Origin of the sequence: Marinobacter sediminum (assembly GCF_016820575.1) — a bacterium.
GTDB lineage: Bacteria > Pseudomonadota > Gammaproteobacteria > Pseudomonadales > Oleiphilaceae > Marinobacter > Marinobacter sediminum.
Genome location: NZ_JAEMQH010000001.1, coordinates 57,672 through 172,638 on the forward strand (window position 1 = coordinate 57,672; position 114,967 = coordinate 172,638).

Here is a 114,967-nt window from a genome sequence, read left to right on the forward strand (position 1 = left end):
CGACGGCGGCACGATGAAAATACTCACGCACTCGGGCATCAGCCGTCGCACCTGTTCCGCGCCCTGCCAGTCGATCTCCAGGATAACGTCCTGGCCACGGGCCAGAGTTTCGCGAACCCAGATGTGAGAGGTGCCGTAATAGTTGCCAAACACGTCGGCATGCTCCAGGAACTCACCCCGTGCGATCATCGCCTCGAATTCATCGCGACTCACAAAGTGATAGTTAACGCCATCCTGCTCGCCTTCGCGCATCGGCCGGGTGGTATGGGAAATCGACACACCCAGTTTATCGTCGTTGCCGAGCATGGCAGCCACCAGACTGGTCTTGCCAGCACCGGACGGCGCCGAAATAACGTACAGCGTACCCTGCTCAACTGTCGGGCTCATGAACAAACAACTCCAACCTGCATGCATTCAATAGCCCCACTGGATCCCCAGCGGCGCCTGGAAAACGCCGGATTATACGGTTTTCGGCCGGCCTCCGCACGTCACTCCAGGTTCTGCACCTGTTCGCGCATCTGCTCGATCAGCACTTTCAGATCCACCGCTGAGCGGGTCACCCTCGCATCAATACTCTTGCTGCTAAGGGTGTTGGCTTCGCGGTTCAGTTCCTGCATCAGGAAATCCAGCCGACGACCAATGGCATCGTCACCCTGGAGGGTATCGGTAACCTCACCAATGTGAGCGTCCAGGCGATCAAGTTCCTCCGCCACATCACTCTTTTGGGCCAGCATCACCATTTCCTGGGCCACGCGCTCTGGCTCCAGCTCAACGCCGGCCTTCTCGAACCGGCTGCGCAGGCTCTCTTCCTGCGCAGCCAGCAAGTCCGGCATTAGCGCGCGCACTTCGGTGACCAGCCGGGTCATGGTGGCCAGGCGCTCATCGAACAACGGCCGCAACCGCTCGCCTTCCCGCTCACGCACAGTCACCAGGTCACGCACCGTGTCTTCGAACAGAGCCTTGGCGGCGTCCCGGGCCGGACCGTAATCCTGCTCAGTTACCGACAGCACACCCGGCCAGCGCAGGATATCCAGGGCGCTGATGTGAGCCGGATTATCCAGAATCCGATTGACGTGATTAGCGGCCTCATTGACCGCCTTCGCCATGTCGTCATTGATCTCGAAACTCTGTGACGCCTTATCCGCCGACTGCAGTCGCATGGACACGTCGACTTTGCCCCGCTTCAGCTGCTTGCGAAGCTCCTCCCGGAACGGGTTTTCCAGCTCGCGAAATGCCTCGGGCAACCGGAACGAAGGCTCCAGGTAGCGATGATTGACCGTGCGAATTTCACACGTCAGCGTACCCCAGTCTCCCTGAACATCCTTTCGGGCAAACGCGGTCATACTTCGAATCATGGCAACTCCGGTCATGGTGGACGACAGTAAATCGAGTTTAACAGGCTCTGAACGCCCTCGGCGAGCCTGACCGCTCCCAAGCCAAACCGGCTTGACCGACGTGTTATACTGCCCGCCCTTTCGAAAACTCAAACGGGATCATCCCGGACATCAATCCAGACACCAACCACAGAATTCAGGAATAACTATGCGACCAAGTGGCAGAACACCCGAGCAACCCAGAGACGTGCGAATCACCCGGAATTACACCCGTCACGCCGAAGGTTCGGTACTGGTGGAATTTGGTGACACCAAAGTGATCTGCACCGCCTCTGTCGAAAACAAAGTACCGCCATTTCTCCGTGGCGAAGGCAAAGGCTGGATCACCGCCGAATACGGCATGCTACCGCGCTCAACCGGCAGCCGCATGGGCCGCGAAGCCGCACGCGGCAAGCAGGGCGGACGCACCGTCGAAATCCAGCGCCTGATCGGCCGATCCCTGCGTGCCGCTGTTGACCTGAGCGCATTGGGCGAGCACAGCATCACCATCGACTGCGACGTTATCCAGGCCGATGGCGGTACCCGCACCGCAGCCATCACCGGCGGCTGTGTGGCCCTGGTAGATGCCCTGAATCACCTGGTCGCTGAAAAGCGCCTGAAGAAATCACCGCTCAAGCAGATGGTCGCGGCCTTCTCCGTGGGCGTCTACAAAGGGACGCCGGTAGTTGATCTGGACTATCCGGAAGACTCCGAAGCCGAAACCGACATGAACGTGATCATGACCGACCAGGGCGGGTTTATTGAGATCCAGGGTACTGCCGAAGGTGCGCCGTTCGTGAAGGACGAACTGGACAGCATGCTGGACCTGGCCAAGACCGGCATTGAGCAGCTGTTCGAGATTCAGAAGGCAGCACTGGAAGCTTAAAGGAAGACTGCAGACAATTGGGGCGCTGGCAGTGATGCCGCTCCCCAGAATGTTGGAGGCCATGGATGGCCGAAAACAAGCGTACAGGGACGTACTCGCAGCGGTTCTGGGGAGCGGCATTACTGCCAGCGCGTCCCCAGACCGAATGCTTAAAAGCCGATCTCAATGTCGTAATCCATGATCACCGGCGCGTGATCAGAGAACCGGGTTGAGCCATCAATCCAGCCATCCAGGATGGTATTGCGAATGCCCGGAGTCAGCAGGTGGTAATCCACCCGGATACCCGCATTGCGACGCGCACCCTCAGCCTGCTCAGGCCACCAGGTAAACTGGTTGCTCTGCTTGTTAATCTCACGGAAGGCATCAATACAGCCCATTTCATCGAACAGGCGATCCAGCCATGCCCGTTCATGGGGCAGGAAGCCGGAAAAATCGTGCTTGTGGTACAGCGGACTGGCATCGGTCACGTGATGGGCGGTCTGAAGATTGGCACAGAGGACAAACTGACGGCGCTTGCGCAGAGTCTTTTGCATATGCAGGCCGAAGCCTTCCAGGAACTCATCCTTATGATCCAGCACCGTGAGATCATCTTCACCAATGAGCTCCTCTTCACGCCCCAGGGCGCAGGGCGCCAGCACACAGCCTACCGACACCTTGTCAAAGTCAGCCTGAATAAAGCGCCCCTCGCGATCAGCCTGCTCGTTGGCAAACCCGTACATGATGGCCTTCGGGAAATGGCGGGTGTAAATGCCAACACCACCATCCTCGTTCTTCTCGCCATCAATAAAGTAGGCCTGATACCCCTCTGGGATGAGGTTATAGTCCTCGATCTCATAGGCACGCATGCGGTGATCCTGAACGCAGATAACGTCAGCATCCTGATCCGCCAGCCAGTCAAATAAACCTTTGTCAACGGCCTGAGCAAGCCCGTTAACGCTGATAGATACTACGCGCATACGTGTTCCCTGATTCGGTTTGTGTGTATGATACCGTTTTCACACGTTAAATAAAGATCCACACCCGCCAGAAGCCTTGCCATGCACGACTATCAGCGAAACTTCATCGAATTTGCCATCCGCCGGAATGTTCTTCGTTTTGGCGAATTTACGCTCAAATCCGGCCGCACAAGTCCGTACTTTTTTAATGCGGGACTGTTCAACACCGGCGACGATCTACTTCAATTAAGCAAGGCCTATGCCGCCGCGATAGAACGCAGCGGGCTAGAGTATGACATCATCTTTGGGCCTGCCTATAAGGGCATTCCGTTGGCCACCGTAACCGCCATGGCGCTGGCTACAGACGGTAACAGCAAACCTTTTGCCTTCAACCGCAAAGAAAAGAAAGATCATGGTGAAGGCGGCAACATTGTCGGCGCCCCATTGCAGGGCAAGGTCCTGATCGTCGATGATGTTATTACCGCAGGCACTGCCATTCGCGAATCCATGGATCTGATTCGCAATGCCGGTGCTGAACCGGCAGGTGTGCTGATTGCACTGGATCGCCAGGAAAAAGGCAACGGTGAGCTATCCGCGATCCAGGAAGTGGAGCAGGAATTTGGCGTCCCGGTGATCAGCATTATCCGCCTGGAACAGGTTCTGGATTACCTAAAGGCCAACCCGGATTTTGCCGGCCACGCCGAAAAGGTCGCCAGTTATCGGGATCGCTACGGAGTCTGATTGATGGCCAGACGCTCTGCTCCTTCCAGATTCTCAGCAGTGAAAATCACTGCCTCTGCTGTTTTGGCGTTCAGCCTGGTCGCCACCGCAGAAGCCGGCATGTACCGCTACACTGACGAGAACGGGCAGATGGTCATCAGCAATACCATTCCCCAGGAAGCGACCAAACGAGGCTACGAAATTCTGGGCAGCAGTGGCCGCGTGATTGAGACCATCCCTCCTGCCCCGACCGAAGAAGAAATAGCGGCTCGGGAAGCGGAAAAGCAACGTCAGAAAGAACTGGCCGCACAACAGGAACTAGACCGGCAGCTGCTGAAACGCTACAGCCATCCCGACCAGGCTGTTCGCGCCATGCACCGGAAAATCCGCGAACTGGAAGGCCTGATTCAACTCAAGCGCGGTAACATCTCCGTCATTTCCAGCCAACTGGACAGCGAACAAAGCCGGGCTGCGAACATCGAGCGTTCCGGCGGCACCATTCCCGAGTCCATGCTCGAAAAAATCCGGCGCCTGGAATCTCAGATCCGCGATCTCGAACGGGAAATCAGCATCCAGAGCCAGGAAATTGATGAACTCCGGGCCGACTTCGAGGCCGATATCAAGCGCCTTGAACAGGTGACCGGCGAACCCCGAACCCTCACCCTGGACACGTCCAGCGAGCAATAAGGCCAGGCCACGCAAGGCCCTTCAAGAAAGTCCAGACACAAAAAAGGCGGTGGTTTTCAAAACCACCGCCTTTTTTAGTTGCGGCCACCAACTGCCGGTGGCCGCTTCAACGTCTTAGGCAGACGCAGTTGTCTTCTTGGCAGCAGCGCCCTTACGCGCTGTGCTCTTGCGTGCAGCCGGCTTCTTGTCGGTTGCAGCAGCTTTGGCGCTTTGAGCAACGCTGGTTACTTCGTCAGCGGTTTCAGAAACAGCGTCTTGCGCTTCTTTCTCAAGCTTGGCAACCAGGTCGGCTGCGAAGTTACCGAAACGGCTGTTCAGGCTGCGCAGTTGCTCGAACAGGCTGTCGCTGTAGCCGTTGTAACGGGTGCGCAGGCTCTTGACGCTGTATTCACGCGCTTCGGATTCCAGCTTCTCGGCGTAATCAAACGGCTTGGAGGCCAGCTTCTTCTGCTGCTCTTCCGCGGCGTTGATGCCCTTCTCAACGATTTCCTGAATCTGTTCCTGATAGGATTTGAGTTTACCCATGTCTAAATCTCCTGAGGTTTGCCAAAACATTTTTGGTCCAGCGGCCAAGCGTTAAGCGCCCGCCTTCTCTGATCAACGAATGCCAATCTACGGAGAAAAATTAGAATGTTCATACTAAAACCGAACATGGGCGGGATAGCAGTTCTACCTACCAGCGGAACAGCACCCAGCTGGGCACGAGCATGTCGGATTCGGTTTCCTGAATCCAGCCGCCACCGTCTGAGGGCACCAGGTAATACTCGGAGCCAACTTCCGGCACCACCTTGATCTCCATGAGCTGACCGTTTACCCGGTACTCGTAGAATACCTCGTTCTCACCGGGACGAATCACAATCTGAGGTCCTTCACTGGTCGGCTGATAGTCCGAAATCACCACCGGTTCGTCGGGCGTCTGGACCAGAGTGCCATCGAGGGAGCCGCTTTCCTGGGCGATGACGGCACCGGACGAGCAGGCAAGGAGCAAGGCCACCGGACGGGCGAATCGTTTCATTTTCGTGATACCCTTTTGCGAATTGAATTCATTACAGAGTTGCACAAGCCAACCAACGCTTCAATCAGAATCCGGACCCCTGTAGACATGACTGAGCAAAAGACCCCACCCGTGGTTCTTGTGGACGGTTCGTCCTACCTTTTCCGCGCCTATCACGCACTGCCCCCGCTAATGACCAGCAAGAACCAACCAACCGGCGCGATCAAAGGGGTGATCAGCATGCTCCGGCGCCTGGAGCAGGATTTTCCCGGCTCCAAAATGGTGGTGGTGTTCGATGCCAAGGGTAAGACTTTCCGGCACGAGATGTACGACGAGTACAAGGCCAACCGTCCGCCCATGCCAGACGACCTGGCCTGCCAGATAGCTCCCATCCACGAGATTGTCCAGGCCATGGGCCTACCACTGCTGATCGTCTCCGGCGTGGAAGCGGACGACGTTATTGGAACCCTGGCTCACGAGGCCACCAGCAAAGGCATTGAGGTGGTGGTCTCCACCGGCGACAAGGACATGGCGCAGTTGGTTAGCGACCACGTCACGCTGATCAACACCATGACCGAAACCCGCATGGACCGGGACGGTGTGGTGGAGAAATTTGGTGTCACCCCCGAGCAGATTATCGACTACCTGGCTCTGGTCGGCGACAAAGTCGACAACATTCCCGGGGTGAACAAGTGTGGCCCGAAAACGGCGGTGAAATGGCTTCAGAGCTACCAGGACATCGACAACCTGATGGCCCACGCGGACGAGATCAAAGGCAAGATCGGCGAGTACCTGCGGGACGCCACCAAGACCCTGCCCCTGAGCCGCGAGCTGGCCACAATCAAAACTGACGTTGATCTTGAGTTCGGCCTTGAAGACCTGAAGCTGCGCGAGCAGAAAGACGATGAGCTGCGGGAACTGTTCCAGGAGTATGAATTCCGCACCTGGGTTGCCGAACTGGAATCCGGCAGCGACTCGGCGGGCAAAGCCGAGGCCCCGAAAGCCCAAAAACCTGCTGTGGAAAAGCGCTACAGCATCATCACCGACCAAGGTGAGCTGGACACCTGGCTGGAGCGCCTGCGGAAATCAGACCTGTTTGCCTTCGACACCGAGACCACCAGCCTGCGTTACAGCGAGGCCGAAGTGGTTGGCGTGTCATTCGCCGTCGAACCCGGCGAAGCCGCCTACCTGCCTCTGGGCCACGACTACATGGGCGCCCCGGACCAGCTCGACCGGGATACTGTGCTGGCACAGCTGAAACCCCTGCTGGAAGACCCGAACCAGGCCAAGGTCGGTCAGAACCTGAAATACGACAAGAACGTGCTGGCCAATCACGGCATCACCCTGGAGGGCATTGCCGAAGACACCATGCTGGAGTCGTATGTGCTCAACTCGGTGTCCAGTCGTCACGACATGGACACTCTGGCTCGACAGTACCTGGACGAAAGCACCACCACCTTCGAATCCATCGCCGGCAAAGGCGCCAAACAGCTCACCTTTAACCAGATCGAACTGGACAAGGCCGGGCCCTATGCGGCAGAAGATGCCGACATCACCCTGCGCCTGCATCAGGTGCTGACGCCCCAGCTGGAAAAAACCGGCAAACTGGCCTCGGTGTACCGGGACATTGATCTGCCCCTGGTCCCCGTACTCTCCCGCATGGAGCAGCGCGGCACCCTGATCAATGCCAGCACCCTGAGAAAGCACAGCCAGGAATTGGCCGAGCGTATGGCCGAACTGGAGCAGGAAGCCCACGAGGTCGCCGGTGAAACTTTTAACCTGGGCTCCCCCAAGCAGCTGCAGGCCATTTTTTACGAGAAGATGGGCCTGCCGGTCATAAAGAAAACGCCGAAAGGCGCTCCCTCAACCGCCGAGCCTGTGCTGCAAGAGCTTGCCCACGAGCATGAACTGCCGCGGCTGATCCTGGAACACCGCAGCCTGAGCAAACTCAAGTCAACCTACACTGATACCCTGCCAGAGCTGATCAGCCACCGCACCGGACGGGTCCACACCTCCTATCACCAGGCGGTAACCGCAACCGGCCGGCTGTCGTCGTCCGAGCCCAATCTGCAGAACATCCCCATACGCAGCGAACAGGGCCGCCGCATCCGCCAGGCCTTCGTGGCACCAGAGGGTTACAAGCTGTTGGCGGCCGACTACTCCCAGATTGAGCTGCGGATCATGGCGCATCTGTCCGGTGACAAAGGGCTGCTGACCGCGTTCGAAAAAGGCGAGGACATCCACAAGGCAACCGCGGCAGAGGTGTTCGGAGTTGCGCTGGACGAGGTCTCCGGCGACCAGCGGCGCAGCGCCAAGGCAATTAACTTTGGCCTGATCTACGGCATGTCCGCCTTTGGCCTGGCCCGCCAGCTGGATGTTGAACGCAAGGTCGCCCAGGCCTACATCGACAAGTACTTCGAACGCTACCCGGGTGTCCTCACCTACATGGACAACATCCGCAAACAGGCCCACGACGACGGCTTTGTGGAAACCTTGTACGGACGCCGGCTCTACCTGCCGGAGATCAACGCCCGCAACAAGCAGCTGCAGCAAGCTGCCGAGCGTACGGCCATTAACGCCCCCATGCAGGGGACGGCCGCCGACATCATCAAACGGGCCATGATCGAGGTGGAGTCCTGGCTGCTTCGGGACCACGCTGACGACGCCCGCATGACCATGCAGGTGCACGACGAACTGATCCTGGAAGTGAAGGAATCGGCTCTGGACGCGGTCCGGGAAGGCCTGGTGCAGCGGATGTCTGCCGCCGCCAGCCTGGATGTGCCACTGCTGGTAGAAGCCGGCGTCGGCGACAACTGGGACGAAGCCCACTAACAACGAAGACCTTTGAGCCTTAACCTGGCGCCGGGCCCTCTCCCGGTGCCAGGGACATCCACCAAAACGGGGCAGATGCCGCCAATTTGCACTGAAACAAAGCGCATTTTTTAACCAGCTCATCCATGCCTCACCTTCGCCCCAACCTTCACACCCTGACTTTCCAGTGACCTCCACGCCTTTCATAGGAAGCGGCACGATATTCGCAACGTGAGTCAGGTCGACAGGGCCCAGTCCCAAGGGACCGCGCCCTGCCATGTTGTGACACCCCTATTCCGAGGCCGAAACCATGACATCCCTGGCATCTGAACGAAGCTGGCTGCTGGACCCGGGTCTGCTGAAACTGGTTCATCAATGTCGTCGCCTGATCCGCTCCGAATTTGGCGTGAAACTGCACCTGACAGAAGAACATCTGGAGCAACAACTGGCGGAATACGCCAGCAAAACCCGCTCTAGCCACCTGACTCGCACCTGGAAAACCCTGCAGGAACAGGTGCCGCACTTGTGTGTGGAAACGGAAAGCGAGGAGGAATCAGCGACACCAAAACGACTCTATCGGGGCCAGGAGATTGCTGAAGACAGTCGACAGACGGCAACGGGGCGCGACTCGGAGGGAGAAGACCTGCCACGGCAGAAGAAAGTCATCTACCGTGGCCAGGTGGTGGGCTGATTGCTTGCTGGGGATTACAAGCTACTGATCAGCCGGTGATGGCTTAAAATGCTTTGCTTACCTGAACGGATGCGCTCCAGGCGCTGAGTTCGTAGGTGCCCTGGTAGTTGGCAGGCGATGACGGCTCAGTCGGGTTCTGGTGGGTGTATTCGCGATCGTTGACCTCGGCATCATCCTCAAAAATCAGCGTGCCGATCGCCGCGTCGACGGTCCAGCCGTTACGAATATCCTGCCACTGGGTACCAAGGGTCAGCCAGTGACGGTCCTCGGACGGAATCCGTGCTGTGACATACTGATCCACCGGCGACTCGTCCCAGGCATAACCCGCTTTGAACGCCCACTGCGGGCTGGCCTGCCAGATACCACCCAGATTGAACTGCCAGGTGTTCTTCCAGCGCTCGGTGATGTGAGTGATGTAGGTGCCCGGCTCCGATGAGCGGGTAATTTCGCCGTTGGCTTCCCGGCTGATGATGTCCAGCTCTTCGAACCGGCTCCAACGCGCGTAGGTAGCGCCCGCCAAAACGGTGACTTCATCGGTCAACCGATGCCGGGCACCGAAGGTGATGCTCTCCGGAATCGCCAGCGGCACGGTAACTTTCTCATTCAGAGTCGTGGTCTGGGCGTAAGTCGGCGGCACTGGCACGTCGCTGATCTCCGCGTCTCCCTTCAGCTCCAGCTCGGTACCGGTCTGAGCGGTCAGACCAAACTGGGTACTCTCCGAAAGTTCGTACAAAAAACCAACCCGGAAAGTCACACCGACATCGTCGCCTTCGATGTCGGCGTAGGGCTCCGGCAAGACCACGGCCGCCGCACCGGCATCATCGCTGAGGTCCTGGTACCGGCTTAGCCGACCTTCGGCGTACATGATATTGAGCCCCGCCCCCATGGACAGGCCCTGGCCATTGCTCACCGATATCGAGGGCGTGAACGCAATGGCGGTCAACTCGGTTTTATCAGCAAAGAACCGGCCGGCGAAATCGTTGTCATAATCGGCGGCTAGCCCGTAGGGGGCATGAATGCCAAAGCCAACGTCCACGTTGTCGTTCAACTCATGGGTCAGGTAGAAATTCGGCAGCACCGCAGGATCGGCAATGTCACCGCCATCAGTGGCCGGCTGCACAGGTACGGAAGGATTTTTTCGGGTAACGGAAATGCTGTCCTGCTTGGACTTGGCATCGATATCCAGCACCGCTGCGCCAAACGACATGTTGGTGCCAGACAACTGGCTCATGCCGGCGGGGTTGAACAGGACGGTGGTGGCGTTCTCAGGATTGGCGGCCACGCCAGCATTGGCCACACCCATGGCGCTGGCGCTTTGTTCGTTCAGGGAAAAGCCACCGGCCAGAGCAGTGGCTGGCGCCGTCATGACCGCCAGCGTGGTCAGGCGAATGGCACGGGCAAGCAGTGGGGGTCTCATGTGCAGGTATCTCCGTAGCAATTTCGCGCGGAGTATACGCAGCACAGCTATCTGGCCTCAAATGCCAAGACTACTCATTCAAGATACTAATAATTAACGACTTTCCTCTAATCGTCCTGAATCGACAACTTATCAACGCTGGACGACAGCTGATCTGCACCCTGAGCATCCGCCCCGAGCTTGATCATCAGGCGCAGGTCGTTGGCAGAATCGGCATGGCCCAAGGCATCTTCGTAGGTGATAGAGCCTTCTGCGTAGAGCTTGTACAGGGCCTGGTCGAAGGTCTGCATGCCGGTTTCGTTAGACTTGGCCATCAGCTCCTTGAGCTTGTGCACCTCGCCTTTGCGAATCATGTCGGCAACCAACGGCGAGTTGATCAGCACTTCAATGACCGCCTTCCGGCCCTTGCCATCCGGCGTGGGAACCAACTGCTGAGCCACAATGGCCTTCAGGTTCAGGGACAGATCCATCCAGATCTGGTTGTGCTGTTCCGGGGGAAAGAACTGAATAATCCGATCCAGCGCCTGGTTAGCGTTGTTGGCGTGCAGGGTGGCCAGGCACAGGTGCCCGGTTTCGGCGAACTGCACCGAGTATTCCATGGTCTGACGGGTGCGCACCTCGCCAATCAGGATAACGTCAGGGGCCTGACGCAGGGTGTTTTTCAGAGCCACCTCAAAACTCTCCGTATCGATACCCACCTCGCGCTGGGTCACGATGCAGCCCTGGTGCTGGTGCACGAATTCAATCGGATCTTCGATGGAAATTATATGGCCACGACTGTTGCGGTTGCGGTGCCCGAGCATCGCCGCCAGCGACGTCGATTTACCGGTACCGGTGGCGCCAACAAACATAATCAGACCGCGCTTGGTCATGGCCAGCTCTTTAATCACCTCAGGCAACGCCAGGTCGTCGATCTGCGGAATCTTGACCTCAATGCGACGCAGCACCATGCCGCACAGGTTGCGCTGGAAAAAGGCGCTGACCCGGAAACGGCCAATTCCCCGGGCACTGATGGCGAAGTTGCACTCGTGGGTTTCCTCGAATTCCGCGCGCTGCTTGTCGTTCATCGAACCGTAGACGAATTCCCGGGTCTGCTCCGGTGTCAGGGCATTCTTGGTCACCGGTAGCACTTTACCGTTCACCTTCATGCTGGGCGGAACGCCCGCGGTGATGAACAGGTCCGAACCGCCCTTTTCGACCATCAAACGCAGCAGCTTCTCAAATTCCATATGAACACCTGTGGTTTTTCCTGGTTCTTGTTAGTCGCCGATCAGAAATTGTCTGGCATCTTGGCCTTGGCGCGGGCCGCTTCGCGTGAAATCAGCCCCTTCTGCAGCAGCCGTTCCAGGCACTGATCCAGGGTCTGCATGCCCAGCGACCCGCCGGTTTGAATCGATGAGTACATCTGGGCAATTTTGTCTTCGCGGATCAGGTTCCGGATGGCGGAGGTGCCGATCATGATTTCGTGGGCGGCAATCCGGCCACCACCCATTTTCTTCATCAGGGTCTGGGAGATAACCGCCTGCAGGGACTCGGACAGCATTGAGCGGACCATGGATTTCTCTTCGGCCGGGAACACGTCAACAACCCGGTCGATGGTCTTGGCCGCTGAGGTGGTGTGCAGGGTGCCGAAAACCAGGTGGCCGGTTTCCGCCGCCGTTAGCGCCAAACGGATGGTTTCCAGGTCTCGCAGCTCGCCGACCAGAATGATGTCCGGATCTTCCCGCAGCGCCGAGCGCAGGGCTTCGTTGAAGCCGAGGGTGTCTCGATGCACTTCACGCTGGTTGACCAGGCACTTCTTGGATTCATGTACGAATTCGATCGGGTCCTCAATGGTGAGGACGTGTTCATAACGGGTGTCGTTGATGTAGTCCATCATCGCCGCCAGCGTGGTGGACTTACCGGAGCCGGTCGGCCCGGTGACCAGCACCAGCCCGCGTGGCACCGAGGAGATGTCCTTGAAGGTCTGCCCCATGCCTAGGTCTTCCATGGTCAGAACCTTGGAAGGGATGGTCCGGAACACAGCACCGGCGCCCCGGTTCTGATTAAAGGCGTTGACACGGAAACGGGCGACCCCGGGAACTTCAAACGAGAAGTCGGTTTCCAAAAATTCCTCGTAGTCCTTTCGCTGCTTGTCGTTCATGATGTCATAAATCAGCCCGTGCACCTCTTTGTGCTCCATGGGCGGAAGGTTGATACGACGTACATCACCATCAACGCGAATCATCGGCGGCAGGCCAGCAGAGAGGTGCAAGTCCGACGCACCCTGTTTGGCCGAGAAGGCAAGCAGTTCAGTAATATCCATAGGAATCCTCGGAAGGCTTTTTCTTTTATCCCGGTAGCGTCGGTCCGGCGGATTTCCCGGCGCGGTTCACTTGGCATTTCAGTGACCTGCGGGTAACGTGTCACCGTACAGGTGGCACACCGAACGTGGCGATTTCACACTATGAGCAGCATAGCAGACAACATCGGGAGCGTAACCCGACGCATACAAAAAGCAACATTGAAAGCGGGCCGGGAGCCCGGCTCTGTGCGCCTGTTGGCAGTCAGCAAGACCCGAACCGCGGAGGACCTGAGAGCGGCGATTGCCGCCGGACAGACCGCATTCGGGGAAAACTACCTGCAGGAAGCTCTCGATAAGATCGACGCGCTGGCCGATATCGCCGGGATCGACTGGCACTTCATCGGGCCGATCCAGTCCAACAAGACCCGACAGATCGCCACCGCCTTCTCCTGGGTCCATAGCGTCGACCGCCTCAAGATTGCCCGGCGCCTGAGCGAGCAGCGGGCCGCCGAGCTGCCGCCATTGAATATCTGTCTCCAGGTCAATATTAATGAAGAAGACAGCAAGGCCGGCTGTACGCTGGAGGAGCTGCCTGACCTGGTGCTGGCTATCGGCGAGTTAGCGAACCTGTCGCTGCGCGGCTTAATGGCCATCCCCGATCCGGACCAGCCCGAGGCGGAGCTTCGGCTCAGTTTTCGCCGGCTCACTCAGGCCTTGCACGATCTGAAGGCACAGTACCCAGCCGCAGGGCCGCTGGACACACTGTCCATGGGCATGTCCGGTGACCTGGAAGTTGCCATTGCCGAGGGCGCCACCTGGGTGCGCGTGGGCACCGATGTGTTTGGCGCCCGCGCGGCGAAGAGCTGAAGCTAGCGGATCCTGTTATGATCAGGGCCGGACGTTTAACCGATCAACCGTTGGAGTGAACCTTGAGCACATCACCAACCATTTCATTTATTGGCGCGGGCAACATGGCCAGTGCCATCATTGGCGGTATGCTGGACAGCGGCTACAAAGCTGCGAACATCTGGGTCAGCGCACCGGATGATGGCCATCTGCAGTCTATCCGCAAGAAATTCGGCGTAAGCGTCACCACCGACAATCGGTACTGTGCCCAGCAAGCTGACATGGTCGTTCTGGCGGTCAAACCCCAGGTTATGGCGGACGTCTGCCGCGATATCGCGCCGGTAGTACAGAACACCCGCCCACTGATGGTATCCATTGCCGCGGGCCTGACCGTCGAAACCTTGGACGAATGGCTGGCCGGTGGCCTGCCACTGGTTCGGGTGATGCCCAATACGCCGTCTCTGGTTGGCAAAGGGGCCGCCGGCCTGTTTGCCAATGCCCAGGTTAAGGATGCCCAGAAGAAGATGGTCGAGTCGGTTTTCGAAAGCATCGGCTCCGCGCTCTGGGTTGAGGACGAGAACCTGCTGCACGCAGTGACCGCACTGTCCGGCAGTGGCCCGGCCTATTTTTTCCTCATGCTTGAAGCTCTGGAAGATGTCGCCGTCGACGCCGGCATCGAGGCGGGTACGGCCCGGGAACTGGCCATCCAGACCATGGCCGGGGCAGCGGAAATGGCCGCACGCAGCGAGCACGACCCCGGTCAGCTCAAGCGCAACGTCATGTCTCCTGGTGGCACCACCGAGCAGGCCATCAACACCTTCGAAGAAGGCGGGCTGCGAGATCTGGTCCGCAAAGCATACGGCGCAGCGTTCAAACGCTCGGAAGAAATGGCCAGCGAACTGGCAGGCAAACAGTAACCGATAACGGAGACACGGCTTCATGCTGGCAGACATCCTGATTACGATCCTGCTCATTGCATCCACCTTTTACATGACCATCGTGCTGCTGCGGTTTCTACTGCAGCTGGCCCGGGCGGACTTCTACAACCCGATCTCCCAGTTCGTGGTCAAGGCCACCAACCCGCCCCTGAAGCCGCTGCGCCGTTTCATTCCGGGCTGGGGCGGTATTGATGGCGCATCACTGGTGCTGGCTATCGCCATTCAGGCGATCACCTTCCTCCTGATCCTGATCGCACTGAACGGCGGCATTCCGTCGTTTAATCCCATCACGCTGATGGTGTGGGCCGTGCTGAACGTGCTCGACCTGATCGTGAAGATCTATTTCTGGTCGGTGATTGCCGTGGTGGTGGTGAGCTGGATCGCGCCCGGCAGCGGGCATCCGGCGATTCAACTGGTCGCCCAGATCACCGAACCGGTGATGCGCCCGGTGCGCAATATCATGCCGTCCATGGGCGGCCTGGATCTGTCACCGATCATCGTGTTCCTGATTCTGAACGTGATTTCGGTGGTCATCGAGCACATGAAGATGGCCGCAGGGCTCGGCTCTATCGGCCTCGGTTTGTAAACTGCATCTCAAAAATACATTTCGTTACAGTTCTCGACGAAATCGAATAATCCGAAGCTGCAAGATCATCCCCATGATTTTGCAGCTTTTTTATTGCAAGTCCTGGCGATATAGACGACAGTCTTTTGAGACCCTGACTCCAAAGCTGCGGGGAACAGGATACTATTACCAGTAATTAATCCGCCCTCAAGAGCATCGTGCCCCAAGCTCCCGGCAGTCGCGCAGAAGGCTCGGTAGTAGCGCAGAAGGAAAGATCAATGAATCAGCAGGGAACTCTGTCGCAGCAGGTAGAGGCATACCACAACTGGAAGAAAGAGCTAATCCGACAGATTGGCCGCTACCGGTTATGGCTGCAGGACAACAACCTTTTTTCGGACGATGTCAGTACCCGTATCCGTCACGGCCTGGAACTGCTGGTGGAAGACGAACTGACCATTGCCTTTGTGGGCGAGTACTCCCGCGGCAAAACCGAACTGATTAATGCCCTGTTCTTCTCTGAATACGGCCAGCGTATGCTGCCATCCCAGGCCGGGCGCACTACCATGTGCCCGACCGAACTGTTTTTCGATCGCAGCGCCAACCAGAACTACCTCTTACTGTTACCGATAGAAACCCGCACCGGCGAGCTGTCCCTGCAGCAGCTACGCAAGCTGCCTGAGCGCTGGGTCAAGCACGAACTCGACGAGCGCGACCCCGAAGTCATGCGCGAGGTGCTGGCAGAAGTGGCGCGGGTCAAGAGCGTGCGGCCGGAGGAAGCCCGTCGCCTGGGCTTCGACGAGGAAATGCTGGAGCATGATCGCAACAACCCGGGCCAGGTACTGGTGCCGGCCTGGCGCAATGCCCAGATCAGCATTCGCCACCCACTGTTCGAGCGTGGCTTGCGCATTCTCGACACACCCGGGCTGAACGCTCTCGGCTCTGAGCCTGAGCTGACCATCAGCATGCTGCCCCGGGCCCACGCCGTTATCTTTGTCCTGAGTGCGGACACCGGTGTTACCGCCAGCGACCTGACCATCTGGAAAGAGCACATTGATACCGAGCATGCCGATCACCGGGCCGGACGTTTTGCGGTCCTGAACAAGATCGACGTGCTCTGGGATGACCTGCAGGGCGAAAAGCACACCGAGGACGCCATTGAGCGAGTGCGCGAATACACCGCCGACCACCTGGGTATCCGCCAGCACGATGTCATCCCACTGTCCGCCAAGCAAGGCCTGGTCAGCCGGGTCCGCCGGGATGAGGCACTGTTCGAACGCTCCAACATCGGGCGCCTGGAGCAGCTGATCATCCAACGCATCCTGACGCACAAGGAACAGCTGATTACCCAGAGTCTGATCAATGACCTGCTGGGCATGCTGCAAAACAGTCAGGCTGCAATGCAGACCCGACTGGATTCACTGCAGGAAGAACTGGCGGCCTGCTCCGGCACCACCATGGACAAGGCTGCGCTGGCCCGGCTCGCCGATCGGGCTCAGAAAGACTACGACTTCTACTACAAGAAGCTGATCACCCTGCGCTCCAGCCGTCGCTTGATGGATTCCCAAGGCGACCTGCTGAAGCAGCTCGTGGCCGAGAAACGTTTTGAAGATCACGCCGAACGCATTCGCCAGTCCATGTCGAAAAGCTGGACCACAGCCGGCATGAATCGGGCCATGGATAAGTTCTTTGAACTGCTTGAGGGCGATCTCACCAACCTGTTGAGCGAAGGTCACCTGGCGGAAAAAATGGTGGGCGCCATTTACCGGCGTTACAACGACGACACCCGCGCCCGTCACCTGGAACCCATTCCGCTGCGGGCCGGACGCCACGTCATTGCCGTTCGGGAACTGCGCAAAAAAGCGCGGAGATTCCGCATCAGCCCCAAGAACCTGCTGACTGAGCAGTCCCTGCTGGTGCGCCGCTTCTTCAATGTCATGGTGGGTGAAGCCCGTACCCTGCATGCCCGGGTGCGCACCGACGTTGATCGCTGGCCCCGGGAAGCGCTGTTGCCCATCATGCAGTACTCCATGGAACAGAAGCAGCTGCTGGAACATCAGATCCGGCGCCTGCGGGACATGGTACGCAGCGACCGCGACGGCCGCGCAGAACGGGAACGCCTGCAAAACACCATCTCCGACCTTAGCCGGCAACTGGAATTGGCCGACGCCATGCAGCGCCAGATTCGCAAACCGGCCCCGACCCTGATCCAGCAAAAGGTCGTCAACATCTCCGGGGCGTTCTAAGCCCCGTCGGAGGCACTCGCCATCGGTTGCAGCCATGACGGCCCGGCTTTAAACTGCTGGGCCGGTGATGGCTTTGTCATTGCTGTTCCAGATACTTACAGACCGAACCAGGAACCTGTCGCGCCAATGCCCGATTCCCTGCCTGCGGATTCTGTCGGAGTTGTTGCCCCGCAGACTCTTCATTTCGACACGCCCATCGAGCTGGCCTGTGGCCAGGCCCTGGACAGCTACGACCTGGTGATTGAAACCTACGGTCAGCTGAACGCCGATGCCAGCAACGCCGTGCTAATCTGTCACGCCCTGAGCGGCCACCACCACGCCGCCGGCTACCACAGCGCAGACGAGCGCAAACCAGGCTGGTGGGACAGCTGCATCGGCCCCGGCAAGCCCATCGACACCAACCGTTTTTTCGTGGTTAGCCTGAACAACCTGGGTGGCTGTCACGGCAGTACTGGCCCCAACAGCACCAACCCGGCCACCGGCAAGCCCTACGGCCCGGATTTCCCCGTTGTTACCGTCGGCGACTGGGTGAAGAGCCAGGCTCTGCTGGCCGATCGTCTCGGCATTCAGTGTTGGGCCGCGGTGGTGGGCGGCTCCCTCGGTGGCATGCAGGCATTGCAGTGGAGTCTGGATTATCCGGAGCGACTGAAGCATTCGGTGGTGATCGCCTCCACGCCCCGGCTCACGGCCCAGAACATCGCCTTCAACGAAGTGGCCAGGCAGGCCATTACCTCGGACCGGGAATTCCACGATGGCCGCTACTACGATTTCGACGTGGTACCCCGGCGCGGCCTGATGCTGGCACGCATGGTCGGCCACATCACCTACCTGTCCGATGCCTCCATGGGCGAGAAATTTGGTCGCGAGCTGCGGGACCAGGCCTACAAGTTCGGCTACGACGCCGAATTCCAGGTCGAAAGCTACCTGCGCTACCAGGGCGAGCGGTTCTCCGAGACCTTCGACGCCAACACCTATTTGTTGATGACCAAGGCACTGGATTATTTTGATCCCGCCTACGACTACGGCGGCGACCTGGCCCGGGCGCTGGCTGAGGCCCGGTGTGAATTCCTGGTGCTGTCATTCAGCACCGACTGGCGCTTCACTCCGGCCCGATCGGAGGAATTGGTCAACGCCATGATTGCGGCCCGGCGAAAAGTCAGCTATTCCGAAATAGATGCACCCTGGGGCCACGACGCGTTTCTGATCCCGACGCCCCGCTACACCGACATTTTCACCGCCTACATGGACCGCGTAGCCAGGGAGGTGGGCCAATGAGACCGGATCTTGAAATCATCCAGCAATGGATCCAACCCGGCCACCACATACTGGACCTGGGTTGTGGTGACGGCACCCTGCTCGACTACCTGCAACGGGAGCGTGGTGCCAGCGGCTTTGGCCTGGAGATCAACCCCGAGCACATCACCACGTGTATGAGCCGCGGGGTGCCCGTCATCGAGCAAAACCTCGACACCCAGGGCCTGGGTAACTTCGACGATGGCAGTTTCGATACCGTGCTCATGACCCAGGCCTTGCAGGCGGTGCGCCGCCCGGACAGGGTGCTGGACGAAATGTTGCGGGTCGGCCGCGATGGCATCGTCACCTTTCCCAACTTTGCCCATTGGCGTTTGCGTTGGGGCCTGGCGTTGAGCGGTCGCATGCCCGAATCCGAAGCTCTACCGTATAAATGGTACAACACCCCCAACATCCGGTTGTGCACCTTCAAGGATTTTGAAGCTCTATGCCGTCAGAAGGGCATTCGCATCAAGAGCCGACGAGTGGTCGATGGCCAGCACCAGAATAGCTGGCTGGCCCGGCTGTGGCCCAACCTGCTGGGGGAAATTGCCATCTATCGCATTACACGGGAGATCGAAGAATGAGACTCGCAAAGCGTCTATGCCTGTACGTCCTGTCCACCCTGGTGGCGCTGACGTTTGCCATGCAGCTACATGCCGCCGGCAACCAGGACTTCGGTGACATCCAGGTACACTGGAGCGTCCTGCCCAGCACCTTCCTTTCCCCGGAAGTGGCCAAGGCCAACAACCTGCAGCGCAGCAAGGGCATTGGAATCATCAACATTGCGATCATGAAGGAAAACGAAGACGGAACCATGTCGCCGATGAGCGGTCAGGTTGAAGGCAAGGTCTCCAATGATATCCAGCAGGTACGATTCCTGGCCTTTCGCCGCGTCCAGGAAGGCGACGCGGTGTATTTCATCGCCGAGTACCAGTACAGCTCCGGGGAACTGATGACCTTCAATGTCACCGCGCGCCCCACCGGCGAGCAGCGAGACCTGCCGGTCCGGTTTGCCCACACACTGTTCAGCGACTGAGTAACGCATGACTGACAAAATCGTGATTGCCAGCAACAACAAGGGCAAGATCGCGGAACTGACCGATCTGCTCGGCCCCCTGGGCATGACACCTGTGGCCCAGGGTGAGCTGGGTGTCGGTGAAGCCGAAGAGCCGGCCGTCACCTTTGTAGAAAACGCCATCCTCAAGGCCCGGCACGCCTCCCGTATAACGGGCTTGCCAGCACTGGCCGACGACAGCGGGCTGGCGGTGGACTGCCTGAATGGCCAGCCAGGGGTGCGCTCGGCCCGCTACGCCGGCGACAACGCCAGCGATCAGGACAACGTCGACGCGCTGTTGGCTGCCATGGCTTCGGTACCCGAAGGTCAGCGCGGCGCGCAATTCCACTGTGTTCTGGTGTTTTTGCGGCACGCCGACGACCCCACGCCGGTTGTCTGTCACGGCCGATGGCCCGGGGCCATTCTGTCCGCCCCCGCCGGTGACGGCGGCTTCGGTTACGATCCGGTGTTCTGGGTCGCTGAGCACCAGTGCAGTGCCGCCGAGCTGACCCGAGCTGAAAAAAGCCGCATCAGTCACCGGGGCCGCGCCCTGGCACAACTGGCGCAACAGCTGAAGGCAGGAGCGTGACGCCGTGACCGCCCCTGCGCCGGTGGCGGTCACGCCACCGCTGAGCCTGTACCTGCACATGCCCTGGTGCGTGCGCAAATGCCCCTACTGTGATTTCAATTCCCACGCGGTCAAGCACGAGATCCCGGAAACGGCGTACTTGAAGGCCCTGCTGGAAGATCTCGACCAGGACCTTGGCTTTGCCGCAGACAGGGAAATCCAGACCGTATTCATCGGCGGTGGCACTCCCTCGCTAATGACCGGTGAGTTCTACCACACGCTGTTCCGGGAACTGCGCGCTCGCCTGAACCTGGCGCCGGATGCCGAGATTACCCTTGAGGCCAATCCGGGCACCCTGGAGGAAGGCCGCTTCGAAGCCTTCCGGGCCGCCGGTATCAACCGCTTGTCCATCGGCGTGCAGAGTTTCAACAGTGGCCACCTGCAGTCACTGGGCCGGATTCACGACAGCCATGCCGCGCACCGGGCCATCGAAGCGGCGCGCCAGGCCGGCTTCGACAACTTCAACGTGGACCTGATGCACGGCTTGCCGGGCCAAACCCCGGCCGACGCCATTGCCGACCTCAAGGCCGCACTCAGTCACAACCCGGCGCACCTGTCCTGGTATCAGCTGACGCTGGAACCAAACACCGAGTTCTACAGCCGCCCGCCGCGGTTACCCGATGACGACCGGCTGTGGGAGATCTACCGTAGGGGCGGTGATTTCCTGCGCCAGCAGGGATTCCGAGATTACGAGGTGTCAGCCTGGAGCCGCCCGGGACAGGCATCGCGCCACAACCTGAACTACTGGACTTTTGGTGATTATCTAGCGCTGGGCGCCGGCGCCCACGGCAAAATCAGCCTCGCCGATGGCAGTATCCGTCGCTACTGGAAAACCCGGCAACCGGAGGCTTACCTGAACCGGATTGGCAGCCGAACGGCGGGCACGGAACCGATTGAGGTCGAGGACCTGCCGCTAGAGTTCCTGATGAACACCCTGCGGCTGACCGAAGGGGTCGAAGAAACCCTGTTTACTGAGCGCACGGGTTTACCCCTGTCCTCAGTTGCGGTAAAACTTGAGCAGTTGCGTGACGAAGAACTGCTGGAGCGGCATCGCCTGCAAGCCACTGATCTGGGCCAGCGATACCTGAACAGCCTGCTGGAGCGATTTCTGTAATGGACTGGATGAAAGAACTCGCAGCGCTACCCAAAACTCAACGGGCAACGCTGATCGCCGCTCTGATGCTGCTAGTGGCCCTGATCCTGGTCAACCAGCCATTGCAGACCGGCTCGGCGCCCCAGGGCATTGTCAGCTTCCAGATGGCCGGCACCGCGGATCAGGCCCACGCCATTCTCCGCAGCTGGCGATCTGGCGGTGAACTATGGGCCCAGGTATCGTTGTGGCTCGACTTCCTGTTCATCCCCGCCTACGTGCTGGCGCTGATCCAGCTGACCCGGCACTTAACCCGGGATCGTCCGGGAGTACGCGAGCGCATGATAGCGCGCTGGATCCGTGCCCTGTTCGTGGCGGCTGGCCTCAGTGATGTCACCGAAAACATCCTACTGTTGAACAACTTCAACCCGCCGACCGATGTGGTCAGCCTGTCTGCCACAATCTGCGCCCTGATCAAGTACACCGGGCTGACCCTGGGAATTGCCGGCCTGGTCATTGTTCGGGCGTCACGCCGTCACCCGCTGGCCCACGGCTGACGGCGATCCACTTTCCGCGCTAGCTATCGGCTTCCCGAATCAGTTAGTGCGGTGGAACAACAGGTCCCAGACGCCGTGACCGAGTCGTTCACCGCGCTTTTCGAACTTGGTGATGGGCCGATCTTCCGGACGCGGTGAGAAACCACCGTTGTCCTGAGTGTTGGCAAATCCTTCTGATTCGCTCATGACTTCCATCATGTGCTCGGAGTAGTTCTCCCAATCCGTCGCCAGGTGGAGAATACCGCCCACCCGTAGCTTGTGCCGGATGCGCTGCACGAACTCGTGCTGGATCAGGCGACGCTTGTGATGCTTCTTTTTGTGCCAGGGATCGGGGAAAAACACCATCACCCGATCCAGACAGGCATCCGGCAGGCACAGGTCGATGACGTCGTTGGCGTCGATGCTATAGACCCGGACATTCTCCAGACCGCGATCTTCCACTTCCTTGAGCAGGGCACCAACACCCGGCAGGTGCACTTCAACACCAATGAAATCCTGCTCCGGCGCGGCCTCCGCCATATCCGCCAACGAACCACCCATGCCAAAGCCGATTTCCAGGTTCAGCATGGCTTCGCGGCCGAACACCTCCCGTGGGTCAATCATGCCGTCTTCGCGGGTCAGGCCGTACTTGGGCCAGCTGCGCTCATAGGCTTTCTTCTGGCCCTCGGTCATCCGGCCCTGCCGAAGCACGAAGCTGCGAATGCCTCGGCGGGTGGTTACCGGCGACTCGGGAGCTGCTTCCTTCGGCTCATGCGGGTCTTTCTGGTCGGTCATCTGAAGTCCTCAACCGCAGGCTGCGGGTCTGATTAAACGGGATTTTGGCGACAGTTTACCAGAGTCCTGGGGGTCAGGGGTCAGGAGGACACCAGGGCATTCTGTCCGTGTTGACGATCAAGCTGGCGATAGCCCAACGCCTCAACCAGGTGACTGTTTGCCAGATCACTGACCCCGTCCAAATCCGCGAGGGTGCGGGCAACCCTCAATATCCGGTGCAGGGCCCGCGCCGACAGCCCCAGTTTTTCCATGGCACCGGTGAGCAGGCGCTCGCCGTCGGCATCCAGGCGACAGGCCTCGTGCAAGGCGCGGCCGCTCAGGGTCGAGTTCAGTTGTTTTCGCTCAGCCTGAGGTGCACGCGCCTGTGCAACCCGGCTCCGAACCACGGCACTGGATTCGCCACCGCCGGCCTGCCCCATCAATAGGTCACCACTCTGAACCGGCACTTCCACATGCAGGTCGAACCGGTCCAGCAACGGACCGGAAATCTTCGACCGGTAGCGCAGCACCTGTTGCGGGGTGCACCGGCATTCGATGGTCGGGTGACCACTGAAGCCACAGGGGCACGGGTTCATCGCACCTACGACCTGGAACCTGGCCGGGAACCGCACCTGGCGAGCCGCCCGGCTAATGGCGATTTCCCCGGTTTCCATGGGTTCCCTCAGCACCTCCAGGACCCGGCGCTCAAATTCCGGCAACTCATCCAGAAACAGTACGCCCCGATGCGCCAGGGAGATTTCACCGGGGCGCGGGCTGCTGCCGCCACCGACCATGGCAACCGCCGAGGCGGTGTGATGAGGCGCCCGAAATGGCGGGCTGTGCCAGTCGTTTGTGGCCAGGGCCAGACCGGCAACCGAATGAACACTGGCCACTTCCATCGCAGCGTCATCTTCTAGATCTGGCAAAATGCCCGGCAAGCGGCTGGCCAGCATACTTTTGCCGGTGCCCGGCGGACCGAAAAACAACAGGTTGTGATTGCCGGCCGCGGCCACCTCCAGCGCTCGCCGTGGCACGGCCTGGCCACACACATCTGCCAGGTCCGGGCATTCGCGACCGGACTCCGAAGCCCGCGTGCGCGCCACCCTGGCCACCGGCACCAGCCGCGCGCGGGCCGCCAGGTGTTCAACCACCGCCAACAGGTGCCCGGCCGCCAGCACCTCACCCTGGCTGGCCAGGGCCGCCTCTGCAGCATTGGCCTGGGGCACCAAAAGCGCCCTGCCATCAGCCCGGGCGGCCAGCACGGACGGCAAGACACCGTTCAACGGACGAAGCGCTCCGTCCAGAGACAACTCCCCCACGAATTCATGGGGCGACAGGCTATCGGCGGGAATCTGGCCCGAGGCGGCGAGAATGCCGAGGGCAATGGGCAGATCGAAGCGGCCGCCCTCTTTGGGCAGATCGGCAGGCGCCAGATTGATAGTGATACGACGGGCTGGGAACTCAAAACCGGCGTTCAGCAGGGCGCTGCGAACGCGCTCACGACTCTCCCGGACGCCGGTTTCAGGCAGCCCGACGATTGAGAGGGCGGGCAAGCCACCCGAGAGATGGACTTCAACGGTCACCGCAGGCGCGGCGATCCCCACGCTGGCGCGTGAATGGACAATGGCAAGCATGACAACCTTCCCTGGTTAACATCGATACAACCGGCCCGAACTCCTTTCAGGCCGTTGCCGGGCTATTGCTCTTGCAGCTTTTGCTCGAGCGCGGCAACCCGGTGTTCCAGTGCGTCGACCTTTTCCCGGGTTTTCATCAACACCGCCTGCTGGGCGTCGAATTCTTCCCGGGTTACCAGTTCCAGCCGGGACAGAACCGACATCACTGTGGCCCGAGCCTGGGTTTCGAAATCCTCACGGGCAGCCCGCGCCATATCCGGAACGAATTGACCAAACTGGCCCTGCAATTGGGCGAAAATATCCTGCGGACCTTTCACGCATCACCTCTACTGATTGGAATAATGGCCGGTTTTACGACCAGACACGGGGCCTGCACCGGTACGCGGGAGTGTATCACAACCCACCCCCTGCCATACTGTACCCGGTCGACAGTATAATGACTGGCGCTGCCCCGTTGAGCCGCTCTAATTTGGCCCATTACGGGGCGCAATGCCCGATTTTGGTGCGCAGTTTTGCGCCAATCTGGGACAGCCGTTCGCTAGGCGACTGTTATTAAAGATTTTTTTTGCGTTGGCACACCCGATGCTAAAGCTCTCGTACGCAATCCGCACAATTGGTGTGCGAGGTGGCAGCATTCCGAACCCAGCCGCTGGCCCAGAGGCCCTTGAAGCTGGGACGGCTTTACCAAGGAGAAAGCAATGAAACTTGTGACAGCGATCATCAAGCCTTTCAAGTTGGATGATGTCCGTGAGGCACTATCCGAGATTGGCGTGCAAGGCGTAACCGTCACTGAAGTCAAAGGCTTCGGTCGACAGAAAGGCCACACCGAACTGTACCGTGGCGCAGAGTACGTGGTGGATTTCCTGCCCAAAGTTAAGGTGGAAGTTGCCATTGGCGACAACCTGCTTGACCAGGTTATTGAGTCCATCACCAAGGCAGCCAACACCGGCAAGATCGGTGACGGCAAGATCTTCGTGACTGAACTGGAGCAAGCCATCCGGATCCGGACTGGCGAAACCGGCGAAGAAGCGGTCTGATCCAGATCTAAGAAAAAAGACTTAGCCAGCGCAAAAAAACTTAAAACCTGAAAAGCCTCGTGCGGAGGGCTTCAAATGGAAAGCAATCTTTTTCACCTGCAGTACGCAATGGATACCTTTTATTTCCTGGTGTGCGGCGCATTAGTAATGTGGATGGCCGCGGGCTTCGCCATGCTGGAAGCCGGCCTGGTACGCTCCAAGAACACCACGGAAATTCTAACCAAGAACGTGGCACTGTTTGCCATCTCCTGCATCATGTACCTGGTGTGCGGTTACGCCATCATGTACGGCGGTAACATCTTCCTGTCTGGCATCGCGGACGTTGATACCGCTGCCGTTCTGGGTGACTTCGCCGGCCGTGAAGACGGCTTCGAGGGTGGCTCCATCTACTCCGGCGCTTCTGACTTCTTCTTCCAGGTGGTGTTCGTCGCTACCGCCATGTCCATCGTCTCCGGTGCCGTGGCTGAGCGTATGAAGCTCTGGGCCTTCCTGATCTTCGCGGTTGTCATGACCGGCTTCATCTACCCGATGGAAGGTGCATGGACCTGGGGCGGCGCGTCTGTCTTTGGCATGTACTCCCTGGGCGACCTTGGCTTCAGCGACTTCGCCGGCTCCGGTATCGTTCACATGGCTGGTGCGGCCGCAGCTCTGGCGGGCGTCATCCTGCTGGGTGCCCGTAAAGGCAAGTACGGTGCGAACGGTGAAATCCGGGCCTTCCCGGGTGCCAACCTGCCCCTGGCCACTCTCGGCACCTTCATCCTGTGGATGGGCTGGTTCGGCTTCAACGGCGGTTCGGTACTGAAGTTGGGCGATATCGCCAGCGCCAACTCCGTCGCCATGGTGTTCCTGAACACCAACACCGCCGCTGCCGGTGGTGCGGTTGCCGCCCTGATCACCGCTCGCCTGATGTTTGGCAAGGCCGATTTGACCATGCTGCTGAACGGCGCACTGGCTGGCCTGGTGGTTATCACCGCTGAGCCGTCCACTCCGAGCGCCCTGACCGCTACCCTGTTCGGCGCCTTCGGCGGTGTCCTGGTGGTACTGAGCATCGTCACCATGGACAAGCTGCGTATCGACGATCCGGTCGGTGCTATCTCGGTCCACGGTGTCTGTGGTCTGCTGGGTCTGCTGCTGGTTCCGGTCACTAACGGTGGCGCAAGCTTCAGCGGCCAGATCATCGGCGCAATCACCATCTTCGCCTGGGTCTTCATCGCCAGCCTGATCGTCTGGGGCATCCTGAAAGCCGTGATGGGCCTGCGGGTCAGCGAAGAAGACGAGTACGAAGGTGTGGATCTGTCCGAGTGTGGTATGGAAGCCTACCCGGAATTCGTGAGCGCCAAATAAAACGCGTTCACTGGATCCCAACAAAAAAGGCGCCCTTCGGGGCGCCTTTTTTTCTGGTCAGATTCTACTAATGCGCTGGCTGGACCAAATACGACTGATACTCAGCTTTTTGCAGATACAACCGCAATTCCAGCACAGCTTCCAGCTCAGACTCAAAAGGCCCTTCTATTGAACCCTCGCGGGTTTCAAAGAAATACTCACCGTTTACCGAGCTCAGCCGCTCTGACCGGAACCAGTTTTTCTCAGACTCCCCTTGTCGCACCGTCATGGTTCCCTCTCCTGACGTAGTTCCCTATCTCCGATCGTTCCTCACTGCTCCATCAGTCTAGTCAATCCACCGGGGCCCATAGAGATCGTCTTGATCAAAGCAACGGGCTGCTCATAGCCGGAAGGAATGACAGCACCTGAAACAGGCCTGACTGGGCTACAGATCGAGGCACAGCGCTGGCTCAGCCCTCGCTGGGAATGACGTGATCTTCCAGTGCATCCACCATGAACTGGGGCATCGCGAGGGCACCGTGGTGGGTGCCCGGATTGTAGTAACGGGTAACAAACGGACGATTCTCGGCATCCTCTTCACGGAAATACCGTACCGGTTTGTCCTTGCCGGCCATGGTGCAGCTCCACCAGCCTGTGGGGTACACCGGTTGTGGGAACGGCAGAGTCTGGACGTGATCAAACCCGGCCTTGCGCATATCTTCATGGATCGATTTGATGATGGTGTTCGTGTGCAACAGCGGGGATTCGCTCTGTTGCACGATCAAGCCGCCGTCACGCAGGGCCAGCATGGCATCGCGATAAAAATCGAGGGCGAACAGGCCTTCGGCCGGACCGACCGGATCGGTGCTGTCGATGATGATCAAATCCAGGCTGTTCGGCTCGATGTCACGAATCCATTGAATGCCATCGCCAAAGAAGAAATTGGCCCGGGGGTCGCCGTTGGATTCACACAGCTCCGGGAAATACTTCTCGGACACCCGGGTGACCCGCTCATCAATTTCCACCTGCCAGGCTTCTTCAACGCCCGGGTGCTTGAGCACCTCTTTCAGGGTGCCGCAATCGCCACCACCGACGATCACTACCTTCTTCGGGTCCTTGTGCGTGAACAAGGCCGGGTGAGTCATCATCTCGTGGTACAGGAAGTTGTCCCGGCTGGTCAGCATCACGCAACCGTCCAACACCATCAGGTTGCCGAAGGTCTCGGTTTCGTAAATTTCCAGCTTCTGGAACGGTGTCTGCTCCTCATGCAGTTTCTTTTTAACCTGCAGGGAAAATGCCGTTCCCTGATCCTGGAATACTTCGGTAAACCAACCTTCGTTCAATGCCGTCATCGTGTTTCTCCTGCTTTGGTCCATGAGCCGGTTTGAGGGGGCGTATTGTAGGCACGCCAACCCGGCAGCTAAAGCTTTTATCGCGGGACGCGCCACGTAATTTCCACAACCGGTTCTTTTAGCCGGCGAGTGGAATCCATACAATGTCGGCCATACAGTCGGCCGGGTTCGCCCTAGCTCGCCGGCTCCGGTTTCCTGACAGGATAGCAAGCATGAGCGAATCCAGCGGCACCACTGCCCACAAGGTCTACAACATTGCCCATTGGAGCGATGGCTACATCGGTGTTAATGAACAAGGCGAGGTGCTGATTCGCCCGGATCGCGGCCACAGTCCCGCCCGCATTAACCTCCCAGACCTGACCCAGTCACTGCTGCAATCCGGTATCCAGCTACCGGTGCTCATCCGCTTCACCGATATCCTGCACGATCGGGTCAACAAGCTCTGCGGGGCCTTCAACAAGGTCGCCGGAGATCAGGGCTATCAGGGCCAGTACACGGCCGTGTACCCGATCAAGGTCAACCAGCAGCGCCGGGTGGTGGAAGAACTGCTCTCGGCGGAACCCGCCGCCAGCCAGGGCCAGATCGGCCTGGAAGCGGGCAGCAAGCCCGAGCTGATGGCGGTTCTGGCTATGTCCCGGCAGCCCGGTTCGGTCATCGTCTGCAACGGCTACAAGGACCGGGAGTACATCCGCCTGGCACTGATCGGCCAGAAACTCGGCCACCGGGTCTTCATCGTGGTGGAAAAGCAGTCGGAACTGCCGCTGATTCTGGACGAGGCCCGGGATCTGGGTGTGTCACCGCTGATCGGCGTGCGCGCCCGCCTGGCCACCATCGGCAAGGGTAACTGGCAGAATACCGGCGGCGAAAAGTCCAAGTTCGGGCTGTCCGCCAGCCAGGTGCTGGATGTGGTCAATACCCTGCGCCAGGCCGGTGCCCTGGACACCCTTCAGTTGCTGCACTTCCACCTTGGCTCGCAAATTGCCAACATCCGCGACATCCAGACCGGCCTGCGGGAATGCGCCCGTTTTTATAGCGAGTTGCGGCAGCTGGGCGCGCCCATTGGCACCGTGGATATCGGTGGCGGACTGGGCGTGGACTACGAGGGCACCCGCTCCCGCAGCAGTTGCTCAATGAACTACAGCGTGCACGAATACGCCTACAACGTCATTCATGTGCTGCAGACTGAATGCGACCGCCATGGCATTCCGCACCCGCACCTGATCAGTGAATCCGGCCGGGCTCTGACCGCCCACCACTCGGTACTGGTCACCAATGTCATTGACCGGGAAGTCCCCCAGGACCGCAGCCCAGAGCAGCCGTCACCAGAGGCTCCGGGGCCGCTGCATGATCTGTGGCGGGATCTGCTGAGCCTGGAGGATTCTGACACCCCCCGCTCGCTGGCCGAGATTTACCACGACGTGCTCCACGCCATGGCCGATGTCCACGGCCAGTTCGCCCACGGCGTACTGTCGCTGCCGGAACGGGCTGATGCTGAAACCCTTTACACTCGCTGCTGCCGTCTGCTTCGGAACCAGTTGGACTCGGCCAACCGGGCGCACCGGGAGATCATTGACGAACTGAATGAGAAGCTGGCGGAAAAACTGTTCGTGAATTTCTCCCTGTTCCAATCCCTGCCCGATGTCTGGGGCATCGATCAGATCTTTCCGGTGATGCCCATCAACGGCCTGAACCGGCCGATGAATCGCCGCGCCGTCATCCAGGACATTACCTGCGACTCTGATGGCCGCATTGATCAGTACGTCGACGGCCAGGGTACCGAAACCACCCTGCCATTGCCGGAAGACCGCCCGGGCGAGCCGCTGCTGATGGGATTTTTCATGACCGGGGCCTACCAGGAAATTCTTGGCGACATGCACAACCTGTTCGGCGATACCCATTCGGTGGACGTCCAGCTGGACTCGGAAGGCGGCTTCAATATCGGTCAGCCAATTACCGGGGATACGGTGGCCAAGGTGCTGCGCTACGTCAACTTCGAGCCTGAAGCCCTGGTGCAGACCTACCAGCAGAAATTCGACGCCAGTGGCCTACCCGACTCACAGCGGGCGCTGTTGCTGGCCGAGCTGACCGCAGGCCTGGAAGGCTACACCTACCTGGAAGAATGAACTCGGCGTTTCTCCGGAAACGTCGTTTGCCCGCCCTAGCCAACATTCTTTTACTCTTGCACTGATCCAGACCCGAATCCGGCCCGTAAACACCGTGACTGACAAACCCGGGACGAGTGCATAGAATGATGGCTAGAACAAGTTCGAATCATGTAACTGTCAAGGAGCGTCCAGTGAGCACACTGGAGCAAAAGCCGGCCAGCTCAGAAGGAAGAAAAGATCCTTGGAGCCAGCTGCTGCAGAAAGTGGGCAAAAACCAGGATCGCGCGGCCTACCACGCGCTCTTCGAGCACTTCGCACCGCAGCTGAAGTATTACGCCATGGCGAACGGCATGGCCAGCCATGCCGAAGAGCTGGTGCAGGAAGTGTTTGTCTCCATCTGGCGCCGGTCCTGCCTCTACGACTGGCGCAAAGCGGCTGCCTCGACCTGGATCTTCACGATCGCCCGGAATCAGCGCATCGATATGCTCCGCAAGATGCAGCGCACCAGCGCAGAAATGCCGGTGGAAACCGAGGATCTGTGGCAGATTCCGGGTGACAATGAGGACGAACCGGTGACTTCACTGCACCGGTTGATGTCAGAACGGCGCATTCGGGAATCGCTGAGTCATCTGCCCGAAGAGCAGATTACGGTCATTGCCAAGGTCTACATGGAAAACAAGTCGCACCAGATGGTGGCGAACGAGTTGGACATTCCCCTTGGCACAGTAAAAAGTCGGGTTCGCCTGGCATTGAATAAATTGAAAGTGATTTTGCAGGATCAAAACGTATGACACGTCATCATCCCGACAGTCTGAGCTTGATGGAATACAGTGCCGGCAATTTAAGCGAGCCGCACGCTCTGTGCATCAGGCTGCACTTGGATGAATGTCCTCACTGCCGCAGCCGCGTCGATACGCTCGACAGCCTGGGCGCGGTAATGATGGAACAGCAGCCGAAAGTAACTGTCTCCGAGAGCATGTTCGACAGCATTCTGTCCATGATCGACAACGAGCCAGCCGGAGCAGCAAATGCTGCGCCTGCGCCACGCCTGAGTCCCTTGCAGAAGCTGCTCGGCGACGACATCAACAAGCTGCCGTGGAAGCGGCAGATGGGCGACGTCAGCGTGCTGGACATTACCGATCGTTTCCCCGGCCAGTCTGAACAGGTTGTGCTGCAGAAACTGGCGGCAGGCGGCAAGGCTCCCGCCCATACCCATCGGGGCGAGGAAACGACGATCGTCTTGCAGGGTGCATTTGCCGACCAGAAAGGCGTTTTCAATCAGTGGGACTTTGTCGTGCTGGATGATAAGGACGAGCACAAGCCTGTGGCTGTAGGTTGTGAAGACTGCATCACGCTGTCGGTATTGAGTGCACCGGTGAAACTGACCGGCACCTTTACCCGGATGTTGAACCCGTTCATTCGCTGAACGGGCTAAAGCTAAGAAGAAGGGCGATCATAGATCGCCCTTTTTTGTGCCCGTCATAAGCTACCAGGGCAATTCCGAGCCATCCCAACTCAGGAAGCGGCCGTTGTCGTCACTGGTCACGTTGCCAAGGACCTTGAGCAGATTCCCCGCGGTCTGCGCCGGCGTGTGCACCTTCAGTTGCGCCAGCGACTGGCGGAACGGCTCACTGAGCGCTGATTCGGTGGTGCCCGGGTGCAGCGCCACACACGCTACCGGCTTACAACGCCGGGGCAACTCCACCGACAGCCCGCGCACCAGCATATTCAGAGCCGCCTTGGAGCTGCGATAGGCATACCAGCCACCCAGGCGATTGTCGGTGATCGAGCCCACCTTCGCCGAAATTGCCGCAATACGTTTCAGCTCCTTGTGCCTGAGCCACGGGATCAGAGCCTGCACCAGCAGGCCTAATCCGGTGACATTGACGGCAAAAGCCTGGCTCATGGCATTGGCAGACAAGTCTTCCAGGCGTTTCTCCGGAAACACGGTGTCGGAATGCAACAAGCCGGCCGCGTAAATAACGGTGTCGATACCCTCCCGGGCCGGGAACACGGACTCCAACGCCTCGGTCATCGAGGCCAGAGAACCGCTATCACTGGCATCCCATGGCACCAAGGTGACTCGATCGGAGCTGCGCAACGTCTCGGGCGCCCGATCCGGATCCCGGCACAAACCCACTACCCGGCTGTCCGGGTACTCGGCCAGAATGGCCTCTGCCAACGCGGCGCCGATGGCTCCCGACGCCCCCGCTATCAACACTCGCTTCATAATACCTCTCCCACCGCTGAGAACATTCCCGGGCACAGGCTTCTACTCGCGCCGTGCACTCGAATTCTGTAGGAAATACGCACAGTTTAATGGCTGGACTGCTGGCGCCTGTGAACCGGGACATTAAAACGGGCGTATGAATCACCTGTTCCAATCAAACACAACCCGACACCACAAGATCGCGGGCCATTTGGCTCGGGGTCTCAAGATAAAGAAGCACACTGAGGAGAGTACTCCATGCAATACCAGGCTCCTGCGAACGATCTTCGCTTTCTGTTGTTTGATGTATTGGGTGCAGACCGGCTCCACGAGCTGGAAAAGTACGCCGACGCTACGCCGGATCTGATCTCTGCGGTCATCGACGAAGCCGGCAAACTGGCCGCGGAAGTGATCCAGCCCACCAACCAGGTTGGCGATCGCGAAGGCTGCAGCTACGATCCCGAGACCCATGCGGTGACCACGCCCGCAGGATTCAAGGACGCCTATAAGAAGTTTGTTGAGGGTGGCTGGACCGCTCTGGACGCACCGCTGGAATTCGGTGGCCAGGGACTTCCGCACACCCTTAAATTTGTTGTCGATGAGATGGTCTGCTCCACCAACCTGTCGCTGGGTATGTACCCGGGCCTGACCCACGGCGCCATCAGTGCCCTGCACGCCCACGGCTCTGATGAGCTGAAAAAGGTGTACTTGGAGAAACTCATCTCAGGCGAGTGGACCGGCACCATGTGCCTGACCGAGCCCCAGTGTGGTACTGACCTGGGGCTGATCCGCTCCCGCGCGACACCGAACGACGACGGCAGCTATGCCATCGAAGGCACCAAGATCTGGATCACCGGTGGTGAACATGATCTGGTCGACAACATTGTCCACCTGGTACTGGCCAAGCTGCCCGGTGCACCCGACACCACTAAGGGCATCTCCCTGTTCGTGGTACCCAAGGTCCTGCCAGACACCGGCGAGCGTAACCCCGCGTTCTGTGGCGGCCTGGAACACAAAATGGGCATCAAGGGCTCCGCCACCTGCGTGATGAATTTTGAAGGCGCCAAGGGCTGGCTGGTCGGCGAGCCTAATGACGGCATGCGGGCCATGTTCACCATGATGAACGAAGCCCGCCTGATGGTGGGCATGCAGGGCCTGGGCCTGGCCGAAATGGCCTACCAGGAAAGCCTGGGGTTTGCTCGCGAGCGCCTGCAGAGTCGCTCCCTGAGTGGCCCCAAGAATCCGGACGGTCCGGCCGATCCGATTATTGTGCATCCGGATGTGCGTCGTATGTTGATGCGCCAGAAGGTACTGAACGAGGGTATGCGGGCGCTGGCCCTGTTTACCGGCCATCAACTGGATCTTTCGGTGGCCCACCCGGACGAGGCGGTGCGCGAATCGTCGGATGATCTGGTGCAGCTACTCACGCCTGTGGTCAAAGCCTTCCTGACCGATGAGGGTTTCAACAACGCCAACACCGGTCTGCAGGTACTGGGCGGTTCCGGCTTCACCACCGACTGGCCGCTGGAGCAGCTGGTTCGTGATGGCCGCATCGCCCGGATCTACGAGGGTACCAACGGCATCCAGGCCATGGACCTGGTCGGCCGCAAGCTGAGCCTGAAGGGCGGACAACTGGTCCGTAGCCTGTTTGGTGTGCTCACCGGTTACCTCAAGGACAACCCGGAAGCGCCCCATCGTGAAGAGCTGAAAGATGCCATCAAATGTCTTGAGGAAGCCACCATGTGGCTGGCAAGCAACGCGCCGAGCGATCCGGAACAGGCCGGTTCCGCCGCCACTCCGTATCTCCGACTGATGGCCCTGACGGTGATCGGCTACCTCTGGTCGCGCATGGCCGGTGTTGCCGGTCAGCAACTGGAAGCGGATGGCGCCAACAAGCCGCTGCTGGAGAGCAAGCAGGTGTCTGCCCGTTTCTACTTTGAGAAACTGCTGCCGGAAATCCACTGGCTGCTGGGCGACATCAAGACTGGCAAAGACAGCCTGATGGCGTTCGACGACGACCACTGGGCCGCTTAAGGTCAGAACCGGTCAGGGCCAAACGGCCCTGACCTCCCCTTCCTCTTGCAACACCCTGCACCGTCCGAGTACTGCAACACCTGCGGTCTTACCCGGCTCTGGGTTACAATTGCGCTCTTTGATTCCGTCCGGTCCCACACCGGACCCGACCGGAGGCCGCATGAACGCCGACGATTACGCCTTTCGCTTTGGTGGCATTGAACGACTCTATGGGCGCCGCGCCCTGGAGGCCTTTCGATCCTCCCACATCGCCATTGTCGGACTGGGGGGCGTGGGCTCCTGGGCCGCCGAATCCCTCGCCCGTAGTGGCATCGGCACCATCACCCTGATCGACATGGACGACATCTGCGTGTCCAACACCAACCGCCAGCTTCATGCCTTGGAGCAGCAGTACGGTCGTACCAAGACCGATGCCATGGCGGACCGCCTGCGGGCCATCAATCCCCAGGCTGATATCCGGGTGCATTTCGGTTTCCTGACCACCAAGAACGTCGCTGAACTGATCACCCCGGAGATGACCGGCGTGGTCGATGCCATCGACAGCGTTAAAGCCAAGGCCGCCCTGATCGCGCACTGTCAGCGCCGCAAACTCCCACTGGTCTGCGCCGGCGGTGCCGGTGGCCAGATGGACCCGACCCAGATCCAGGTCGCGGATTTGAGCAAGACCACCCAGGACCCACTGCTGGCTAAGGTGCGAAACCTGTTACGCCGGGAGTACGGTTTCTCGCGCAACCCAAAACGCCGTTTTGGTATTGAAGCCGTATACTCGCTGGAACAACTGACATATCCTGCCGGAGACGGCGAAGTGTGCTTGCAGAAACCGGCAACCGATGGCCCGGTGCGACTGGATTGCGCGTCCGGTTTCGGCGCGGCAAGCCCGGTCACCGCCAGTTTTGGCTTCTTTGCGGCGTCCCGGCTGCTGAACCGGATCGCCAGACGCGCCAACCAATAACCCTAAGGATTTGCCCTCATTATGCCCATTAGCACAGTCCTGCTGCTTGCCAGCATCGGCGTTCTCTCCCTGTTCTGCCAATGGCTGGCCTGGCGAGTCAGGATGCCGGCAATCCTGTTTCTGCTCGCCGGCGGCCTAGCGGCGGGTCCGCTTTTCGGCTTTCTGGTCCCGGAAGCCGTATTCGGCGAACTGCTGTTCCCGGTCGTCTCCCTGGCGGTTGCCATCATCCTCTTCGAGGGCAGCCTGACCCTGCGCCTGGCCGAGATTCGTGGCCATGGCAAAATGGTGCGCAACCTGATTCCGGTTGGCTCCATTGTTACCTGCATCATCGGCACCTTATCAGTACGCTGGCTGCTGGATGTCTCCTGGCCGGTGGCACTGCTGTTCGGCGCCATCTCCATCGTCACCGGCCCCACGGTGATCGCGCCGCTGCTGCGCTCGGTGCGGCCCAAGTCCAACCTGGCCAACATCCTGCGCTGGGAAGGCATCATCATCGATCCGGTCGGCGCGCTGCTGGCGGTACTGGTATTCGAGGGCATTATCTCCTGGGGCCAGGGCAACGTCTTTGGCCACTCGCTCTACATCTTCGGCAAGACCCTGATGGTGGGCTTCCTCATTGGCGCGATTGCCGGCTATCTGAACGGCCTGGCCCTGAGGAAACACCTGATTCCCCAGTACCTGCACAACGCCGGCACCCTCACCTTTATGCTCGGTGTTTACGCCTTGTCCAACGAAATGGCGCACGAGTCGGGCCTGCTCACGGTCACTGTCATGGGCATCTGGATGGCTAACATGAAGCAGGTGCCCATTGAGAGCATCCTGGAATTCAAGGAGTCGCTCAGTGTCTTGCTGATTTCCGCCCTGTTCATCATTCTGGCCGCCCGCGTAGAGTTCAGTGCCATTGTCGAGCTGGGCTGGGGCCTGGCCCTTGTGCTGGCGATCCTGATGCTGGTGGCCCGGCCACTGAGCATCTTCCTGTCGGCCATCGGCACCAAGCTGAACTGGCGCGAGAAACTGTTCCTGAGCTGGATTGCCCCGCGGGGCATTGTGGCCGCTGCGGTCTCGGCCCTGTTTGCCTTCCAGCTACAGAAGCTGGGTTACGAGAGTGCCGGCACCCTGGTGCCGCTGGTGTTCATGTTGATTATTGCCACGGTAACACTGCAGAGTCTGACCGCGCGGCCAGTAGCAAAAATGCTGAAGGTGGACGAGCCGGCGGAGTATGGCTTCCTGATACTCGGCGCCAATCCGGTGGCACGGATGATCGGCCTGGCTCTGAAGAAGTACGAGGTTCCAGTCACGCTGGCGGACACCAACTGGGAGAACGTGCGCCAGGCACGGATGGAAAACCTGCAGACCTATTTCGGCAACCCGGTGTCGGAGCACGCCTCCACCCACCTGGACCTGACAGGGATCGGCAACCTGTTGGTGATTTCGCCCTACAAGCACATGAACTCCCTGGCCACCTATCACTTCCTGGATTGGTTCGGGAACCATAGCGTGTTCAGTCTCGCGGAAGGTGACCAAGACCAGAAGGCGCGCCACCAGACCGCGGAGAAGATTCAGATGACCCGAGGCCTGTTTGGGGGCGTGAGCTACGCCAAACTGGCCAGCCTGGCGAGCCAGGACTACACGGTGCGCACCACTCAGCTCAGCGACGAGTTCAGCTACGACGACTTCCTGAGCAAGTTCCAGCGCCAGGCCCTGGTGTTGTTCGTGTTCGACAGCAAGGGCCACGTCATGCCGGTCATGGACATGGAGACGTTGAAACCGGAGAAAGACTGGATGCTGATCAGCCTGGTTCCGCCCCAGGCCCGTAAGGAACGCAAGGAGCGGGACGGCCAGGCAGACAACGGCGCTGCCACTGGCGACAGTTCGAACGAGAAGGAGAGCGAGATTCCGGGCAAGAGCTCAGAGTCGGAAAAAGCGGGTAACCAAGGGGCTTAAGCCAAGCCCCTCAGCGGCAGTCCAGCACCAATTTGCCACGCACGTGACCGCCTTCGAGCAGCTCATGGGCGTGGACAACCTGATCAAGGGGAAAGACCTGATCCAGGTGTACCCGGACATCGCCATCCTCGATCAGCTCGGCGATTTCATCCAGATGGAAGACATCAGGACGCACGGTCATACCGTGGGCACGCAAGCCCATGTTCTCGGCGGCGCTGATGATCTCATCGGCGGTCACCGTCGGGATGGTCACCAGCACGCCATGCTCACCCAGGGTATGTAGCGAGCGCTTACCTTCCTCACCACCCACCAGATCAAGCACAACATCAAGCCCGTAGCACTCTTCAGCTACGTCGGTGGTGCGGTAATCAATGACTTCGTGCACACCCAGCTCGGCCAGGAAATCCCGGTTCGAGGCGGACGCCGTGGCCACCACATGAGCACCGCGCTCGAGTGCAAACTGAACCGCAAAATGCCCGACTCCACCGGCACCGGCGTGAATCAGGATTTTCTGCCCGGACTCCAGCTTGGCCACCTCAAACAACGCCTGCCAGGCGGTCAGTGCCGCCAACGGTAAAGCCCCCGCAGCCAGCAGATCCAATTCCTCCGGCACTATGGCAAATTCATCGGCCCCGGCCACCGCGTAACTGGCGTAACCACCACCGCCCTCAGGAAAACCGATCATGCCCATTACCCGATCGCCGGGTGCCAGTGTCGTCACGTCGTCGGCAACGGCGACTACTTCGCCGGCGACGTCGTAACCGGGGGTCCAGGGCAGACTGTTTTCAATCTGCCGGGCGGCGAAGCCAAGCCCCTTTCGGGTTTTCCAGTCGATGGGATTGAGACCGGCGCCATGGACACGCACCAGCACCTGGCCCGCGCCGGGCTGTGGGATGTCCGACGTTTTCACCTGCAGGACATCTCGTTCGCCAAACCGGTCATAGCTGACATGACGCATGGTGGTTTCGGTGTTCGACTCTTCAGGATTTACCATGACAGTCTCCGGACAACGGCGCTTACGGAAAGCAGAGGTTTTTTTTCAGACTAGCAGAAATGCCACCAAAGGTGATTCATTTGACGGCCACACCGACGCCGCCGTCGACTGCGGCGGCCGCCAGGATCTCGGCGAATTCCCGGGGAGCTCGACTCGGGCGCTGGGATTTCATATCGACGCAGGCATGGGTGGAAACCGCCCGCACCAGGGTCTTGCCGTCAGCCGGGCGGACCAGCTGGAACTGGCGCGAAGAGCGGAAGCGGCCGTCGTAGCCGGTCAACCAGGTGCCCAGGATCAGCCGGTCACCGGCGTTGGCCGATGCCAGGTAGTCGATTTCGGTGCGGGTGATGGCCATCGCCTTGCCCGTCGCCTCATGCAATTCCCAGGTCATACCCAGACTTTCGATGTGGGCCCAGCTTACGTCTTCCAGCCAGCGCACGTAGACCACGTTATTGGCGTGTCCCAGGCGATCGGTGTCGTCGTCGCGCACGGTAATTTCGAGGGTGAACGGATCAGGCAGATCCCATTGAGGGGCGCTGGCATCGGTCATACTTCATCGTCTCCAAGACCGGGGATGGCCTGCAACGGTAGCCGCCCGATACGATCGTTGTGAAGTGAACCAAAGTATAGGTAACCGCCATGGGGGTTGACCGAGGTAATCTCCTGTAGATGCGTGCCCCGGGTGTCATGGAGACTGGTGATCACCTCGCCGTCCCGATCGAAGGCTACCACCAGGCCATACTCCCGCGGCGTGGGCTTCAGGCGATCCGGCAGTTTGGCCACCAGATCCTTGAGCCAGGGGTTACGGTGCAGGGCATCCACCTGGGCATTGCGCAGCGACGGAAACGCCACCCAGAAGCGCCCGCTCTGATCCACCGCCAGGTTATCCGGAAAGCCCGGCAGGTTGTCAGCAAACACCTCAGCCTGGCCGGCCTTGGGACCATGAATCCAGTAGCGCAGGGTGCGGTACTTCCAGGTTTCATTGACCAGCACGAAGGACCCGTCCGGCGAGACCGAAACGCCGTTGGCAAAGTGCAGATTGCCGAGCAAAACCTCGACCTTGCCCGTAAACGGTGAGTACCGCAGCAGGCGCCCGTGAGGACGCATTTCCAGGAGGTCGAGCCGGTAATCCGGTTGCTGGAAACGGGAACTGGCGTCGGTGAAGTAGATGCGGCCATCGGGACCGATATCGACGTCGTCGGTGAACCGGAACGGGGTGCCCTCGGCTTCCCGAGCCAACACGGTGATGGTTTTGTCCGGGGCAATCGACAACAGCCCTTTCCAGGCGTCGGCCACGATCAGGTTACCGGCGTCATCGAACACCAGACCCAGGGGGCGGCCTTCGGTCTTGAGCCAGGTTTCCACCCGGCCATCGGGGAACAGCCGGACAATGCGGCCATCCTGGGTGCCGGCGTAGACAGTACCATCGTCACTGACGGTGGTATCTTCCGGGCCATACACTTGCCCGCGAGCCAGCAGATCCGCCAGCCGGAGCCGCTCATTGGGGGCCAAGGGCCCGGTCAGTGGCGGCGGCGAGGGTGGCTGCCAGGCCTTGCTGTCAATGGGCGATGGTGTCAGCAGAAAACCGCCCAGCAACACGAACAGGACCAGCGCTCCCACCATCAACCATTTCATAGATCATGCCCGCCTGTTCGTGTATTCAAGCCCGTTTCCGCGATGGCTTAACCTTAGCAGACCGCCGCCACCCGAGAAAAATGCGCACCCCGGGGAAGAAAATAACCTACCGACTCTCGGCCAGGAACCGGCGACTCAGGGCCGCAAAGGTATCGGCCTTCTCGGCGTGCAGCCAATGCCCGGCATCCTGAATGACGCGCAACTCCGCGGCCGGAAACAGACGCTCGATCTGCTCCCGGTGCTTCTCCTGGATGTACGCGGATTCGGCACCTTTCAGGAACAGCACCGGCCCCTCATAGGGTCCATCGCCTTCCGGAGCCATGGCGAGATTGCCATAACAGGCATCAATGACCGGCAGGTTCAGGCGCCAGCGGAAGACGGCGCCGCCCTCTTCCTGCTCCTCCCGCGGTACCCGTTCAAGATTCTTCAGCAGGAATTGGCGGACGGAAGGTATCTCGACAAACTCAGCCAGAAACTTGTCGGCATCCTGACGGGTACGCGCGCTCTGCAGATCAAGGCTGGTGAGACCTTCCAGTATGGCATCGTGGCGGGGCTTGTAACTGACCGGAGCAATATCGGCGACCACGATTTTCTCGACCCGGTGCGGGGCCTGCAAGGCCACCTGCATGGCGACCTTGCCGCCCATGGAATGGCCCAGGATGCGAGCCTTGTCGATGCCCTGCCGGTCCAGATAAGCAATCACATCCTCGGCCATGGCGGGGTAGTCCATGGTATCGCTGTGGGGTGAATTGCCGTGATTACGCTGATCCAGGGCGTGGACTTGCCATTCATCCTGCAACCGGCGGGCAATGCCACCGAGATTCTCCAGCGACCCAAACAGGCCATGCAACAGGATCAGCGGCGCACCTTCGCCAGTAATACGGTGGTTCAGCTCGACACTCATGGGTAGACGATCTCCGGTTTAGCGGGTGTTTCGGTCCGATTACATTACCACCGCCAGTGCAGCGAGCAAATTCTGCCTGGCCGTGACCGTCCTTTGGGCAAGAAAACACAGGCACAAAAAAGCCGGGCCAAGGCCCGGCTTTTTCAGTCGTCGGCGTTACGCCGGAGGACTCAGCAATAGAAGATGCTGTTCAAGTACTCGGCGAGCGCCATAACGTTCGTCCGTTCAATCTCATTGTGCGGTACAAAAATTTCCTGTTCCATATAACTCCTCCTGAAAACACCGTTCCATTGCATAAACCTGATGACTTAATGCTATCGTTGTTGCCATGACAAACCGTTGACAGGCGGTCTCATTCGCTTGACATTTTGTATCAACCCCAGATGAAACTTTGTTAACCATCGGGAATACGCCTTGATCTCTGCTGCACCAGATAACAACCACACGCCCCTGGTAGCCGCCTCCAGCACGTTGGCTCTGGTGCATTACCTCCAGAGCCAGGGCCTGTTGGACCCGGCCCGGGTGCAACAGATCATCGGCATGGATTTGCAGGCTTTGGCCGATCCGGATTTGCGAATACCGGCGCCGGTTCACTACCGCCTGTGGGACTACGCCGAGCAGGTAACCGGCGATCCAGCCGTGGGTCTGCACGCCGGCCGGGTGGTCGATCCGGAGCGCATGGGGCTGGTGGGCCACGTGTTCTTTAACTGCGACACCCTGGGTGAAGCAGTGACCCAGTATGTCCGCCTGCATCGGTTGATCAACGAATCGGTGACCCTGAGTTTTGAGCAGACCGGCGAAGAAGCCATCCTGACCTGGCAACCGGATGCCCCCAACCATTACTCCCGGCAAGACATGGACCGAACCCTGGCAGCGGCACTGAGCCGGACCCGGCACTTCATCCATCCAGAGATTCACGCCGAGTGGGTCGAGATCGCCCACGCGCGCCCCAGCTATGCCGGCGAATACGAAACCCTGTTGGGAGGCCCAGTGGCGTTTGACTGCGCCTCTACCCGACTGGCCTTTGACAGCCGCCATCTCAGTCATGCGATCCCCCGCCGCAATCCCTACGTATATTCCGCGGTGCTGAAGCAGGTGAACTCGGTGTTGGCACGGCTGCAGCCGAGACGCTCATTCGGCCGCAAGATCCGACGCTTGATTTCCAAGCAGATGGCCACGGAGAGGATTGATGCCGACAGCCTGGCGCGGCAGTGTCACATGAGCCGCCAGACCCTGTATCGAAAACTGAAGCGGGAAGGGCTCAGCTTCCACGATCTGGTGGAGCAAGTTCGCAAGGACAAAGCTCTACGCTATGTCGCAGCAGATCACTACGCCCTGGGCGAGATCGCCTTCCTGTTGGGATTTTCGGAGCTCAGCGCCTTTAGCCGTGCGTTCAAACGCTGGACCGGCACGGCGCCGGCCCAGTACCGCGCCAATCAGCTGGCCCGCACCCACCCGCCATCCGGGGCCTCGCCCCCTTCGAACGCACCTAAGTGATTATGGAAAATTTCTCTCTGGTGGCAGTGGCGGTTGGCCTGCTTTACCTGGCCGCCCTGGCCTGCATCTACCGGATTCTGCTGACCTATCGCACCACCCAGGGCGCCATCGCCTGGATCATCGGCCTGCTCGGTTTGCCCTACGTGGCGGTGCCGCTGTTTGCCCTGTTCGGGCGCTATCGTTTCGGAGGTTACGTCCGTGCCCGGCGCATGGGGAACCGGGGCCTGACCAACCTGCTGAACCGGTTTGAACGCCAGACCACTTCCATCGCAGCGCCGGCCGACCAATACTTTACCGACGAACTCCAGGTACTGTGCAAACTGGGCCGCCAGCCCTTTACCGAAGGCAATCGCTGCACCCTGCTTCGAGACGGCGAGGCCACCTTCGAAGCCTTGTTCGAGGCCATGGAGAACGCCACCCGCTATATCCTGATGGAGTTCTACATTGTCCGTTCGGACCGGGTTGGCCGCCGCATAAAGTCTATTCTGGAGCGCAAGCTGGCCCAGGGCGTGGAGGTCTGTTTCCTGTATGACAACATCGGCAGCGTCGGGTTATCGAAAACCTACCTGAAACAGCTTACGGCCGCCGGTGCCCGGGTCGCCTCCTTTGGCGCTGGCAACGTCCGCCGGCGCCGGTTCCAGATTAACTTCCGCAACCATCGCAAGCTGCTGGTCTGCGATGGCACCATCGGCTTTGTCGGCGGCATCAATCTGGGCGACGAATACCTGGGCACCGCCATGGACCAGGAGCCCTGGCGGGATACTCATTGCCGCATCGAAGGCCCGGCGGTGACCGGGCTGCAGCTGACCTGGCTGGAGGACTGGAATTGGGCCAGTGACGAGTGCCCGAACCTGGATTGGGAGCCGCAGAACAACACCGCCGGTGAGGATCGGGTACTGGTGCTGCCAACCGGACCGGCGGATGACTGGGAAACCTGCACCCTGTTCTTCCTGAACTGTATCAACAATGCCCGCAATCGCCTATGGATCTGCTCGCCCTACTTCGTGCCCGACTTCCAGATCATGAACGCGCTGCAGCTGGCGGCCCTTCGCGGGGTCGATGTGCGCATCATGATTCCGGAGAAATCCGACAGCAAGCTGATTGGCCTGGCGGCGTACTCGTACCTGGTGCAGGCCTGTAAAAGCGGTGTTGGCATCTACCGCTATCAGCCGGGCTTCATGCATCAGAAAGTGATTCTGGTGGATGACCGTTACGCCGCGGTGGGCACGGCCAACCTCGACAACCGGTCAATGCGACTGAACTTTGAAATCACTGCCGTCACCACTGCGCCGCATTTCATCAACAGCGTTGAGTCCATGCTCGAGGACGACCTGGACAACTGCCGGCTGATGACCGAGCACGACTACAAGGACAGGTCCATCCTGTTCCGGTTGGCCTGCCGTGCCATCCGCCTGCTCGCGCCACTGCTTTGATTCCAGCTGCGAGCAAGGTACTGGTTTCTTCCAGCTCGATTATGCGACTATTCCCAGACCTATCAGCCCGTATGCAGTAGCGACACCACACCATGAATGCGTTCCGCCCCAGAGAAACCCTGACCGAACAGGTCGCCCGCCACATTGAGAACCTGATTGCCTTCGGCCAGCTACGTTCTGGCGAACGCATTTACGAAGGTGCCATGGCCAAAGATATGGACGTCAGCCACGGCTCCATCCGCGAGGGCCTGCTGTTGCTGGAGAAACGCCACCTGGTGCGGAACGTGCCGCGCAAGGGCGCCTTCGTGACCACCCTGGACGAGTATTTTGTCCGCAGCCTTTACGAGACACTCGAACTCTACCTGACCCACACCGGCCGAAAATTAGTCCAGCAGTGGCAGCCGGCCGACATGGAACGGCTGGAGTCGCTCTATGCTCAAATGAAATCCTGCTTTGAGACCAGCGACCTCATGGCGTTTCTCGAACTGGGTATCGAGTACACCAAGGCCTCGCTGGTGTACGCGGACAACTACTTTATCGTGGCCGCCATCGACGATCTCTGGCCCTCGGCCAAGCGTTGCGCTTTCGTAGCCTTCCAACGCGGTGGCAGCCATGTCTTCGAGGACAACCTGGCGCACATGCAGGGATCCATTCAGGCGATCAAAGACCGGGATGAGGAGCGCCTGACGGCGATCCTGCACCGCTACGCCATGCAGCAATGCCAGCAGGTGCTGGACGCCATCGCCGTGATCGAAAAGCAGGACGACTAGCGGGAGATCAATAGAACAGCTGGGTGAACGAGAAACCGATGTTCAGGTAGGCGGCCCAGTCGTCCCGGTTGTTGTAGGCGGTGGCAAACTGCACAGGACCCAGGAAGGTATCCACGCCGGCAAACACGCTGTAGGAACGCACCGTGTTACTCCAGCTGGCCTGATCAAACGATTCCCAGGCGTTACCCGCCTCAATACCGGCACCGGCAAACCAGGGCAGCCACGGCCCGCCAAATGCCTGACTGGCATAGAGTGCACCCAGCAGGGCGTTATCGCCGGTAATCTCACCCGGCGCGTACGCCGACAGCCGGCGGAAACCACCCAGGCGCACCGCGTTCTCGATACCAGGTTCACCGGCAGTTACGGCCTCGGCAAACAGCAAGCCGGTCATATTGAAGCCTTTCCAGCTATCGGTGCCCAGCAGCATGCCGGTGACCGAATCAAACTGGCGGTCTGAGCCCAGATCCTCGCGTTCCACCCGGCCCCGAATACCGGCGAAGGCGCCGTGGCGGGGGAAGAAGGTGTCGTCCAGGGAATCATGCACCAGCTGCAGGCTGATACCGCCCCTATGCACGGTATCGTCGCGCACGATCGGCTGGCCGATCTGTTCATCCACGGTGGCAAAACCACGGACGTAGGTCAGGCGGACTTCTGCGTTACCCCCCAACTCCATACCCAGAGCCAGGTCCAGATCCCGGTAAGTGACATCTACTTCGCTGACCGGGCGGGTACCACCGTCATAGATACCCAGAGTGTCACGACTGTATTCGCCACCAAGCACCAGGAAACGTTGGTAGCCATAATCGAGTGGTTGATACCACTGGGTTCGCACCCAGGGATCGGTGCCGAGCTGAACCCCGGTCTGCCATTCCGCACCCAGATCATTAAGCTCGGTCATCCTCAGGCCGGTGGCGATATTGAAACGGGTCTCACCGTCGAAGTTATCCTCGTACCCCAGGCCAAACGACAGGTAGTTCGGCCCCCAGCTTTTCTCCTTTACCCGCACCGTCAACACGGTGCCATCCGGACTCGGTTCCAAGGCGTAGGACACAGTTTCGTAATAGCCCAGACCATAAATGCGCTTGAGATCCGCCTCCAATGCCTCCACGTCGAGGGGCTCACCAGCCTTTTGTTGAATTCGCTCCCGCAGAAATTCAGGGGCCAGGCCCCCGCCCTGCTCAATTCGGATACGGGCAATCGGCCCAGCCTGGTAGGGTGTGAAGGCCACCTGCTCCTTGTAGCCGGCCCACTCCGTAGGCGGCACCATCAACGGCCTTAACTCCACAGCCTTGTCCCTGGCAGCGGTAGCACCCAGTTCGAACAGCATCGGCGCGTTGTAGAAATCTGCCGAACTGACACCCACAAGGTCGGGCCGGATAATGATGTCCTGATCGCTCAGCAGATCCAGCTGCTGCTCGGTATTACGGCGGGTCATGATGGTGGTCAGCTGGCCCACCACAGAGAAGGCTTCGTTCAGTTTTTCGGCATCCAGCAGCGGGTCGGTGATATCGACGGCAATGATCACGTCTGCGCCCATGTCCCGGGCGACGCTGACCGGCAGGTTATTAGCCACACCACCGTCCACCAACAGCCGGCCATTGCGGTTCACAGGAGCGTAAACACCGGGGATACTCATGCTGGCGCGGACAGCTTCGGCCAGATTGCCATCGCCCATCACCACTTGTTCGCCGGATTCCAGATCGGTGGCCACCGCCCGGAATGGGATCGCCAGACGATCAAAGTCCTCCACCAGCGCGGCGTTGCGAGTCAACTCGTTGAGAATGAAACCAAGATTCTGACCGGCAATGATGCCGCCCCCGACGTACAGGCCATCGGCCCGGACCCCAATGCCTGGAGTAACGGGCAGTCGTACCTCATCTTGTTTGCGCCGGATTGGCTTGAAGACCCGGCCGGGATCGTCCTGGAAGCTGGACAACCAGTCCATCTCAATGAACCGGCGTTCGATGTCCTCCACCGGCATCCCTGATGCGTAAAGGGCGCCCACTGCAGAGCCAGCACTGGTGCCCACCACCAGGTCCACGGGAATGTTCATTTCCTCCAGCACCCGCAGCACCCCGACATGAGCCATGCCTTTTGCACCGCCACCACTCAGTACCAGCCCTACCTTTGGCCGCTCGGCCGCAAACAGGGGCGCCGCCACAACAGCGATGGCCAGGACCGCAACCTTCAAACCAAGTTTCATGGCCAGCAGTACTCTCGAATCAGGCACCGTGGGTGGGCTTGTCGGATGCGTCTTCGTCGACCAACGACAGGTGTGACACATCCGGCACCACCGGCGGTGGCAATTCACGCTCCACACCCAGATCGGTGCCGGCGGGCGCCAGCGTCCAGTCTTCAAGGTGCTGAAACATCGGCGGCTCCACCTCGGTATGCTCCATCAACGTGACACCCACCGGGTCCAGGCTCAGACCCGAGCCGGACAGAATGTCGTCCACCTTCTCACCGGCCACCGGCAAGCGTTCCCCGGGCTCTGGGTCAAGCACCTTGCCGGTTGCCGCTGACGGCGCTGACGGCGGCGTTTCAGTGCCCGCCGGCTTGGCCGCACTCGAAGCCACGGGCTTCGGTGTGGCAGCGGGGGCCGGACGCGATGGTTCCCGCGCGCCAGCCATGGGCTGAACATAGGCAATCATGCCGTGCTTTTTCAGCACCGCACGGTACTTCTCAGCCTGAACCTCTTCCAGCTTGTTGCGGATCACCACCGGCTGGCCACTGAACATCCGCTCCACCTGCTCGACACTGGCCTTGAACAGGTTGCGCGCATTGGCTCGAGCAGTCTCCGGATCGGTGCCGGGAGCGCATTCTCCTTTAAAGACGAGCTGAAACATGCGAATTCCTCTTATATGACTGTCTTATTCACAGAATAGTTGATAGCTTAGCCGCCGGCTGCCGCCAGGCCGTCTTCCGAACCGCAACAAACGCAAAAAGTTGAAAAATTAATGCCCTTCATTACGCAAAGTGCCAGCCACTCTGCAATAATCACCTGTAACGAAAGTTTACACTCGGTAACACGAATGCCTGACTGCCACGGGGAGCACCCGTCATGAAAACCACTTTTTTGGCCACTGCCATGGCCACAACCCTGCTTGCAGCCACCGGCTCCGCCCATGGCGAAAACCTTGATGTCCTGATGAGCCAGGTCTTTCCCCAGGAACAGGCGACGTACATTGGCTACGAGAGCGTGGAGCGTGAAGACATCCCCACCTCTGCGGCTGTCGAACGCAAATACCTGATTGTTGATTTCCGGTTTGAAGCCGCGCAGCCGCCAGTAGAGCAGCTTCAGGCCAGCGTGCACAAGATATGCATGACCCTGCTGAAAGACCGCGACCTGATTCGCCAGCTCTCCGATTCCGGTTACGACATGGTCGCCGTTGCCTTCGACCGACGTTCCCAGTTCGACTGCCTGTAAGGCTCCCCCGACTATCGCTTGCGACCAAGCAGTTTCGGGAACGACTCCAGAGCACTGTTCACCGCGTCCAGATTAAACGCCTCCACGTCCGCCAGCAGTTTCTCACCGTAATGGGTCACCGATTTCGAGCGGAACCGCTGACCCCACGCCATCAACCGGCGGGCAAAATCTTTCATCTTCTCCGGATCCCCGCTTTCGCGGATAGTTTGCCACTCGTCTCCGAAATCCGACGCCAGCTGTTCCCGCAACCAGCCACGCTCCTGAATACTCAGGGTCTGGGCCAGCAGGCGCTCGGCTTCCTTGGGTTCCCCCTCGTCCTCGGCCTCTTTTCCGGTTGCCTCCACTCTGGGCAGGACCACGGTAAACACCGAGCCTTCACCGGGCTCGCTCTCAAGCTCCAATTCACCGCCCATCATGCGCGCCAGTTTCCGGCTGATTGCCAGCCCCAGGCCAGTACCGCCATAACGCCGGGTATTCTGGCCTTCCTGCTGTTCAAAGGCGTCGAATATGCGGTCGCGCTGATCCGCGGGAATCCCAATACCGGTATCCCGGACCGTAACCACCAGCCGGTAGAACTTACGAACTTCACCGCTGCCGGCATCCGACTCGCTGGCTTTCTCGGATTTCAGCCGCGTCGCCGTGGCCCGAACCGTGACACCACCCTCGTGGGTAAACTTGATGGCATTGCCCACCAGGTTGAACAGCACCTGCCGCAACCGGGTTTCATCGAGCATCAATGCGGCCGGCATGTTTGAATCGACACTGACCTCCAACGAAATACCCTGTTCCATGGCGCGCAAATCGAAGATGTGGCGCACATCGCCCAACAATCGGCGCATCGAAACCGCCGAATAATCCAGTCGCAGCTTGCCCGCCTCGATTCGGGACAGATCGAGAATGTCGTTGATCAGCATCAACAGGCTTCGACTGCCCGCCCGAATTGCTTCCAGATAGGTACGCTGCTGGGGATCGGTAACGGTATTGTTGAGCAGGTCGCTGTAGCCAATAACAGCATTCATCGGAGTCCGGATCTCGTGGGACATGTTGGCCAGGAACTCACTCTTGGCCAGACTCGCAGTTTCCGCTTCCCGGGCCAGGCGCTCGGCTTCCAGCTTGGCCGCCCGCAATTCATCTTCGCTACGGCGCAGGGCGTTCTCCGAACGAATTCGCTCATCGACTTCCCGGGACAGCTTGCGGTTCCAGTACAGGAAGATCAGCACCACCAAAACGGCTATCAGCACCACCCGTCGCACCACCGTGTAGTCGGTTTCCTGCTCGATATCGAGGTGGATCCAGCGGTTGTAGATGGCCTCCGTTTCCGACGCGTCCAGGCTGTTCAGGGCCTGATTCAGAATCCGGTGCAACTCGGGTTTGTCCTTGCTGACCGCCAGCCGCAGGTCGTACTCGTAGGGCGTTATGCTGGTGATGCGCAGATTCGACAGCCCCAGCCGGGCCACGGTGTAACTGACCGCCGGAATGTGGGTGACCATCACCTCCAGATCGCCGTTGGACAACGCCAGCAAGCCTTCCTCAACCGTCTCCACCGGATAGATATCCAGGTTCGGGTGATTGATCAGCAAGTAATCATGGGCGGCATGGCGATTGACCACCCCCACCCGCTCATCGCGGAGTTCACGCAGCTCGCCGATGAAGCGGCCGTCGTCCCGAATGGCCAGGGCAATGGGCACGGTCAGGTAGGCGCGGGTAAACAGGTACTCACTTTCGGTACGCGGGGTTCGTGACTGCCCCGGCAGAATATCGATCTCACCGGCTTGCAGCTGCCGCTCGGCGACACCGCGATCCGACACCACCGAGCGATTGAACCTGGCATTCAGCTCGGTCTCCAGACGGGTCACCAGATCCGGTACCAGGCCGGTTGGCCGGTCATCCTGGGCATACTCGAACGGCGGCCAGTCCGACCGGAAGGCCACCCGCAAATTGGGATGCCGCTTGAGCCACTCCTGATCTGAAGCCGACAACTCGAGGCCACTGCGTTCCAGCGCCGGCACATCGGCCTGCAGCCAGGCTTGGCGGATAACCCGGTGTTCGTTGTGACTGATCGCTGCCACCGCCTGGTTCAGCACGTGAAACAAACGGTCGTCGTCCACGTCCACCTGCAACACCACATCAACCCGGGCTTCTTCCAGCAGGGCCGACAGCCCGATGCCACTGATCATTGCCGACTGCAGGTAGTCCGACACCACTGGCACTGGCCCAAGAAAGGCATCGGCCTGCCCCGAAAGCACCCTACTAACAGCATCCCCAATGCTATCCACCGGAACCGGAGTAAAACTCTCAACCGGATCGAGCATCGGATACTGGTTAACGTCACCATCAATAATCGCTATGCGACCTCCCTCAAGATCCGAGAGGCTGCGAATGGCAACGTCGCCGGCGCTGACAAACAAGCCGTAGGTCAGGCTCATCAGGGGCACGCTGTAACGCTTGCCGGGAGTCACCTGGGCGTCGGGCAGGCGAGTTGTCAGAATCGCGTCGGTGACCGGCTCTGGCGCTTCGCTGCCCCGGTCCAGGGTGACCGGCTCAATGGGCACGTCGAGCTTACCCGAGAGCCGGGCCAGATAATCGATGTAGGTGCCGGCGAGGGTGCCGTCGCCGGTATCGAAGATCAGCGGAACCTGGCCGATGTGTACGCCAATCCGGAAACTGTCCTGCTCGCCCAGCCAGGTCAGCTCCTCATTGCCCAGGACCGGCGATGGCGACGGCTGGGGCGGGTCGGCACGCAATGGGGATTGAAACAGCACGAGAAGGCAGCATAGTAAGAAGGGTGGGATCGCCTTCACTGGATATCCTTAGGGGTTCCGCTACATTTCAGGGAACAATACCTGCAAACGACTGTGATTTCATTCTGGCAAACGCCGATCAGGAGAAACCGACCCATGGACACCAGCAAGCACACGCTCAGTACCCTTTTCGAACAACTCGGCCTGGCGGCTGACGAAAAGAGCATTGAGGACTTCGTGACCAAATACTCGCCGTTGCCCGGGGAGATTGCGCTTCAAGATGCGCCCTTCTGGTCTGAGAGCCAGTCACACTTCCTGGAAGAAGGGCTGGAAGAGGACAGTGACTGGGCCGAGGTCATCGACGAACTGGATGCCCGCATGCGTCACTAACCGGCGTCTTCACCTTCGATAGTAATGCGATTCCGACCGGCGTCCTTGGCCAGATAGAGGGCCCGGTCGGCACGCTCAAACACCACCTCTTCCGAGTCACCCCGCCTAAACGCTGCCAAGCCCGCTGAGAAAGTCACGGTCACCGGCTGACCGCTGAAGTGAAACGGCAACTTGCTGATCCGCTGCCGTAACTTTTCCATCGCCACCAGGGCCGCTTCCGGTCCCGTCTCCGGGAACAACAGTACGAACTCCTCACCGCCATAACGGGCGACATAATCGGTGGTCCGCAGGCCGGCTTTCAGTTCCCGGGAAATCAACTGCAGGACCCGGTCACCGGCCTTATGGCCATAGCCATCATTGATACGTTTGAACAGGTCAATGTCCATCAGGCCGATGGTCAGCTCGTTCCGATACCGTTGCCAGCGGTTGAACTCGAACGACAGTCGCTCCTGCCAGGCTTCCCGGTTGGGCAACTGGGTCAGAAGATCGGTCATGGCCCGCTCGCGTTCGCGCCGGACCTCAGATTGCAGCTGCTCGGAATGGGCTTCCATCACGGCGATTTTTTCCTGCATCGCGCGCAGCTGGTCCGACATGACCTTCTCGCGGTCGGTTTCCTTGTCTCGGAACCGGCCGACGGCATCGCCAATGGAGGAAAGGTGTTGGCTCACAGAGGCCTTTAGCTGATTCAGATCCTCGCTGTCGCGAACATCGGCCCCGATGCGGGCCATGCCCTCGCGAATTTCCTGGTCCAGGGTCTCGGACGCCGACAGACGGTCCATCTGCGCCGTCGACTGCTCGGCGAAATGCTCGTGCAACAGCGCCAGCCGTTCATCAAGGCGTTTGAGGAAGGCTTCGAATTCGCCACGACTCCGGTTCACCGCCGTAATCACCAGCTCGGCCACGTGGTTCAGGCCTTCCCGAAGCTCGTTCCAGTCGTTACTGGACAGCAGAGCCCGCTGCAAATCCCGGGCACGGGCCTCGGCAACGGAATCCAGGGTCACTTGATCCAGCAGCTGCCCCAGCAACTCACCAACCCGCTGGGCAATTCTCAGGCGTTCAGAATTATCAGCCAGATCCCGGTCGTTGCCCGGGACAAGATCCGTCGCTGGCGTTTCCCCGGAATTGCCATTGAGAGCATCCGGTGTCGGCGCCGACGATGGTCGCGCCTGTTCCGCCTCGGCGCGCTCGTCCAGCAGCGCGACCTGGCGATCAATCTGCTCCTGCAGCTCACGCCAGGCCTCGACATCCACAGTCTTCTTACGGAGATCCCTGCGCACCCGCGCCAGCAAACGATCCAGCTCTCGGGACTGGCCCTCGGAAGCGAGACTGGTACGCACCAGCATCCGCTCGAGAGTGTTGCGCTCGGTTTGCCACTGCTCCTCGCGGCTGTCTGACGACTCCAGCGCCTGCAGGTATTTCTCCTTCCAGGACTGCTCCGATGCCATTAAACGCTCCTGCAATGCTTTCCCTAATCCCATGATCTTGCACTATTTCCCTTTCGTCAGCTAGTCATCAGCCTGACCATCCTCATGGCGCTCGCCCGCAGATCCTCGACGGTGCGCTCGGGGATGACTCCGGTCATAAACCCGGGCCAGATGTTGAAAATCAAGGTGAGTATAGACCTGTGTCGTGGCAATGTCGGCATGTCCGAGCAACTCCTGTACCGCACGCAGGTCGCCGCTCGATTCCAGCATGTGGCTGGCGAAGGAGTGACGCAGCAGGTGCGGGTGCAGTTTTTGGTCCGCGCCCTTGGCCAGGCCCCAGCGATGCAGCCGGGCCTGGACACTGCGATGACTGAGCCGGTGGCCGCGCTGACTGACAAACAGAGCGGGCTCGGATTCGGCGGCCAGGCCCGCCCGCAACGGCAGCCAGGTCTCGATGGCAGCGCGGGCTTTACGGCCGACTGGCACCATCCGTTCCTTGTCGCCCTTACCCAAAACCCGAACCTCACCGCCGGACAGATCCACCGAAGTCAGGTTCAGCCCCACCAGCTCCGCCAGCCGCAAGCCCGAGGAATACATCAGCTCGAACATGCACAAATCACGGGTTTCCAGCGGGTCGTCGGCACTGGCATCCAGCAGGTGGTTAAGCTGATCCACGTCCGCCACTTTGGGCAATCGCCGGGGGCTCTTGGGCGCGCGAATATCGAGGGCGGGATTGTCGGTCGCCAGGCGCTCCCGCAACAGGTACTGGAACAGGCGGCGAATGGCGGACAGATGGCGGGCAATGCTGCGACCGCCCAGCCCGTCTCGGCTGAGCGTGGCCACATACCGGCGCACGTCGTGGGTGGAAACATCCCGCCACTGGTGTTGCTGACCGGCGTTGAGCCAGTGTGCCAGCCGCAGCAGGTCGCGCTGGTAATTGTCACAGGTTCGGGGGGAATGACGTTTCTCCGAAGCAAGATGACCAATGAAATCGGTCACGGGCGCTAACAGGCTGTCCGGCAGCTCAGTAGCCCCCTGCGCCTCAGCCACTTCAGCGCGTCTCCGTTGCGATCTCGGTGACCGGGGCCGCTGCGGTGTGGCGCTGCACCATTGGGGGCAGCAGGCGGCTCAGGGTATCGCTGATGTAGCTCAAAAACAGCGAACCCATGCTCTGGTCGAAATAGCCGGGCTGGCAGCTACCAACCGCAAACACCCCAACCAGCTCGTCGCTGCGCAGGGGCACCAGCGCTACCGACGCAATGGGTTCATCCCGGTCAGGGAACAGGAAGGCCCGCTCGCTCTCCCGGAACTGGCCGCAGACCGCACGATCTCCTTCGAGCAGGGAACCGAGGCGTTCCCGGGCTTCGACCGGGCCCACCACATGCAGCGCGCCCTGGGATGCACCGGCTACGTTAGCGTCGGTAAACAGCAGGACCGAGGCAGCGTCGAGACCGAAATCTCCGCGGATGCTGTCATCAATGGCCGAAGCCATGTCGTTCAGGGTGCGGGCCTCAATCACCTGCATCAGCAGGCGTTTGCTCTTTTCGAACAGGCGGTCATTCTGGCGGGCAATCGACACCAGCTCGACCAGTTCACGGCGCAGCGTATCGCGCTGCTCACGAAACAAATGCACCTGCCGTTCCACCAGGGAAATGGCTCGACCGCTGTCATGGGGAAGGGTCAGGCTGCGCAGCAGCTCATCCTGATCCACGAAAAACTCCGGATTCTCACGCAGGTAATCCGCTACCTGCTCCCGGGTGAGCTCTTCGGCCTTCTGGTGGGCCGTTTGTTCTGTCATCGCGCTCTCCTGACTGTCCGGACCATTATCGGGAAGATTTGCCGTTTCTCCGACGACGCCCCTGATGGTCGCCTGGCAGTCGCAACTGGCCCTCGAATACGCTCGTTGCGGGGCCTTCCATCATAACAGGGGCCCCCTCACCCTGCCATTCGATCACCAGGCGGCCACCGCGCAGCTCTACCTCGACCCGATGATCCAGCAGACCGCGCAGACAGCCTGCCACGACAGCAGCACAGGCGCCACTGCCACAGGCCAGGGTTTCGCCCGAGCCGCGTTCAAACACCCGCAGGCGGGCATGGCTGCGATCGATGATCTGCAGAAAACCGATATTGGCACGAGCGGGGAAGCGAGGATGGTTTTCGAGGCGCGGCCCCAGTGTTTCCACCGGCGCGGTATCGACATCATCGACCAGCAGAACGCCATGGGGATTACCCATGGAGACCGCACTCAATTCCGCGCTGGTGCCGTCCACTTCCACGGTGTACACGTCCTTGCGGCGATCGGCGGCAAACGGAATGGCCGGTGGATTGAGCTCCGGAACGCCCATGTTCACCATCACCAGGCCATCCTTGCCCACCCGCAGTTCAATCACGCCCTTGGCGGTCTGAACCCGGATCACCCGCTTGTTGGTCAGGCGCTGATCACGTACGAAGCGGGCAAAACAACGGGCACCATTGCCACACTGCTCCACTTCGGAACCGTCGGCGTTGAATATCCGGTAGCGGAAATCCACATCCGGTAGCCCCGGCGGCTCCACCACCAGCAACTGGTCGAAGCCGATGCCGAAATTGCGATCAGCCAGGTCCCGGATCACCTCTGGGCGCAGCCGGAACGGCTGGCTGATGGCATCAACCACCATGAAATCGTTGCCGAGACCATGCATCTTGGTGAATCGCACGGCCGCGCCCTGGCCTCGTCGCTGCTGACTCATATCCGGCGCTCCGCTCATTCCGGCAGACAGCTTTCAGGTGCAAGCTGGTCTTCGAGGGTTTCACGGCGACGAACCACGTGCACCTGATCGCCATCAACCATCAGCTCGGGTGGCCGGTTGCGGCTGTTATAGTTCGAACTCATCACGAAGCCGTACGCGCCGGCGGAACGAACCGCCAGCAAGTCACCAGCCTGGAGCCGAAGCGATCGGTCCTTGCCCAGGAAGTCGCCGGTTTCGCACACCGGGCCCACCAGGTCCCAGAGCTTCTCCTCGCCTTCGGAATGGGGCGCCACCGGTACGATGGCCTGCCAGGCATCGTATAAGGCCGGTCGGATCAGATCGTTCATGGCAGCATCAATGATGCCGAAGTTGCGGTGCTCGGTGCACTTCAGGAATTCCACCCGTGTCAGCAGGATGCCGGCATTGGCGGCAATCGAACGCCCCGGCTCCATCACCAGCTCCAGCTCACGATCGCCAAGCCGGGCCGCCAGCGCCGTCACATAGTCTGAGGGCTGCGGTGGCTGTTCCTGGTTGTAGGTCACACCCAGGCCACCACCGATGTCCAGATGGCGCACGGTAATGCCTTGCTCGGCCAGGGTGTCGATCAGGGCCAGCACCCGGTCGAGGGCGTCCAGAAACGGCGAGACCGAGGTCAGCTGGGAGCCGATGTGACAATCCACGCCTTTGATGTCGAGATTGGGCAAAGTCGCGGCGCGGGCATAAACCGCAGGCGCCTCGGCAATGTCGATTCCGAACTTGTTCTCTTTCAGTCCGGTGGAGATGTAGGGATGGGTGCCCGCATCCACATCCGGGTTCACCCGCAGCGATACCGGAGCCTTGACGCCCAGCTCACCGGCCACGGCATTCAGGCGGTCCAGTTCGGTGTCTGACTCCACGTTGAAACACCGCACCCCAACCTCGAGCGCGCGCTTCATTTCCCACTCTTGCTTACCAACCCCGGAGAACACCACCTTGCTCGCATCACCGCCGGCCCGCAGCACCCGCTCCAGCTCACCGGCGGACACGATGTCGAAGCCCGCCCCCAGGCGCGCCAGCACATTCAGCACCGCCAGATTGCTGTTAGCTTTCACCGCATAGCACACCAGGTGCGGCCTGCCTTCGAGGGCATCGTCATAGGCCCGGTAATGGCGCTCGAGGGTCGCCCGGGAATACACGTAAGCCGGGGTCCCAAAGCGCTCAGCAATGGTTGCGACCGGCACGTCCTCGGCGAAGAGTTCGCCGTTGCGGTAATTGAAGTGATCCATGATTGTCCTGATTCGTTAAACGGGGCCCCACGAGCGGTGGGTTAGTCGCCGGCATCTTCATCATCGCGGACGTCCCGGCTGCCGGTTTCGGCCGGAGCCGTACTCGCTTCCGCTGTCGACTCACCCGGAGCCTCCCGGTAAAGCGGGCCCTTCTGACCGCAGCCGGCCAGTGCCGTCAGCAGAATCAGACCGGTGACCAGAATGTGTACCGCGCGCATGCTTGCTACCCCTGTGTTTATATTGGCGGAAGTATACCTGAGACCCGCCCCGTGCGGCGAGAACACTAACGCCCGCTGTCCAGTGCCCGGTTCAGGGATTGCTCCAGAATCGATCGATAGTAGAGGTACTGACTGGTCTGAATATTCCGCTGGTAGACCTGGGGATCGAGATCGTTTGGCAGGTGCAGGTCGGTGAGATACACCGGGTAGCTCTCCTGGTTCTGGCGCAGGGACCGAATGTAGTGAGCCACCGCCGGAATCAGCTGGTCGCCGTATTCCTGCACAGTAAATTCATGCTCGCCACAGAAAAGGTCAAAGCGAACCCGGCTGTCGCCTTCCTGCACTCCGACCGCCTGCACTTCCAGACCCGGCAGGGTCGAGCCGTCACCGTGCTCCGGCCGCAGTTCCGTTTGCCAACGCCCGGCCCGCTGCACCACTTCCAGACACTGGATACCGGCACCCGCCATAGGCATGTCGCCTTGGCGCAGGAGCCTGCGCTCCAGCAGGTTGTCCAGAAAACGCAGCAATGGCGTAAGCAGATAGCGGCGATTGGTGACCGGCTGTTCCCAGCTGGTTACTGACCCCATCTCGTCCACCACCCACAGATTCGCCTGATCGCCCCTCAGCTGGTAGAACACCTGGATACTGTCCGGCTCGCTGGCCTGGCAGACCGCCCGAAGCGCCGGTTCGTCACTGGCCGCGTAGCGGTCAAACACCACCGGCAGGTACTGCTCCTGGGGCAACGCCAGGTGCGCCATCAGACCGGCGAAACTGGCGAGGGCGACAAACCCCGGTTCCTGGCCGCTGAACTGGAGCAGAAAATAGCGCCGGTCCATTTCGATGACGTAGCGCAACGGGTGTGGCCCGACACCGCCGGCAAAGAACGCTCGCAAGACATCCCCGAACAGTTCCTGCACCCGCCGGGCGACGGCGGCACCGTGGCCGCGATTATGGCTGTGAACCTGAATACCGGGTAGCTCGTCCGGATTTCCGGCCACCGACGCCAGCACGTTTTTCAGGCATTGGATCAGGGTATCGCCGGCCGCATAGTGCTGCAGGCTCACCTCATGCCAACTGTTAAAGGTGGCCTGATCGATGGTCACCACCAGGTTCTCCCGGCCACCACTGAAGCCCAGGGAGTCGTGCCGGGCACTGAGTTTGTGCAGGCCTTTCTCGGTCAGATGGGCCTGGGGATCAACGGCGACATTTACCAGCAGCAAATGGCGTAACGGGCGCACCCCACGAGACAGGGCTTCCCGGTGGGCTGGCTCAACGGGAAACGGCAGGAAACTGGCCAGGGCATCCAGCATTTCCCGCAATTCACTGACCGACGCCACACTGTGACCGGCACGCACGTTCAAGCGGGTGGCGCGGGACAGCAGGCCATTGCAGTAACACCACAGCATCAGCTCGGTGAGATTGCCGGACCGGCGAATCACCGGCTGCCAGAAGGCATCAGCCGGGTCTTCCAGATCCCGGTACAGGAGCCAGCCGGTGCCGTCACCGCCCTGCTCCGACTGGTGATGGAATGCCAGATTCTCTTCCACCAGGGTTGGCGCCAGGCCCGGGTTGATCTGCTCAACCTTGCCGGCCTTGCGCTGGAACGCTGCGTACAGCTTTCGCCCCAGCAGGTTGATGTCGTTGGCGCTGATGGCGGCTCGGGTTCCGTGGTCCCGGGCCATTTTCGATAACAGCCGGTAGCTGTGAGTAAGCTCGGTGACAATTACCCGGCGCAACCGGGTGACATCTTCCGCCCGCCAGCGCTGGCGGTTATCGAGTTCGGTCAGCACCGGCCCGGGCCACTGCCAGCGCTCTACCAATTGCGACAGCAGGCGAGCACGCCATTGCTCCGGTGCCTGGTCGGCGCGGGTCAGTGGTAACCCGGCTTTCAGGTACAGGCTCCGGCGCACCAGATCTAGCCTGGCACTGGCCTCCGGTCCGGACAGCCAGGTTTCCAGGCGGTTATAGAGCAAGACGTAAGGGTCCAGCCCGTCGGCATCAGTCTTGCCCAGGTATACCGCGCGCTTAAACACGCTGGACAACAGAGGTTGATCTGCCGTCTGGGCGTAGCATTCGATCAGCAACAACTTGAGAATCGATTTCCAGGGTGCATCAATGCCCTTGTAAAGCTGCCAGACCCCGGCCCCCAGAAACTCCTCCTCGGGAATCGCCGACACCGGACCAAAATCGATGAATTCATCGCCCCGAATAAACCGGCAGTCCACCAACTGTCGCATGCACTCGTCATAGCGGTCTTCCTGATCGGCCGGCACCAGCCACCACATCGGGTAACGGCCACCGAGGTGAATGCTGGTGCGGTAGAACTCATCCAGCAACAGGTAATGTTGGGCACTTCCGCAATTCTCGCCGGTCACCTCGGCTCGCTGACGCCCAGCCCGCCAATCATCGGCACAGAATACGAAGACGTGCAGCTCAACCCCGAGCGAAGCGGCCCAGTCGGACAGCCGGTCGGCTTTGCGCTCGAGACAGCGGATGCCCCGTTCCGACAGATCACTGCGGTGGCACAACCACAGATCCAGGTCGCTGGCCACGGAATGACCAAGGGTGCCGGGACTGCCCATCAGGAACAGGGCATCCAGATCCGCTCGGCGCTTGCCCTCGTCGCGCACGCTGAAGGTGCGGGCCAGACGACGGGCCGCGCCCAGTGTCGCGGGTGAAGGTTGATAATGGCTCAAGCCGTAAGGACAGTCGGCGTCCTGATAGCCAGGCAAGCCAGGGTGATTGGCGTGAAATACCAGCGGCAGGATTTCCAGCACCACTTGCTGGCGATAGGTCAGCGCTGAATGGGCCCGTTGCCAGCGCTGCTGATTGACCGCAAGAAACCGGTCCCGCAAACGACGGAGGGTTTTGCGATCAATACCCTCGTCGAAGTTCAGGGCGATCGGGGCAACGTGGGCGGTCAAGGCAGCTCCCGGGAGAGGTTCTTTTCGAAGTCAGTATCAGTATGATGGAGCATCGTGGCAAAACCGACAAAAAAATAAAAGCGATGCCGGCAGGGTGCGGGCACCGTGCTGAATCGAACAAAAGGAAGACCGAGGCTCACCCGTCGTGAAAGAGTTCGTTATTCGTCGCTACCGTTCCGATCAGCCCAACGGTTCCGAGCGCAGCACCCTGGTGCGCATTGATGACGAGGGCAAGGTCCTGTTCGCAGACCGTCACGCCGAATCCGTCCTGGGCTATGATGCCGGCGAACTCGAAGGCTTCCCGGCCAACCGGATGCTCGCCTCCCGCCAGGACGACCCTTTTGCACCCGCCAACCGCCACCAGCTTGAGCGGGGACAGACGGTGATGGTGACCTGCCGGCACAAGGATGGTTTTTTCTATACCGCCTGCCTCAGCCTGCGTCTCGACGCGCGGGATTCCGATACGGCCGCCAACGCCAGCATTCACCAGCAGGACAGCCGACACATGGATCCGCGCCTGCTGAAACAGGCCGAGTGCAATGCCGCCTTCGGGCTCTGGCAACTGGACGCCCGCAGTAACGAAATGACCTGGACCGAGGGATTATTCCAGCTGCTGGAACTGCGGCCTGACTCAGACATCACCCCGGAGCAGGCGCTATTTTACTGCCAGACTGGCCAGAGCCGTATTCGGGCCTTGTATCGCCGTTGCCTCCGCACCGGTAAGCCATTCGCCCTGGAGCTGACTTTGCTCACCGCCCGCCAGCGTTCCCGCCGGGTGCGTCTGTACGGCCGAGCCCTGAAAGACGGCCAGCAAGTCCGGCGGATCGGCGGCAGCCTTGTGGATCTGACCCCGGTCATGGAACAGAACCAGAGCCGGCAGCACGCCGAACAGATTCTCGAGGCCACCACACTGGCCACCCCGGACCTGGTGGCGGCGGTAGACCGCGAGCTCAACCTGCTGCATTGCAACGCCCCGTTCCAACTTCAGTTTTCCAGTGCTTTCGGCGTGTCCCCAAGCACCGGTGACAACCTCAGGCAACTGCTGGCCGAGCACCCCAACGAACGCCGACTGATTGAACGGTTGTGGCAGCGAGCCTTCGACCGGGACAACTTCGTCGTGGAGATGCCCCTGGCCCAGCAAAACCGGGAACTGCCGGTTTACGAATTTCACTATCAACGATTGACCAACAGCCAGGGCGAAGTGACCGGCGCGGTACAGGTTGCCAAGGACATCAGCCAACGCATCCAGCACAGCGCAAGCAGCGACTACCGTATCCGCCACGACCCAGTCACCGGGCTGATGAACCGGCGTGCCTTTATCGCCCGGGTGCTACGCGCACTGGAACAGAAAACCCACCGCGACTCCTGCGACAGCCTGCTCTATCTCGACCTCGACGGCTTTGAAGACTTCAATGACTGGGTCTGCAGCGGCACCTGTGATCGCTACCTGCGGGAGCTGGCGGGCACCCTCGGCATCCGGGTGCGGCAACGGGATGCCCTGGCCCGACTGTCCGGCGACACCTTTGCCCTGCTGATCGAAAACTGTCCGGAACCACGGGCCCGAACGATTGCCGAGGACATCCTGACGCTGATCGGTGAGTTTGTCTTCGAATGGCAGGGCCAGACCCTGCAGACCACGGCCTCCGGCGGCTTGCTGGTGATGGAGACCGATGTTCCCAGCGATCCCGAGCACCTGTTGAACCAGGCCGCCAACCTGTGCCACACCGCCAAAACATCCGGGCGCAACCGGGTGCACACGGCCCGGGCATTGTCCTGCCAGGCCGACGACACCACTGCGAATCAACAGCTGAATTTGATTCGCCGGGCGCTGGAAGACAACACCCTGATCCTGATGTACCAGACGCTCCGGCCGGTGGCCAGCGTCACTTGGGGCGATCACATTGAGATCCTGAGCCGGATACCCGGCGACGGTGGCGACGATCACGACGCGGAGCCCCTGCAGCCAGACCAGTTTCTGCCCATTGCCGAGCATTTCGACCTGGCCAAACGGCTTGACCGCCGGGTCATCAGTGAAACCCTGGCCTGGCTCAGCGGCCAGCCGTTACTGGAACCACGAATTAAATACTGTGGCTTAAACCTGTCACTGGCCAGTGTGCTGGACGACACCTTTGCCGATTTCATGGAAACACAGCTGCGGCGGTCGCCGTTCCCGGCGCATTGTTTCTGCCTGGAAATTCGCGAAGACCACGCCACCCAGTACCCGGAAGAGGTAGCGGTATTGTGCGATGCGCTGCACCGGATTGGCTGCCGGGTGGCGCTGGACGGCGCCGGCGCCTCGGTGGAAAGCTACAGCCTGGCGGCCAACCTGCCGGTCGACATCATCAAGCTGGATCGTCGGGTCATGGAGAATCTGGACAAGGATCCGGTGCAGCAGGTCATGGCGGAAGCGCTGCACAGGATTGCCGAGGTGGCGGGCAAACAGACCGTAGCGACGTTTATCGAAAACGACGACACGCTCAGGAAGGTTCGAACCCTGGGGATTCATTATGGCCAGGGCTTCCGATTAGCCCGGCCACAACCGCTGGCGGAACTGACACCCGCCGCGGTTGATCTGACCACCGGGCGCATCGGCGGTTAAACCGCGCGCCTGGTCACTTGGCTGGACTCAGCCCAGCAGCTTGCGCGCTCGACCGACGGCGGCCCGCACCTGATCCGGCGCGGTGCCACCCAGGTGATCCCGGGCCTGGACCGAGCCTTCCAGGGTCAGCACGTCGAATACATCCTCACCGATCACGTCCGAGAACTGTTTCAGTTCGTCCAGGGTCATGTCGGACAGGTCGCGGCCCTCGGCCACGCCAAAGGCAACCGACTTACCAACAATCTCATGGGCATCGCGGAAGGCCACGCCCTTCTTGACCAGATAGTCGGCCAGATCGGTGGCGGTGGAGAAACCACGCTTGGCCGCCACACGCATGTTGTCGGCCTTGGCACGAATCGCGGGGATCATGTCGGCGTACGCTTTCAGGCACCCCTTAATGGTGTCGACGGTGTCGAACAGCGGTTCTTTGTCTTCCTGGTTGTCCTTGTTGTAGGCCAGCGGCTGGCTTTTCATCAGGGTTAGCAGGCTGATCAGGTGACCATTGACCCGGCCGGTCTTGCCGCGCACCAGTTCCGGCACATCCGGATTCTTCTTCTGGGGCATGATCGAGGAGCCGGTGCAGAACCGGTCTGGCAGATCGACAAAATCAAACTGGGCCGAAGTCCACAGCACCAGTTCCTCGCTGAAGCGGGACAGGTGGGTCATCAGCAGCGCGGAGAAGCTGCAGAATTCAATGGCAAAATCCCGGTCACTGACCGAATCCAGCGAGTTTTCGGTCGGGCGGTCGAAGCCCAAAAGCTGCGCTGTCATGTTGCGGTCGATGGGATAGGTGGTGCCGGCCAGGGCAGCGGCGCCCAGAGGCATGACATTGACGCGCTTGCGGCAATCCTGCAGACGCTCAGCATCGCGCACCAGCATCTCGTACCAGGCCAGCAGGTGGTGGCCAAAGGTGACCGGCTGGGCGGTTTGCAAGTGGGTGAAACCTGGCATGATGGTCTCGGCCTCGCGCTCGGCCAGATCCAGCAGCCCCAGCTGAAGGCGATGCAGCTCTTCGGCAATGACATCGATCTCGTCGCGCAGGTACAGGCGGATATCCGTGGCAACCTGGTCGTTACGACTGCGACCGGTGTGCAGCTTCTTGCCGGTGATGCCGATGCGGTCGGTCAGCCTCGCCTCGATGTTCATGTGAACGTCTTCCAGGCTCACGGACCACTCAAACGTGCCGGCTTCGATGTCGGCCTTGACCCCGTTCAGGCCTTCGATGATGGTGTCGCGCTCTTCGTCGGTCAGCACGCCCACCGCGGCCAGCATGGTGGCGTGGGCGATGGAACCGGTGATGTCATGGTGATACAGGCGCTGATCAAAGCCCACGGATGCGGTGAAGCGCTCGACGAAGGCGTCGGTCGGCTCGCTGAAGCGTCCGCCCCAGGGTTTTTCAGAAGTTGTGGCCTGGTCAGGTTTGTTCTGATCCGTCATGGTCTATCTTTCCTGCTGACAGCCCGGCATCATCGGCCGGGAATTGGGTAAATTAGTGTGGCGGGAGTATAGCATTCTGGCCGATGTAAAGGAGCCACCCCTGAACGGTGACACAGCGGTAGACGTCAGCGAATTCTTTGTGCCAGACCTGTGCCGGGTGCGGGCAGTGTTCATGCTGCTGATCACCAGCGAACTGCTGGTGCTGGTGCTGGCGATAGTCCAGGCCGAGGCCGGTTGGATCGACTGGAATTACTTTGGCCTGCTGTCGCTGTTCGTGCAGTGGACCACCCTGACCAGTGCCGCGCTGATCTGCCTGCTGCGGCAACGGCTGGCCCGCCTGACAGTGGCCCGGGCCACTTTCAGTATTGTCACCATTGTGCTGCTGGACGTGTTTGCGTTCAGCCTGTTCGCCGACAGCGTCCTGCACCCCCAGGCCGGGGTGGCGGTCTGGCAGGGTATCGCCAAGAAACTGCTGCTCGCCCTGCTGATCGTGCTGATGGTGCTGCGCTATTTTTACCTGCAGCATCAGTGGCAACAGCAGCGAGAAGCCGAGATGCAGTCGCACCTGACCGCCCTTCAGGCCCGGATTCAGCCCCACTTCCTGTTCAACAGCATGAACACCATCGCCAGCCTGATCGCGGTCAATCCGGACCAGGCGGAAGACGCTGTCCTGGACCTGTCGGAGCTGTTTCGGGCCAGCCTGCGCACTGTCGACCAACTCATTCCCCTGAATCAGGAACTGGACCTGTGCCAGCGTTACCTGGCCATTGAAGCCCTGCGCCTGGGCGACCGCCTGACCCTGGAGTGGGCCATCGAACCGGGGCTTGAGACCCAGGCCATTCCGCCCCTTTCACTGCAGCCGCTGGTGGAAAACGCCATCTACCACGGCATCCAGCCCCGCCCCGACGGCGGCATTGTGCGCATCGAGGCGCAGTCCCGCGGGGATTTTGTATACTTGATGGTTCAAAACCCGATACCGAATCAGAACGAGCGCCAGCACGAGGGCAACCGGATGGCCCTGGCCAACATCCGGCTGCGCCTGCAGGCGCTGTTTGGCGCTCCGGCGGTGCTCAAACAGAGTCACCACAACGACATTTACACGGTCACCCTGAGACTGCCGCGCCAGAGCGCGAACTCCCAGCCAGCCACAGACCAGAGGAGCTGATTACCCGCTATGCCCAGCAGCCCTTCAAGCCCCCGCAGAATCCTGATTGCCGACGACGAACCGCTGGCACGGGAGCGGTTGCGCCGTCTGGTCAGCGCACTCCCCGAGTACACGGTTTGCGGCGAGGCAGCGGACGGCGATGCCGCCCTGCAGCAGGTGGCGACTCTGGAACCGGACATCCTGCTGCTGGATATCCGGATGCCCGGCATGGATGGTATGGAGGCGGCGGCCCGGCTTGAACAGCTCGCCAACCCGCCCGCACTGATCTTCTGCACCGCTTACGACCATTATGCGATCCAGGCGTTCGGCGTTCAGGCCACCGCCTACCTGCTCAAGCCAGTGCGCAAGGAAGCCCTGGCCGATGCCCTGGGCCGGGTTGGACGGGTCAACCGGGTGCAGCGGCAAACCTTGACGGAGCAGAGCACCGCCAACGACGAACAACTCGCGGTGCGCACCTACCGGGGTACCGAACTGATTGACCTGGCCGACATCCTGTACTGCGAAGCCGACCAGAAGTACGTGACCCTACACCACGCCGCAGGCGAAACCGTGTGCGATTTCACCCTCAAGGAACTCGAAGGCAGCTACCCCCATCATTTGCTGCGCATTCACCGCCACACCCTGGTCGGCGTGCGTTTCATCCAGGCCCTGCGACGCACCCCGGATGGCCAAAGCGTGGTCGCGCTGCGCGATGGCCAGGGCGAATTGCCGGTCAGCCGTCGACACGCCAGCAGCGTGCGTCAGTGGCTGCAGGAACACCAACCGGGCTAGGGCCTTCCCTCGGGAAGCCACAACACCGATCGCGGGACATTTTTGCCGTCACAAGGTAACCTTGGCCTACATTTTCCGAACCGACAGTGAGTGGCATGTCCAAACGCACCCTTCGCATCGCAACCCGTAGCAGTGCCCTGGCACTGTGGCAGGCAGAATTCATCAAAGCGGAACTGGAACGGCTGAACAACGACATCACCGTTGAGCTGGTCAAGATCAAGACCCAGGGCGATAAGATCCTGGATGTGCCCCTGGCCAAGATCGGTGGCAAAGGTCTGTTCGTGAAGGAGTTGGAAGAGGCCATGTTGGATGGCCGCGCGGATCTGGCCGTGCACTCTATGAAAGACGTTCCGATGCACTTCCCGGAAGGCCTCGGTCTGGTCGCCATCTGTGAGCGCGAGGACCCGACCGACGCGTTCGTGAGCAACAACTACGACAATGTGGATGCCCTGCCTGATGGCGCCGTGGTAGGAACCGCCAGCCTGCGTCGTGAGGCGCAACTGCGCGCCTACCGCCCGGACCTGCAGATCCGCGTACTACGGGGCAACGTCAACACCCGTCTGGCCAAGCTCGACGCCGGTGACTATGACGCCATAGTACTGGCCAGCTCGGGCCTCAAGCGCCTGGGCTTCCACGACCGCATCCGTTACTGCCTGCCGGACACCATTTCGCTGCCAGCCGTAGGCCAAGGCGCGCTCGGCATTGAATGCCGGCTCGACGACAATGAGCTGCGCACCATGCTGGAACCGCTGAATCACGTCGATACCTGGGACAGGGTCAGCGCCGAGCGTGCCCTCAACCGCCGGCTCGAAGGCGGCTGCCAGGTGCCCATCGCGGCCTACGCCCTGCTGGAAGATAACGACACACTCTGGCTCCGTGGTCTGGTCGGTGCCGTCGATGGCACCCAGATCTTGCGGGTGGAAGGCCGGGCACCTCGCAGCGAAGGCGAACGCCTGGGGCGCGAGCTGGCCGAAGACCTGCTCGCGCTCGGTGCCGACAAGGTTCTGGCTGAGATCTATGGCCACACCCCCCGCTGAGTTGTACGACCTCCAGGGCCGGCACATCCTGATCTGCCGGCCCGAACCCGAAGCCTCCCGCCTGGCCCAGTGTTTTCGTGAAGCTGGCGCAGTGCCTCGGGTGCTGTCCCTTATTGAGCGCGAGCCGTTGCCGGAGACCCCGGAGCGTCGCACGCTGATCCTCAGCCTCGATCACTACACCCACATCATCACCGTCAGCCCGTACGCGGCCCGCCTGCTGCTGGACGAGGTGGACACCTGGTGGCCACAGATCCCGACTGGCATTCGCTGGTACGCCGTTGGTGCCGGCACCGCTGCGGTGCTGGCCAAGCAGGGACTGAGCCCGCGCCGACCGGCCCAGGGCTGGACCAGCGAGGCGCTGCTGGCCCTACCCTCCCTGGCCCGGATTGACGGTGAGCGGGTACTGCTGGCACGCGGCGAAGACGGCCGCGAACTGATTCGGGAAACCCTGGAAGCGAGAGGCGCAAAGGTGACTATGCTGCCGCTGTATCGCCGCTACCTGCCGGACCACCCCAGCGATCAGATTGATCAGCTCCTGGGCGACTTCGCTCCCGAGGCCATCGTCACGCTCTCGGGCGAAACCTTGAACAATCTCATCGCACTATGTGCGAATAGCGGCCATAATCTATACGATAGGTTATTGATTGTTCCCGCAGATCGAGTCGCCGACCAGGCTCGTACTGCAGGGTTCGAATTTCCGTGCATACCAGGAAGCCTTGCCGACAACGACATCGTGGCCACCGTTGCAGAGCAACTGAACGGCCGGGACGTTAGCTCCGGAACAGTTAAGTAAGGACGCCCGTGACTGAGACAACAAATCAACTGCCCGCTACTCTCGCCAAGGAACCAGCACAGCGCCAGAGGCTCTGGCCGGTCTGGCTCATTGCCATCATCGCTCTGATACTGGCCATTGCCCTCGCTTTGTGGAGCTGGCAGCAGTGGAACAACCACCAGGCCGTTCTAGCCTCACTCGGCAATCTCCAGCAGGACACAGCGCAGCTTGAGGACCGCTACGGCGATCGCGGCAGCGAGCAGAACCAACGCCTGCAATCGCTGGAGCAGACCCTGACCTCGCAACGGGAACTGATCGCCCGGCAGCAACGCCAGATCGATCACAACGCCCGGGAATTGTTGGAAGCCGGCAACCGCACCCGCACCGACTGGCTGCTGGCCGAAGCGGAGTATTTGCTGCGGATCGCCAACCAGCGCCTGATGATTGAAAAGGACATCCGCGGTGCCCGCTCGGCACTGGAAGCCGCCGACGAGGTGCTGACCGAATCCGACGACATTGGCGTGTACCCGGTGCGGCAGCAACTGGCCCGGGAAATCCTCGCGCTCAAGAGCATCAGCGGCGTTGACCGCACCGGGCTGTACCTGAAGCTCGAAGCCGCCATCGACAGCATTCACCAGCTCACCGACCAGGCCCTGATCAGCGAGCAGGCGCCGGGCTTTATTCCTAAGGATGGCGATAACTCCGCCGATGCGGCGCAGGAACCTGGCGCCCTGAGCCAGGCCTGGAACACTGCCAAGACTACATTGAAGCAGGTCGTGGTCGTTCGGCGCATGGATGAACCGGTGAAGCCGCTGCTGTCACCGGATCAGAGCGCCTACGCCCGCCTGAATCTGCAGCTGATGCTGGAAGAGGCGGAAATGGCGGTACTCCGCGGCAACCAGCCGCTGTACCAGCGGGCACTGACCAAGGCACGCAGCACCATCGACAGCTGGTACGACGCCAGCAACCCGCGGGTTACGGCACTGTCTGACACCCTGAGCGAACTGGCCGAGCGCAATGTCGATCCAGAACTGCCGGACATCAGCCAGTCCCTGGACCTGCTCAAGCAGCGCCTGGCCGGCCGGCTGAATGGCGGCGAACAGAAAGAAACCGGGGCTCAAAGTGAAAGCCGAGGCAAGTCCGAGGGCAAAGGAGGCGATAATTCATGATTCGCCTGCTGCTGATTGTCCTGCTGGCCCTGCTGATCGGGACCGGGCTGTCGATGGGTCTGCAATACGACCTCGGCTATATCCGCATCAGCCTCGGGCACTACCTGATCGAAACCAACTTCTGGGTCGGTGTCGCTCTTCTGGTGGCCCTGGTCGCGCTGATCATGGTCAGCGTCGGCCTGTTTCGACGCTTCCGCCAGAGCACTGGCGTGGTTGCCGGATGGCTGGCCCGTGGCAACGAACGCCGCGCCCGCCGTCGCACTACCCAGGGTCTGCTGGCGCTGGCCGAGGGCAACTGGCCCCGGGCGCGCAAGCTGCTGACCTCCTCAGCCAACAACGCCGACACCCCACTCATCAATTACCTGGCCGCGGCCCAGGCCTCATTCGAATCCGGTGATCACGAGGCCGTGGACGAGCTACTGCGCCTCGCCTTCGAAAGCACACCCGGATCCGACATGGCCGTCGGCATCACCCAGGCCCAGTTGCAGCTAGCCGGCAATCGCCTGGAACAGGCCCTGGCCACCCTGGTGCGTCTGCGTAAACAGTCGCCGCACCACCCGTTCGTCCTTAAGCTGTTGAAGAACACCTACCTGCGTCTGGAAGCCTGGCGCGAGCTGTCGAAATTGCTGCCCGAGCTGCGCAAACGCAACGTACTGCCGGACGACGAGCTGCACGAGCTCCAGCGCCTGGTTTGGCACAACCTGCTGGAAGATGCCGCCGAGGATTGTCGCCGGCAGCGCAAGGACGACCCGAACGCCTCACTGGAGCCGCTGACTCGCCTGTGGGACGAACTGCCTGGCTTCCTGCGCCGGGACGAGCACACCATCCGGGACTACGCCAGACTATTGGCCGACCTAGGCGAAGAGGCCCAGACCGAAACCCTGCTACGCAAGGTGCTGAGAAATCACTGGAGCGATGAACTGGTGAACCTATACGGCCGGATTGAGGGACAGAAACCGGATGAGCAGCTTCTCATCGCCGAGCAATGGCTCAAAGACCGGCCCAACAACGCCGAACTGCTGCTGGCACTGGGCCGCCTCAGTTTGCGCAACGAGCTCTGGGGCAAGGCCCGCGAGTACTTCGAAACCAGCCTGCGCCTGCGCCGCAGCCGGGAGACCCTGGCGGAGCTGAGCCGGCTGAACGCTCACATGGGCGAGGAAGAAGTCAGCATCAAGTTGATGATGCAGGGACTGGCCAACGACAACGGCCTGCCTGAACTGCCAATGCCACGAGCCTAGGAAGCCCATCAAAAACCAATAAAAAACGGGCCTGCTGGCCCGTTTTTTTTGATCTCTGTATTCGACTAACCCTTCTGGTTAACTTTTTAATTAACCCCGGGGCGCGTACTCGAGCACATCGGAAAAGAAGGCTTCTTCTGGCAGACCGGCCTCGAGGAGGGCATCCATGAGCGTGTACACCATGGTCGGTGAACCGCTGGCGTGCACTTCCACATTAGCCCAATCCATGCCGGTGGCCAACACAGTCCGCACCAGCTGATCGTGGTGTCCGCCCCAATCGTTGTCCTCGTCATCACCCACCACCGGGTAGAAGGTAAATGCAGGCCACTCCTGGTCCCAGCGGTGAGCCAGTGAGCGCAGGTACATGTCCTCATGACGGCGCACGCCCCAGAACAGGGTCACTGGCTGGTTGTAGGAGGTGCTCCGGAGGTAATCCACCAGGCTCTTCATCTGGGCAAAACCGGTACCGGCGGCAACCAGCAACAACGGCTTCGCCGGCGCTTGCGCCAGACAGGCCTTACCATGAGGCAACTCCAGGGTTACCTCGCCGCCGGACGTCAGCGCGTCAATCACTTTCTGGGCCGACACCCACTCCGGCGAGGCCTGGATATGCAGTTCAATGCTCTGCTCCGAGGGGCTGCTGGCAATGGAAAAGTAGCAGGGCTCGGCATCCGGCCGAATCACCGACAGATACTGGCCAGCATGGAACGACAACTCCCGCCGGCGCGGAAGCACAAGCTCGACGCGGTAGACGTCATGACTGATGGACTGAACGTCCGCGACCTTTGCCTGAAATTTGCGAGGCTGATTAGCTCCAGCTGCCATAACGGCGTCTATCTCCAGTTCGAGATCAGTCAACGCCCGGCTTCTGCACAGCATCAGGGGTTCACTGATCGAAATATTCTGTTGGTTTCGGGTATTCAACGCGGTGCCAGCCATTAGCCGGCCACCGCAAAGTTCACACACCCCGTTGCGACAGGCCGCAGGAACCGCGATCCCTGCCTTGGTGGCAGCGCCCAGCAAATCGTCTTCAGGCTCGGCGTCAAATCCCAGCCCGGAAGGCTGCAAGACCACCCGTTTCACACATCTGGCCCTATTGGTCGGGGCGATCAGGGCCGGTTTCAATGCCCAGACTGTCCCAGAGTGAATCCACCCGCTGCTTGACCTCATCCGTCATCACAATGGGCGTACCCCACTCCCGATCGGTTTCCCCTGGCCACTTGTTGGTGGCATCCAGGCCCATTTTCGAGCCCAGGCCGGAAACCGGCGAGGCGAAATCCAGGTAATCAATGGGCGTATTGTCCACCAGCGTGGTGTCCCGGGTCGGGTCCATGCGGGTGGTCATCGCCCAGATCACGTCTTTCCAGTCCCGCGCGTTGACGTCGTCATCGGTGACAATCACGAACTTGGTGTACATAAACTGACGCAGGAACGACCATACCCCCATCATTACCCGTTTGGCATGGCCAGGATACTGTTTCTTCATGGTCACCACTGCAAGCCGGTAGGAACAGCCCTCCGGTGGCAAATAAAAATCGACGATCTCTGGAAACTGCTTTTGCAGAATCGGGATAAAGACCTCGTTAAGTGCTACCCCCAGAATGGCCGGCTCATCGGGTGGCCGCCCGGTGTAGGTGCTGTGGTAAATCGGGTCCTTTCGATGGGTAATACGCTCGACGGTAAAGACCGGGAACTGATCAACCTCGTTGTAATAGCCGGTGTGATCTCCGAACGGTCCTTCCGGGGCCATGTCATCCGGGTAGATGAAGCCTTCCAGCACAATCTCGGCACTGGCCGGCACCTGCAGGTCACTCAAACCCGCTTTCACCAGCTCGGTCCGGCTGCCTCGAAGCAGGCCCGCAAAGGCATATTCCGACAGCGAATCCGGCACCGGTGTCACCGCGCCAAGAATGGTGGCCGGGTCCGCTCCCAGGGCCACAGCTACGGGATACGGCTGGCCCGGATTGGCTTTCTGGAATTCCTGGAAATCCAGCGCACCACCGCGGTGGCTGAGCCAGCGCATGATCAACCGGTTTCGACCGATCACCTGCTGGCGGTAGATCCCAAGATTCTGGCGTTCCTTGTGCGGCCCACGGGTAATCACCAGCGGCCAGGTCACCAGCGGCCCGGCATCACCGGGCCAGCAGTGCTGCACCGGAATCTGGTACAGGTCCACCTGATCCTTCTCGATCACCACGTCTTGGCACGGTGCAGAACGCAGCACCTTCGGGCTCATGCGCATGACCTGCCGAAACAGCGGCAATTTCTCAATGGCGTCCCGGAAGCCCTTGGGGGGATCCGGCTCCTTCAGGAACGCCAGCAACTTGCCGATATCCCGCAGCGCGGTGACATCGTCCTGCCCCATCCCCATGGCCACCCGCTTGGGCGTGCCAAACAGGTTCGCCAGCACCGGCATGTCGTGTCCCTTGGGGTTCTCGAACAACAACGCCGGACCGCCCGCCCGCAAGGTGCGGTCGCAGATTTCCGTCATTTCCAGGTGGGGATCAACTTCAACAGAGATGCGCTTCAGTTCGCCCAGCTTTTCCAGCTGGTCCATGAAGTCTCGCAGGTCGTTGTATTTCATCGCGTGCTCCGAAGGTTTCGGGCTTTTTACGGGTCTGGGCAGCTATCGGATGTCTTTACCGGGCCCACAGCTGGGAGGAAGTAGGTGGCGCGAACCGGTCAGGACGTCAGTGCCGGGGACTCTCTTCCCGGACTGTGTCTTGCCAGGGATGGCAAGACCAAGCCTACAGGGATGTATTAACGGCGTGTCCGGGACGAGAGGCCCCGGCGCTGACCACCCCGGATACAGACGCGCAACGGCCTCTGAATCCGGGGCGAGGACAATCAACGACGCTTCATCGACTGGAAGAACTCGTCGTTGGTCTTGGTATCCCGGAGCTTGTCCAGCAGGAACTCGATGGCCGCCGTATCGTCGTCCATGGAGTGCAACAACTTACGCAGAATCCACACTCGCTGGATGTCCGCCTCAGTCATCAGCAGGTCTTCACGACGTGTGCCAGAGCTGCGGATGTTGATGGCCGGGTAGGTCCGCTTCTCGGCAATCTTGCGGTCCAGGTGGATTTCCATGTTGCCGGTGCCCTTGAACTCCTCGTAAATCACCTCGTCCATCTTGGAACCGGTGTTTACCAGCGCCGTCGCCAGGATAGTCAGGCTGCCGCCCTCTTCTACATTCCGGGCCGCACCGAAGAACCGCTTCGGCTTCTCCAGAGCGTGGGCATCAACACCACCGGTCAGAACCTTACCGGAGGATGGGATTACGGTGTTGTAGGCACGCGCCAGACGGGTGATGGAATCCAGCAGGATCACCACGTCTTTCTTGTGCTCCACCAGACGCTTGGCCTTCTCGATCACCATTTCCGCAACCTGAACGTGGCGTGCGGGTGGCTCGTCGAACGTGGAAGCAATAACCTCGCCGCGCACGGTGCGCTGCATCTCGGTCACTTCTTCCGGGCGCTCGTCGATCAGCAGCACCATCACGTGGCATTCCGGGTTGTTGCGGGTAATCGACTGGGCGATGCTCTGCATCAGCAGCGTCTTACCGGCCTTGGGCGGGGAGACGATCAGGCCACGCTGGCCCTTACCGATGGGAGCAACCAGGTCCAGCACCCGCGAGGACAGGTCCTCGGTGCTGCCATTACCCGCTTCCAGCATCAGCCGCTCCTCGGGGAACAGCGGCGTCAGGTTCTCGAACAGGATCTTGTTACGAGCGTTGTCCGGCTTGTCGAAGTTAATTTCATTAACCTTCAACAAGGCAAAATAGCGCTCACCGTCTTTCGGGGGGCGGATTTTGCCGGCAATGGTGTCACCGGTGCGCAGATTGAAACGACGGATCTGGCTTGGAGAGACGTAGATATCGTCCGGTCCCGCCAAATAGGAAGCGTCAGCGGAACGGAGGAAACCAAAACCGTCCTGCAGAATTTCCAGTACGCCGTCACCGTAGATGTCTTCGCCGCCCTTGGCGTGCCTCTTCAGGATCGTGAAGATGACATCCTGCTTGCGCGAGCGAGCCAGGTTATCGAGGCCCATCTCTTGCGCAATTTCGAGCAATTCGGGCATGGACTTCTGCTTGAGTTCAGTAAGATTCATAGTTTGTTGGATTATCAGGAATGGAAGTAATCGAATGTGGGATGACAGGGTGTCCCTGCACGGATTGAACAAAAATTAACGTCGTTGAACTTGTTGCTGGCCAGATGGAGCAACCGGGTGTAGATGGAATCCGGGTTAAAAAGGTCTGAAGCCAGAGAGTGGAAACAATTGTTCCCTAGGCAGAAAGATCATCGACCACCTCACTGGCGAATGTCAAGTAAACTGTCCAAATTAACGCCAAGGTAACTCAGATCCTGGCCCCTGTAGCCAACGCCGCCTGCCAGGCCCGGCCGGAGCCCCTCTTCCAATCCCTGGTCGTGATCCGGATACTTGCGTTACCAGTATCTATCCCAAAAATACGGAGCTAACGCCATGGGCATCGACCTCGCCGGCGAATTTAAACCCCTCAATATCGCCCTGTTGACCGTTTCTGACAGCCGCGGTCCCGAGCAAGACACCTCGGGCCAGTTCCTGGCTGACAATCTGCTTGAGGCAGGACACCAATTAGCCGCCCGACGCATCCTTCCGGACGACGTGTACCTGATACGCGCCCTGATCGCCCACTGGATCGCCGACCCGTCCGTGCATGCCGTGCTGATCACGGGCGGCACCGGTTTTTCTGAACGCGACAGCACGCCAGAAGCGGTTGGACCACTGCTGGACAAGGCCATTGATGGCTTTGGTGAAGAATTTCGACGCCTGTCGGCCGCCGAAATCGCCAGTTCCACCATCCAATCCCGGGCCTTTGGCGGCTTATCCAACCACACCGTTATCTTTTGCCTGCCAGGCTCCACTGGCGCCTGCCGGACCGGCTGGAACGGTATTCTGCGCAATCAGCTGGACAGTCGACACTCCCCCTGCAACTTCGCCGGGCTGGTTTTGCGCAAACCGGACAAGCCCCTGCATCGGATCAACGAACAGATCGCCACCCGCGCGACCATCTGAGTGCATTCAGCGAACAACAAGGAGAACCGCTCATGGTCAGCACTGACCTGACGCCCCTGGAAGATGCCCTGAGCCACTTGCTATCCCGAGCACCGGCGATCAGTCGCACCGAAACTGTGGCGCTGCCAGATGCTCTGGATCGCATCCTGGCGGAAGATCAGAGAGTCCCAGCAGATGTGCCGCCGGCCGATAACAGCTCGGTGGATGGCTATGCCCTGCGCCAGCAAAATCTTCAGGCGGCTAAGCCTCTGCCGATTTCCGCCCGCATCCCTGCCGGCTCTGCACCCACGCCACTGGCCGAGGGCACCGCCGCCCGCATTTTTACCGGCTCGGAGATCCCAGCCGGCGCCGATTCGGTGGTCATGCAGGAACAGGTAGAGGTTTCTGAGAGCGGCATTCTGGTGCAGACCGACGTGGAGCCGGGCCAGAACATCCGGCGCCAGGGGCAGGATCTGAGCAAGGGCGACCTGGCCTTGCCCCGAGGCACCCGGCTGCGCGCTCAGGAGTTGGGGCTCCTTGCCTCCATGGGCGTGGCTCAGGTGCCCGTCATGGGCAAGCTCAAAGTCGCCATTCTCACCACCGGCGACGAGCTGGTGGAACCCGGGCAACCACTGGGCCCGGGACAGATCTACAACACCAATAGATTCACCTTGCTGGGTCTGCTCAGGCACGCCGCCTGCGAGGTGGTCCTGTGTGAGGGGCTGGCGGACAATCGAGCCGCCACGGAGGCCACGCTGCAGAAAGCGGCCATCGAAGCAGATCTGATCATCACCACCGGCGGTGTGTCCGTGGGCGAGGAAGATCATGTCCGTGCCGCATTGGCGGCCACCGGCAACCTGTCTCTCTGGCGCGTGGCGATAAAGCCGGGCAAACCACTGGCCTTCGGCGCGATCGACGGCACGCCCCTGCTCGGACTACCCGGCAACCCAGCTGCCGTTCTGGTCACCTTTGCCATGATCGTGATGCCCTTTATCCGTCAGTGCCAGGGTCAGCCGCGCGTTCATCCAGTGGGAGAGCGTCTGCCAGCGGACTTTGAGGTTCCTTCGCCCTCAATCCGCCGGGGCTTTTTCCGGGCGCGCAAGGAGCTCAAAGCCGGACAGCTCTGCTTGGCTGCGTACCCCAATCAGAGTTCCGGCATGCTCAGCTCTGCCTGCTGGGCCGATGGCTTGGCAGTGATTCCAGAGAACAGCGAAGTCCGGATCGGCGACGTGCTAACCTACTATTCATTCACCGAGCTTTTGGCCTGATCATGACTGCAGATACCTTCACTGTCCGTTTCTTCGCCCGACTCCGAGAGGAACTGGACACCGAACAGCTTACGCTGCCGGCCGAACCCGGCCTGACCACTGGGGCTATCCTGGCCAGCCTGGCCGAGCGCGGCGGCGCCTGGGCCCAGCTTCAAGGAAAACAGCCGGTGATGATTGCGGTGAACCAGGCCATGGCCAAGCTGTCCACCGAGGTACGCGCTGGCGATGAAGTGGCTTTTTTCCCGCCGGTGACCGGAGGCTAAGATGATTTCAATCCAGAACGAGGATTTTGATCCTGCAACGGAGTACCAACGACTCAGAGACAGCGGCGCGGGCACCGGCGCCATTGCAACCTTTACCGGCCTGGTAAGGGACAGTGGCGATCTGAGTGACGTTCAAGGCTTATACCTGGAGCACTACCCCGGCATGACCGAGCAGGTCATTGAGGGCTTAGTTGCCGAGGCTTCCTCCCGCTGGGATGTCCGCCAGGCGCGAGTGATCCACCGGGTCGGCCGACTGACACTGCAAGACCAGATTGTCTTCGTTGGCGTCTGCAGCGCGCACCGGAGCGACGCCTTTGCCGCCTGCCAGTTTTTGATGGACGCCCTCAAGACCTCGGCACCATTCTGGAAGAAGGAAATCACCGCATCCGGGGAGCATTGGGTGGAGCAGAAGACCTCAGACGTCGCTCGCAGCGACGCCTGGAAATAAAAAACCGCCCGTGAGCGCAAACTCAGGGGCGGTTTTTAGCAACTGGCCGACAATCAGAGATTGCTGTCCAGGAAGGCTACCAACTGCGACTTGGACAGGGCACCTACCTTGGTGGCATCAACGTTGCCGTTCTTGAACAGCATCAGAGTCGGGATACCGCGGATGTTGAACTTAGGCGGAGTCTGCTCGTTTTCGTCGATGTTCAGCTTGCAGATCTTCAGCTTACCTTCGTACTCGTCTGCAATGTCTTCCAGTACCGGAGCAATCATCTTGCAGGGACCGCACCATTCCGCCCAGTAATCTACCAGTACCGGAACGTCGGACTGCAGCACGTCCTGCTCAAAGGAAGCGTCGGTTACGTTTACGATATTTCCGCTCATTACCATTTCCTGATTCGTGCGCCCCACACCATGTCAGCCGGCTTTAGAACCGTAGCGGGGCGCTGTTCACTTCGCTGAATGATTGCCTCGTTGTTCAGACAACCTTTCACCCTTATCGAGATGAGCCATACTTTACGCGATTGGTCCGCAATATGTGAAGCGGTAGATCGGCCTGTCCGTTACTGACAGACCTGAGGGATTTCGCTTATAGTAGCCCGGAAGCTCACCTTCAAAAGGATTTCGACCACTGTGACGGCCGCATCCACCTCCGAACATTCTGTTCCTCCTTCGGAGGTTCTCGCAGCCATCGACATGGGCTCCAACAGCTTTCACATGGTGGTTGCCCGGCTGGTACACGGAGAAATCCGCACCCTCGAGAAAATGGGCGAAAAGGTCCAGCTGGGCGCAGGTCTCGATGAAGCCAACAACCTGACTCCCGAGGCGCAGGAGCGAGGCCTGTCCTGCTTGCGTCGGTTCGCTCAGCGGCTGAACGGCATGCCGCCGAGTGGTGTCCAGATCGTCGGCACCAATGCCCTCAGGGTGGCTCGTAACGCCCACGTTTTCATGGAACGGGCCGAAGAAGTGCTCGGCTACCCGGTAGAGATCATTGCCGGCCGTGAAGAGGCCCGCCTGATCTACCTGGGAGTTTCCCATACCCTGTCCGACGATTGCGGCCGACGACTGGTGATCGACATCGGCGGCGGCAGCACCGAGTTCATCATCGGTCAGCGCTTCGAACCCGAAGTGCTCGAAAGCCTGCACATGGGCTGTGTGTCTTTCCGCAATCGCTATTTCCCGGACGGCAAGATCACCCGGCGGCAAATGGACAACGCGGTTACCCACGCCGAACAGGAACTGCTGAACATTCGCCGACATTTCCGGTCTGTGGGCTGGCAGAGCGCTGTGGGGTCGTCCGGCTCCATCAAGGCGATCTCCAGTGTCCTGGCCAACCTGAAGATATCCGACGGCACCATCACCCGAGACGGAATGCTGGAGCTGCGCAAGCGCCTGGTGGACATGGGCAGGATCGAAAAGCTGGATGATCTGGGCGTGCGCGCAGACCGCCAGAGCATCTTCCCCGCCGGCTTCGCGATTTTGATGGCCGCATTCCAGTCACTCGGGATCGAGGAAATGGAATTTGCCGACGGCGCCTTGCGGGAAGGGTTGTTGTATGACATCGCCGGACGGATTCAGCATGAAGACGTGCGCGAACGCACCATCTCCGCACTGCAGGAGCGCTATCACGTGGACCAGTCTCACGGCGCCGCCGTCGAGGAGACGGCCGTGGCGGCCTGGGAGCAGGTGGCCGACACCTGGGGTGTGCACACCGCCAGCGACGAGGAAGCCTTGCGCTGGGCCTGCCGCCTGCACGAGATTGGGCTGACCATCTCTCACAGTCAGTATCACAAGCACGGCGCCTATCTACTCCGCTATTCCGACCTGCCCGGTTTCAGCCAGCAGTTTCAGCGTGATCTGGCCACCCTGGTGCGGGGTCACCGACGGAAATTCTCGCCGGCCATTTTCGATAGCGTGGAAGATCCAGACGACAAAACCCGGCTGCGCTACCTGTGCGTGCTGGTTCGCCTGGCCGTGCTGATTCAGCACCCGCGCAACCTGGAGCCACCACCACGGCTGCTACTCAGTGCCGAAGCCAACAAACTGACCGTCGAATTTGACGAGGGTTGGCTCGATGATCGGCCGCTCACCCTGGCCGATCTCGAAAACGAACGGGACTATCTGGCCAGGCAGAATTTCGAGCTGGTAATTCCAGTCGCTGAACGGGCCTAGCCCGTCAGCTCCGCCTCCAACGACTCGACAGTCTCACTAACCTCAAGCCACTCCGCCTCAATGTTTTCCAGCCGGCGCTTGGCTTCCGCCTGCTTGCCCAGCAGCTCCTTCAATCGAGCCTGCCCCTCAGCGTCGTACAGGGCCGGGTTGGCCAGCTCGGCCTCCAATGCCTGCAGGGATTGCTGCAGGCTATCCATATCCTTCTCCAGGCTGGTCTGACGCTTGCGGTATGGACTGATTTTCTGGCGCAGGGCGGCTTCTGCGCGCTTGCGGGCTTTGCGATCGTCAGCGCTCTCACCGACAGGCTCCGCGGTAATGGCTTCTGCCGCAGCGCCGCTGGCTGAGGCCTGGTTATTGCGCGGAGCTTCGCTGTCGTCTTTGCGACGATCTGCCAGCCAGCGCTCATAATCTTCCAGGTCACCCTGATATTCTTGCACGCGGCCATCGTTCACCAGCCAGAACTCATCCACCGTATTGCGCAGCAAGTGCCGGTCGTGGGACACCACTACGATGGCGCCTTCGAAATTCTGCAGGGCCATGGTCAGGGCCTGGCGCATTTCCAGGTCCAGGTGGTTGGTCGGCTCATCCAGCAGCAACAGGTTCGGGCGTTGCCAGGCAATGATCGCCAGCGCGACCCGGGCTTTTTCGCCACCGGAGAATGACCGAATCGCGCTCAGCGCTTCATCGCCGTGAAAATCGAAGCCACCCAGGAAATTGCGAATACTCTGTTCCGAGGCGTTGGGAGACAGACGTTGCAGGTGCAGGAAGGGGCTGGCGTCCAGATCCAGGGATTCCAGCTGATGCTGGGCAAAATAACCAATGGCCAAGTGCTCGCCGCAGGTCCGATCGCCAGACAACAGGGTCTTTTCACCGCGCAAGCCATCCATCAGTGTCGATTTGCCAGCGCCATTGGGGCCCAGAAGGCCAATGCGGCTGCCGGGCAAAAGCGTAAGATTGATCCCGGCAAGAATCGGTGTGGTGCCATGGCCGGCCTGGCCGTTACGGATGGACAGCAGCGGGTTGGACACTTTCTCAGACACCGGAAATTCGAAGCTGAACGGCGAATCAATGTGCGCCGGTGCGATACGCTCCATGCGCTCCAGGGCCTTGACCCGGCTCTGGGCCTGCCGGGCCTTGGTGGCCTTGGCTTTGAATCGATCGATGAAGCGCTGAATCTCGGCGATCCGGGCCTGCTGGCGTTCAAAGCCCGCTTGCTGCTGAGCCAGCCGTTCGCTGCGCTGCCCCTCAAAGGCGGTGTAGTTACCGGTGTAGAGCTCAAGCTGCTGCTGATCAAAGTGCACCAGATGAGTGGCCACCCGGTCCATGAAATCCCGATCGTGGGAAATGAACAACAGCGTACCGGGATAGCGGCGAAGCCAGTTTTCAAGCCACAGACAAGCATCCAGATCCAGGTGGTTGGTGGGCTCATCCAGCAGCAACAGATCCGAGGGCCGCATCAAAGCCTGGGCCAGGTTGAGCCGGATCCGCCAGCCACCAGAAAACGCCGACACCGGCCGGCCGATGTCGTAATCGGAAAAGCCAAGTCCGCGCAGCAGGGTCTCGGCACGGCGCGACGCCGACCAGGCTTCATGAATATCGAGCTCGCCGTGAATGCGGGCCTGAGCGTAGTCATCGCCGCGTGCTTCGGCGTCGGCCAGCTCGGCCTCCATACGCCGGAGATCGAGGTCGCCGTCGAGGACAAAATCCCGGGCGCTGCGATCGGAGGCTTTCACCTCCTGGGCCATGTGGGCTATGCGGCAGCCACCTGGCAGCGACACGCTGCCCTGCTCCGGTGCCAACTGGCCCAGCAGGAGCTGGAACAGGCTCGATTTACCGGCGCCGTTGGCGCCCACAATGGCGACGCGCTGACCCGGCTGGACGGTGAGGTTGACCGCCTGTAGCAACCAGGCGCCGCCCCGTTGTAAACTGAGATCGGTTATCGTTAGCATATGTCCATTTTATCAACGTATCGTTGGCAAAGAAGGTCCAGTTACCATGACGGTTTGTTCACAGAGCCCATCGGAACGAACGACGGACAGCTTGGACTTGCCGGTGCAACTGCAATCCGATAACCCTCTGTGGCAGTTCGCGTTAGCCTTCTGGCAAAGGGCGGGCGTTCAGGAAAACTGCCTGGCGCTGCAGCAGCAAGGCTGGAGTGTCACCCGAGTCCTGTGCGCCGCCTGGCTGGCGCTGGACGATCAATCGTACACCGGAAATGAAGACGCTACGGTAACAGAGTGGCGTAACCGTGTAACGGGCGCTTTGCGCACCGTTCGACAACTGCTTCCGAAGGCAAGTGCGCAGTGTACCACTCTGCGTGAAGGCGTCGCTGGTCTCGAACTCGAAGCCGAGCGTATAGAACTCGCACTGGCCTGGCATACACTGATAACCAACAATCCGGGAACTGGCGATATGCACGGACGCGATGTACTCATCCAGAATAATCTCGAGGCTGCTGCCCCTTCAACGGCCGCGGTCGCGAACGCAAAAAGCCAATTGAATGCACTGGCCGGCACGCTGGCTGACATCTCCACGGGAGACCACAAGCCATGATTATGAAATGGCTCATCCGGATCTCATTCCCGGCACTGGGGTTGTTGTTGATGCTGATTTTCTTTGGCCTCAATGATCCCGAGCAGGTTGCAGAATCTGCCGCCGAGGAGACACCTGAAAAAATTCCGGCCTTCGAAGGACTGGTACCCTCCCCGGTGCCCACCGACGGACCGGATATTGTGTTTAAGTGGCAAGACACCGAGGGTAACTGGCATTACGCCGACCAACCCCCGTCTCAGGGCCGCTGGAACACCCTGGCCATCGAGCGCGCTGAGACTGATCTGTCTCGCAACCGGGTCGCCGATCCGGAAAACGACTGGCAGTCTCCATACCGAGCGCCTTTCTCGATGGGCCCGACCGCTGGCAGTAACGGCAGCTAGGACATCCGTCCGTTTTCTTAACACATGTTCAGTGGCAACTGCCGCCAGAACCCGTTACCTTCTGCGTTCCAACACACACTCTACGGGGCCCTGCCCCGGCTCATACGTTAAAGGATGAAGCAATGAAAAAGACACTGCTCGCACTGGCAATGGCTGGCGTTGTGGCCGGCTGCTCGACCCCGCCAGAGACGCCGGAAGATCCGAAGCTGGAATCCACCGACCAGAAAGTCAGCTACGGCATGGGCCTGGTACTCGGTGAGCGCATGAGCAACGATCTGCCGGACTTACAGATGGATCAGTTCCTGCAGGGTATTCAGCACGGCCATGCTGGCGATGAAGAAACCCAGCGCATGAGCCGCGAAGAAATTCAAGCTGCTCTGATGAGCTACCAGCAGGAGCTGCAGCAGAAGCAGTCTGAGCAAGCGGAAGAGCTGGCCAAGAAGAACCTGGAAGCGGGTGAAGCCTTCCTGGCCGAGAACGCGGATCGCGATGAAGTGAAGAGCACGGATTCGGGCCTGCAGTACGAAGTCCTGGAATCAGGTTCTGGCGAGAAGCCAGCCGCCACGGACACCGTGAAGGTTCATTACACCGGCGAGCTGCTGTCTGGTGAAATCTTCGACAGCTCCCGCGAGCGCGGCGAGCCGGTAACCTTCGGCCTGAACCAGGTTATCCCGGGCTGGACCGAAGGCCTGCAGCTGATGAGCGAAGGTGCTCGTTACAAGCTCTACATCCCGGCCGATCTGGCCTATGGCCCTGGCGGCAATCGCGCCATTGGCCCGAACGAAACCCTGGTGTTCGACGTCGAGCTGCTGGAGGTCAATCCGAAGGCTGACTCAGAATAACGAGCGGCCATCAAAAAAGCCTCAGCCCGGTCACCCGGTGCTGAGGCTTTTTTTTACCAGCTCCGTCGGTCAGACCGAAGCCAGCTTGCCCGCATGCGCGTTGTGCAGGTGCTCGATCAGAAAATCTTCCATTTCAAAACGGCTTTCCAGACTCTCACCCAGTTTCGACAATTCGCCATACAGAGCTTTGAGCTCGTCTTCGGACAATTCCTTGCCGTCCAGGCGATCGTTGAAGTTCAGGGCCACCTCAGTGGTTTCCTGGATACGAGGATACAATTTGGCCGCCAGTTCCTGGCCACCATCGTTAAATTCCTTGGCCTCACGAACCAGCTGTTCGTAGATCTCAAAGTGCCCGGTCGAAACATAATCAACCAACACTTCACACAGGCGCACAAATTTTTCTCTCAGGGCTTCGGTCTGGGAAAAATCGTTATCCCCGGACAGGTCACAGTAGTGGACCAGCAATTCCTGACGCTCTTTGAGCCAGCGGTCAATGAGCTCGCTGACTCCGCCCCATCGCTCCCTGGCATTTCGGCAATTTTCCAGCATGACGCCTGTTCTCCGCTTTATTCCGGATCTTATGTCTCGGTTTGGATGTCTTTGTCAGGTAATTCCAACTTACCCCATGGCTGCGCTCTGCCGCAACCGTTTCAGCCGGCAATACCGATTTATGACTTCGAGCGACGCAACAGCACCGCAAGGCCGGTCACTACCAGCAGGCTGAAGAACACCGCCGTCCAGCCGGGAATACTCAGCCCCATGAAACGCCAGACCACTTCGGCGCAATCACCGGTACCTTTCAGGGCCGTTGCCAGCACCTCAAAGAGCGGCAGCACTTCCAGCAAGTAATCGACGGAGGGGCCACAGGCAGGAACCTGATCTGCCGGCAGACTCTGCAGCCAGAGCTGACGACCCGCCACACCCAGGCCCGCGCCGGCTGTTACCGCAAGCAGCAGCCCGTAGATACGCACACCCAGTCCAGAAGGACCATGCAACACCGCCACCAGACTGACCAGGCCTGCGCCCATGAAGCCAAAGCGTTGCAGCCAGCACAGCGGGCAGGGCTCAAGCCCCATCACGTACTCCATGTAAAAGGCGACACCCAGTAACCCTGCGCACACCAGAAAAATCAGTCCGAACACCTGCCTGCTTGTCAAAACAACACCTCGGATTAGCGAATTGAACCTGCATCTACCCACCGGGCCTGCTATTCTCGGTCCCATCGATGGCATCTTTGTTGATCGGCCACTTAACCCTAAACCATGACCAACTTCAAGCTTATGACACTCCAGCCAAAATCCGCCCTTACCCTGTTGCTATTGCTCTGCTCACTGCTGGCCACACCACTGGCCGCTGAGGAGCCCGATGAAGACGAGGAAGCCGTCGAGGAAGAGCGCATTACTGCCTATATTGCCATGGACCCGCCGTTCGTGACCCACATTGGCAAACCGGGCACCAAGGTGACCTATCTTAAGGCCTCGGTCAGCCTTCGGGTTGCCAGTGCTGGCGCCCAACCGGCGCTGGACGCGCACATGCCGAGATTGCGCCATGAGCTGGTCATGCTGTTTGGCGAGCAAACGGACAGCGAGCGGCTGACAGCCTTGGAAGGCCAGCAGGCGCTGCGAGAGGAGGCGACAACCCGGATCAATCAGGTGCTGGAAGAGCAGCAAACCGGTGAAAGCATCACCGGCGTGCTGTTTACTGAATTCGTGGTGCAGAAGTAGCGCGCAGATTCACCCACCTCAGGCAATGCGGGAAAACAGATCGTTGTCCTCCACTGCCCGCTTTTCCCGGGCGACCTGATCGGCGTCGTCCCAGCCGGCTTCCCAGGCGGCAATAACTACCTCACCGCGGTACGGGCAACGGGCCTTCTCCATTCCCATCGAGGCTGCCATATAACCCTGTCGATAGGCCTTATTGAGCGCCTCTACTTCCCAGCCGAGCTTGATATCCCTTGCCATGACGCCACCCCCTGTCATCCCTGTGATTACAAAAACTAACAGTCGGCCTGAGACCTGACAAACAGTTTCTCTGGATTCTGTGAGTCAGGTCCGCCCAGGCTGCAACGCCCTGCGCTCAAGCCTTCAAATACTGGTCCAGGAAAACATCAAACGCCGGCTGATCGACATCTTCCATGCGGGCCTGATCCGCCAGGGATTGCTCGCTCATGGCCTGGAATGACGCCTGCAGTTCTGGTGACAAACCTTCCTCGCGAAGGGTCTTCTGGTGCTGGCGGGATTGTTCCATCACCCACTCCCGATGACCCAGTCCGGATTCCCGCATGGCATCCACCACCTGGGACGAAGGCACCGACCAGGTACCCAGCTCCGGCAGTTTGCCGCGCTGCTCGGCCAATGCGTTGCGATAGGTATCAGTTCCGGTCCAGCTGTCCAGCAGTTCCGCCAGTGGCTCCAGCTGGTCAAACAGGGCTGTCGCTGCGTCACCCACTGGCTTGCGCGCACCACCCTGGCACAAATTGAGCTCGCGGTTACGGCCCTGGGCAACCACATCTTTGTAGTTGTCATCCAGCCGCTCACACTCGTCGTCACCGATACGCGGACTGTCGGTCAGCAGGCAATCCAGCAGGAACAGGTCCAAAAAGTCTATCTGGGCGGCATTGACACCTTCCGGCGAGAACGGGTCCAGGTCCAGGCAACGAACTTCGATGTACTCGACGCCGCGGGCCTCGAGCGCCTGAATCGGCTTCTCGCCGCTATCGGCAGTTCGCTTCGGGCGCACCGCGCTGTAGTACTCGTTTTCAATCTGCAGCACACTGGTGTTGATCTGGATGTACTGATCGTCACGCCGGACACCGATGCGCTCGTACGGTGGCCAGGGCGTGTGGATGGCCCGGTCCAGCGTCTGGGTGTAGGTGCTCAGCTCATTGAAGCAAATGTTTAGGGAGGACTGGGCATTGTTGTGGTAGCCCAAATCGCCCATCCGGAGGGAGGTTGCATCCTGACCGAACCAGGTATGGTCATCGAACCGGCTGAGTTTGTGGCTGGTGTCGGCAACGAAACTGGCGTCCAGGGCCGGAGACGAGCCGAACAGCAGCATCAACAGCCAGCTGCGACGACGGAAATTGCGGATCAACCAGAAGTACTGGTCGGATTTGAAGTCCTTGAGGCTTTGCTGGTTACCCAGTGCCTGCTGCCAGATTTGCCAGAAGCTGTCGGGCAGCGACAGGTTGTAATGGGCGCCGGCAATGCTCTGCATCATCCGGCCATAGCGCACCGCCAGGCCTTGACGATAGACATGCTTCAGGCGACCGATATTGGAACTGCCGTATTCAGCAATGGGAATGCTGGCATCACCATCCAGTTCGCAAGGCATGCTGGCCGCCCAGAACACTTCGTCACCGAGATTCTGCTGCACAAACCGGTGGATGTTGCGCAGCGACTCCAGCATTTCACCGGTACTTGAACATACCGGCGTAATCAGCTCCAGCAGTGCTTCCGAATAATCGGTGGTAATGCTCGGATGGGTCAGTGCCGAACCCAGTGCCTTCGGGTGCGGCGTCTGGGCAATAAAGCCGTTGCGATCAACACGCAGACCTTCCTTTTCGACGCCTTTGCGAAAACCCCGCCAGTCACTGGCGGCAAACTGACGAAAAACAGAATGGCGGGACTCAGCCATGGTGAACTCCTACTGCGACCGGCGCAGTCTCGTGAACCGCGCCGATCGATGAAAAGACAGAAAACCGGTTAGTTAAAGGCTATCCTTTGCGGGCCGAGGCCAGGGCCTGGGCCAGTGCGCCCGCCATGGCGCCCTGCTGTTGTTTCTGACCGCTGCCGCTCTGGCGTGAATTCCGGCTGCCGGTCTTCTGGTCGGCACGGGCACGGCCGCCCCCCGCTGGCTTGCCATCGTTCTTTTCACCCGGCTGATCGTCCATACGCATGGACAGGGCAATCCTCTTGCGGGGGATATCCACGTCCATCACTTTGACCTTGACGATGTCCCCGGCTTTCACGACTTCCCGCGGATCCTTCACGAAAGTATGGGACAGCGCAGAAATGTGTACCAGCCCGTCCTGGTGAACACCAATGTCCACGAACGCGCCAAAATTGGTGACGTTGGTCACCGAGCCTTCCAGCACCATACCCGGCTTCAGGTCGCTCAGGGTTTCCACGCCTTCCTCGAAACTGGCAAAGCGGAATTCCGGGCGCGGGTCCCGGCCTGGCTTCTCCAACTCGGAGATGATGTCTTTGATGGTCGGCAACCCGAATTGTTCTGTTACGTAATCCTTCGGATTCAGACCACGCAGGAAAGAGGAATCACCCACAATGTCGTCGACCTTGCGTTGATTCTTGGCGGCAATCGCCTCCACCACACCGTAGGCTTCGGGGTGCACCGATGAGCGGTCCAAGGGGTTATCGCCACTGGCAATCCGGAGGAAACCGGCGGCCTGCTCAAAGGTGCGATCGCCCAGGCGGGACACCTTCAGCAGCTGCTTGCGGTTGTTGAACAGACCATTTTGGCTGCGGAAATCAACGATGTTCTGGGCAATGCTCTGGTTCAATCCAGACACTCTCGCCAGCAAAGGCACCGAGGCTGTGTTCAGGTCGACACCAACGCCGTTTACGCAGTCTTCCACCACGGCATCCAGGCTGCGGGACAGCTGCACCTGGGATACGTCGTGCTGATACTGGCCTACGCCGATGGACTTGGGCTCGATCTTCACCAGCTCGGCCAGCGGATCCTGCAGGCGGCGGGCGATGGAAACGGCACCGCGAATGGTGACGTCCAGGTCCGGCAGCTCGCGGGAAGCGAATTCAGAAGCGGAGTAGATCGAGGCGCCGGACTCGCTGACGACGATGCGCGCCAGCTTCAGTTCCGGGTAGCGCTTGCACAGGTCAGCCACCAGCTTCTCGGTTTCCCGGGACGCGGTGCCGTTGCCGATCGCCACCAGCTCAATTTTGTAATCGCGACACCAGCGAGCCAGTTGCTCAATGGACTGGTCCCACTGATTCTTGGGAGCATGAGGATAAATCGCACCATGGCCCACCACCTGGCTGGTGCCATCGATCACCGCCACTTTCACCCCGGTCCGAAGCCCGGGGTCCAGCCCCAGGGTTGGGCGCGGACCAGCCGGCGCCAACAGCAGCAGGTCTTTCAGGTTGGCGGCAAAGACATTGATCGCCTCGGATTCCGCGGCCTCGCGCACCTGGGCCATCAGGTCGGTTTCGATCTGGGTCGACAGCTTTACCCGCCAGGTCCAGCGCACAACCTCTGACAGCCATTTGTCGGCCGCCCGGCCGCTGTCCCGGAGGTTCCAGTGTGCGGCAATGCGCTGCTCGGCCGGATGTGGCTGTTTGCGATCGTCTTCAACATCACCGACCACAATGGTAAACGCCAGGATGCCTTCATTGCGGCCGCGCAAAATGGCGAGTGCCCGGTGCGATGGCACCTTCTTGAGCGGCTCGACGTGATCAAAGTAATCCCGGAACTTGGCGCCCTCGGTTTCCTTGCCCTCGATCACCGACACCTTCAGCTGACCTTCCTGCCAGATGAAATCGCGCAGGCTGCCCAGCAGCTCGGCATCTTCGGCGAAGCGTTCCATGAGGATGTAGCGGGCGCCGTCCAGCGCGCCCTTGGTGTCTTCAATACCGGCTTCTTTATTAAGATAGCCCTGGGCGGTGGCCTCGGGCTCCAGCGTCGGATCTTCAAGCAGGGCATCCGCCAAGGGTTCCAGACCGGCCTCACGGGCAATCTGGGCCTTGGTACGACGCTTAGGCTTGTACGGCAGGTACAGATCTTCCAGGCGATTCTTGGTGTCGGCACCGTCAATACTGGCGCGCAGCTCGTCGGTCAGTTTGCCCTGCTCGTCGATGCTGTTGAGGATCGTGGTCCGCCGGTCTTCGAGCTCGCGCAGGTAACGCAGTCGCTCTTCCAGGTTACGCAGCTGGCTGTCGTCCAGCGAGCCGGTAACCTCTTTCCGGTAACGGGCGATAAACGGAACGGTTGCACCCTCGTCGAGCATTTCGACGGTGGCATTGACCTGTTGCTCACGAACGCCGAGTTCGTCGGCGATACGCCTGGAAATACTGTTCATGCAACCTCTGCTCAGTAGAATCGGTATCGAATTAAAGGAGGAAAGGTACAGCGGCTTATCTTTGCAGGCAAGCGGCCTGTCCGCGGTTGCGCAGAAATTGCACCAGGTCCTTCCACGGCATGGGCCGGGCGTAATAGTAACCCTGGATCTCATCACAGTGCTGGTCGCGCAGGAACTCCAGCTGTCCCTCGGTTTCCACGCCCTCGGCAACCACGCTGATCTGCAGGCTGTGGGCCAGGCTAATAATGGCGCGAATGATGTGTTCGGCGTCCGCGGAGTGGCCCAGCGCCTGAATGAACGACTTGTCGATTTTCACCAGGGAAATGGGCAGGTGCTGCAGGTTACTGAGCGATGAGAACCCGGTGCCAAAATCGTCCAGCGCGAAGCTGATACCCAGTTGATTGAGTTCCCGCAGGCAGCGCTGGGCGTAGTCCAGATCGTGCATCATGGCACTTTCAGTGAGCTCCAGCTCCAGCAGGCTGGTATCGACATTGGCGTTGAAAATGATCCGAAAAATGGTCTCGGTCATCTTGCGGTCGTGAAACTGGCGAAACGACAAATTCACTGCAAACACCAGCCCCGGGAAACCAAGATCCGCAGACTCCCTGAGCCTTTGGCAGGCCTGCTCGATTACCCAGTAACCGATCGGCACTATCAGGCCACTGCGTTCTGCCACCGGTATGAACTCGTCGGGCCCGACCAGACCTCGCTCCGGATGGTTCCAGCGCAACAGGCACTCGACACCGCGCACTTCGTCGGTGGCCAGATCGATCCGGGGCTGGTAATACAACTCAAGCTCCCGGCCCCGCAGCGCATGGCGCAGATCCCCCTCCAGCCGAAGCTGGTGACCGGCGGAGATGTGCAGCTGATGATCATAGAACCGGTAGCTGGAGCCCGGCTCCCGCTTGGCTTCGAACGTGGCGCGGTTGGCCCGCCGGAGCAGGTTCTCGGCATTGTCACCGGACTCCGGGTAGGTCGCCACGCCAACGCTGGCGCTCACCCCAATGACCTGACCGCCCACGGTGATGGGCTCATCCAGGGCGCCGATCACTTTCCGGATAATGTGCGCAACATCGAGGGATTCCTCGACCTGTTCGATAATGATGGCCAGTTCATCGCCACCAATGCGCATCAGCGAATCTACCCGCCGGAGGGTATGGCGCAGCCGTTCAGCCAGCTTCAGCATCAACTGATCGCCGTTCTGATAGCCGAAGGATTCGTTGATACTGCGGAAATCGTCAATATTCAGGTGCAGCAATGCCAGTCTATGCTCGCCCCGCTCGGCTCGTAACAACGATTGTTCCAGACGATCAAAGAACAGATCCCGGTTGATAAAGCCGGTGGCGACCGCGCTGCCGAGCTGGGCGTGTGACGACTCGGACAGCTGGCTCCGGTACCAGAGACTCTTAACCGCCCGGCACAAGCTCCAGTGATCCAGGGTTTGCCGGCACAGGTAGTCATCCGCCCCGACCGCCAGGAGTTCCGACGCACGCTCGTCGGCCGGTTCGGCACTCAGGGCCAGTACCGGTTTCTCGTTGCTGGCCACAGCCAGGTATTGCAGGAAAGCCGGCTCTGAGCCGCCGTGAAATACGCAGTCCCAGATAATGACGTCAAAGCTGGCGTTGTGAATCAGATCATCACAATCCACCAGATCCGGGCACCAGATGATGTCAGGTTCGAATTCGCGATCCCGAGAGAGGTAATCATGCAGCCACAGATAGTCGGAATAGTCCGGAATGAGGAGCAACAGCCGAAGCTGACTTCGCCGTATCATTTCCAGGGGAAGCGTCATTTAGCAGAATCCATGGTTGCGTGAGCGTCCGAATCCGACCCATGTAGGATAGACGATACATGGCCAAGGTACAGAAAGTCCTGCTGGTGTAGAATACACCAAACGTCCGATAGTCCCCTTTTGTCCAATTCTGGCCCCTTATTTGTGAACAAGCTCAATCCGAGACAAAGTGAAGCGGTACGCTACGCCAACGGCCCCCTGTTGGTTCTGGCCGGCGCCGGCAGTGGCAAAACCAGTGTTATCACCCGGAAGATCGCCTATCTGATTGAACAACTGGGCATTCCCGGCCGTCACATTGCCGCCGTGACCTTTACCAACAAGGCCGCCCGGGAAATGAAGGAGCGGGTCGGGCGCATCGTCGACCGCAAACTCACCCGGGGCCTGATCGTCTCCACCTTTCACAACCTGGGTCTGAACATGATCCGGGAAGAGCACATGCACCTGGGTTACTACCCCGGCTTCTCGATCTTCGATGCCGAAGACGCCAAAGCCCTGCTGCAGGACCTGATGCTCCACGAGGGCAGTACCGATGCCGGTGACGAACTGAACGACGTCCAGATGACCATCTCATCCTGGAAGAACGCCCTGCGCAGCCCGAGCGAGACCCTGAGCAAGGCCGCAGACGAACGAGAACAACGCATTGCACTGATTTATAAGAAGTATAACGAATATCTGAAGGCCTACAATGCGGTTGATTTCGACGACCTGATTCTGCTGCCGGTGCAACTGTTCCGCAGCAACCCGGAAGTGCTGGAGAAATGGCGACGCAAGATCCGCTACATGCTGGTGGACGAGTATCAGGACACCAACGTCTGCCAGTACGAGCTGGTCAAGCTGCTGGTCGCCGAGCGGGCCGCGTTTACCGTGGTCGGTGACGACGACCAGTCGATCTATGCCTGGCGTGGCGCCCGACCGGAAAACCTGGAACAGTTAAAGGAAGACTTTCCCAGCCTGAAGATCGTCAAACTGGAGCAGAACTACCGCTCCACCGGCCGCATCCTGCGAAGCGCCAACACGGTGATCGCCAACAACCCGCACGTATTCGAGAAAGCCCTGTGGAGTGATCACACCATCGGTGAGGAAATCCGGATCGTCCGCTGTCGCAGCGAAGACGCCGAGACCGAGCGGGTCGCCACCGAGATCCTCGATCAGAAACTGAAGAAGGGACTGGAGTTCCGGGATTTTGCCGTGCTCTATCGCGGCAACCACCAGGCTCGTCTTCTGGAGATGAAACTGCAGGCCTACCAGATTCCCTACCGGATCTCCGGCGGCCAGTCGTTTTTCTCCAAGAACGAGATCAAGGACGCCATGTCCTACCTGCGCCTGCTGATCAACCCGGACGACGACGCTGCGTTCCTCCGGGTGGTCAACGTACCGCGCCGGGAAATCGGCCCCCGCACCCTTGAACAATTAAGCCACTATGCCCGAGCTCGCAATGTCAGCCTGTTCAAGTCCCTGGGCGACATGGGTGCGGAAACCCACGTCACCGAGAAAGGCCTCGACCGACTGCGCCGCTTTGCCCATTGGGTCGATGCTACCTGCGAGCGCCTGCACGGCGAGGACCCGATTCCGGTGATCAAGCAGCTGTTCACCGACATCGAGTACGAGGAGTGGCTGCACCAGCACTCGGGCACCCCGAAACAGGCCGAACGCCGGATGGAAAACATCTGGTACCTGGTGGAGTCGATCCAGCGCATGCTGGATGACGGCAAGGGTACCGCGGACGAACTCGGCATCGAGGACGCCATCACCAAACTCATCCTGCGCGACATGATGGAACAGCGCGAGGAAGACGACGACAGCGACAAAGTTCAGCTGCTGACCCTGCACGCTTCCAAGGGTCTGGAGTTCCCCCACGTGTTTATCATGGGGCTGGAAGAAGAAATACTGCCGCACCGCAGCAGCATCGAAGAAGGTAACATCGAAGAGGAACGCCGGCTGATGTACGTCGGCATCACCCGGGCTCGGGAAACCCTGACCCTGACCTACGCCGCCGCACGCCGCCAATACGGGGAAAAGATCGAAACCATTCCCAGCCGGTTCCTAGACGAGCTTCCGGACGAGGATCTGAAGTGGGAAGGCCAGGGCGATCTCGACGTCGAGGCCAACCAGAAAAAGGGCAAGGCCACCCTCAGTGCCCTGCTCGGAGATCTTGGGGCCTGATTTGACAAACTTCTAAAGCAACCATTTTAACTCCTGACTCGTGGGTAAATAGGAAATCAGCTTCCTCCCACAACAATGAGACTCCAGGAGAGCAAAATGAGAATCGCTAGACAGATCGAATATCGGCCCGTAATTACCCGTTCACGACTTCTTCTGGCCGTCAGCTCCGTCCTTCTTTTTACAGCCTGCGGCGGCGAGGAGAGTGACGATTCATCTGCGCCGGTCACGACAAACATCAGCTCCAGCGATAACTCAGGCGCGAACCAGAAACCGGTTTTTAAAGCCAATTATTCACCAACGGGCGTTTTTGGCTCTCCGTTTGCCGAGCCCACCATCGTTGTCGACGGAGAGACTGTCACCACCGACGAGAAGTGTGTCGAAAATGCCGAGGGTGAACTGGAGTGCAAACCCGCCGCCGGCACCATGGCCCTGCTGAAAGACGGCCGAATACTGTACCTGAACGCCCTGGAAGGCACTGAAAACGTCGAAACCTCCATTGTTGGAGAATTTGGCGAAGTCTCCATCAATGATCAGAGCCGCGTGCTGGCTCTGGACGAAGATGATGCCCCGAGCTGGATCAAACCCGCCCCACTCCGCGCCGGTGCCAACCCGGACGGCAACGACAGCGAAACCCTGTTGAACAACACCCCATTGGACGGCGTTATCGATACTGCCGATAACACCGACAAAAACGATGGCGCGCTGTTCTGCTCCGACGTCATCGGCCTGGCCAACGGCAACGTGCTGGCGGTTGGTGGTACCGACTACTATTCCGAGCCTGGCATTGATGGCGCGCCCGTGGGTGTGGTGGAACTGGAAGGCATCAAGAACTCACGAATCTACGACGAAGAGTCCAACACCTGGACCCAAAGCGGCGACATGACTTACGGCCGCTGGTACCCTTCCCTGGTGACCATGGGTAACGGCAACGTGTTTGTGGCCAGCGGCGTCACCAAGCTGCTCAAGCCGGTTTACCCGGAGGACCCGATTAACAGCGGTCGCAACGTGGTTCAGACCGAAACCTATAACCCCTGTGCCGGCGAATGGCAGCTAAACCCGTCAACTGCGGACCGTTCACTGCCGCTGTACCCGCGCATGCACCTGCTGCCCAACGGCCACGTGCTGTATAACGCCGGCGGCCAGGCCTTTAACCCGTTCGGCCAGGGTTACGACCAGGCGCTGTGGAACATTGTCGCCAGCTACAACCCGGACACCCAGCGCTGGAACGACATCGGCTACGCCGGTCTGCCCCTGCGTCTGGATGAGAATGGCCTGGGTCAACTGAGCAGCACCCTGAACATCACCAACGGTTCCCTGGAACAGGCGGCTGAGTTGTTGGGTGGTGTGGTACGCAGTCCGTCTGAGCTGCGCGAAACCAGCGTGACCGTAACCGCCTCTGAAGAGAGTCTGCAGATGGCCATTGCCGGTGGCATGCGCGGTTCCACCTCATCCACCATGCTGCCGCTGAAGCCGAACGCGAACGGTGAATACACCGACGTGGAACTGCTGACCGCCGGTGGCGTGCCCAGCTATGGTCTGCTCACCAACCCGGGCGGCTACGTGCCCATCGCGCAGAGCCGGATCGATACCATCAGCACCAACGGCGACCAGATTGATTACGAATCGCGCCTGACCGGACCGCTGAACCAGCCTCGCTGGTACGGCACCAATGTGCTGATGCCGGATGGCAGCGTTATGGTATTTAGCGGTGGTGACCGCGACGGTGTTGCCGCACCCGGCCTGGAAGGCCCGATCCGGACCGCCGAGCGTTTTGATCCGGAAACCAGTACCTGGACGGAAATGGCTATGGCCAACCAGTCCCGCACCTACCACAACACCGCGGTTCTGATGGACGACGGCCGTGTGATGATTGCCGGTCACTCGCCGATCAACACCGCCTATCTGTCATTTATTAATCTGGAAGATTTCGGACTGGCCCCCTACGACGGCCGTGATCCAAGCTTTGAGATTTACACACCGCCCTATGCCATGCGCAATGATCGCCCTGAAATCAAGAGCGCTCCGCGCAGCCTGACCGTCGGCGATCGCTTCCGGGTCAAGCTCGACGGCAATGCCGACAACATCGACAAGGCCATGCTGATTCGCCGCACGGTGATGACGCACCTGATCGATGGCGACCAGCGCGCCGTTGAACTCATCATCGAGGAAACCAAGGGCAACAAGATGACTCTGCGGATGCCGGACAACCACAATGTGGTGCCAGCGGGCGAGTACATGCTGTTCGTGAGCAAAGACACACCGGAAGGTCGGGTTCCTTCAGTGTCAGCCCCGATCAGCGTTGTTAACCATGGTCTCGAGTGCATGGCGCCGACACAGGTTGCCGATAACACCGTGACTATTGACGGCGTTATCGAGTCCACGGTCGACATCCTGTAACGAGAGGGGTTGGCTTTATGAACTTCGAACTATCCAGAACCGGCACTCCCGCCGCTCTGGTGCTGTTCGGCCTGATGTCTCTGTCAGTCTCCGGACTGGCAGGGGCGCACGGCGCGCCTGACGCAGACAACATTCCGTCTGGCGTGGTTAAGGCCAGCATCACCGAGCAACCGGGCATTCCGGGACTCAGTACTCTCATCCTGGACGCCCCCAGGCCCGGCATCATGCTCAGCTACCGGGGCGATGCGCCGATTACCATACTGGGCACCGAAGGCGAGGACTTCCTCCGGTTCAGCAAGAACCGGGTCGAAGCCCATACCGGCAGCACCAGTTGGCAAGCACTGCCAAGCGCCACCCAGGGTGTGGCTAACGCCGCGGGAGACTCCGGAACCTGGATCACTCTGTCCAATTCCGGCAGTTTTGGCTGGCTTGACCCCCGGCTCAATGCCCTGCAGGACGCCCACGGCGACGCCGGAGAATTTGCGCAGTGGCGTATTCCGGTCAAACCTGCTTCCGAGTCCGCCTCGATCCGTCACATCGCGGGCGAACTGACCTTCAAGACCTTCCCGTAACACCACCGGCTTTTCGATATTGCACAAAAAAGCCCCCGCTTTGCGGGGGCTCTTCATTTCTACCGAACAGCAGCTTACTTGCTCTCTGACACCAGATACTCAACCGCGTTGGCGATTTCTTCATCCGGGCAGCTGGCACAACCACCTTTTGCCGGCATGGCATTGAAGCCATTGACCGCGTGGCTGATCAGGGTTTCCATGCCCTTGTCGATGCGAGGGGCCCAGGCTGCGGCATCACCCTTCTTGGGTGCGCCGGCGGCACCGGTGGTGTGACACGCCATGCACACGGCGTCATACACTTCCGGGCCAGGGCGAGGGCCCGAGCTGGCAGTCTGGGTTGGCGCCGCAGCGGCACCACACTCGTCACCCTGCATGCATACTTCGCCAACCGGCGCGATGCGTGAACGAATTTCATCTTCAACATTTGCCATCACGGCACCGGCGGTAAGGCCGAAACCAAGCAGCACGACGGCCAGGACTCTCTTCATCTTCACAATGCACCTCGCATTAGAGCGTTATAATCTTTGATGTCCGCATTATAGCGACTGAACCCGGGCAAAAAAACCAAACTGCGGAATCCTTGCCTGAACTCAACCGTTTTCATTGCCATTTCGTAAATCAAACAGCGTTTTGCCAGCGTTCCGGCTACCATAGTGACGCTTTTAACTCAGGATTTCAGGAATCGCTCCATGTCCCAGCCCGACACCCCTTCACGCCACCCGTTGCGTAAACCTTTACTGATCGCCGAATTCACCGCCCTGGCTATTTTGCTGGCCTCCATGGGCTGGTTCTCAAGCCACACCGGTGATGGCGGCACACTGGACGCAGCTTGGCTGCTGATACCCGCCATGGCAAGCCTGGGTGTGTTTCTGAGCTTCATTGGACTGATGTACTTGCGCTGGGTAGCAGCTGCCGATACTGCTAACCGGTTTCGCCACAAGGTCATTTTTTCTTTGCTGGCGGTTACTCTAATCAGTGTTTGGGTATACGGCATCGCCAACACCTGGTTCAGTCTCAACGCCAGCTAAGGATCCTAAAATGCGTGCACGCATCTCTGCTTTAACGGCTTTTGGTCTGGCCCTGGTTTCTGGCACCGCCAGTGCCGAGGGTACCGATTCCGGGGACAACAACGCCCAACCTGAGCCGCTCACCGCGGAAGAATGCGCGCTGATCGAGAACGGTGTGCGCCGACTGGCCTGTTACGACCGAGTCCTGGACCCGGGCAAGGCACGGCAGAATGCCGAGCCGGAAAAGGTTAAGCAGGTTGAGCAGGAGGCCGATAAGACTCTACCCTCCCGGGAAACCGTAGTGAACGATGTGGCTGGGGATGGCGATAGCAATGAAGGTGTGATGACCACCATTGTCGACCGCTACATTGCTGCGGAGAAGGCGGTGTTCTCATTCTCCGGCAGCTTTGTCGGTTACAAGCCTACCTATATTCTGCCGCTTACCTGGGTGAAAGATCCCAACTCCAGCCCGACCAGTCCGCGCCTGGGCGCCTCGGATTACGATTACGATCTGGAGCGGGAAGAGGTCAAATACCAGATCAGCTTCAAGGTGCCGCTGCTCACCGGCATGCTCGACGACCGTACCACCATGTGGTTCGGCTACACCCAGAAGTCGTTCTGGCAGGTGTACAACCGAGACGATTCCGCACCCTTCCGGGAGACCAACTACGAGCCGGAGCTTTTCCTGCGCTATCAGACCGATTTCAAGATCGGCAAGGGCACCCTGAACGCGGTCACGTTCGGCTTCAATCATCAGTCCAATGGTCAATCAGAACCCCGCTCCCGGAGCTGGAACCGGGTTACTGCGTCAGCTGCCTACAGCTACGACCGCTGGCTGTTCATCATCCAGCCCTGGTATCGGATTCCGGACGGTGACGAGGATGACAACGAGGACATCCAGCGCTATCTGGGCCACGCCAACTACACGGCGGTTTACAAGCTGAGGGAAGATCGCACGCTTTCACTGAACCTGATGAACAACCTGAGGTCGAATAACAAAACGTCGGTGGAGTTTGGGTACAGCTTCCCGATGGGGGATTCCGTGAAGGGCTTTTTCCAGTACTACAACGGGTATGGGGAGAGTCTGATTGACTACAACGAGCGCACTGAGCGGTTTGGTATCGGGATTATGCTGAACGACTGGCTCTGATTGTTTGCTTGGGAGTTTGGGCAAGCGACCAAGGCCCTCTGAAACCCGCTCAAGCACATCCATGTGACGCTTGAGCTTCGCCATCCTTGGCTCCGCACAGTTTCAGAGGGCCTTGCCCGCTTGCCCTGCGAGCCTTTTGCAAAACCCGCCAAGGCTATTTACCTCGCTTCCGCAAACCAGGTTTACTGATTCAGCCGTTCCATTTCCGCCAGCAACTCTTCGGTTTTCGCTTCCATCAGCGGGATATCCGCCCGTGATTCCACGTTCAGCCTTACCACCGGTTCGGTGTTCGACATCCGCAGGTTAAAGCGCCAGTGATCAAATTCGATGCTGACACCGTCGACGTGGCTGACGCTTTTCGCACCGACGCTGTATTTGGCTTCGATGGCGGCGATTACCTTGGCTGGATCGGCGATGGTGCGGTTAATCTCGCCGCTGGCCGGGTAGGCTTCAATGCGGGCATCGATCAGGGATGACAGGGTCTGACCGGACTGGCACAGGCGCTCGGCAACCAGCAGCCAGGGGATCATGCCGCTGTCGCAGTAGGCGAAATCCCGGAAGTAGTGGTGCGCACTCATTTCGCCGCCGTACACCGCGTCTTCGTCGCGCATGCGTTGCTTGATGAAGGCGTGGCCAGTTTTGCTTTCGATGGCTTCGCCACCCGCTGCTGCCACCAGATCCAGGGTGTTCCAGGTCAGGCGTGGGTCGTGGATGACCTTGCCACCGCCGGTCTTGCGCAGGAACTGGTCGGCCAACAGGCCAACGATGTAATAACCCTCGATAAACCGGCCGTTCTCGTCGAAGAAGAAACAGCGGTCGTAATCGCCATCCCAGGCAATACCCATGGCCGCGCCCTCAGCGATGACGGCATCCGCCGTCGCAGAACGGTTTTCCGGCAGGATCGGGTTAGGTACACCGTTGGGGAAGTGGCCATCCGGCTGGTGGTGCACTTTCACGAACTCGAACGGCAGGTGCTGTTCCAGCTCGTCGATCACCAGCCCTGCCCCGCCGTTGCCTGCGTTAACCGCGATGGTCATGGGCTTGAGGGCGGCTGCATCTACGTAACCCAACAGATGGTCGATGTAGGCACTCATCGCTTCCAGCGGCTCGTGACGACCCAGTGTAGGCGCATCGGTGAACGGCTCAAGCACGCGATCACGAATGTCGTTCAGGCCATTATCGGAGCTGATGGGGCGGGACTGCGGCCCGACCATTTTCATGCCGTTGTGGTCTTTCGGGTTGTGGCTGGCGGTAACCATGATGCCACCGTCCATGTCGTAATGGCTGGTGGCGAAATACACCATCTCCGTGCCACACAGGCCAATGTCGAAGACGTCGGCGCCAGCGGCCATCAGCCCGGAACTCAGGGCTTCGGCGATGTCCGGGCTGGACAAACGGATGTCGTATCCGACGATCACCTTCTTCGCACCGGTGATTTCCACATAGGCGCGACCAATACGCTCGGCAAGGGCCGGATTCAGTTGGTCCGGCACCCGGCCCCGCAGGTCATAAGCTTTGAAACAAGACAGGTCCATTGTCAGGTTTTACTCCGCGGCGGATGATTGCAGTTGAACGTAGTTCTGAATGCCCATCTGAGCGATCAGCTCTTGCTGGGTTTCCAGCCAGTCAATGTGCTCTTCTTCGCTATCGAGGATGCTACGGAACAGCTGTCGGCTGCCGTAATCCTGCACCTGTTCACAGTAGGCGATGGCCTCTTTCAGGTCCACGTGGGCGGTGTGCTCGATTTTCAGATCGCAGGCGATCATTTCCTCAACGTTCTCACCGATCAACAGCTTGTTGAGGTCCTGCAGGTTAGGCAGCCCTTCCAGAAACAGGATGCGCTCGATCAATTGATCAGCGTGTTTCATCTCGTCGATGGATTCTTCGTATTCCTTGTCGGCCAGTTTGGTGAGGCCCCAGTCCTTGTACATGCGCGAGTGCAGAAAGTACTGGTTGATGGCAGTAAGCTCGTTGCAAAGCACCTTGTTCAGGTACTGGATGACTTTCTTGTCGCCTTTCATGACCGGGCTCCTTTAAAACGGGTGAATATGGTGTTCAAGGATAGCCGGTTATGCGGTAATAAAAAATTGCAGGCGGGAACCAATTGCAACAAAGCCGGCCAGGGCGGCCGGCTCCAGTGAGGGCGGGTAGTGTCTGGTGATGCCTAGGCCGGTTGTGCCAACAGGTTCGCCAACGACAGGTAGTCCGGGGTTGCCGCTTCTCTCAGGATCTCACGCGCGGTCGTGGCGCAGCGGCCACACTGCGTGCCGACACCCATTTCCTTACCCAGCTGGCGCATGGAAGTAACGCCATTCTCGGCCGCTTCGCGGATTTCTCGGTCGGTGACACCGTGACAAAGGCACACGTACATAGGGCTCTCTCACTGACGACAATAAAGTGAGTGATAATTATTGTTATTTGCGTCTAGAATTACAACCCCATTGCGTTAATTTTGTGCAACCGGACGTTTCAGCCACCCACCTCGCGGGTCAGATTGCGGGCACCGTCAGCGGTCACCACCACGTTATCCTCGATGCGAATGCCACCGCAGCCCCGCAAATCATCAATCACCTCATGATCGAAGTGTTTCCCAAGCGGCCCGCTCAACAGCGGGTCCAGCAGCGAGGGAATGATGTACAGACCAGGCTCGATGGTCACCACCATGCCCTCTTCCAGGGTGCGGGTCAGGCGCAGGAAGGGCGCATCGGCCGGGGACGCCTCAAGCTTGCCGGCGACATCGTGCACCTGGATGCCCAGGAAATGGCCAATGCCGTGGGGAAAGAAGGCGCGGGTAACGCCCTGCTCTACCAAGGCTTCGTCGTCCAGCCCGGATACCAGGCCAGCCGCGTTCAACAGCGCGGCGAGACCCTGGTGGGTTTTACGGTGGATGGCGGCGTAGTCCACACCGGGCGCCACCATTTCGCACAGGCGATTCTGCAGCTGCTCCAACCCCTGCACCAGGGCGGCGAATCGCCCCTCACCGGGTGCCGGTGTGGTTCGGGTAATGTCCGAACAGTAGCCCCGAAAGCGCACGCCGGCGTCAATCAGCAGGCTGCGGGGGCGCTCTGGTGCCTGGGTGTCGTAATACTGGTAATGCAGGGTGCCGGCGTGTTCATTAACTCCGATGATGCTGTGGTATGGCGCCTCGGCCTCGCGCTGCCCGGTGGCCTGCTGGTAAGCCAGGCTGATGTCGAACTCGCTGCCACCGGCCAGGAATGCGTCACCGGCGGCCCGGTGTCCGCGCACGGCAATTTCGTTGGCGCGGGCGAGACAGGCAATTTCGTAAGGTGTCTTGCGCACCCGGGTTTCGTCCAGGGCCGCCAGCAGCAGTGCCGGGTTATGCTCGCCCGGCACGTCGGCCAGTCCGGCCGGATCACCGATCACCGCCAGCTTGCCCGACTTTTCCATCGACGGCGCGCTCCGGCCTTCACTGAACCGTACCTCCACAGCCTTCTGCCAGGGCTCATCCGGCAATTCCAAATTGGCGTGCCAGAAGTCGACCGGCTGGTACAGCCACAGTAACGGGGTCTGGCCCGGGCGAATCAGCAACCAGCTGTGCTCCTGGCCCGCCAGTCCGGTCCAATGCAGGAACGGGCCGTAGCCCTGGAACTGCCACGACTGATCGTCGCCGTAACGCATGGGGGCGGCACCGGAGCTGATCAGCAGGCTGTCGTATCCGTGTGTCTTCAGGGCTTGTTCATAGCGCTGCTGCAGGGTCAGGATGTGATCAATCTGAAGGGACAGGATCTCGGTCTCAGGCATGTTGGCTTTCCAGAGTTGTCCAAAGGGTTAATAGGTCGTCAGAGCGGGGCTGGCGCAGTCGGATCAAACGGATTTCCAAAGGCACATCCCATTGGTCATCGCCGGCCCGTGCCAGACTGCCAAACTGCTCGCTCTTTTCAGTTATGCGCTGGGGTAGCCAGCCCATTCCAAATCCCTGTTTGACCAGGGCCTTGATACTGGCGGACTGAGTATTTTCGTTCAGTGGCAGCAGGTTCGCCGAGACTTTACTGCGGCTCAGATGGGCCTCAATCGCTGATTGCAGGAACCCGCGCGGGTGGTAGGCAATCAACGGAACCGGCTGCTCGGCGGTACCTGGCAGCGGATATCTGGGCTGCCCGGCTTCATCGGCCACACTCACCGGCACCAGGAATTCCCGGGCCAGGGTGATGAATTCATAACGTTGCGGATCGAGCCGCTCACCCCAGGGCAGGTCCTGGTGCCAGTAACACAGCACCAGATCACATTCGCCATTATCGAGCGCATCCAAAAACTGCTCACCAACCCAGTTGGTGGCTTTCAGGTTCAGTTGCAGGCGCTCGGCAAGCCCCACTTTCTGGGCCCACTGCTGATAGAAATGGGAGAACAGGCCCTGGGTAGAGCCAACACTGATGCGGGCCGAGGCTTCGGCTTCCAGATCGTGGATCCGGTCGCGGGTGTCGCGAACGTCCCGGGTCACCCGTTCACACAACTCGATAAACGCCTCCCCTGCCGGGGTCAGGGACAACGGCAAGGTCTGGCGATTGATCAGCGTTGCGCCCATGGCTTCTTCGAGGAGCTTGATGCGTCGGCTAAACGTAGGCTGGCTCACGTGCTGCAACTCGGCAGCACGTGAGAAATGACGCGTTCGGGCCAGCGCCATAAAGTCTTCTAACCAGCGTATTTCCATGGGGTCACCGGGAGGGGCAATAAAATATGACGGGCATCATAGCTTATCCCGGCACCCCCGTTACAACCGCCCTTCTTCCACCGCGTGGCAAGCCACCTGCGCACCTTCATCGGTGGCGATCAGCTGCGGGATCTCCTGCCGGCAACGCTCGTTGGCGTAGGGGCAGCGACCATGGAAAACACAGCCCGACGGCAAATTCACCGGTGTCGGCACTTCGCCCTGCAGGCGGATGTGGTTGGGCCGGTCATCTTCCAGCTTTGGAATGGCCGACAACAGTGCCTGGGTGTACGGGTGGCGCGGAGTGCTGAACAGGGTCTTGGTGTCCGCCAGCTCGCACACCCGGCCCAGGTACATGACCGCCACCCGGGTACCAAAATGCTCCACCACGGCCAGATCGTGGGTGATGAACAGGTAGGTCAGGTTGCGCTTCTCCTGGGCGTCCATCAGCAGGTTCAGCACCTGGGCCTGAATGGACACGTCCAGTGCCGAAATCGGCTCGTCCGCCACGATGAACTCCGGATCTACTGCCAGCGCCCTTGCGATGGCGATACGCTGACGCTGACCGCCGGAGAATTCGTGGCCGAAGCGGCTGCCCCAGTCCGGGTCAATACCCACGGACTGCATCACCTCACTGACCTTTTCCTTCACCCGGTCGGTATCCCAATCCGGGTGGTGGAAACGGATCGGCTCTTCCAGGGTTTGCTGGATGGTCATCCGCGGGTTCAGCGAGGCATAGGGATTCTGGAAAATCATCTGCATCTTGCGGCGGTATGGCAGTACCTCTTTGCCGTCCAGATTGTCGATGCGCTCGCCGTCGTAGTAGATCTCGCCGCCACTGGGCGACAACAAACCCATCACCGTGCGCGCGACCGTGGACTTGCCGCAGCCGGACTCGCCGACCACACACAGGGCTTCGCCTTTCTGTACCTGCAGATCCACGCCATTGATGGCGTGCACCGCCTCTTGTTTGCGATGGAAACGGCCATTCTTGAACGAGATCTGTTCCAGCAGGCTGCCGGACAGGTCAAACCTCTTCTCCAGCCCGCGAATGTCGACCAGTGGGGTTGGTGAGGTCATTGTTCCGACTCCTGCATGTGTTTCTCCTGCTCAATAAGATTACTGACTTCGTAACAGGCCACATCCACATTCCCCGACCGCACATACTCGGGCATGGTGCGCTTGCACTGCTCGGTGGCGAACTTGCAGCGTGGATGGAACGGGCAGCCGGTGGGGACATTTTTCAAGGACGGCATAGAACCCGGAATCTGGAACAGCCGTTCACCCGGCTGGCCCATCTGCGGCAGTGCGTTGATCAGGCCCTGGGTATACGGGTGCTGGGCATCGTTGATGATTTCCCGGGTTGAGCCCTGCTCGATAATCCGGCCCGAATACATCACCAGCATGCGCTGGGTGACCTGAGACACGACACCCAGATCGTGGGTGATCAGCATCAGCGCGACGTTGTCCTGCTCACACAGCTCCAGCAGCAACGCCATAATTTCCGCCTGAATGGTGACATCCAGTGCGGTGGTCGGCTCGTCGGCGATGATGATTTCCGGGTCCAGCAACAGCGCGATAGCAATGATCACCCGCTGGCGCATGCCACCTGACAGCTCGTGCGGGTACTGGTCCAGGCGCTTTTCCGGCGACGGGATCTGCACCTTGTTGAGCTTGCTCAGGGCAATGGCCCGGGCGTCTTTGGTACTGATGCGCCGATGCGCCTTGATGGCTTCCACCATCTGGGTGCCGATCGACAGCACCGGGTTCAGGGTCATCATCGGATCCTGAAAAATCATCGCGATACGGTTGCCGCGAATCTTGCGCAGCTCGCGCTCGCTCATGGCCGCCAGATCCTTGCCCTCGAACAAAATCTGGCCGCCGGCAATGTAACCGGGCCGGGCGATCAGGTTGAGGATGGAGAACGCGGCCACGGATTTACCGGCACCGGATTCGCCCACCAACCCCAGGCGCTCGCCCTTATCCAGGCTAAAGCTGATACCACGCAGGGCGGTCAGGTCGCCGCCGCGCACGGCAAAGCGAACATCAAGATCTTTTACTTCCAGAAGTGCCATGACTTACCCCTTGTACAGCCGTGGATTCATGACATCCCGCAACCAGTCACCCAACAGGTTGATGACCAACACGAGTACCACCAGCACCAGGCCGGGAATCAGGGTGATCCACCAGGAACCACTCTGGATGTAATCAAAGCCGGATTTGATCAGCGAGCCCAGGGATGGCTGGGTTTCCGGCATGCCCAGGCCGAGGAACGACAGCGCCGCCTCGGAGATGATGGCGTTGGCGATCTGCACCGTGGCGATGACGAAAATCGGCGACAGGGTGTTGGGCAGAATGTGCCGGAACATGATGCGCCGGGTGCCGAAGCCCATGACCTTGGCGGCATCGACATACTCTTTTTTCTTCTCCGCCAGCACCGAGGCACGCACCGTCCGGGCGATCTGGGGCCACTCGGCCACGCCGATGATGAAGATCAGCATGTAGATGGCGATCTCACCAAACATCAGGTTGCCGAAGCTGGCCTTGAACACCGCGCCGACAATGATGGCGACCATCAGGGTGGAGAACGACAGCTGCACATCGGCGATGCGCATCAGGATGGAATCCACCCGGCCACCCAGGTAACCGGCCAGCAGGCCGAACAGAATACCGAGCACGGCCTGCAGCACCACGGCGCCAAAGCCGATCAGCAGGGATACCCGAGTGCCGTAGAGAATGGTGGACAGCATGTCACGGCCCTGAGCATCGGTGCCCAGCGGAAAGGCCGCATCGGCCCCGCTCATGCCCACCGGCGGCAGCTCCGAGTTCATGATGTTGATCTGTGCCAGATCGTAGGGATCGGTGGGCGCCAGCAAGGGCGCGAAGACCGCCGCGGCCACCATCAGCACCAGCACCAGAAAGCTCACAATGGCAATCTTGTCGCGCTTGAAGCTGTACCAGAGGAAGGAGTCGCGAAAGCGATCCCAGCGTGAAATCGTCGCCGTCGTCATGCTTTCTTACCTGTCAGTTTTACCGTCGGGTTCACCAGGCCGTAGATCAGGTCCACGATGGTGTTGGTAATCACGAAAATCAGTCCCACCACCATCAGGTAGGCCACGATCAATGGAATATCACTGCGGGTGATGGCTTCGAGGAACATCAACCCGACACCCGGCCATTGGAAGACCGTTTCGGTGAGGATGGTGTACGCCACCATGGTGCCAATCTGGACACCGCCCACGGTGATAACCGGCAGCATGGTGTTTTTCAGCGCGTGCAGGAAGTTGATGCGTCCCGGCTGCAGGCCTTTGGCCCGGGCATAGCGCACGTAATCGCTCTGCAGCACTTCCATCATCTCCGCCCGGATCAGCCGGATAAATAGCGGCAGCATGATGGAGGCCAGGGAAATGGCCGGCAGAATCAGGTGCAACAGGCCGCCCTGGGAGAAGAACCCGGAGTGCCAGGTGCCGAACAGGTGAGTCAACTCGTCACCGCGGCCGTAGGACGGCAAACCACCTTCGGTCGACAGCGCGCTGTTCAGGTTCTGGCCCCAGCCGGTATCGGCAGGGAAAAGGTCCACGGTGACACCAATGGAGAACAGCTGAATCAGGACAATGGCGGTCAGGAAGACCGGGATGGAGATCCCGACGGTGCTAACCCCCATAAAAAATTTGGAGAGTAATGCCTGGGGCCGGATGGCGGCGTAGACGCCAATGGGCACCGAGAAAAACAGGATGATCAGACTGGCGCCAATGGCCAGCTCCAAAGTTGCCGGCAGATGCTCGAGAATGACGTCCAGTGTCGGCTTGCCGTAGAAGTAGGAAATGCCCAGATCACCCTGAACGGCATTACCGGCAAACCGCAGGTACTGGACCACCAAGGGATCGTTCAGACCCATTTCGTCCCGGATGGCTTCGCGCTCCTCTTCGGAGACCGACATACCAACCATCTGCTGAAGGGGATCGCCCAGACCATCCTGGATGGCAAACGCAATCACACTGATCACAAACATGACCAGTATTGCTTGGGATATCCGCTGAACCAAAAACGCTAACATGGATAAATTCCAGAATTTGCTAAAAAGCGTGCTTCAAATAAAAGGCCGGCGCCGGGACGCCCCGACACCGGCCCGACCTCAGAAGCGATTACTCAACGACCAGGTCACCCAGGTACGGGAAGTTCATCACGTTCAGGATCGGCTCGATCTGGACGTTCTTCTTGCTGGCCCAGGCCAGGTCCTGCCAATGAAGCGGGATGAAGGCAGCTTCGTCGTACAGACGCTGCTCAACTTCCTGCAGCATCGCGGCACGCTTGTCCAGGTCAGTTTCAACGTTGGCCTTTTCAACCAGGGCGTCGAGCTCCGGGTTGCAGTAGTTGCCGGCGTTGTACTGGCCAGAACCGCTGTCGGCATCCGGGCAGAAGGTCAGGAACTCGAAGAAGTTGGCGGAATCTTCAGTATCCGCGTGCCAGCCGATCATCATCATGTCGGCAGCGCGGTTGTCATACTCCGGCCAGTACTGGGCCTTGGGCAGAGTCTTCAGGTCCACAGTGATGTTGATGCGCGCCAGCATGGCGGCAACCGCTTGGGCGATCTTGGCATCGTTCACGTAGCGGTTGTTCGGGGCCATCATGGTGATGGTGAAACCGTCTTCGTAGCCGGCTTCCTTCATCAGCTCCTGGGCCTTGGCCACATCGAAGCGCGGTGCCAGAGACGGGTTGTGGCCCTGGTAGCCTTCCGGCGACATCTGTGCGGCCGGAGTCGCGAAGCCCTTCATGATCTTGGCTGCGATGCCCTCCTGGTTGATGGCGTGAGCGATGGCCTGACGCACCTTCGGATTCTTGAACGCTTCAACCCGCTCCTGGTTCATGTGGAACAGGATGATGCGGGTGCCGCTCATGGTAACCAGCGCGGAGTTCTTGTCGTTGCGGATACGCTCGAGATCGGTCGGCGGAACCGGTGCCACGAAATCAACACCACCGGACAACAGCGCAGATACACGGGTGTTGTTCTCTTTGATCGGGGTCAGCACGATCTTGCCAACGTTACCCGGAGACTCAGTGTCCCAATAGTCGTCAAAGCGCTCGAATTCCACACGCACGCCCTGCTGACGGCTGGCCACGGTGAACGGGCCGGTACCGGACATGTTGGTGGAGGCAAAAGACTTGCCGTGTTTGACGATGGCGTCTTTGGCCTGGCCGTCTTCGGTCTTGCCACTGTAGAACTCGCTATCGAGCGGGAAAATGTAAGTCGCGGTGTTCAGCAGCAGCGGGTAAGGCTCGCTGGTGACCAGCTCGAAGGTGTAGTCGTCAATGACATTGATGCCACTGAACGGCTTGAAGATGGCTTTGAAATCCTGGCTCTGCTTCAGGCGGTTGAAGGTGAACTGGACATCTTTGGTAGTCAGTTCATTGCCTGAATGAAACTTAACGCCTTCGCGCAGCTTGAAGCGCATGGTGTTTTCGTCAATTCGCTCCCAGCTTTCCGCCAGACGACCATCAAAACCCAGCTCTTTATTCCAGCGAACCAGGGGATCAAAGGTCATATGAGAAAGCTGCAGAATACCGCCGGAAAGCTGCTCGTGAATGTCGAGCGTGACCGGGTCGGCGTCGTACGCCATTTTCAGTTCCTTGTTCGCCTCGGCAGACATCGCTACCGGGGCGGCGGCCAGGGCCATGGAACCAACAAAAGCTGTCAGTAGTTTTTTCATCGCGTTTTCCGTCGCTGTTTTAAGAATTTTGCGGCGCATCGGCGCAACTTCGCACCAGATGTCTGCGCTAAAAACTAGTCGGGGAATCCCGTAACAGCAATCGAAATTGCGAGTGAAGCTTATTCGTGAGGTGAATGAAGCAGTTTCAAGCGGCCTTCACGCCGCATCACGCCTGAATTCCTGAGAAGAACATTCGGATCTGTTAATGGCCGGCAGGTCAGTTCTTCGAGGCAATTTCCGGTGTTAACACAATATTAAACCAATAAGCCTCAATGATTCGCATGATCTCAACCAGCCCCTCGAATCTCATGGGGACGCGTATCACGGAGGCGGCACCCAGTGCATAGAGTCGTCTGGCGTTCGGTTTCACCGGGTCTGCATAAAACACGATAACGGGCACCTGCCTTAACCCCTCCATGGCCTTGAGCCCCTCTAACCAGCCGTCCGCCTCATGGGCATTGTCCCGAATCAGGTACATCAGCAGATGGGGGTATCGAGTGAACTCTCCCCCAAGGCCTTCAGCCAACTCGTTAAACTCGGCATCATTCGCCAAAACTTTCAGGTTATGACCCAGCGAATGCATACGCAAAGCCTCCTCAAGGTTTTCACCCTCATGGCCCGCAGCGATCAACCACACATTCAACATTCTTTGGTGTGACAACAGCATGATCCCTCCAGAGCACTTTACGCCGTGCTGTTTATCAAGCAGGGCTTGCTCGCCCCACCAGTGCCCACCGGGTGGCCGCCTCAAAGGGAAGGGGCCGAGCTACCAGGTAGCCTTGACCAAGCGGACATCCCATCTTTTGCAATGTGGCCAGCTGAACCTGCGTTTCAATACCCTCAGCGACAACATCCATTCCCAGCGACTCAGCCATGGTCACAATGGCTCTGCATATTTCCGGTTCCATCAGCGCGTCCTGATCGGAGGACACGAAGCTCTTATCGATCTTGACGACGTCCACCGGGAACTGCCGCAAGTAACGCAAGGAAGAATAGCCGGTTCCAAAGTCATCGATCGCTATCTTGATGCCCAGCTCTCGTAATCGGCTCAATTCTTTGGGCACACGCCCGTGTTCCTCTACTCCGTCCAGCAGGCTTTCTTCGGTTATCTCGACCTCGATAAGATCGGTACCGATCCCCTCGGCCGAAGCGATGGACTCAAGAGCGTCAACGAATCTGCCAGCCCTGAGCTGCAGGGGGGATACATTAATCGCTATCCGACAGTTTTCTATCCCCATCGCCTGCCACTCCTTCAGGTACTGACACGCCTTGAAAATCACCCATTCACCAATGGGCACGATTAGGCCGGTCTTCTCAGCGACGGGAATGAACTCGTCTGGAGTCACCGCCCCACTGGTCCCGCAACGCCAGCGCAGCAACGCTTCGAAACCGAGCACTTTTCGATCTTTCAGCTCCCACTGTGGTTGGAGGTATAATTCGAACTGATCATGCTCCAGAGCGTGTCTCAGACCTTTTTCAATAGAAAGATGTTTTTCCAGCTGAGTCTGGAGATTCGTGGTAAAACACTGAACCTTGCTCAATCCCCTTCGCTTTGCTTCGTAAAGAGCGAGATCAGCTTTCTGCATCAGCTTGATTGGCGTATCGCCATTTTCAGGATACAACGCCAAACCGATGCTGGCAGATACGTTAAGTTCGTGCCCGCCAACCGGAGAGGGATGAGACACCGCCGAAACGATCTTTTGAGCGACCGCCAGAGCATCGCTGGCGCTGTGAAGGTCGTCTATCAGGATAGTGAATTCGTCACCGCCAATCCGGGCAATGAAATCAGCCTCCCGAATCACGGACCTCAAGCGGTCGGATATCAAGACCAACAGAAGATCACCTGTCGGGTGACCCAGTGAATCATTGATTTCCTTGAAGCGATCAAGATCCATGAACAGCACCGCTAGACTGGAGCCCGAGCGCTTGCATCGTGACAGTGAACTTTCGAGAATTTCTTCAAACAGAAGCCGATTGCCCAAGCCAGTCAGCGGATCTCGCTTGACCATCCTCTCCAGCTCAAGCTCAGCGCGCTTGTGCCGCATCGCGTGACCGATGGTCCGCTCCAGCAAGGGTAAACTGAGTTCCTCTTTAGGCAGAAAATCTGCGGCACCGAGCTCAAGAACTTCGTCATCCAGTTTTTGCGAGTTCGCCCCCGTCAAAACAATAATGGGCACGGTGCAGTGCAGCTTCCTGGCTTCCAACAAGAGGTCACGAGCCGTTTCGCGCCCCAGAAAATAATCAACCAAAAACACATCGCACTCGGGGGCCAACAATTGCGGTCGTGCTTCATCGATTGTGCTGATATGAGACACCTGGAACCTGAATCGGCTTGAGTCAAGAAGCATCTCATCAAGGATAAGAAAGTCCGCAGGGTCATCCTCTACCACGCTCACTCGGATGGTTCGCTTTACGTTATCCATTCGGCAATTCCACAATAGAACACCAGTAAGCATTTAACGCCTTTACCTGGGTCACCAGCTTCTCAAACTCCACGGGCTTGGTAATGAACGAATTAGCCCCCAGATCGTAGCTGCTAAAGACTTCCTCTTCCCTGCTGGATGTCGTCATAACGATGACGGGTAGATGCCTGAACTGAGGGTCCGCCCGTATTTCAGCGAGACACTCCCTTCCATCCTTCTTTGGCATATTCAGATCCAGAAGAATAAGGCCAGGCATTGGGTAACGAGACTCATCGGTGTAAGGAGGCTCACGCCTGAGGTACTTCATCAACTCAACGCCGTCATTGACAAAGAAAAGGGGGTTGAGCGCTTTTGCCTCTTCAAAGGCCTCTTTGGTTAGTAACTGATCAACAGAGTCATCATCGGCCATCAGAACTGGAACAATTTTCATGCACTGCCTCCTGGTTCAGCGGCAAGCGGCAGATCAAACCGAAACTGCGCGCCTTCCCCCTCAGAACCTTGTGCGGTAATACGTCCGCCATGGCGCTCTACAATCTTGCGGCAAATAGCGAGCCCCATCCCGGTACCTTCGTACTCTCCCCTGCCATGCAGCCGCTTAAACACTTCGAAGATCTGCTCTCCGTAGGCCATATCGAATCCAATTCCGTTGTCTGACACGATGACCTCGCAACGCCCGGAGGCTTCATTCGGTCGCGCGACAACGCTAATCACCGGAGGAGTTTCCGGGGAACAATATTTGAGTGAGTTACTCAAGAGATTCTGGATCAGCTGTCGAAGCTGTGCCGGGTCGCCGTGAACCCGACACAGATCGTCCACCTGAATCGTAGCGCCGGTTTCGTCGATGCGCAGCTGCAAATCCCGACAGGCTTCATCGACGATTCGTGCAAGATTAACGTTCTCATGCCCCTCCCGACTGGTACTGATGCGACTGTAGCCAAGCAAGCTGTTCAGCAGCGCGTCCATACGCTCCGCAGCCTCTCGAATGTAGCGCACGAATTGTTCGCCTTTTTCGTTAAATTCTCCGTACTTACCGGACATAAGCATCTGAGTGAATGCCAGCAGCTTACGCAAAGGCTCCCGAAGGTCATGGGAAGCGATGAAGGCGAACTGTTCGAGATCTTCGTTTGACCGCGTCAATGCCCGCGTCTGCTCCAACTGTTGTCTTTCCAGGCGGGACCGCTGCTCGATTTCTTGCTCCAGCCGCAGCTTGGTGCGCGTCAACTCCTCAATACGTCCCTTCAACTCAACATGGGCTTTTTCGAGGCTCTGCTCAGAGCTGAGCCGAAGGGCAATTTCGGCCTGCAACTCATGGTTGGCAGCCTGCAGTTCCGCGGGACGCGGGAGCGAAACGGCTTTGGGAATGAGCGGCCAGATGAGGGCTGCAGTCAGCAGGGAGACCAAGGCAGTTAATGCCTTAAGCCCTCCGGAGACGTAGTAAGCCCCGTTCCAGACATTGTAAACCGCCATCAAATGGGTCAGCCCACAGCAAAAGATAAACAGCGCAAACAGCACGAACATCCAGTCGTATTCGAGGTCTTTGCGCTTATGCAACAGCACGTATAGAGCAACAGGGATCGTGAAATAAGAAGCGGCGATGAGAGTATCGGAGACCGTATGCAGAACCACCAGGTCAGAACGCCAGAGGTAACAGTGGCCATGCCCCATGAAGGTTGTGTCAAACCAGCTTGGAATCAGAGATAAAGCCTCACTCATGGCAATGACTCCGCAATCGGTGCTGACCCACGGCAACCCCCGCAATGTGATTATTGTATGTATTAAACAATAGCCAATAGGCAAAGTTGGTTCCATCAGTTTCAACGGAAGCCTACCGCTTTACTGGAGAGCTTTTCTTGATAGCTTGATGCAGGGCAATAATGAGGAAGTTAACTAGCCACCTGCCAGGCTGCTGCGATTTCACATAGCCAGGTTAACCTAGGCCCAGATTAACGGGAGCATCAACGCGGTGAAGACTCCAGTCAGCCCCATCCCAAGCGAAGCGAAAGCGCCGGCCTTGTGACTGATGTCGAAGGCCCGGGCAGTGCCAATGGCGTGGCCGTTCAGGCCGAGGGCAAAGCCGAGGATGCGTTCGTCTTCTATTCCCAGGGGCCCCGCCAGCAGGTCAACAAACAAGGTGGCGAGCACGCCGGTGACCAGCAGCCCACCCATCATCAGGGGTACGGAGCCCCTGAGTTGCTCGGTTATACCAATGGCAATCGGGGCGGTGACGGATTTGGGCGCGAGCGAGGCCAGCACGTCCGGAGTCGCACCCAAGGCCCATGCAATTACCAGCGCGTAGACGGACGCCAAAGTGGCCGCTACCGGCAAGGTGCAGACAATCGGGCGCCACAGCGCCCGAACGTGGTGCATCTGTTGATACAGGGGAATGCCGAGAGCAACCGTCGCCGGCCCCAGCAACAGCATCAGCCACTGGGCACTGTGCTGATAGCGGGCATAATCGAGCCCCAGCAAGGCAATGGTAGCGGCCAGCACCACCGCCGCCAGCACTACCGGAGGCAGCCACAGTGGCCGGCCCAGGCGGCGAAACAGCCAGTTGCCGATAAAAAAAGCACTCAGGGTCAGGCCGATCGCCAGTATCGGCGTGGCCGCCAGAGTTTCAGGCAAGGCAAGCACCCGGGGCAGCAGCTCAGTCATCCGTCCTACTCCGCTCGCTCGCCCTCACCAGTGCTCGCATTAGGAACAGAGTGGTCAGTACGCTCAGCGCGGTACCGAGCAGCAGCGCCACCGCCACCGCCAACCACTGACCCTGAAACTGGCTGACGGTAAAAAACGCACCGACCACCCCAGGCATGATGAGCAACACCAGCACCGAGATCAGGCCCTGACTGGCGCTAGCCAGCTCGTTGCTGACCCGGCCCTGCAGCATTAGGGTCAGGGTTATGAGGATCATGCCCAGCACGCCGCCACTGATCGGCAACACGAACACCAGCCGCAGCGCTTCGCCGAGCAGGAAAAACAGAACCAGAATCAGGAAACCACGCAACATTGAAAGGTCGTCATGCTTATCAGGGCGGAATTGCACTACACTAGCGCATACTCATAGCAAGACACCAATTCGGACCCTCTATGGCGCTCAAAGCAACTATCCACAAAGCCACATTGAACATCGCCGACATGGACCGGCACTACTACGCCGACCATCACCTGACAGTTGCCCAACACCCTTCCGAAAACAACGAGCGGATGATGATCCGGCTGCTGGCATTCGCCCTGAATGCCAGCGAACATCTGGAATTCACCAAGGGCCTGAGCACCGACGATGAACCGGAGTTGTGGCAGAAGAGCCTGAGCGATGAGATCGAACTGTGGATTGAACTGGGATTGCCCGAGGAAGGTCGACTGCGAAAGGCCTGCAACCGGGCCCGGCAGGTCATTCTGTACGCTTACGGCGGCCGTGCGGTGCCGCTGTGGTGGGAAAAAAATCACAACAAGCTGAGCCGGTTTAACAACCTGAGCCTTGTTTATTTGCCTCAAGAGGCTACGGAGGCATTGGCGAAACTGTCGAAGCGCAGCATGAGCTTTCAGATCACCATTCAGGATGGGGAGGTCTCCGTCAGCAATGACGAGGCCCTGGTGAATGTGACCCCGGAGCCTATGGCCCTCAACTGAAACGTGATGTTTAGATGTCGGAATGGGGCTGGACAGAGTCTCCCTGCGCACGTAAGATTGCGCACTCGAAATTAACGCACTGCCGTTAGCTTTCGTTCCGCCCGTAGCTCAGCTGGATAGAGCGCTGCCCTCCGGAGGCAGAGGTCAGAGGTTCGAATCCTCTCGGGCGGGCCATTATTTCAAAGGCCTGCGTGAAAACGCAGGCCTTTTTCATTGGCTTCCGCCACATCGCGTCCATCGATTCTCAAACCTTGAATTTTCCGGTTTGGTTCTCAAGTTCTCGTGCATACCCCTCCAACGAGTTACTGATATCATCGATTGCCCTGGAGCGATCCGCACTTTCTTCGGCCAGATCATTAATCTGCGTTATGTTCTGATTGATCTCTTCAACTACCTGGGTCTGTTCCTCTGTTGCCGATGCCACACTGGCGTTCAGGTCCGCAATGTTCATCATCGCCTGGAGGATTGCCTGGATCTCAGTTTCAGCGCTCAAGGCCAGCTCTTCAGTTTTTGAGGCCTGTTCGCTTCCGGTTTCCATCACGGACACGATCTCTGAGACA

108 protein-coding genes and 1 tRNA gene (2 of these 109 only partly in view) are annotated in these 114,967 nt (G+C 59.7%); 51 read left to right on the plus strand and 58 right to left on the minus strand.

Annotated features, from left to right (window positions below; translation table 11 throughout):
* A protein-coding gene (gene gmk, locus FGO67_RS00250; RefSeq protein ID WP_203298750.1) for a guanylate kinase crosses the window boundary here: on the minus strand, positions 1-387 show its 5' portion. Its footprint begins 240 nt before the window's first position; the window shows 387 of its 627 coding nt (coding positions 1-387); the start codon lies at positions 385-387; its stop codon lies off the left edge, out of view.
* 101 nt (positions 388-488) lie between these two features.
* Complete coding sequence (locus FGO67_RS00255) at positions 489-1,355, minus strand: YicC/YloC family endoribonuclease (RefSeq protein WP_203298751.1); 867 nt, start codon at positions 1,353-1,355, stop codon at positions 489-491.
* Positions 1,356-1,542: 187 nt separating this feature from the next.
* On the opposite strand from FGO67_RS00255, the gene rph reads away from it, so the two are divergent.
* Positions 1,543-2,259: a ribonuclease PH gene (gene rph / locus FGO67_RS00260; protein ID WP_203298752.1), complete on the plus strand. Its 717-nt coding sequence runs from the start codon at positions 1,543-1,545 to the stop codon at positions 2,257-2,259.
* A gap of 149 nt (positions 2,260-2,408) precedes the next feature.
* Here rph and FGO67_RS00265 read toward each other — a convergent pair whose 3' ends face one another.
* Positions 2,409-3,215 carry an exodeoxyribonuclease III gene (locus tag FGO67_RS00265; RefSeq protein WP_041340914.1) on the minus strand — a complete coding sequence of 269 codons (807 nt, stop codon included), beginning with the start codon at positions 3,213-3,215 and terminating at the stop codon, positions 2,409-2,411.
* An 81-nt stretch (positions 3,216-3,296) separates the two neighbouring features.
* Between FGO67_RS00265 and pyrE the strand changes: the two genes are divergently transcribed.
* Together pyrE and FGO67_RS00275 are read left to right on the plus strand one after the other, a co-directional pair.
* Positions 3,297-3,935 carry an orotate phosphoribosyltransferase gene (pyrE, locus tag FGO67_RS00270; protein WP_203298753.1) on the plus strand — a complete coding sequence of 213 codons (639 nt, stop codon included), beginning with the start codon at positions 3,297-3,299 and terminating at the stop codon, positions 3,933-3,935.
* Between the two features lie 3 nt (positions 3,936-3,938).
* Positions 3,939-4,601, plus strand: coding sequence for a DUF4124 domain-containing protein (locus FGO67_RS00275; protein ID WP_203298754.1), 663 nt, complete (start codon positions 3,939-3,941; stop codon positions 4,599-4,601).
* A gap of 114 nt (positions 4,602-4,715) precedes the next feature.
* On the opposite strand, the gene FGO67_RS00280 is transcribed toward FGO67_RS00275, so the two are convergent.
* Positions 4,716-5,126 carry a hypothetical protein gene (locus tag FGO67_RS00280; RefSeq protein WP_203298755.1) on the minus strand — a complete coding sequence of 137 codons (411 nt, stop codon included), beginning with the start codon at positions 5,124-5,126 and terminating at the stop codon, positions 4,716-4,718.
* Between the two features lie 148 nt (positions 5,127-5,274).
* Entirely contained in the window at positions 5,275-5,616 is a 342-nt protein-coding gene (locus FGO67_RS00285; protein ID WP_203298756.1) for a DUF2782 domain-containing protein, read from the minus strand.
* 87 nt (positions 5,617-5,703) lie between these two features.
* Between FGO67_RS00285 and polA the strand changes: the two genes are divergently transcribed.
* Together polA and FGO67_RS00295 are read left to right on the plus strand one after the other, a co-directional pair.
* Positions 5,704-8,427 (plus strand): DNA polymerase I, encoded by a 2,724-nt coding sequence (gene polA, locus FGO67_RS00290; RefSeq protein ID WP_203298757.1) that lies wholly within the window; start codon positions 5,704-5,706, stop codon positions 8,425-8,427.
* A 289-nt stretch (positions 8,428-8,716) separates the two neighbouring features.
* On the plus strand, positions 8,717-9,097 hold the full coding sequence (locus FGO67_RS00295; RefSeq protein ID WP_203298758.1) for a hypothetical protein: 381 nt from the start codon (positions 8,717-8,719) through the stop codon (positions 9,095-9,097).
* A gap of 43 nt (positions 9,098-9,140) precedes the next feature.
* Here the strand turns inward: FGO67_RS00295 and FGO67_RS00300 are convergent, their stop codons facing one another.
* The 3 genes from FGO67_RS00300 to FGO67_RS00310 form a co-directional block, all read right to left on the minus strand.
* A complete protein-coding gene (locus FGO67_RS00300) occupies positions 9,141-10,520 on the minus strand; it encodes an OmpP1/FadL family transporter (protein WP_420844492.1) in 1,380 nt (459 codons plus the stop codon).
* A 101-nt stretch (positions 10,521-10,621) separates the two neighbouring features.
* Entirely contained in the window at positions 10,622-11,743 is a 1,122-nt protein-coding gene (locus FGO67_RS00305) for a PilT/PilU family type 4a pilus ATPase (RefSeq protein ID WP_203298760.1), read from the minus strand.
* 41 nt (positions 11,744-11,784) lie between these two features.
* On the minus strand, positions 11,785-12,819 hold the full coding sequence (locus FGO67_RS00310; protein ID WP_203298761.1) for a type IV pilus twitching motility protein PilT: 1,035 nt from the start codon (positions 12,817-12,819) through the stop codon (positions 11,785-11,787).
* A 141-nt stretch (positions 12,820-12,960) separates the two neighbouring features.
* Here FGO67_RS00310 and FGO67_RS00315 point away from each other — a divergent pair, with 141 nt between their 5' ends.
* The 10 genes from FGO67_RS00315 (at position 12,961) to FGO67_RS00360 (ending at position 22,012) form a co-directional block, all read left to right on the plus strand.
* Complete coding sequence (locus FGO67_RS00315) at positions 12,961-13,665, plus strand: YggS family pyridoxal phosphate-dependent enzyme (protein WP_203298762.1); 705 nt, start codon at positions 12,961-12,963, stop codon at positions 13,663-13,665.
* Between the two features lie 62 nt (positions 13,666-13,727).
* On the plus strand, positions 13,728-14,561 hold the full coding sequence (gene proC / locus FGO67_RS00320) for a pyrroline-5-carboxylate reductase (RefSeq protein ID WP_203298763.1): 834 nt from the start codon (positions 13,728-13,730) through the stop codon (positions 14,559-14,561).
* A gap of 22 nt (positions 14,562-14,583) precedes the next feature.
* A complete protein-coding gene (locus FGO67_RS00325; protein WP_041340886.1) occupies positions 14,584-15,168 on the plus strand; it encodes a YggT family protein in 585 nt (194 codons plus the stop codon).
* 257 nt (positions 15,169-15,425) lie between these two features.
* A complete protein-coding gene (locus FGO67_RS00330) occupies positions 15,426-17,390 on the plus strand; it encodes a dynamin family protein (RefSeq protein ID WP_203298764.1) in 1,965 nt (654 codons plus the stop codon).
* Positions 17,391-17,516: 126 nt separating this feature from the next.
* Positions 17,517-18,665, plus strand: coding sequence for a homoserine O-succinyltransferase MetX (metX, locus tag FGO67_RS00335; RefSeq protein WP_203298765.1), 1,149 nt, complete (start codon positions 17,517-17,519; stop codon positions 18,663-18,665).
* Positions 18,662-19,267 carry a methionine biosynthesis protein MetW gene (gene metW, locus FGO67_RS00340; protein WP_203298766.1) on the plus strand — a complete coding sequence of 202 codons (606 nt, stop codon included), beginning with the start codon at positions 18,662-18,664 and terminating at the stop codon, positions 19,265-19,267. Before metX ends, metW begins: the two co-directional genes overlap by 4 nt.
* A 59-nt stretch (positions 19,268-19,326) precedes the next feature.
* Positions 19,327-19,719, plus strand: coding sequence for a DUF4426 domain-containing protein (locus FGO67_RS00345; RefSeq protein WP_238942196.1), 393 nt, complete (start codon positions 19,327-19,329; stop codon positions 19,717-19,719).
* A 7-nt stretch (positions 19,720-19,726) separates the two neighbouring features.
* Complete coding sequence (gene rdgB, locus FGO67_RS00350; protein WP_203298768.1) at positions 19,727-20,326, plus strand: RdgB/HAM1 family non-canonical purine NTP pyrophosphatase; 600 nt, start codon at positions 19,727-19,729, stop codon at positions 20,324-20,326.
* A gap of 4 nt (positions 20,327-20,330) precedes the next feature.
* Positions 20,331-21,479, plus strand: coding sequence for a radical SAM family heme chaperone HemW (hemW, locus tag FGO67_RS00355; RefSeq protein ID WP_203298769.1), 1,149 nt, complete (start codon positions 20,331-20,333; stop codon positions 21,477-21,479).
* Entirely contained in the window at positions 21,479-22,012 is a 534-nt protein-coding gene (locus FGO67_RS00360; protein ID WP_203298770.1) for a hypothetical protein, read from the plus strand. The genes hemW and FGO67_RS00360 overlap by 1 nt, the downstream gene beginning before the upstream one ends.
* A gap of 39 nt (positions 22,013-22,051) precedes the next feature.
* Here FGO67_RS00360 and trmB read toward each other — a convergent pair whose 3' ends face one another.
* The 3 genes from trmB to FGO67_RS00375 form a co-directional block, all read right to left on the minus strand.
* A complete protein-coding gene (gene trmB, locus FGO67_RS00365) occupies positions 22,052-22,786 on the minus strand; it encodes a tRNA (guanosine(46)-N7)-methyltransferase TrmB (protein ID WP_203298771.1) in 735 nt (244 codons plus the stop codon).
* An 80-nt stretch (positions 22,787-22,866) separates the two neighbouring features.
* Entirely contained in the window at positions 22,867-24,399 is a 1,533-nt protein-coding gene (locus FGO67_RS00370) for a YifB family Mg chelatase-like AAA ATPase (protein WP_203298772.1), read from the minus strand.
* 62 nt (positions 24,400-24,461) lie between these two features.
* Positions 24,462-24,716, minus strand: coding sequence for an accessory factor UbiK family protein (locus FGO67_RS00375; RefSeq protein ID WP_041340869.1), 255 nt, complete (start codon positions 24,714-24,716; stop codon positions 24,462-24,464).
* 381 nt (positions 24,717-25,097) lie between these two features.
* Between FGO67_RS00375 and glnK the strand changes: the two genes are divergently transcribed.
* Positions 25,098-25,436 (plus strand): P-II family nitrogen regulator, encoded by a 339-nt coding sequence (gene glnK / locus FGO67_RS00380; protein WP_004578958.1) that lies wholly within the window; start codon positions 25,098-25,100, stop codon positions 25,434-25,436.
* 75 nt (positions 25,437-25,511) lie between these two features.
* Positions 25,512-26,780, plus strand: coding sequence for an ammonium transporter (locus tag FGO67_RS00385; protein WP_203298773.1), 1,269 nt, complete (start codon positions 25,512-25,514; stop codon positions 26,778-26,780).
* Between the two features lie 67 nt (positions 26,781-26,847).
* Here FGO67_RS00385 and FGO67_RS00390 read toward each other — a convergent pair whose 3' ends face one another.
* Both FGO67_RS00390 and speE read right to left on the minus strand, forming a co-directional pair.
* A complete protein-coding gene (locus tag FGO67_RS00390; RefSeq protein ID WP_203298774.1) occupies positions 26,848-27,048 on the minus strand; it encodes a DUF6316 family protein in 201 nt (66 codons plus the stop codon).
* 181 nt (positions 27,049-27,229) lie between these two features.
* Positions 27,230-28,111 carry a polyamine aminopropyltransferase gene (gene speE, locus FGO67_RS00395; RefSeq protein WP_203298775.1) on the minus strand — a complete coding sequence of 294 codons (882 nt, stop codon included), beginning with the start codon at positions 28,109-28,111 and terminating at the stop codon, positions 27,230-27,232.
* Positions 28,112-28,323: 212 nt separating this feature from the next.
* On the opposite strand from speE, the gene speA reads away from it, so the two are divergent.
* From speA to FGO67_RS00410, 3 genes are all read left to right on the plus strand, one after another.
* A complete protein-coding gene (gene speA / locus FGO67_RS00400) occupies positions 28,324-30,234 on the plus strand; it encodes a biosynthetic arginine decarboxylase (protein ID WP_203298776.1) in 1,911 nt (636 codons plus the stop codon).
* 173 nt (positions 30,235-30,407) lie between these two features.
* Positions 30,408-31,007, plus strand: a complete 600-nt coding sequence (locus tag FGO67_RS00405) for a sigma-70 family RNA polymerase sigma factor (protein WP_203298777.1) — start codon at positions 30,408-30,410, stop codon at positions 31,005-31,007.
* Positions 31,004-31,642, plus strand: a complete 639-nt coding sequence (locus FGO67_RS00410) for a ChrR family anti-sigma-E factor (protein WP_203298778.1) — start codon at positions 31,004-31,006, stop codon at positions 31,640-31,642. Before FGO67_RS00405 ends, FGO67_RS00410 begins: the two co-directional genes overlap by 4 nt.
* A 60-nt stretch (positions 31,643-31,702) precedes the next feature.
* Here FGO67_RS00410 and FGO67_RS00415 read toward each other — a convergent pair whose 3' ends face one another.
* Entirely contained in the window at positions 31,703-32,446 is a 744-nt protein-coding gene (locus FGO67_RS00415; RefSeq protein ID WP_203298779.1) for an SDR family NAD(P)-dependent oxidoreductase, read from the minus strand.
* A 237-nt stretch (positions 32,447-32,683) separates the two neighbouring features.
* On the opposite strand from FGO67_RS00415, the gene FGO67_RS00420 reads away from it, so the two are divergent.
* From FGO67_RS00420 to FGO67_RS00430, 3 genes are all read left to right on the plus strand, one after another.
* Positions 32,684-34,459 (plus strand): acyl-CoA dehydrogenase C-terminal domain-containing protein, encoded by a 1,776-nt coding sequence (locus tag FGO67_RS00420; RefSeq protein ID WP_203298780.1) that lies wholly within the window; start codon positions 32,684-32,686, stop codon positions 34,457-34,459.
* Positions 34,460-34,619: 160 nt separating this feature from the next.
* The gene (gene tcdA, locus FGO67_RS00425; protein ID WP_203298781.1) at positions 34,620-35,411 is read left to right on the plus strand and encodes a tRNA cyclic N6-threonylcarbamoyladenosine(37) synthase TcdA; all 792 of its coding nucleotides are present in this window, start codon (positions 34,620-34,622) and stop codon (positions 35,409-35,411) included.
* Between the two features lie 21 nt (positions 35,412-35,432).
* Entirely contained in the window at positions 35,433-37,355 is a 1,923-nt protein-coding gene (locus FGO67_RS00430) for a cation:proton antiporter (RefSeq protein ID WP_203298782.1), read from the plus strand.
* A gap of 10 nt (positions 37,356-37,365) precedes the next feature.
* On the opposite strand, the gene FGO67_RS00435 is transcribed toward FGO67_RS00430, so the two are convergent.
* The 4 genes from FGO67_RS00435 to FGO67_RS00450 form a co-directional block, all read right to left on the minus strand.
* Positions 37,366-38,349, minus strand: a complete 984-nt coding sequence (locus tag FGO67_RS00435; RefSeq protein ID WP_238942114.1) for an NADP-dependent oxidoreductase — start codon at positions 38,347-38,349, stop codon at positions 37,366-37,368.
* A 76-nt stretch (positions 38,350-38,425) separates the two neighbouring features.
* Positions 38,426-38,899, minus strand: coding sequence for an acyl-CoA thioesterase (locus tag FGO67_RS00440; protein ID WP_203298783.1), 474 nt, complete (start codon positions 38,897-38,899; stop codon positions 38,426-38,428).
* On the minus strand, positions 38,896-39,984 hold the full coding sequence (locus tag FGO67_RS00445; protein WP_203298784.1) for an SMP-30/gluconolactonase/LRE family protein: 1,089 nt from the start codon (positions 39,982-39,984) through the stop codon (positions 38,896-38,898). Before FGO67_RS00445 ends, FGO67_RS00440 begins: the two co-directional genes overlap by 4 nt.
* 106 nt (positions 39,985-40,090) lie before the next feature.
* On the minus strand, positions 40,091-40,888 hold the full coding sequence (locus FGO67_RS00450) for an alpha/beta fold hydrolase (protein WP_203298785.1): 798 nt from the start codon (positions 40,886-40,888) through the stop codon (positions 40,091-40,093).
* Between the two features lie 414 nt (positions 40,889-41,302).
* Here FGO67_RS00450 and FGO67_RS00455 point away from each other — a divergent pair, with 414 nt between their 5' ends.
* The 3 genes from FGO67_RS00455 to FGO67_RS00465 all read left to right on the plus strand — a co-directional run bounded on the left by FGO67_RS00455 (position 41,303) and on the right by FGO67_RS00465 (position 44,588).
* Complete coding sequence (locus FGO67_RS00455; protein ID WP_238942115.1) at positions 41,303-42,385, plus strand: AraC family transcriptional regulator; 1,083 nt, start codon at positions 41,303-41,305, stop codon at positions 42,383-42,385.
* Between the two features lie 2 nt (positions 42,386-42,387).
* Positions 42,388-43,818: a cardiolipin synthase gene (cls, locus tag FGO67_RS00460; RefSeq protein ID WP_203298786.1), complete on the plus strand. Its 1,431-nt coding sequence runs from the start codon at positions 42,388-42,390 to the stop codon at positions 43,816-43,818.
* 92 nt (positions 43,819-43,910) lie between these two features.
* Positions 43,911-44,588, plus strand: a complete 678-nt coding sequence (locus FGO67_RS00465; protein WP_203298787.1) for a GntR family transcriptional regulator — start codon at positions 43,911-43,913, stop codon at positions 44,586-44,588.
* A 7-nt stretch (positions 44,589-44,595) separates the two neighbouring features.
* Here FGO67_RS00465 and FGO67_RS00470 read toward each other — a convergent pair whose 3' ends face one another.
* Together FGO67_RS00470 and FGO67_RS00475 are read right to left on the minus strand one after the other, a co-directional pair.
* A complete protein-coding gene (locus FGO67_RS00470) occupies positions 44,596-46,791 on the minus strand; it encodes a patatin-like phospholipase family protein (RefSeq protein ID WP_203298788.1) in 2,196 nt (731 codons plus the stop codon).
* A 19-nt stretch (positions 46,792-46,810) separates the two neighbouring features.
* Positions 46,811-47,434 (minus strand): hypothetical protein, encoded by a 624-nt coding sequence (locus FGO67_RS00475; protein WP_203298789.1) that lies wholly within the window; start codon positions 47,432-47,434, stop codon positions 46,811-46,813.
* Between the two features lie 242 nt (positions 47,435-47,676).
* Here FGO67_RS00475 and FGO67_RS00480 point away from each other — a divergent pair, with 242 nt between their 5' ends.
* Positions 47,677-48,015 (plus strand): hypothetical protein, encoded by a 339-nt coding sequence (locus FGO67_RS00480; RefSeq protein ID WP_203299902.1) that lies wholly within the window; start codon positions 47,677-47,679, stop codon positions 48,013-48,015.
* A gap of 11 nt (positions 48,016-48,026) precedes the next feature.
* Here the strand turns inward: FGO67_RS00480 and FGO67_RS00485 are convergent, their stop codons facing one another.
* The gene (locus tag FGO67_RS00485; RefSeq protein WP_203298790.1) at positions 48,027-50,816 is read right to left on the minus strand and encodes an ATP-binding protein; all 2,790 of its coding nucleotides are present in this window, start codon (positions 50,814-50,816) and stop codon (positions 48,027-48,029) included.
* A 96-nt stretch (positions 50,817-50,912) separates the two neighbouring features.
* On the opposite strand from FGO67_RS00485, the gene FGO67_RS00490 reads away from it, so the two are divergent.
* Entirely contained in the window at positions 50,913-51,146 is a 234-nt protein-coding gene (locus FGO67_RS00490; RefSeq protein WP_041340837.1) for a DUF2789 domain-containing protein, read from the plus strand.
* Here the strand turns inward: FGO67_RS00490 and FGO67_RS00495 are convergent.
* From FGO67_RS00495 to FGO67_RS00525, 7 genes are all read right to left on the minus strand, one after another.
* On the minus strand, positions 51,143-52,591 hold the full coding sequence (locus tag FGO67_RS00495) for a GGDEF domain-containing protein (protein ID WP_203298791.1): 1,449 nt from the start codon (positions 52,589-52,591) through the stop codon (positions 51,143-51,145). The two genes, FGO67_RS00490 and FGO67_RS00495, sit on opposite strands and share 4 nt — an antisense overlap.
* A 60-nt stretch (positions 52,592-52,651) precedes the next feature.
* Positions 52,652-53,620 carry a tyrosine recombinase XerC gene (gene xerC / locus FGO67_RS00500; RefSeq protein ID WP_420844486.1) on the minus strand — a complete coding sequence of 323 codons (969 nt, stop codon included), beginning with the start codon at positions 53,618-53,620 and terminating at the stop codon, positions 52,652-52,654.
* A gap of 1 nt (position 53,621) precedes the next feature.
* The gene (locus FGO67_RS00505) at positions 53,622-54,368 is read right to left on the minus strand and encodes a DUF484 family protein (protein WP_203298792.1); all 747 of its coding nucleotides are present in this window, start codon (positions 54,366-54,368) and stop codon (positions 53,622-53,624) included.
* A gap of 25 nt (positions 54,369-54,393) precedes the next feature.
* Positions 54,394-55,299, minus strand: a complete 906-nt coding sequence (gene dapF, locus FGO67_RS00510; RefSeq protein WP_203298793.1) for a diaminopimelate epimerase — start codon at positions 55,297-55,299, stop codon at positions 54,394-54,396.
* Positions 55,300-55,313: 14 nt separating this feature from the next.
* Positions 55,314-56,564: a diaminopimelate decarboxylase gene (gene lysA, locus FGO67_RS00515; RefSeq protein ID WP_203298794.1), complete on the minus strand. Its 1,251-nt coding sequence runs from the start codon at positions 56,562-56,564 to the stop codon at positions 55,314-55,316.
* A 41-nt stretch (positions 56,565-56,605) separates the two neighbouring features.
* Positions 56,606-56,782: an LPS translocon maturation chaperone LptM gene (gene lptM / locus FGO67_RS00520; RefSeq protein WP_203298795.1), complete on the minus strand. Its 177-nt coding sequence runs from the start codon at positions 56,780-56,782 to the stop codon at positions 56,606-56,608.
* Between the two features lie 65 nt (positions 56,783-56,847).
* Complete coding sequence (locus tag FGO67_RS00525; protein WP_203298796.1) at positions 56,848-59,706, minus strand: class I adenylate cyclase; 2,859 nt, start codon at positions 59,704-59,706, stop codon at positions 56,848-56,850.
* Between the two features lie 145 nt (positions 59,707-59,851).
* Here FGO67_RS00525 and FGO67_RS00530 point away from each other — a divergent pair, with 145 nt between their 5' ends.
* Positions 59,852-62,305: an EAL domain-containing protein gene (locus tag FGO67_RS00530; RefSeq protein WP_203298797.1), complete on the plus strand. Its 2,454-nt coding sequence runs from the start codon at positions 59,852-59,854 to the stop codon at positions 62,303-62,305.
* A 27-nt stretch (positions 62,306-62,332) separates the two neighbouring features.
* Here the strand turns inward: FGO67_RS00530 and argH are convergent, their stop codons facing one another.
* Positions 62,333-63,742 (minus strand): argininosuccinate lyase, encoded by a 1,410-nt coding sequence (argH, locus tag FGO67_RS00535; RefSeq protein WP_203298798.1) that lies wholly within the window; start codon positions 63,740-63,742, stop codon positions 62,333-62,335.
* 172 nt (positions 63,743-63,914) lie between these two features.
* Here argH and FGO67_RS00540 point away from each other — a divergent pair, with 172 nt between their 5' ends.
* The 6 genes from FGO67_RS00540 to FGO67_RS00565 all read left to right on the plus strand — a co-directional run bounded on the left by FGO67_RS00540 (position 63,915) and on the right by FGO67_RS00565 (position 69,894).
* The gene (locus FGO67_RS00540; protein ID WP_203299904.1) at positions 63,915-64,907 is read left to right on the plus strand and encodes a sensor histidine kinase; all 993 of its coding nucleotides are present in this window, start codon (positions 63,915-63,917) and stop codon (positions 64,905-64,907) included.
* Between the two features lie 9 nt (positions 64,908-64,916).
* Complete coding sequence (locus FGO67_RS00545; protein ID WP_203298799.1) at positions 64,917-65,678, plus strand: LytR/AlgR family response regulator transcription factor; 762 nt, start codon at positions 64,917-64,919, stop codon at positions 65,676-65,678.
* Positions 65,679-65,773: 95 nt separating this feature from the next.
* Positions 65,774-66,715 (plus strand): hydroxymethylbilane synthase, encoded by a 942-nt coding sequence (hemC, locus tag FGO67_RS00550; RefSeq protein ID WP_203298800.1) that lies wholly within the window; start codon positions 65,774-65,776, stop codon positions 66,713-66,715.
* Positions 66,696-67,508 carry a uroporphyrinogen-III synthase gene (locus FGO67_RS00555; protein WP_203298801.1) on the plus strand — a complete coding sequence of 271 codons (813 nt, stop codon included), beginning with the start codon at positions 66,696-66,698 and terminating at the stop codon, positions 67,506-67,508. The genes hemC and FGO67_RS00555 overlap by 20 nt, the downstream gene beginning before the upstream one ends.
* Positions 67,509-67,516: 8 nt before the next feature.
* On the plus strand, positions 67,517-68,656 hold the full coding sequence (locus FGO67_RS00560) for a uroporphyrinogen-III C-methyltransferase (RefSeq protein WP_203298802.1): 1,140 nt from the start codon (positions 67,517-67,519) through the stop codon (positions 68,654-68,656).
* A complete protein-coding gene (locus tag FGO67_RS00565) occupies positions 68,653-69,894 on the plus strand; it encodes a heme biosynthesis HemY N-terminal domain-containing protein (RefSeq protein ID WP_203298803.1) in 1,242 nt (413 codons plus the stop codon). The genes FGO67_RS00560 and FGO67_RS00565 overlap by 4 nt, the downstream gene beginning before the upstream one ends.
* 90 nt (positions 69,895-69,984) lie before the next feature.
* Here FGO67_RS00565 and FGO67_RS00570 read toward each other — a convergent pair whose 3' ends face one another.
* From FGO67_RS00570 to rho, 3 genes are all read right to left on the minus strand, one after another.
* Positions 69,985-70,977, minus strand: a complete 993-nt coding sequence (locus tag FGO67_RS00570) for a 2Fe-2S iron-sulfur cluster-binding protein (RefSeq protein WP_338039517.1) — start codon at positions 70,975-70,977, stop codon at positions 69,985-69,987.
* A 10-nt stretch (positions 70,978-70,987) separates the two neighbouring features.
* Complete coding sequence (gene ubiD, locus FGO67_RS00575) at positions 70,988-72,478, minus strand: 4-hydroxy-3-polyprenylbenzoate decarboxylase (RefSeq protein ID WP_203298805.1); 1,491 nt, start codon at positions 72,476-72,478, stop codon at positions 70,988-70,990.
* Positions 72,479-72,741: 263 nt separating this feature from the next.
* Positions 72,742-74,004 (minus strand): transcription termination factor Rho, encoded by a 1,263-nt coding sequence (gene rho / locus FGO67_RS00580; RefSeq protein ID WP_203298806.1) that lies wholly within the window; start codon positions 74,002-74,004, stop codon positions 72,742-72,744.
* 372 nt (positions 74,005-74,376) lie between these two features.
* Between rho and moaB the strand changes: the two genes are divergently transcribed.
* Genes moaB through FGO67_RS00600 form a run of 4 tightly spaced genes read left to right on the plus strand, consistent with a single transcriptional unit; the run spans position 74,377 to position 76,907 of the window.
* Positions 74,377-74,949, plus strand: a complete 573-nt coding sequence (gene moaB, locus FGO67_RS00585) for a molybdenum cofactor biosynthesis protein B (RefSeq protein WP_203298807.1) — start codon at positions 74,377-74,379, stop codon at positions 74,947-74,949.
* Between the two features lie 32 nt (positions 74,950-74,981).
* Positions 74,982-76,196, plus strand: coding sequence for a molybdopterin molybdotransferase MoeA (locus FGO67_RS00590; protein WP_203298808.1), 1,215 nt, complete (start codon positions 74,982-74,984; stop codon positions 76,194-76,196).
* Positions 76,197-76,198: 2 nt separating this feature from the next.
* A complete protein-coding gene (locus FGO67_RS00595) occupies positions 76,199-76,459 on the plus strand; it encodes a MoaD/ThiS family protein (RefSeq protein ID WP_203298809.1) in 261 nt (86 codons plus the stop codon).
* 1 nt (position 76,460) lies between these two features.
* Positions 76,461-76,907 carry a molybdenum cofactor biosynthesis protein MoaE gene (locus tag FGO67_RS00600; RefSeq protein ID WP_203298810.1) on the plus strand — a complete coding sequence of 149 codons (447 nt, stop codon included), beginning with the start codon at positions 76,461-76,463 and terminating at the stop codon, positions 76,905-76,907.
* 53 nt (positions 76,908-76,960) lie between these two features.
* Here the strand turns inward: FGO67_RS00600 and trxA are convergent, their stop codons facing one another.
* Positions 76,961-77,287 carry a thioredoxin TrxA gene (gene trxA / locus FGO67_RS00605; RefSeq protein ID WP_041340817.1) on the minus strand — a complete coding sequence of 109 codons (327 nt, stop codon included), beginning with the start codon at positions 77,285-77,287 and terminating at the stop codon, positions 76,961-76,963.
* Between the two features lie 249 nt (positions 77,288-77,536).
* On the opposite strand from trxA, the gene ppx reads away from it, so the two are divergent.
* Positions 77,537-79,075 (plus strand): exopolyphosphatase, encoded by a 1,539-nt coding sequence (ppx, locus tag FGO67_RS00610; RefSeq protein WP_338039518.1) that lies wholly within the window; start codon positions 77,537-77,539, stop codon positions 79,073-79,075.
* On the opposite strand, the gene FGO67_RS00615 is transcribed toward ppx, so the two are convergent.
* Positions 79,072-81,024 carry an ATP-binding cassette domain-containing protein gene (locus tag FGO67_RS00615; RefSeq protein ID WP_203298811.1) on the minus strand — a complete coding sequence of 651 codons (1,953 nt, stop codon included), beginning with the start codon at positions 81,022-81,024 and terminating at the stop codon, positions 79,072-79,074. The genes ppx and FGO67_RS00615 overlap by 4 nt on opposite strands.
* 103 nt (positions 81,025-81,127) lie before the next feature.
* Between FGO67_RS00615 and FGO67_RS00620 the strand changes: the two genes are divergently transcribed.
* From FGO67_RS00620 to FGO67_RS00630, 3 genes are all read left to right on the plus strand, one after another.
* On the plus strand, positions 81,128-81,628 hold the full coding sequence (locus tag FGO67_RS00620) for a TIGR02444 family protein (RefSeq protein ID WP_338039536.1): 501 nt from the start codon (positions 81,128-81,130) through the stop codon (positions 81,626-81,628).
* A complete protein-coding gene (locus tag FGO67_RS00625; RefSeq protein ID WP_203298813.1) occupies positions 81,625-82,008 on the plus strand; it encodes a DUF4124 domain-containing protein in 384 nt (127 codons plus the stop codon). Before FGO67_RS00620 ends, FGO67_RS00625 begins: the two co-directional genes overlap by 4 nt.
* Before the next feature lie 122 nt (positions 82,009-82,130).
* The gene (locus tag FGO67_RS00630) at positions 82,131-82,850 is read left to right on the plus strand and encodes a BamJ family beta-barrel-assembly machinery protein (protein ID WP_203298814.1); all 720 of its coding nucleotides are present in this window, start codon (positions 82,131-82,133) and stop codon (positions 82,848-82,850) included.
* A gap of 69 nt (positions 82,851-82,919) precedes the next feature.
* On the opposite strand, the gene rsd is transcribed toward FGO67_RS00630, so the two are convergent.
* Positions 82,920-83,399, minus strand: coding sequence for a sigma D regulator (rsd, locus tag FGO67_RS00635; RefSeq protein WP_203298815.1), 480 nt, complete (start codon positions 83,397-83,399; stop codon positions 82,920-82,922).
* Positions 83,400-83,518: 119 nt separating this feature from the next.
* Entirely contained in the window at positions 83,519-84,007 is a 489-nt protein-coding gene (locus tag FGO67_RS00640; RefSeq protein ID WP_238942118.1) for a disulfide bond formation protein B, read from the minus strand.
* Between the two features lie 105 nt (positions 84,008-84,112).
* Between FGO67_RS00640 and FGO67_RS00645 the strand changes: the two genes are divergently transcribed.
* The gene (locus tag FGO67_RS00645) at positions 84,113-84,574 is read left to right on the plus strand and encodes a flagellar basal body-associated FliL family protein (protein WP_203298817.1); all 462 of its coding nucleotides are present in this window, start codon (positions 84,113-84,115) and stop codon (positions 84,572-84,574) included.
* Positions 84,575-84,592: 18 nt separating this feature from the next.
* Here the strand turns inward: FGO67_RS00645 and rmf are convergent, their stop codons facing one another.
* From rmf to FGO67_RS00665, 4 genes are all read right to left on the minus strand, one after another.
* Positions 84,593-84,811, minus strand: coding sequence for a ribosome modulation factor (gene rmf / locus FGO67_RS00650; protein ID WP_203298818.1), 219 nt, complete (start codon positions 84,809-84,811; stop codon positions 84,593-84,595).
* A 115-nt stretch (positions 84,812-84,926) separates the two neighbouring features.
* On the minus strand, positions 84,927-86,486 hold the full coding sequence (gene gshA / locus FGO67_RS00655) for a glutamate--cysteine ligase (protein WP_203298819.1): 1,560 nt from the start codon (positions 86,484-86,486) through the stop codon (positions 84,927-84,929).
* Between the two features lie 79 nt (positions 86,487-86,565).
* Complete coding sequence (locus tag FGO67_RS00660; RefSeq protein ID WP_203298820.1) at positions 86,566-88,902, minus strand: Tex family protein; 2,337 nt, start codon at positions 88,900-88,902, stop codon at positions 86,566-86,568.
* Between the two features lie 55 nt (positions 88,903-88,957).
* The gene (locus FGO67_RS00665) at positions 88,958-90,694 is read right to left on the minus strand and encodes a GGDEF/EAL domain-containing response regulator (RefSeq protein ID WP_203298821.1); all 1,737 of its coding nucleotides are present in this window, start codon (positions 90,692-90,694) and stop codon (positions 88,958-88,960) included.
* 144 nt (positions 90,695-90,838) lie between these two features.
* Here FGO67_RS00665 and rep point away from each other — a divergent pair, with 144 nt between their 5' ends.
* From rep to FGO67_RS00680, 3 genes are all read left to right on the plus strand, one after another.
* Positions 90,839-92,857 carry a DNA helicase Rep gene (rep, locus tag FGO67_RS00670; RefSeq protein ID WP_203298822.1) on the plus strand — a complete coding sequence of 673 codons (2,019 nt, stop codon included), beginning with the start codon at positions 90,839-90,841 and terminating at the stop codon, positions 92,855-92,857.
* 96 nt (positions 92,858-92,953) lie between these two features.
* A complete protein-coding gene (locus FGO67_RS00675; protein ID WP_238942120.1) occupies positions 92,954-95,254 on the plus strand; it encodes a galactose oxidase early set domain-containing protein in 2,301 nt (766 codons plus the stop codon).
* Between the two features lie 17 nt (positions 95,255-95,271).
* On the plus strand, positions 95,272-95,826 hold the full coding sequence (locus FGO67_RS00680; protein WP_203298823.1) for a hypothetical protein: 555 nt from the start codon (positions 95,272-95,274) through the stop codon (positions 95,824-95,826).
* Between the two features lie 74 nt (positions 95,827-95,900).
* Here the strand turns inward: FGO67_RS00680 and FGO67_RS00685 are convergent, their stop codons facing one another.
* Positions 95,901-96,314, minus strand: a complete 414-nt coding sequence (locus FGO67_RS00685; RefSeq protein WP_203298824.1) for a c-type cytochrome — start codon at positions 96,312-96,314, stop codon at positions 95,901-95,903.
* A 201-nt stretch (positions 96,315-96,515) separates the two neighbouring features.
* Here FGO67_RS00685 and FGO67_RS00690 point away from each other — a divergent pair, with 201 nt between their 5' ends.
* Together FGO67_RS00690 and FGO67_RS00695 are read left to right on the plus strand one after the other, a co-directional pair.
* A complete protein-coding gene (locus tag FGO67_RS00690; protein WP_203298825.1) occupies positions 96,516-96,854 on the plus strand; it encodes a hypothetical protein in 339 nt (112 codons plus the stop codon).
* Positions 96,855-96,864: 10 nt separating this feature from the next.
* Positions 96,865-97,983: a phospholipase A gene (locus tag FGO67_RS00695; RefSeq protein WP_203298826.1), complete on the plus strand. Its 1,119-nt coding sequence runs from the start codon at positions 96,865-96,867 to the stop codon at positions 97,981-97,983.
* Positions 97,984-98,165: 182 nt separating this feature from the next.
* On the opposite strand, the gene FGO67_RS00700 is transcribed toward FGO67_RS00695, so the two are convergent.
* The 16 genes from FGO67_RS00700 to FGO67_RS00775 form a co-directional block, all read right to left on the minus strand.
* Positions 98,166-99,518 (minus strand): phosphohexomutase domain-containing protein, encoded by a 1,353-nt coding sequence (locus FGO67_RS00700; protein WP_203298827.1) that lies wholly within the window; start codon positions 99,516-99,518, stop codon positions 98,166-98,168.
* A gap of 9 nt (positions 99,519-99,527) precedes the next feature.
* On the minus strand, positions 99,528-100,004 hold the full coding sequence (bfr, locus tag FGO67_RS00705; RefSeq protein ID WP_203298828.1) for a bacterioferritin: 477 nt from the start codon (positions 100,002-100,004) through the stop codon (positions 99,528-99,530).
* 143 nt (positions 100,005-100,147) lie between these two features.
* Entirely contained in the window at positions 100,148-100,354 is a 207-nt protein-coding gene (locus FGO67_RS00710) for a bacterioferritin-associated ferredoxin (protein WP_203298829.1), read from the minus strand.
* 98 nt (positions 100,355-100,452) lie between these two features.
* Positions 100,453-101,745 (minus strand): Xaa-Pro dipeptidase, encoded by a 1,293-nt coding sequence (pepQ, locus tag FGO67_RS00715; protein WP_203298830.1) that lies wholly within the window; start codon positions 101,743-101,745, stop codon positions 100,453-100,455.
* Complete coding sequence (locus tag FGO67_RS00720) at positions 101,738-102,652, minus strand: LysR family transcriptional regulator (RefSeq protein ID WP_203298831.1); 915 nt, start codon at positions 102,650-102,652, stop codon at positions 101,738-101,740. The genes pepQ and FGO67_RS00720 overlap by 8 nt, the downstream gene beginning before the upstream one ends.
* A 60-nt stretch (positions 102,653-102,712) precedes the next feature.
* Positions 102,713-103,729, minus strand: coding sequence for an ABC transporter ATP-binding protein (locus tag FGO67_RS00725; protein ID WP_203298832.1), 1,017 nt, complete (start codon positions 103,727-103,729; stop codon positions 102,713-102,715).
* The gene (locus FGO67_RS00730; protein ID WP_203298833.1) at positions 103,726-104,724 is read right to left on the minus strand and encodes an ABC transporter ATP-binding protein; all 999 of its coding nucleotides are present in this window, start codon (positions 104,722-104,724) and stop codon (positions 103,726-103,728) included. The genes FGO67_RS00725 and FGO67_RS00730 overlap by 4 nt, the downstream gene beginning before the upstream one ends.
* Positions 104,725-104,727: 3 nt before the next feature.
* Positions 104,728-105,660 carry an ABC transporter permease gene (locus FGO67_RS00735; RefSeq protein WP_138440246.1) on the minus strand — a complete coding sequence of 311 codons (933 nt, stop codon included), beginning with the start codon at positions 105,658-105,660 and terminating at the stop codon, positions 104,728-104,730.
* The gene (locus tag FGO67_RS00740) at positions 105,657-106,706 is read right to left on the minus strand and encodes an ABC transporter permease (RefSeq protein WP_203298834.1); all 1,050 of its coding nucleotides are present in this window, start codon (positions 106,704-106,706) and stop codon (positions 105,657-105,659) included. The genes FGO67_RS00735 and FGO67_RS00740 overlap by 4 nt, the downstream gene beginning before the upstream one ends.
* Positions 106,707-106,794: 88 nt before the next feature.
* Positions 106,795-108,357 carry an ABC transporter substrate-binding protein gene (locus tag FGO67_RS00745; RefSeq protein WP_203298835.1) on the minus strand — a complete coding sequence of 521 codons (1,563 nt, stop codon included), beginning with the start codon at positions 108,355-108,357 and terminating at the stop codon, positions 106,795-106,797.
* Positions 108,358-108,574: 217 nt separating this feature from the next.
* On the minus strand, positions 108,575-109,024 hold the full coding sequence (locus tag FGO67_RS00750) for a response regulator (protein WP_203298836.1): 450 nt from the start codon (positions 109,022-109,024) through the stop codon (positions 108,575-108,577).
* Positions 109,025-109,058: 34 nt separating this feature from the next.
* Positions 109,059-110,780 (minus strand): putative bifunctional diguanylate cyclase/phosphodiesterase, encoded by a 1,722-nt coding sequence (locus FGO67_RS00755; protein WP_203298837.1) that lies wholly within the window; start codon positions 110,778-110,780, stop codon positions 109,059-109,061.
* On the minus strand, positions 110,773-111,210 hold the full coding sequence (locus FGO67_RS00760; protein WP_203298838.1) for a response regulator: 438 nt from the start codon (positions 111,208-111,210) through the stop codon (positions 110,773-110,775). Before FGO67_RS00760 ends, FGO67_RS00755 begins: the two co-directional genes overlap by 8 nt.
* Positions 111,207-112,493, minus strand: a complete 1,287-nt coding sequence (locus tag FGO67_RS00765) for a sensor histidine kinase (RefSeq protein ID WP_203298839.1) — start codon at positions 112,491-112,493, stop codon at positions 111,207-111,209. The genes FGO67_RS00760 and FGO67_RS00765 overlap by 4 nt, the downstream gene beginning before the upstream one ends.
* A gap of 219 nt (positions 112,494-112,712) precedes the next feature.
* A complete protein-coding gene (locus FGO67_RS00770) occupies positions 112,713-113,432 on the minus strand; it encodes an LrgB family protein (protein ID WP_203298840.1) in 720 nt (239 codons plus the stop codon).
* The gene (locus tag FGO67_RS00775) at positions 113,425-113,784 is read right to left on the minus strand and encodes a CidA/LrgA family protein (protein ID WP_203298841.1); all 360 of its coding nucleotides are present in this window, start codon (positions 113,782-113,784) and stop codon (positions 113,425-113,427) included. Before FGO67_RS00775 ends, FGO67_RS00770 begins: the two co-directional genes overlap by 8 nt.
* Positions 113,785-113,864: 80 nt before the next feature.
* Between FGO67_RS00775 and FGO67_RS00780 the strand changes: the two genes are divergently transcribed.
* Together FGO67_RS00780 and FGO67_RS00785 are read left to right on the plus strand one after the other, a co-directional pair.
* The gene (locus FGO67_RS00780; protein WP_203298842.1) at positions 113,865-114,407 is read left to right on the plus strand and encodes a YaeQ family protein; all 543 of its coding nucleotides are present in this window, start codon (positions 113,865-113,867) and stop codon (positions 114,405-114,407) included.
* A 97-nt stretch (positions 114,408-114,504) separates the two neighbouring features.
* Positions 114,505-114,581 (plus strand) — tRNA-Arg (locus tag FGO67_RS00785).
* Positions 114,582-114,651: 70 nt separating this feature from the next.
* Here FGO67_RS00785 and FGO67_RS00790 read toward each other — a convergent pair.
* A protein-coding gene (locus FGO67_RS00790) for a methyl-accepting chemotaxis protein (protein ID WP_203298843.1) crosses the window boundary here: on the minus strand, positions 114,652-114,967 show its 3' portion. 1,322 nt of this gene lie beyond the right edge of the window; the window shows 316 of its 1,638 coding nt (coding positions 1,323-1,638); its start codon lies beyond the right edge, outside the window; the stop codon is at positions 114,652-114,654.

Excerpts from the sequence above, each read along its gene's own strand:
- polA (WP_203298757.1), top strand. The coding sequence starts at position 5,704 with ATGACTGAGCAAAAGACCCCACCCGTGGTTCTTGTGGACGGTTCGTCC.
- rmf (WP_203298818.1), bottom strand. The coding sequence starts at position 84,811 with ATGGCAAGGGATATCAAGCTCGGCTGGGAAGTAGAGGCGCTCAATAAG.
- speE (WP_203298775.1), bottom strand. The coding sequence starts at position 28,111 with ATGACGGCATTGAACGAAGGTTGGTTTACCGAAGTATTCCAGGATCAG.
- FGO67_RS00555 (WP_203298801.1), top strand. The coding sequence starts at position 66,696 with ATGGCCACACCCCCCGCTGAGTTGTACGACCTCCAGGGCCGGCACATC.
- FGO67_RS00680 (WP_203298823.1), top strand. The coding sequence starts at position 95,272 with ATGAACTTCGAACTATCCAGAACCGGCACTCCCGCCGCTCTGGTGCTG.
- FGO67_RS00370 (WP_203298772.1), bottom strand. The coding sequence starts at position 24,399 with ATGCTTGCCATTGTCCATTCACGCGCCAGCGTGGGGATCGCCGCGCCT.
- FGO67_RS00420 (WP_203298780.1), top strand. The coding sequence starts at position 32,684 with ATGCAATACCAGGCTCCTGCGAACGATCTTCGCTTTCTGTTGTTTGAT.
- FGO67_RS00675 (WP_238942120.1), top strand. The coding sequence starts at position 92,954 with ATGAGAATCGCTAGACAGATCGAATATCGGCCCGTAATTACCCGTTCA.
- FGO67_RS00750 (WP_203298836.1), bottom strand. The coding sequence starts at position 109,024 with ATGCTGTTGTCACACCAAAGAATGTTGAATGTGTGGTTGATCGCTGCG.
- FGO67_RS00695 (WP_203298826.1), top strand. The coding sequence starts at position 96,865 with ATGCGTGCACGCATCTCTGCTTTAACGGCTTTTGGTCTGGCCCTGGTT.
- FGO67_RS00315 (WP_203298762.1), top strand. The coding sequence starts at position 12,961 with ATGAGCAGCATAGCAGACAACATCGGGAGCGTAACCCGACGCATACAA.
- gshA (WP_203298819.1), bottom strand. The coding sequence starts at position 86,486 with ATGGCTGAGTCCCGCCATTCTGTTTTTCGTCAGTTTGCCGCCAGTGAC.
- lysA (WP_203298794.1), bottom strand. The coding sequence starts at position 56,564 with ATGGATCACTTCAATTACCGCAACGGCGAACTCTTCGCCGAGGACGTG.
- trxA (WP_041340817.1), bottom strand. The coding sequence starts at position 77,287 with ATGAGCGGAAATATCGTAAACGTAACCGACGCTTCCTTTGAGCAGGAC.
- moaB (WP_203298807.1), top strand. The coding sequence starts at position 74,377 with ATGGGCATCGACCTCGCCGGCGAATTTAAACCCCTCAATATCGCCCTG.
- rsd (WP_203298815.1), bottom strand. The coding sequence starts at position 83,399 with ATGCTGGAAAATTGCCGAAATGCCAGGGAGCGATGGGGCGGAGTCAGC.
- FGO67_RS00685 (WP_203298824.1), bottom strand. The coding sequence starts at position 96,314 with ATGAAGAGAGTCCTGGCCGTCGTGCTGCTTGGTTTCGGCCTTACCGCC.
- FGO67_RS00470 (WP_203298788.1), bottom strand. The coding sequence starts at position 46,791 with ATGAAACTTGGTTTGAAGGTTGCGGTCCTGGCCATCGCTGTTGTGGCG.
- metW (WP_203298766.1), top strand. The coding sequence starts at position 18,662 with ATGAGACCGGATCTTGAAATCATCCAGCAATGGATCCAACCCGGCCAC.
- FGO67_RS00390 (WP_203298774.1), bottom strand. The coding sequence starts at position 27,048 with ATGACGGTGCGACAAGGGGAGTCTGAGAAAAACTGGTTCCGGTCAGAG.
- tcdA (WP_203298781.1), top strand. The coding sequence starts at position 34,620 with ATGAACGCCGACGATTACGCCTTTCGCTTTGGTGGCATTGAACGACTC.
- FGO67_RS00410 (WP_203298778.1), top strand. The coding sequence starts at position 31,004 with ATGACACGTCATCATCCCGACAGTCTGAGCTTGATGGAATACAGTGCC.
- bfr (WP_203298828.1), bottom strand. The coding sequence starts at position 100,004 with ATGAAAGGCGACAAGAAAGTCATCCAGTACCTGAACAAGGTGCTTTGC.
- rdgB (WP_203298768.1), top strand. The coding sequence starts at position 19,727 with ATGACTGACAAAATCGTGATTGCCAGCAACAACAAGGGCAAGATCGCG.
- rho (WP_203298806.1), bottom strand. The coding sequence starts at position 74,004 with ATGAATCTTACTGAACTCAAGCAGAAGTCCATGCCCGAATTGCTCGAA.
- FGO67_RS00285 (WP_203298756.1), bottom strand. The coding sequence starts at position 5,616 with ATGAAACGATTCGCCCGTCCGGTGGCCTTGCTCCTTGCCTGCTCGTCC.
- FGO67_RS00255 (WP_203298751.1), bottom strand. The coding sequence starts at position 1,355 with ATGATTCGAAGTATGACCGCGTTTGCCCGAAAGGATGTTCAGGGAGAC.
- FGO67_RS00480 (WP_203299902.1), top strand. The coding sequence starts at position 47,677 with ATGGCCACAACCCTGCTTGCAGCCACCGGCTCCGCCCATGGCGAAAAC.
- lptM (WP_203298795.1), bottom strand. The coding sequence starts at position 56,782 with ATGCGCGCGGTACACATTCTGGTCACCGGTCTGATTCTGCTGACGGCA.
- FGO67_RS00435 (WP_238942114.1), bottom strand. The coding sequence starts at position 38,349 with ATGGTAAATCCTGAAGAGTCGAACACCGAAACCACCATGCGTCATGTC.
- FGO67_RS00275 (WP_203298754.1), top strand. The coding sequence starts at position 3,939 with ATGGCCAGACGCTCTGCTCCTTCCAGATTCTCAGCAGTGAAAATCACT.
- FGO67_RS00440 (WP_203298783.1), bottom strand. The coding sequence starts at position 38,899 with ATGACCGATGCCAGCGCCCCTCAATGGGATCTGCCTGATCCGTTCACC.
- FGO67_RS00630 (WP_203298814.1), top strand. The coding sequence starts at position 82,131 with ATGAAAAAGACACTGCTCGCACTGGCAATGGCTGGCGTTGTGGCCGGC.
- FGO67_RS00740 (WP_203298834.1), bottom strand. The coding sequence starts at position 106,706 with ATGTTAGCGTTTTTGGTTCAGCGGATATCCCAAGCAATACTGGTCATG.
- FGO67_RS00615 (WP_203298811.1), bottom strand. The coding sequence starts at position 81,024 with ATGCTAACGATAACCGATCTCAGTTTACAACGGGGCGGCGCCTGGTTG.
- FGO67_RS00330 (WP_203298764.1), top strand. The coding sequence starts at position 15,426 with ATGAATCAGCAGGGAACTCTGTCGCAGCAGGTAGAGGCATACCACAAC.
- trmB (WP_203298771.1), bottom strand. The coding sequence starts at position 22,786 with ATGACCGACCAGAAAGACCCGCATGAGCCGAAGGAAGCAGCTCCCGAG.
- FGO67_RS00755 (WP_203298837.1), bottom strand. The coding sequence starts at position 110,780 with ATGGATAACGTAAAGCGAACCATCCGAGTGAGCGTGGTAGAGGATGAC.
- FGO67_RS00345 (WP_238942196.1), top strand. The coding sequence starts at position 19,327 with ATGCAGCTACATGCCGCCGGCAACCAGGACTTCGGTGACATCCAGGTA.
- pepQ (WP_203298830.1), bottom strand. The coding sequence starts at position 101,745 with ATGCCTGAGACCGAGATCCTGTCCCTTCAGATTGATCACATCCTGACC.
- FGO67_RS00430 (WP_203298782.1), top strand. The coding sequence starts at position 35,433 with ATGCCCATTAGCACAGTCCTGCTGCTTGCCAGCATCGGCGTTCTCTCC.
- FGO67_RS00325 (WP_041340886.1), top strand. The coding sequence starts at position 14,584 with ATGCTGGCAGACATCCTGATTACGATCCTGCTCATTGCATCCACCTTT.
- FGO67_RS00450 (WP_203298785.1), bottom strand. The coding sequence starts at position 40,888 with ATGAGTGTCGAGCTGAACCACCGTATTACTGGCGAAGGTGCGCCGCTG.
- glnK (WP_004578958.1), top strand. The coding sequence starts at position 25,098 with ATGAAACTTGTGACAGCGATCATCAAGCCTTTCAAGTTGGATGATGTC.
- hemC (WP_203298800.1), top strand. The coding sequence starts at position 65,774 with ATGTCCAAACGCACCCTTCGCATCGCAACCCGTAGCAGTGCCCTGGCA.
- FGO67_RS00745 (WP_203298835.1), bottom strand. The coding sequence starts at position 108,357 with ATGAAAAAACTACTGACAGCTTTTGTTGGTTCCATGGCCCTGGCCGCC.
- FGO67_RS00495 (WP_203298791.1), bottom strand. The coding sequence starts at position 52,591 with ATGGCATCGGAGCAGTCCTGGAAGGAGAAATACCTGCAGGCGCTGGAG.
- FGO67_RS00700 (WP_203298827.1), bottom strand. The coding sequence starts at position 99,518 with ATGGACCTGTCTTGTTTCAAAGCTTATGACCTGCGGGGCCGGGTGCCG.
- FGO67_RS00735 (WP_138440246.1), bottom strand. The coding sequence starts at position 105,660 with ATGACGACGGCGACGATTTCACGCTGGGATCGCTTTCGCGACTCCTTC.
- FGO67_RS00720 (WP_203298831.1), bottom strand. The coding sequence starts at position 102,652 with ATGGAAATACGCTGGTTAGAAGACTTTATGGCGCTGGCCCGAACGCGT.
- FGO67_RS00665 (WP_203298821.1), bottom strand. The coding sequence starts at position 90,694 with ATGACGCTTCCCCTGGAAATGATACGGCGAAGTCAGCTTCGGCTGTTG.
- rph (WP_203298752.1), top strand. The coding sequence starts at position 1,543 with ATGCGACCAAGTGGCAGAACACCCGAGCAACCCAGAGACGTGCGAATC.
- FGO67_RS00690 (WP_203298825.1), top strand. The coding sequence starts at position 96,516 with ATGTCCCAGCCCGACACCCCTTCACGCCACCCGTTGCGTAAACCTTTA.
- FGO67_RS00385 (WP_203298773.1), top strand. The coding sequence starts at position 25,512 with ATGGAAAGCAATCTTTTTCACCTGCAGTACGCAATGGATACCTTTTAT.
- FGO67_RS00730 (WP_203298833.1), bottom strand. The coding sequence starts at position 104,724 with ATGGCACTTCTGGAAGTAAAAGATCTTGATGTTCGCTTTGCCGTGCGC.
- speA (WP_203298776.1), top strand. The coding sequence starts at position 28,324 with ATGAGCGAATCCAGCGGCACCACTGCCCACAAGGTCTACAACATTGCC.
- FGO67_RS00545 (WP_203298799.1), top strand. The coding sequence starts at position 64,917 with ATGCCCAGCAGCCCTTCAAGCCCCCGCAGAATCCTGATTGCCGACGAC.
- argH (WP_203298798.1), bottom strand. The coding sequence starts at position 63,742 with ATGACGGATCAGAACAAACCTGACCAGGCCACAACTTCTGAAAAACCC.
- FGO67_RS00360 (WP_203298770.1), top strand. The coding sequence starts at position 21,479 with ATGGACTGGATGAAAGAACTCGCAGCGCTACCCAAAACTCAACGGGCA.
- FGO67_RS00305 (WP_203298760.1), bottom strand. The coding sequence starts at position 11,743 with ATGGAATTTGAGAAGCTGCTGCGTTTGATGGTCGAAAAGGGCGGTTCG.
- FGO67_RS00540 (WP_203299904.1), top strand. The coding sequence starts at position 63,915 with ATGCTGCTGATCACCAGCGAACTGCTGGTGCTGGTGCTGGCGATAGTC.
- FGO67_RS00775 (WP_203298841.1), bottom strand. The coding sequence starts at position 113,784 with ATGTTGCGTGGTTTCCTGATTCTGGTTCTGTTTTTCCTGCTCGGCGAA.
- FGO67_RS00625 (WP_203298813.1), top strand. The coding sequence starts at position 81,625 with ATGATTATGAAATGGCTCATCCGGATCTCATTCCCGGCACTGGGGTTG.
- FGO67_RS00475 (WP_203298789.1), bottom strand. The coding sequence starts at position 47,434 with ATGTTTCAGCTCGTCTTTAAAGGAGAATGCGCTCCCGGCACCGATCCG.
- FGO67_RS00415 (WP_203298779.1), bottom strand. The coding sequence starts at position 32,446 with ATGAAGCGAGTGTTGATAGCGGGGGCGTCGGGAGCCATCGGCGCCGCG.
- FGO67_RS00780 (WP_203298842.1), top strand. The coding sequence starts at position 113,865 with ATGGCGCTCAAAGCAACTATCCACAAAGCCACATTGAACATCGCCGAC.
- FGO67_RS00265 (WP_041340914.1), bottom strand. The coding sequence starts at position 3,215 with ATGCGCGTAGTATCTATCAGCGTTAACGGGCTTGCTCAGGCCGTTGAC.
- FGO67_RS00280 (WP_203298755.1), bottom strand. The coding sequence starts at position 5,126 with ATGGGTAAACTCAAATCCTATCAGGAACAGATTCAGGAAATCGTTGAG.
- FGO67_RS00445 (WP_203298784.1), bottom strand. The coding sequence starts at position 39,984 with ATGAAATGGTTGATGGTGGGAGCGCTGGTCCTGTTCGTGTTGCTGGGC.
- FGO67_RS00600 (WP_203298810.1), top strand. The coding sequence starts at position 76,461 with ATGATTTCAATCCAGAACGAGGATTTTGATCCTGCAACGGAGTACCAA.
- dapF (WP_203298793.1), bottom strand. The coding sequence starts at position 55,299 with ATGAGTCAGCAGCGACGAGGCCAGGGCGCGGCCGTGCGATTCACCAAG.
- FGO67_RS00465 (WP_203298787.1), top strand. The coding sequence starts at position 43,911 with ATGAATGCGTTCCGCCCCAGAGAAACCCTGACCGAACAGGTCGCCCGC.
- ubiD (WP_203298805.1), bottom strand. The coding sequence starts at position 72,478 with ATGAAATACAACGACCTGCGAGACTTCATGGACCAGCTGGAAAAGCTG.
- FGO67_RS00565 (WP_203298803.1), top strand. The coding sequence starts at position 68,653 with ATGATTCGCCTGCTGCTGATTGTCCTGCTGGCCCTGCTGATCGGGACC.
- FGO67_RS00310 (WP_203298761.1), bottom strand. The coding sequence starts at position 12,819 with ATGGATATTACTGAACTGCTTGCCTTCTCGGCCAAACAGGGTGCGTCG.
- FGO67_RS00590 (WP_203298808.1), top strand. The coding sequence starts at position 74,982 with ATGGTCAGCACTGACCTGACGCCCCTGGAAGATGCCCTGAGCCACTTG.
- cls (WP_203298786.1), top strand. The coding sequence starts at position 42,388 with ATGGAAAATTTCTCTCTGGTGGCAGTGGCGGTTGGCCTGCTTTACCTG.
- FGO67_RS00760 (WP_203298838.1), bottom strand. The coding sequence starts at position 111,210 with ATGAAAATTGTTCCAGTTCTGATGGCCGATGATGACTCTGTTGATCAG.
- FGO67_RS00765 (WP_203298839.1), bottom strand. The coding sequence starts at position 112,493 with ATGAGTGAGGCTTTATCTCTGATTCCAAGCTGGTTTGACACAACCTTC.
- FGO67_RS00770 (WP_203298840.1), bottom strand. The coding sequence starts at position 113,432 with ATGACTGAGCTGCTGCCCCGGGTGCTTGCCTTGCCTGAAACTCTGGCG.
- FGO67_RS00595 (WP_203298809.1), top strand. The coding sequence starts at position 76,199 with ATGACTGCAGATACCTTCACTGTCCGTTTCTTCGCCCGACTCCGAGAG.
- FGO67_RS00490 (WP_041340837.1), top strand. The coding sequence starts at position 50,913 with ATGGACACCAGCAAGCACACGCTCAGTACCCTTTTCGAACAACTCGGC.
- FGO67_RS00710 (WP_203298829.1), bottom strand. The coding sequence starts at position 100,354 with ATGTACGTGTGCCTTTGTCACGGTGTCACCGACCGAGAAATCCGCGAA.
- FGO67_RS00660 (WP_203298820.1), bottom strand. The coding sequence starts at position 88,902 with ATGAACAGTATTTCCAGGCGTATCGCCGACGAACTCGGCGTTCGTGAG.
- FGO67_RS00725 (WP_203298832.1), bottom strand. The coding sequence starts at position 103,729 with ATGACCTCACCAACCCCACTGGTCGACATTCGCGGGCTGGAGAAGAGG.
- FGO67_RS00295 (WP_203298758.1), top strand. The coding sequence starts at position 8,717 with ATGACATCCCTGGCATCTGAACGAAGCTGGCTGCTGGACCCGGGTCTG.
- FGO67_RS00645 (WP_203298817.1), top strand. The coding sequence starts at position 84,113 with ATGACCAACTTCAAGCTTATGACACTCCAGCCAAAATCCGCCCTTACC.
- pyrE (WP_203298753.1), top strand. The coding sequence starts at position 3,297 with ATGCACGACTATCAGCGAAACTTCATCGAATTTGCCATCCGCCGGAAT.
- FGO67_RS00505 (WP_203298792.1), bottom strand. The coding sequence starts at position 54,368 with ATGACAGAACAAACGGCCCACCAGAAGGCCGAAGAGCTCACCCGGGAG.
- metX (WP_203298765.1), top strand. The coding sequence starts at position 17,517 with ATGCCCGATTCCCTGCCTGCGGATTCTGTCGGAGTTGTTGCCCCGCAG.